This is a genomic window from Chitinimonas naiadis, assembly GCF_054780835.1.
In genome coordinates this window covers 397,544-509,868 of the sequence record NZ_BAAGVO010000002.1, presented here as the reverse complement: position 1 = coordinate 509,868, position 112,325 = coordinate 397,544, and the positions used below count along the sequence as shown (strand labels likewise).

111 protein-coding genes and 2 tRNA genes (2 of these 113 running past the window's edge) are annotated in these 112,325 nt (G+C 62.7%); 55 read left to right on the top strand and 58 right to left on the bottom strand.

Annotated features, from left to right (window positions below):
* Positions 1-201 carry the 3' portion of a hypothetical protein gene (locus ACYVHK_RS04715; protein WP_460528120.1) on the top strand. Its footprint begins 132 nt before the window's first position, so the window shows 201 of its 333 coding nt (coding positions 133-333); the start codon falls outside the window, past its left edge; the stop codon is at positions 199-201.
* 95 nt (positions 202-296) lie between these two features.
* Here the strand turns inward: ACYVHK_RS04715 and ACYVHK_RS04710 are convergent, their stop codons facing one another.
* From ACYVHK_RS04710 to ACYVHK_RS04660, 11 genes are all read right to left on the bottom strand, one after another.
* On the bottom strand, positions 297-1,277 hold the full coding sequence (locus ACYVHK_RS04710; protein WP_460528117.1) for an aldo/keto reductase: 981 nt from the start codon (positions 1,275-1,277) through the stop codon (positions 297-299).
* A gap of 50 nt (positions 1,278-1,327) precedes the next feature.
* Positions 1,328-1,954 (bottom strand): beta/alpha barrel domain-containing protein, encoded by a 627-nt coding sequence (locus ACYVHK_RS04705; protein WP_460528115.1) that lies wholly within the window; start codon positions 1,952-1,954, stop codon positions 1,328-1,330.
* Positions 1,951-2,913, bottom strand: coding sequence for a 2-dehydro-3-deoxygalactonokinase (locus tag ACYVHK_RS04700; protein ID WP_460528113.1), 963 nt, complete (start codon positions 2,911-2,913; stop codon positions 1,951-1,953). The genes ACYVHK_RS04705 and ACYVHK_RS04700 overlap by 4 nt, the downstream gene beginning before the upstream one ends.
* Entirely contained in the window at positions 2,910-3,965 is a 1,056-nt protein-coding gene (yjfF, locus tag ACYVHK_RS04695) for a sugar ABC transporter permease (RefSeq protein ID WP_460528111.1), read from the bottom strand. The genes ACYVHK_RS04700 and yjfF overlap by 4 nt, the downstream gene beginning before the upstream one ends.
* Positions 3,962-5,017 carry an ABC transporter permease gene (locus tag ACYVHK_RS04690; protein ID WP_460528109.1) on the bottom strand — a complete coding sequence of 352 codons (1,056 nt, stop codon included), beginning with the start codon at positions 5,015-5,017 and terminating at the stop codon, positions 3,962-3,964. The genes yjfF and ACYVHK_RS04690 overlap by 4 nt, the downstream gene beginning before the upstream one ends.
* Complete coding sequence (locus ACYVHK_RS04685) at positions 5,014-6,534, bottom strand: sugar ABC transporter ATP-binding protein (RefSeq protein ID WP_460528107.1); 1,521 nt, start codon at positions 6,532-6,534, stop codon at positions 5,014-5,016. The genes ACYVHK_RS04690 and ACYVHK_RS04685 overlap by 4 nt, the downstream gene beginning before the upstream one ends.
* 2 nt (positions 6,535-6,536) lie before the next feature.
* Positions 6,537-7,535, bottom strand: coding sequence for an L-arabinose ABC transporter permease AraH (gene araH / locus ACYVHK_RS04680; RefSeq protein WP_460528105.1), 999 nt, complete (start codon positions 7,533-7,535; stop codon positions 6,537-6,539).
* A gap of 66 nt (positions 7,536-7,601) precedes the next feature.
* The gene (gene araG / locus ACYVHK_RS04675) at positions 7,602-9,116 is read right to left on the bottom strand and encodes an L-arabinose ABC transporter ATP-binding protein AraG (protein WP_460528103.1); all 1,515 of its coding nucleotides are present in this window, start codon (positions 9,114-9,116) and stop codon (positions 7,602-7,604) included.
* 81 nt (positions 9,117-9,197) lie between these two features.
* On the bottom strand, positions 9,198-10,181 hold the full coding sequence (locus tag ACYVHK_RS04670; protein ID WP_460528101.1) for an arabinose ABC transporter substrate-binding protein: 984 nt from the start codon (positions 10,179-10,181) through the stop codon (positions 9,198-9,200).
* A 135-nt stretch (positions 10,182-10,316) separates the two neighbouring features.
* Complete coding sequence (locus tag ACYVHK_RS04665) at positions 10,317-11,273, bottom strand: ABC transporter substrate-binding protein (RefSeq protein WP_460528099.1); 957 nt, start codon at positions 11,271-11,273, stop codon at positions 10,317-10,319.
* A gap of 339 nt (positions 11,274-11,612) precedes the next feature.
* Entirely contained in the window at positions 11,613-13,337 is a 1,725-nt protein-coding gene (locus ACYVHK_RS04660; protein WP_460528097.1) for an IlvD/Edd family dehydratase, read from the bottom strand.
* 142 nt (positions 13,338-13,479) lie between these two features.
* Here ACYVHK_RS04660 and ACYVHK_RS04655 point away from each other — a divergent pair, with 142 nt between their 5' ends.
* Entirely contained in the window at positions 13,480-14,265 is a 786-nt protein-coding gene (locus ACYVHK_RS04655) for an SDR family NAD(P)-dependent oxidoreductase (protein WP_460528095.1), read from the top strand.
* On the opposite strand, the gene ACYVHK_RS04650 is transcribed toward ACYVHK_RS04655, so the two are convergent.
* Positions 14,262-14,480, bottom strand: coding sequence for a cysteine-rich CWC family protein (locus ACYVHK_RS04650; protein WP_460528093.1), 219 nt, complete (start codon positions 14,478-14,480; stop codon positions 14,262-14,264). The genes ACYVHK_RS04655 and ACYVHK_RS04650 overlap by 4 nt on opposite strands.
* A 3-nt stretch (positions 14,481-14,483) precedes the next feature.
* Positions 14,484-15,443, bottom strand: coding sequence for a LysR family transcriptional regulator (locus tag ACYVHK_RS04645; protein ID WP_460528091.1), 960 nt, complete (start codon positions 15,441-15,443; stop codon positions 14,484-14,486).
* Positions 15,444-15,611: 168 nt separating this feature from the next.
* Between ACYVHK_RS04645 and araD1 the strand changes: the two genes are divergently transcribed.
* The 3 genes from araD1 to ACYVHK_RS04630 all read left to right on the top strand — a co-directional run bounded on the left by araD1 (position 15,612) and on the right by ACYVHK_RS04630 (position 19,074).
* Positions 15,612-16,622 carry an AraD1 family protein gene (gene araD1 / locus ACYVHK_RS04640; RefSeq protein ID WP_460528089.1) on the top strand — a complete coding sequence of 337 codons (1,011 nt, stop codon included), beginning with the start codon at positions 15,612-15,614 and terminating at the stop codon, positions 16,620-16,622.
* A 114-nt stretch (positions 16,623-16,736) separates the two neighbouring features.
* The gene (locus tag ACYVHK_RS04635; protein ID WP_460528087.1) at positions 16,737-18,173 is read left to right on the top strand and encodes an aldehyde dehydrogenase family protein; all 1,437 of its coding nucleotides are present in this window, start codon (positions 16,737-16,739) and stop codon (positions 18,171-18,173) included.
* 25 nt (positions 18,174-18,198) lie between these two features.
* On the top strand, positions 18,199-19,074 hold the full coding sequence (locus tag ACYVHK_RS04630) for an SMP-30/gluconolactonase/LRE family protein (protein WP_460528085.1): 876 nt from the start codon (positions 18,199-18,201) through the stop codon (positions 19,072-19,074).
* Positions 19,075-19,084: 10 nt separating this feature from the next.
* Here the strand turns inward: ACYVHK_RS04630 and ACYVHK_RS04625 are convergent, their stop codons facing one another.
* Positions 19,085-19,609, bottom strand: coding sequence for a class IV adenylate cyclase (locus tag ACYVHK_RS04625; protein ID WP_460528083.1), 525 nt, complete (start codon positions 19,607-19,609; stop codon positions 19,085-19,087).
* Positions 19,610-19,935: 326 nt separating this feature from the next.
* Between ACYVHK_RS04625 and gndA the strand changes: the two genes are divergently transcribed.
* Positions 19,936-21,342, top strand: a complete 1,407-nt coding sequence (gene gndA, locus ACYVHK_RS04620; RefSeq protein WP_460528081.1) for an NADP(+)-dependent, decarboxylating phosphogluconate dehydrogenase — start codon at positions 19,936-19,938, stop codon at positions 21,340-21,342.
* A gap of 756 nt (positions 21,343-22,098) precedes the next feature.
* The gene (locus ACYVHK_RS04615) at positions 22,099-23,409 is read left to right on the top strand and encodes a tryptophan--tRNA ligase (protein WP_460528079.1); all 1,311 of its coding nucleotides are present in this window, start codon (positions 22,099-22,101) and stop codon (positions 23,407-23,409) included.
* 61 nt (positions 23,410-23,470) lie between these two features.
* Here the strand turns inward: ACYVHK_RS04615 and ACYVHK_RS04610 are convergent, their stop codons facing one another.
* From ACYVHK_RS04610 to ACYVHK_RS04590, 5 genes are all read right to left on the bottom strand, one after another.
* Positions 23,471-24,118: a site-2 protease family protein gene (locus tag ACYVHK_RS04610; protein ID WP_460528077.1), complete on the bottom strand. Its 648-nt coding sequence runs from the start codon at positions 24,116-24,118 to the stop codon at positions 23,471-23,473.
* 62 nt (positions 24,119-24,180) lie between these two features.
* Positions 24,181-24,648, bottom strand: coding sequence for a CPBP family intramembrane glutamic endopeptidase (locus ACYVHK_RS04605; protein WP_460528075.1), 468 nt, complete (start codon positions 24,646-24,648; stop codon positions 24,181-24,183).
* Between the two features lie 83 nt (positions 24,649-24,731).
* Positions 24,732-25,355, bottom strand: coding sequence for an L-threonylcarbamoyladenylate synthase (locus ACYVHK_RS04600; protein ID WP_460528073.1), 624 nt, complete (start codon positions 25,353-25,355; stop codon positions 24,732-24,734).
* Between the two features lie 68 nt (positions 25,356-25,423).
* Positions 25,424-26,296: a 3',5'-nucleoside bisphosphate phosphatase gene (locus tag ACYVHK_RS04595; RefSeq protein ID WP_460528071.1), complete on the bottom strand. Its 873-nt coding sequence runs from the start codon at positions 26,294-26,296 to the stop codon at positions 25,424-25,426.
* 31 nt (positions 26,297-26,327) lie between these two features.
* Positions 26,328-26,495: a hypothetical protein gene (locus ACYVHK_RS04590; RefSeq protein WP_460528069.1), complete on the bottom strand. Its 168-nt coding sequence runs from the start codon at positions 26,493-26,495 to the stop codon at positions 26,328-26,330.
* 46 nt (positions 26,496-26,541) lie between these two features.
* Between ACYVHK_RS04590 and ACYVHK_RS04585 the strand changes: the two genes are divergently transcribed.
* Complete coding sequence (locus ACYVHK_RS04585) at positions 26,542-28,671, top strand: M3 family metallopeptidase (RefSeq protein WP_460528067.1); 2,130 nt, start codon at positions 26,542-26,544, stop codon at positions 28,669-28,671.
* An 81-nt stretch (positions 28,672-28,752) separates the two neighbouring features.
* Here ACYVHK_RS04585 and greB read toward each other — a convergent pair whose 3' ends face one another.
* The 3 genes from greB to ACYVHK_RS04570 form a co-directional block, all read right to left on the bottom strand.
* The gene (greB, locus tag ACYVHK_RS04580) at positions 28,753-29,310 is read right to left on the bottom strand and encodes a transcription elongation factor GreB (protein ID WP_460528065.1); all 558 of its coding nucleotides are present in this window, start codon (positions 29,308-29,310) and stop codon (positions 28,753-28,755) included.
* A gap of 55 nt (positions 29,311-29,365) precedes the next feature.
* Positions 29,366-31,087 (bottom strand): pseudouridine synthase, encoded by a 1,722-nt coding sequence (locus tag ACYVHK_RS04575; protein WP_460528063.1) that lies wholly within the window; start codon positions 31,085-31,087, stop codon positions 29,366-29,368.
* Between the two features lie 72 nt (positions 31,088-31,159).
* Entirely contained in the window at positions 31,160-32,590 is a 1,431-nt protein-coding gene (locus tag ACYVHK_RS04570) for an aminotransferase-like domain-containing protein (protein WP_460528061.1), read from the bottom strand.
* A gap of 229 nt (positions 32,591-32,819) precedes the next feature.
* Between ACYVHK_RS04570 and ACYVHK_RS04565 the strand changes: the two genes are divergently transcribed.
* The 8 genes from ACYVHK_RS04565 to ACYVHK_RS04530 all read left to right on the top strand — a co-directional run bounded on the left by ACYVHK_RS04565 (position 32,820) and on the right by ACYVHK_RS04530 (position 40,801).
* The gene (locus ACYVHK_RS04565) at positions 32,820-33,350 is read left to right on the top strand and encodes a M15 family metallopeptidase (protein WP_460528059.1); all 531 of its coding nucleotides are present in this window, start codon (positions 32,820-32,822) and stop codon (positions 33,348-33,350) included.
* An 8-nt stretch (positions 33,351-33,358) separates the two neighbouring features.
* A complete protein-coding gene (locus ACYVHK_RS04560) occupies positions 33,359-34,003 on the top strand; it encodes a histidine phosphatase family protein (protein WP_460528057.1) in 645 nt (214 codons plus the stop codon).
* Positions 34,004-34,017: 14 nt separating this feature from the next.
* On the top strand, positions 34,018-35,385 hold the full coding sequence (radA, locus tag ACYVHK_RS04555) for a DNA repair protein RadA (protein ID WP_460528055.1): 1,368 nt from the start codon (positions 34,018-34,020) through the stop codon (positions 35,383-35,385).
* 103 nt (positions 35,386-35,488) lie between these two features.
* Complete coding sequence (locus ACYVHK_RS04550; RefSeq protein ID WP_460528053.1) at positions 35,489-36,331, top strand: phosphate/phosphite/phosphonate ABC transporter substrate-binding protein; 843 nt, start codon at positions 35,489-35,491, stop codon at positions 36,329-36,331.
* Between the two features lie 185 nt (positions 36,332-36,516).
* Positions 36,517-36,849, top strand: coding sequence for a thioredoxin family protein (gene trxA, locus ACYVHK_RS04545; RefSeq protein ID WP_460528051.1), 333 nt, complete (start codon positions 36,517-36,519; stop codon positions 36,847-36,849).
* A 214-nt stretch (positions 36,850-37,063) separates the two neighbouring features.
* On the top strand, positions 37,064-38,314 hold the full coding sequence (gene rho / locus ACYVHK_RS04540) for a transcription termination factor Rho (protein ID WP_460528049.1): 1,251 nt from the start codon (positions 37,064-37,066) through the stop codon (positions 38,312-38,314).
* Between the two features lie 441 nt (positions 38,315-38,755).
* Complete coding sequence (locus tag ACYVHK_RS04535) at positions 38,756-39,016, top strand: 50S ribosomal protein L31 (protein WP_460528047.1); 261 nt, start codon at positions 38,756-38,758, stop codon at positions 39,014-39,016.
* 123 nt (positions 39,017-39,139) lie between these two features.
* Positions 39,140-40,801, top strand: coding sequence for an ArnT family glycosyltransferase (locus tag ACYVHK_RS04530; protein ID WP_460528045.1), 1,662 nt, complete (start codon positions 39,140-39,142; stop codon positions 40,799-40,801).
* 84 nt (positions 40,802-40,885) lie between these two features.
* On the opposite strand, the gene ACYVHK_RS04525 is transcribed toward ACYVHK_RS04530, so the two are convergent.
* Entirely contained in the window at positions 40,886-42,301 is a 1,416-nt protein-coding gene (locus tag ACYVHK_RS04525; protein ID WP_460528043.1) for a TAXI family TRAP transporter solute-binding subunit, read from the bottom strand.
* Between the two features lie 291 nt (positions 42,302-42,592).
* Between ACYVHK_RS04525 and ACYVHK_RS04520 the strand changes: the two genes are divergently transcribed.
* On the top strand, positions 42,593-43,000 hold the full coding sequence (locus ACYVHK_RS04520) for a hypothetical protein (RefSeq protein ID WP_460528041.1): 408 nt from the start codon (positions 42,593-42,595) through the stop codon (positions 42,998-43,000).
* 65 nt (positions 43,001-43,065) lie between these two features.
* Here ACYVHK_RS04520 and ACYVHK_RS04515 read toward each other — a convergent pair whose 3' ends face one another.
* The 19 genes from ACYVHK_RS04515 to ACYVHK_RS04425 form a co-directional block, all read right to left on the bottom strand.
* Complete coding sequence (locus tag ACYVHK_RS04515; RefSeq protein WP_460528039.1) at positions 43,066-43,932, bottom strand: isochorismatase family protein; 867 nt, start codon at positions 43,930-43,932, stop codon at positions 43,066-43,068.
* A 128-nt stretch (positions 43,933-44,060) separates the two neighbouring features.
* Positions 44,061-44,255, bottom strand: a complete 195-nt coding sequence (gene iscX / locus ACYVHK_RS04510) for a Fe-S cluster assembly protein IscX (RefSeq protein WP_460528037.1) — start codon at positions 44,253-44,255, stop codon at positions 44,061-44,063.
* Positions 44,252-44,743: a YbaK/EbsC family protein gene (locus ACYVHK_RS04505; protein ID WP_460528035.1), complete on the bottom strand. Its 492-nt coding sequence runs from the start codon at positions 44,741-44,743 to the stop codon at positions 44,252-44,254. The genes iscX and ACYVHK_RS04505 overlap by 4 nt, the downstream gene beginning before the upstream one ends.
* An 88-nt stretch (positions 44,744-44,831) precedes the next feature.
* A complete protein-coding gene (gene fdx, locus ACYVHK_RS04500; protein WP_460528033.1) occupies positions 44,832-45,188 on the bottom strand; it encodes a 2Fe-2S iron-sulfur cluster-binding family protein in 357 nt (118 codons plus the stop codon).
* 78 nt (positions 45,189-45,266) lie between these two features.
* Positions 45,267-47,129, bottom strand: a complete 1,863-nt coding sequence (gene hscA, locus ACYVHK_RS04495) for a molecular chaperone HscA (protein WP_460528031.1) — start codon at positions 47,127-47,129, stop codon at positions 45,267-45,269.
* A 109-nt stretch (positions 47,130-47,238) separates the two neighbouring features.
* Positions 47,239-47,772: a Fe-S protein assembly co-chaperone HscB gene (hscB, locus tag ACYVHK_RS04490; protein WP_460528029.1), complete on the bottom strand. Its 534-nt coding sequence runs from the start codon at positions 47,770-47,772 to the stop codon at positions 47,239-47,241.
* Positions 47,773-47,864: 92 nt separating this feature from the next.
* A complete protein-coding gene (iscA, locus tag ACYVHK_RS04485; protein WP_460528027.1) occupies positions 47,865-48,188 on the bottom strand; it encodes an iron-sulfur cluster assembly accessory protein in 324 nt (107 codons plus the stop codon).
* A 2-nt stretch (positions 48,189-48,190) separates the two neighbouring features.
* Complete coding sequence (iscU, locus tag ACYVHK_RS04480; protein WP_460528025.1) at positions 48,191-48,574, bottom strand: iron-sulfur cluster assembly scaffold protein; 384 nt, start codon at positions 48,572-48,574, stop codon at positions 48,191-48,193.
* Between the two features lie 86 nt (positions 48,575-48,660).
* Positions 48,661-49,869, bottom strand: coding sequence for an IscS subfamily cysteine desulfurase (locus ACYVHK_RS04475; RefSeq protein ID WP_460528023.1), 1,209 nt, complete (start codon positions 49,867-49,869; stop codon positions 48,661-48,663).
* Between the two features lie 103 nt (positions 49,870-49,972).
* On the bottom strand, positions 49,973-50,470 hold the full coding sequence (gene iscR, locus ACYVHK_RS04470; RefSeq protein ID WP_460528021.1) for a Fe-S cluster assembly transcription factor: 498 nt from the start codon (positions 50,468-50,470) through the stop codon (positions 49,973-49,975).
* 74 nt (positions 50,471-50,544) lie between these two features.
* Complete coding sequence (gene cysE / locus ACYVHK_RS04465; protein WP_460528019.1) at positions 50,545-51,297, bottom strand: serine O-acetyltransferase; 753 nt, start codon at positions 51,295-51,297, stop codon at positions 50,545-50,547.
* Between the two features lie 139 nt (positions 51,298-51,436).
* Positions 51,437-51,943, bottom strand: coding sequence for a FixH family protein (locus ACYVHK_RS04460; RefSeq protein WP_460528017.1), 507 nt, complete (start codon positions 51,941-51,943; stop codon positions 51,437-51,439).
* A 94-nt stretch (positions 51,944-52,037) separates the two neighbouring features.
* Complete coding sequence (gene ccoG, locus ACYVHK_RS04455) at positions 52,038-53,489, bottom strand: CcoG/RdxA/FixG family protein (protein WP_460528015.1); 1,452 nt, start codon at positions 53,487-53,489, stop codon at positions 52,038-52,040.
* 166 nt (positions 53,490-53,655) lie between these two features.
* Positions 53,656-54,579: a cytochrome c family protein gene (gene ccoP / locus ACYVHK_RS04450; protein WP_460528012.1), complete on the bottom strand. Its 924-nt coding sequence runs from the start codon at positions 54,577-54,579 to the stop codon at positions 53,656-53,658.
* On the bottom strand, positions 54,576-54,746 hold the full coding sequence (locus tag ACYVHK_RS04445; RefSeq protein WP_460528010.1) for a cbb3-type cytochrome oxidase subunit 3: 171 nt from the start codon (positions 54,744-54,746) through the stop codon (positions 54,576-54,578). Before ACYVHK_RS04445 ends, ccoP begins: the two co-directional genes overlap by 4 nt.
* 69 nt (positions 54,747-54,815) lie before the next feature.
* A complete protein-coding gene (ccoO, locus tag ACYVHK_RS04440) occupies positions 54,816-55,430 on the bottom strand; it encodes a cbb3-type cytochrome c oxidase subunit II (protein WP_460528008.1) in 615 nt (204 codons plus the stop codon).
* A gap of 18 nt (positions 55,431-55,448) precedes the next feature.
* Positions 55,449-56,900 (bottom strand): cbb3-type cytochrome c oxidase subunit I, encoded by a 1,452-nt coding sequence (gene ccoN / locus ACYVHK_RS04435; protein ID WP_460528006.1) that lies wholly within the window; start codon positions 56,898-56,900, stop codon positions 55,449-55,451.
* 517 nt (positions 56,901-57,417) lie between these two features.
* Positions 57,418-57,903 carry an FKBP-type peptidyl-prolyl cis-trans isomerase gene (locus tag ACYVHK_RS04430; protein WP_460528004.1) on the bottom strand — a complete coding sequence of 162 codons (486 nt, stop codon included), beginning with the start codon at positions 57,901-57,903 and terminating at the stop codon, positions 57,418-57,420.
* A 23-nt stretch (positions 57,904-57,926) separates the two neighbouring features.
* The gene (locus tag ACYVHK_RS04425) at positions 57,927-58,397 is read right to left on the bottom strand and encodes a peroxiredoxin (protein WP_460528002.1); all 471 of its coding nucleotides are present in this window, start codon (positions 58,395-58,397) and stop codon (positions 57,927-57,929) included.
* Between the two features lie 90 nt (positions 58,398-58,487).
* On the opposite strand from ACYVHK_RS04425, the gene ACYVHK_RS04420 reads away from it, so the two are divergent.
* The 3 genes from ACYVHK_RS04420 to ACYVHK_RS04410 are packed head-to-tail and all read left to right on the top strand — an operon-like array spanning position 58,488 to position 60,529.
* A complete protein-coding gene (locus ACYVHK_RS04420) occupies positions 58,488-59,609 on the top strand; it encodes a JmjC domain-containing protein (protein ID WP_460528000.1) in 1,122 nt (373 codons plus the stop codon).
* A gap of 57 nt (positions 59,610-59,666) precedes the next feature.
* Positions 59,667-60,068 carry a YchJ family protein gene (locus ACYVHK_RS04415; protein ID WP_460527998.1) on the top strand — a complete coding sequence of 134 codons (402 nt, stop codon included), beginning with the start codon at positions 59,667-59,669 and terminating at the stop codon, positions 60,066-60,068.
* Positions 60,065-60,529 carry a GNAT family N-acetyltransferase gene (locus ACYVHK_RS04410; RefSeq protein WP_460527996.1) on the top strand — a complete coding sequence of 155 codons (465 nt, stop codon included), beginning with the start codon at positions 60,065-60,067 and terminating at the stop codon, positions 60,527-60,529. The genes ACYVHK_RS04415 and ACYVHK_RS04410 overlap by 4 nt, the downstream gene beginning before the upstream one ends.
* Positions 60,530-60,541: 12 nt before the next feature.
* Here the strand turns inward: ACYVHK_RS04410 and ggt are convergent, their stop codons facing one another.
* Positions 60,542-62,296 carry a gamma-glutamyltransferase family protein gene (ggt, locus tag ACYVHK_RS04405; RefSeq protein ID WP_460527994.1) on the bottom strand — a complete coding sequence of 585 codons (1,755 nt, stop codon included), beginning with the start codon at positions 62,294-62,296 and terminating at the stop codon, positions 60,542-60,544.
* 304 nt (positions 62,297-62,600) lie between these two features.
* Between ggt and ACYVHK_RS04400 the strand changes: the two genes are divergently transcribed.
* The 4 genes from ACYVHK_RS04400 to ACYVHK_RS04385 all read left to right on the top strand — a co-directional run bounded on the left by ACYVHK_RS04400 (position 62,601) and on the right by ACYVHK_RS04385 (position 65,778).
* Positions 62,601-63,284: a hypothetical protein gene (locus ACYVHK_RS04400; protein WP_460527992.1), complete on the top strand. Its 684-nt coding sequence runs from the start codon at positions 62,601-62,603 to the stop codon at positions 63,282-63,284.
* A 148-nt stretch (positions 63,285-63,432) separates the two neighbouring features.
* Positions 63,433-64,581 carry a M14 family metallopeptidase gene (locus ACYVHK_RS04395; RefSeq protein ID WP_460527990.1) on the top strand — a complete coding sequence of 383 codons (1,149 nt, stop codon included), beginning with the start codon at positions 63,433-63,435 and terminating at the stop codon, positions 64,579-64,581.
* Positions 64,582-64,702: 121 nt separating this feature from the next.
* A complete protein-coding gene (locus ACYVHK_RS04390) occupies positions 64,703-64,975 on the top strand; it encodes a DUF1653 domain-containing protein (protein WP_460527988.1) in 273 nt (90 codons plus the stop codon).
* The gene (locus ACYVHK_RS04385; protein WP_460527986.1) at positions 64,975-65,778 is read left to right on the top strand and encodes a ferritin-like domain-containing protein; all 804 of its coding nucleotides are present in this window, start codon (positions 64,975-64,977) and stop codon (positions 65,776-65,778) included. The genes ACYVHK_RS04390 and ACYVHK_RS04385 overlap by 1 nt, the downstream gene beginning before the upstream one ends.
* A gap of 45 nt (positions 65,779-65,823) precedes the next feature.
* Here ACYVHK_RS04385 and ACYVHK_RS04380 read toward each other — a convergent pair whose 3' ends face one another.
* Positions 65,824-67,392 carry an alpha-amylase gene (locus tag ACYVHK_RS04380; protein WP_460527984.1) on the bottom strand — a complete coding sequence of 523 codons (1,569 nt, stop codon included), beginning with the start codon at positions 67,390-67,392 and terminating at the stop codon, positions 65,824-65,826.
* A 171-nt stretch (positions 67,393-67,563) separates the two neighbouring features.
* Here ACYVHK_RS04380 and ACYVHK_RS04375 point away from each other — a divergent pair, with 171 nt between their 5' ends.
* Entirely contained in the window at positions 67,564-69,084 is a 1,521-nt protein-coding gene (locus ACYVHK_RS04375) for a fumarate hydratase (protein WP_460527982.1), read from the top strand.
* A gap of 78 nt (positions 69,085-69,162) precedes the next feature.
* On the opposite strand, the gene ACYVHK_RS04370 is transcribed toward ACYVHK_RS04375, so the two are convergent.
* Entirely contained in the window at positions 69,163-70,788 is a 1,626-nt protein-coding gene (locus ACYVHK_RS04370; protein ID WP_460527980.1) for a methyl-accepting chemotaxis protein, read from the bottom strand.
* Positions 70,789-71,078: 290 nt separating this feature from the next.
* On the opposite strand from ACYVHK_RS04370, the gene ACYVHK_RS04365 reads away from it, so the two are divergent.
* A complete protein-coding gene (locus tag ACYVHK_RS04365; RefSeq protein ID WP_460527978.1) occupies positions 71,079-71,978 on the top strand; it encodes a LysR family transcriptional regulator in 900 nt (299 codons plus the stop codon).
* Positions 71,979-72,106: 128 nt separating this feature from the next.
* Here the strand turns inward: ACYVHK_RS04365 and ACYVHK_RS04360 are convergent, their stop codons facing one another.
* The 4 genes from ACYVHK_RS04360 to ACYVHK_RS04345 all read right to left on the bottom strand — a co-directional run bounded on the left by ACYVHK_RS04360 (position 72,107) and on the right by ACYVHK_RS04345 (position 75,935).
* The gene (locus ACYVHK_RS04360) at positions 72,107-73,570 is read right to left on the bottom strand and encodes a serine/threonine-protein kinase (RefSeq protein WP_460527976.1); all 1,464 of its coding nucleotides are present in this window, start codon (positions 73,568-73,570) and stop codon (positions 72,107-72,109) included.
* A gap of 125 nt (positions 73,571-73,695) precedes the next feature.
* Positions 73,696-74,934: a hypothetical protein gene (locus ACYVHK_RS04355; protein ID WP_460527975.1), complete on the bottom strand. Its 1,239-nt coding sequence runs from the start codon at positions 74,932-74,934 to the stop codon at positions 73,696-73,698.
* A gap of 74 nt (positions 74,935-75,008) precedes the next feature.
* A complete protein-coding gene (locus ACYVHK_RS04350; protein WP_460527974.1) occupies positions 75,009-75,416 on the bottom strand; it encodes a DUF2721 domain-containing protein in 408 nt (135 codons plus the stop codon).
* Positions 75,417-75,419: 3 nt separating this feature from the next.
* The gene (locus tag ACYVHK_RS04345) at positions 75,420-75,935 is read right to left on the bottom strand and encodes a peroxiredoxin (RefSeq protein WP_460527972.1); all 516 of its coding nucleotides are present in this window, start codon (positions 75,933-75,935) and stop codon (positions 75,420-75,422) included.
* Between the two features lie 64 nt (positions 75,936-75,999).
* On the opposite strand from ACYVHK_RS04345, the gene ACYVHK_RS04340 reads away from it, so the two are divergent.
* Positions 76,000-76,074: transfer RNA gene (locus tag ACYVHK_RS04340), tRNA-Arg, on the top strand.
* 17 nt (positions 76,075-76,091) lie between these two features.
* Here ACYVHK_RS04340 and mltF read toward each other — a convergent pair.
* Positions 76,092-77,528 (bottom strand): membrane-bound lytic murein transglycosylase MltF, encoded by a 1,437-nt coding sequence (gene mltF, locus ACYVHK_RS04335; protein WP_460527970.1) that lies wholly within the window; start codon positions 77,526-77,528, stop codon positions 76,092-76,094.
* A 107-nt stretch (positions 77,529-77,635) separates the two neighbouring features.
* Here mltF and ACYVHK_RS04330 point away from each other — a divergent pair.
* The 14 genes from ACYVHK_RS04330 (at position 77,636) to ACYVHK_RS04265 (ending at position 86,760) form a co-directional block, all read left to right on the top strand.
* Positions 77,636-77,725, top strand: a tRNA-Ser gene (locus tag ACYVHK_RS04330).
* Between the two features lie 585 nt (positions 77,726-78,310).
* A complete protein-coding gene (locus tag ACYVHK_RS04325; RefSeq protein ID WP_460527968.1) occupies positions 78,311-78,973 on the top strand; it encodes a MarR family winged helix-turn-helix transcriptional regulator in 663 nt (220 codons plus the stop codon).
* 18 nt (positions 78,974-78,991) lie between these two features.
* Positions 78,992-79,717: a hypothetical protein gene (locus ACYVHK_RS04320; RefSeq protein WP_460527966.1), complete on the top strand. Its 726-nt coding sequence runs from the start codon at positions 78,992-78,994 to the stop codon at positions 79,715-79,717.
* Between the two features lie 85 nt (positions 79,718-79,802).
* Positions 79,803-80,042, top strand: coding sequence for a hypothetical protein (locus ACYVHK_RS04315; protein WP_460527964.1), 240 nt, complete (start codon positions 79,803-79,805; stop codon positions 80,040-80,042).
* An 85-nt stretch (positions 80,043-80,127) separates the two neighbouring features.
* Positions 80,128-80,391, top strand: a complete 264-nt coding sequence (locus ACYVHK_RS04310; protein ID WP_460527962.1) for a hexameric tyrosine-coordinated heme protein — start codon at positions 80,128-80,130, stop codon at positions 80,389-80,391.
* Between the two features lie 9 nt (positions 80,392-80,400).
* Positions 80,401-80,628, top strand: a complete 228-nt coding sequence (locus tag ACYVHK_RS04305; RefSeq protein ID WP_460527960.1) for a hypothetical protein — start codon at positions 80,401-80,403, stop codon at positions 80,626-80,628.
* Positions 80,629-80,637: 9 nt separating this feature from the next.
* Complete coding sequence (locus tag ACYVHK_RS04300) at positions 80,638-81,102, top strand: thioredoxin domain-containing protein (RefSeq protein WP_460527958.1); 465 nt, start codon at positions 80,638-80,640, stop codon at positions 81,100-81,102.
* Positions 81,099-81,797, top strand: coding sequence for a type 1 glutamine amidotransferase family protein (locus ACYVHK_RS04295; protein WP_460527956.1), 699 nt, complete (start codon positions 81,099-81,101; stop codon positions 81,795-81,797). The genes ACYVHK_RS04300 and ACYVHK_RS04295 overlap by 4 nt, the downstream gene beginning before the upstream one ends.
* A gap of 114 nt (positions 81,798-81,911) precedes the next feature.
* Positions 81,912-83,537, top strand: coding sequence for a heme-copper oxidase family protein (locus ACYVHK_RS04290; protein WP_460527954.1), 1,626 nt, complete (start codon positions 81,912-81,914; stop codon positions 83,535-83,537).
* Between the two features lie 15 nt (positions 83,538-83,552).
* Complete coding sequence (locus ACYVHK_RS04285) at positions 83,553-84,188, top strand: cbb3-type cytochrome c oxidase subunit II (RefSeq protein ID WP_460527951.1); 636 nt, start codon at positions 83,553-83,555, stop codon at positions 84,186-84,188.
* On the top strand, positions 84,185-84,775 hold the full coding sequence (locus tag ACYVHK_RS04280) for a c-type cytochrome (protein ID WP_460527949.1): 591 nt from the start codon (positions 84,185-84,187) through the stop codon (positions 84,773-84,775). Before ACYVHK_RS04285 ends, ACYVHK_RS04280 begins: the two co-directional genes overlap by 4 nt.
* A 31-nt stretch (positions 84,776-84,806) precedes the next feature.
* A complete protein-coding gene (locus ACYVHK_RS04275) occupies positions 84,807-85,430 on the top strand; it encodes an SCO family protein (protein WP_460527947.1) in 624 nt (207 codons plus the stop codon).
* Positions 85,427-86,035: a hypothetical protein gene (locus ACYVHK_RS04270; RefSeq protein WP_460527945.1), complete on the top strand. Its 609-nt coding sequence runs from the start codon at positions 85,427-85,429 to the stop codon at positions 86,033-86,035. The genes ACYVHK_RS04275 and ACYVHK_RS04270 overlap by 4 nt, the downstream gene beginning before the upstream one ends.
* Positions 86,032-86,760, top strand: coding sequence for an MOSC domain-containing protein (locus tag ACYVHK_RS04265; RefSeq protein WP_460527943.1), 729 nt, complete (start codon positions 86,032-86,034; stop codon positions 86,758-86,760). Before ACYVHK_RS04270 ends, ACYVHK_RS04265 begins: the two co-directional genes overlap by 4 nt.
* 13 nt (positions 86,761-86,773) lie before the next feature.
* Here ACYVHK_RS04265 and ACYVHK_RS04260 read toward each other — a convergent pair whose 3' ends face one another.
* From ACYVHK_RS04260 to ACYVHK_RS04240, 5 genes are all read right to left on the bottom strand, one after another.
* Positions 86,774-87,433, bottom strand: coding sequence for a transcriptional regulator (locus tag ACYVHK_RS04260; RefSeq protein WP_460527941.1), 660 nt, complete (start codon positions 87,431-87,433; stop codon positions 86,774-86,776).
* A gap of 206 nt (positions 87,434-87,639) precedes the next feature.
* Positions 87,640-88,152 carry a DUF3224 domain-containing protein gene (locus ACYVHK_RS04255; protein WP_460527939.1) on the bottom strand — a complete coding sequence of 171 codons (513 nt, stop codon included), beginning with the start codon at positions 88,150-88,152 and terminating at the stop codon, positions 87,640-87,642.
* A 35-nt stretch (positions 88,153-88,187) separates the two neighbouring features.
* Positions 88,188-88,988 carry a substrate-binding periplasmic protein gene (locus ACYVHK_RS04250; protein ID WP_460528353.1) on the bottom strand — a complete coding sequence of 267 codons (801 nt, stop codon included), beginning with the start codon at positions 88,986-88,988 and terminating at the stop codon, positions 88,188-88,190.
* Positions 88,989-89,122: 134 nt separating this feature from the next.
* Positions 89,123-90,112 carry a Gfo/Idh/MocA family oxidoreductase gene (gene iolG / locus ACYVHK_RS04245; protein ID WP_460527937.1) on the bottom strand — a complete coding sequence of 330 codons (990 nt, stop codon included), beginning with the start codon at positions 90,110-90,112 and terminating at the stop codon, positions 89,123-89,125.
* On the bottom strand, positions 90,102-90,968 hold the full coding sequence (locus ACYVHK_RS04240) for a MurR/RpiR family transcriptional regulator (RefSeq protein ID WP_460527935.1): 867 nt from the start codon (positions 90,966-90,968) through the stop codon (positions 90,102-90,104). Before ACYVHK_RS04240 ends, iolG begins: the two co-directional genes overlap by 11 nt.
* A gap of 240 nt (positions 90,969-91,208) precedes the next feature.
* Between ACYVHK_RS04240 and ACYVHK_RS04235 the strand changes: the two genes are divergently transcribed.
* From ACYVHK_RS04235 to tpiA, 9 genes are all read left to right on the top strand, one after another.
* Positions 91,209-92,240, top strand: coding sequence for a sugar ABC transporter substrate-binding protein (locus ACYVHK_RS04235; protein WP_460527933.1), 1,032 nt, complete (start codon positions 91,209-91,211; stop codon positions 92,238-92,240).
* A gap of 80 nt (positions 92,241-92,320) precedes the next feature.
* Complete coding sequence (locus ACYVHK_RS04230; protein WP_460527931.1) at positions 92,321-93,484, top strand: ABC transporter permease; 1,164 nt, start codon at positions 92,321-92,323, stop codon at positions 93,482-93,484.
* Positions 93,485-93,489: 5 nt separating this feature from the next.
* Positions 93,490-94,281, top strand: a complete 792-nt coding sequence (locus ACYVHK_RS04225; protein WP_460527929.1) for a sugar ABC transporter ATP-binding protein — start codon at positions 93,490-93,492, stop codon at positions 94,279-94,281.
* An 11-nt stretch (positions 94,282-94,292) separates the two neighbouring features.
* Positions 94,293-96,251 (top strand): 5-dehydro-2-deoxygluconokinase, encoded by a 1,959-nt coding sequence (locus ACYVHK_RS04220; RefSeq protein ID WP_460527927.1) that lies wholly within the window; start codon positions 94,293-94,295, stop codon positions 96,249-96,251.
* Positions 96,248-98,101: a 3D-(3,5/4)-trihydroxycyclohexane-1,2-dione acylhydrolase (decyclizing) gene (gene iolD / locus ACYVHK_RS04215; RefSeq protein WP_460527925.1), complete on the top strand. Its 1,854-nt coding sequence runs from the start codon at positions 96,248-96,250 to the stop codon at positions 98,099-98,101. The genes ACYVHK_RS04220 and iolD overlap by 4 nt, the downstream gene beginning before the upstream one ends.
* 1 nt (position 98,102) lies before the next feature.
* Positions 98,103-99,017 (top strand): IolE/MocC family protein, encoded by a 915-nt coding sequence (iolE, locus tag ACYVHK_RS04210; RefSeq protein WP_460527923.1) that lies wholly within the window; start codon positions 98,103-98,105, stop codon positions 99,015-99,017.
* Positions 99,014-99,817, top strand: a complete 804-nt coding sequence (gene iolB, locus ACYVHK_RS04205; RefSeq protein WP_460527921.1) for a 5-deoxy-glucuronate isomerase — start codon at positions 99,014-99,016, stop codon at positions 99,815-99,817. The genes iolE and iolB overlap by 4 nt, the downstream gene beginning before the upstream one ends.
* Before the next feature lie 106 nt (positions 99,818-99,923).
* A complete protein-coding gene (locus ACYVHK_RS04200; RefSeq protein ID WP_460527919.1) occupies positions 99,924-101,417 on the top strand; it encodes a CoA-acylating methylmalonate-semialdehyde dehydrogenase in 1,494 nt (497 codons plus the stop codon).
* Positions 101,418-101,509: 92 nt separating this feature from the next.
* Positions 101,510-102,265 (top strand): triose-phosphate isomerase family protein, encoded by a 756-nt coding sequence (gene tpiA, locus ACYVHK_RS04195; protein WP_460527917.1) that lies wholly within the window; start codon positions 101,510-101,512, stop codon positions 102,263-102,265.
* Between the two features lie 71 nt (positions 102,266-102,336).
* Here the strand turns inward: tpiA and ACYVHK_RS04190 are convergent, their stop codons facing one another.
* Positions 102,337-103,947 (bottom strand): methyl-accepting chemotaxis protein, encoded by a 1,611-nt coding sequence (locus ACYVHK_RS04190; RefSeq protein ID WP_460527915.1) that lies wholly within the window; start codon positions 103,945-103,947, stop codon positions 102,337-102,339.
* A gap of 869 nt (positions 103,948-104,816) precedes the next feature.
* On the opposite strand from ACYVHK_RS04190, the gene ACYVHK_RS04185 reads away from it, so the two are divergent.
* From ACYVHK_RS04185 to ACYVHK_RS04170, 4 genes are all read left to right on the top strand, one after another.
* A complete protein-coding gene (locus ACYVHK_RS04185; protein WP_460527913.1) occupies positions 104,817-104,954 on the top strand; it encodes a hypothetical protein in 138 nt (45 codons plus the stop codon).
* 105 nt (positions 104,955-105,059) lie between these two features.
* Positions 105,060-107,087 (top strand): elongation factor G, encoded by a 2,028-nt coding sequence (gene fusA, locus ACYVHK_RS04180; protein WP_460527911.1) that lies wholly within the window; start codon positions 105,060-105,062, stop codon positions 107,085-107,087.
* Positions 107,088-107,264: 177 nt separating this feature from the next.
* Complete coding sequence (locus tag ACYVHK_RS04175; RefSeq protein ID WP_460527909.1) at positions 107,265-107,963, top strand: c-type cytochrome; 699 nt, start codon at positions 107,265-107,267, stop codon at positions 107,961-107,963.
* Positions 107,960-109,255, top strand: coding sequence for a cytochrome c (locus ACYVHK_RS04170; protein ID WP_460527907.1), 1,296 nt, complete (start codon positions 107,960-107,962; stop codon positions 109,253-109,255). Before ACYVHK_RS04175 ends, ACYVHK_RS04170 begins: the two co-directional genes overlap by 4 nt.
* Before the next feature lie 15 nt (positions 109,256-109,270).
* Here ACYVHK_RS04170 and ccoG (ACYVHK_RS04165) read toward each other — a convergent pair whose 3' ends face one another.
* Positions 109,271-110,713 carry a CcoG/RdxA/FixG family protein gene (gene ccoG, locus ACYVHK_RS04165; protein WP_460527905.1) on the bottom strand — a complete coding sequence of 481 codons (1,443 nt, stop codon included), beginning with the start codon at positions 110,711-110,713 and terminating at the stop codon, positions 109,271-109,273.
* A gap of 120 nt (positions 110,714-110,833) precedes the next feature.
* On the opposite strand from ccoG (ACYVHK_RS04165), the gene ACYVHK_RS04160 reads away from it, so the two are divergent.
* On the top strand, positions 110,834-112,249 hold the full coding sequence (locus tag ACYVHK_RS04160; RefSeq protein WP_460527903.1) for an aminotransferase-like domain-containing protein: 1,416 nt from the start codon (positions 110,834-110,836) through the stop codon (positions 112,247-112,249).
* Here ACYVHK_RS04160 and ACYVHK_RS04155 read toward each other — a convergent pair.
* A protein-coding gene (locus tag ACYVHK_RS04155) for a transcriptional regulator (RefSeq protein ID WP_460527901.1) crosses the window boundary here: on the bottom strand, positions 112,246-112,325 show its 3' portion. Its footprint extends 571 nt past the window's final position; the window shows 80 of its 651 coding nt (coding positions 572-651); its start codon lies off the right edge, out of view — the gene reads right to left on this strand; its stop codon occupies positions 112,246-112,248. The genes ACYVHK_RS04160 and ACYVHK_RS04155 overlap by 4 nt on opposite strands.

Here is a 112,325-nt window from a genome sequence, read left to right as displayed (position 1 = left end):
CCGGGCTCGAACCAGCAGCCCGATGCTGGCCGCAAGAATACCGAAGGGGGATTTGAAGACCGCCAGAGTGCCAATCACAACAAGATCGGCGGTAATACCACCGCCAGCAACAAGCCTAGCGGCGACCGGGAAAGCCGTGGTGAAGGTAGCCGCGTGGACAGCAATCCGTCCAACCAACCCAACCGCCCCAAGCAGGGCTAAGGGATGACGCCAGCGGCGTCCTGCCTGGCGGGGAAGGGATAGGCATACCTATCCCTTCCCCGCTGGCCATTTATCCGGGCCTTGGTAGGCCGCGCTCACCAGCGCTGGTGGACGTGGGGCTTGATCCAGTACTCGTAGATCCGCTTTGCTTCTTCCATCTGGTCCGCCGAAAGCGCAGGTAGCCTGCCCGCCGCCGCATTACCGGCAGCCTGCTGGGCGTTCCTGGCGCCGGGAATCGCCACGGTAACCGCCTCGAACATCAATATCCAGCGCAATGCAAACTGGGCCAGCGGTACATCCCCGGTCACCCGCCGCAATGCCTCGACCGCCTCCAGGCCCACCTCGAACGGCACCCCCGAGAATGTCTCACCGACGTCGAATGCCTCACCATGGCGATTGAACTGCCGGTGGTCATCGGCGGCAAAGGTGCTGCTGGTCGTCAGCTTGCCCGTCAGCAGGCCGCTGGCCAGTGGTACGCGAGCGATGATGGCGACGTCCTGTTGCCGGGCCCTGGCGAAGAAGTGCTCGACAGGCCGCTGCCGGAACAAATTGAAGATGATCTGTACGCTGCTGATCGGGTATTCCAGTGCTTTGAGCGCTTCTTCGACCTTCTCGACCGAGACACCATATGCCTTGAGCTTACCCTTCTGGACCAATGCATCCAGTGCGCCGAACAGCTCGGGGCGGTAGTAGACCTCGGTGGGCGGGCAATGCAGCTGCAACAGGTCGAGTGTGTCGACCGCCAGGTTACGCAGGGAATCGTCGACATAGCGCTCGATCGCTGCCGGCGTATAGCCTGCCGAGATATGCGGGCTGATCTTGCGCCCCGCCTTGGTGGCCACCATTATGCCCTCGTCGCCGCGCGCCTTGAGCACGCGCCCGATCAGGCGCTCGGATCGTCCGTCACCATAGACGTCTGCGGTATCGATGAAGGTCATGCCTTCGTCCAGCGCCGCGTGCAAGGCGGCCTCGGCATCGGTCTCCGATACCTCACCCCAGCTGCCACCGATCGCCCAGGCGCCAAAGCCGATGGCCGATACGGAACGGCCGGTATGGCCAAATCGTCGTGCTTGCATGTCTTGTCCCATCTTGCTCGTATCCTGTCGTGCAGTGATTTGCGGAAGGCCTAACGGAGCAGGTTCCGCCAGGCCTCTACAAAGACCCTCGCCCGCTCGGCCAGTTCATCCAGTGCCATATCCGGCTGGAACAGGGCACCGCCCAGGCCAAAACCATCGGCCCCGGCCAGGCGGTAGGCCTTGAGCCGGTCCGGGGTGATGCCGCCGACCGGCAGGATGGGCAGGTCGATCGGCAGTACGGTCCGCCAGGCCTTGATGCTCTCCGGCGGGATCGCCTCGGCAGGGAAGGCCTTGATGGCATGGGCACCGGCTCGCCGGGCGGTGAAGGCCTCGGTCGGCGTCGCCGCGCCGGGGATGGAAAACAGGCCCAGCGCCCGGCTTTTTGCGATGACCGTCGGGTTGCAGTCCGGCGAGATGATCAGCTTGCCGCCTGCCTGGGCGACGGCCACCACCTGATCTTCCTCGAGCACCGTGCCCGCACCGATCAAGGCATCACCGGGAAGATGGCGGACCAGTTCCGCCATCGCGGCAAGGGCGCCGGGGCGGTTGAGCGGTACTTCCAGCAGGCGAAAACCGGCGAGGTACAGAGCCTGCCCGACCGTCAGTGCCCGCTCGGGGGTCAGCCCACGCAGGATGGCTACCAGGGGGGTGGCAGGTAGGATGAATTCACTGCTCATGCGTGCTCCGTGAGTTGCAACAGCTTGCGTGCGGCAGCGATATAGGCCGCGTCCGGGTCCAGGCAGTTCAGCGGCAGCTGCCAGTACGCCGCTGCGCGGCGATACAAGGCGGCCAGCGCGGGATCGCCAATCAGACGCAAGGGCTGGTCGACGGTCATTGTCTGGACCAGCGGGTCGGCCCATTCCATGCCGATCAGCAAGCCGGAAAGATAGGACAGCGCTTCATCCGCGTCGTAGCGCTGCCTCAGGACGGCCGCCCGTATGCCGAACAACAGACGGCTGGCAGCCCCTTGCAGGGCAGCATCGGCAAGCCCGGCATCGAAGGCCGGCCAGATGTCCGCACGTTGCCCGAGAATGGCGGCCAGCGTGCCATGCTGCCGCAGGCTGGCGAAGAGCTCGCCGGTCATGAAGGTATGCAGCCGGTGTACCTGCCCAGCTTGCACCAGCACCCACTTGCTATGCGTACCGGGCAGCAGGTAGAGGCCATCGGCAGCCTCCGCCAGCCAGGCACCGAGCAGCTGGGTCTCCTCCCCGCGCATGACGTCCGGCCCTGCGTCGTCGCACACGCCCGGCACGATCTGCACCCTGGCGCGCGCGCAGGGCACCGGGAGCAACAGGCTGCTCAGGCGATGCATGTCCACCGGAGTCGGCAAGTAGGGTGCCTCCACCCAGCCAGCCCGGCTGCCTATCATGCCCGACAGCAGTACCTGGCACTGTGGTCCGGCACCCAGGAGGTCCAATAGCTGCACCAGCGACTGCTCAAAATCCGTCCGGACCGCCAGGACGCCCTGCGCGTCGGCGTGCCGGCAGAGCAACTGGCCTGCCGGGTCAAACGCATAGGCGCGTCGATGGGTACTCCCCCAATCGATCGCAATGGCGGCGGGTCGCTGCGTGCTGCCACCAGGTGCAAACTGGCTGTCGGACGCCGGCATGACCTGGCCGGATGCCACGCCATTCATCCGTCCACTCCCACGTATTTGCCGTTGGCCGGCGCCACCGGCGGCTTGATCTTCTTCTTGCGCCGGAGGCCTCGCCAGCGCGACGCCCCCTGGCCGGCACGCGGCTCCAGCAGCCGCTGCAGCAGGCAGAAGCCACACAGCAGGAGGCCAATCGCGATCTTGGTCCACCAGGAACTGAGGGTGCCGTCGAACATGATCAGGGTCTGGATGATGCCCAGGATCAGCACACCGAATACCGTACCGAACACATAGCCCACGCCCCCGGTCAGCAAGGTTCCGCCGATCACGACCGCGGCGATGGCATCGAGCTCCATGCCCTGCGCATGCAGGCCATAACCGGACAGCATGTAGAAGCTGAACACGATGCCGGACAAGGCGGAGCAAAAACCACTCAGGGTGTAGACCAGTATCTTGGTCCGGGCGACCGGTAGGCCCATCAGCACAGCCGAGCGCTCGTTGCCGCCGATGGCATAGACATGGCGGCCGAAGGCGCTGTAGTGCGCGAGATAGATGGCGGCAGCCACCACCGCGAGCGCGATCACGACATTCCAGGAGATGAAGTTTTCGCCCCAGACCAGCAGGTGATGCTGCGAGATGGCCGCGTAGCCCGGCTCGGTGATGGTGATGGCGTCGATGCTGATGAGATAGCAAAGACCGCGGGCGAGGAACATGCCGCCCAGCGTGACGATGAAGGGTTGCAGGCGGAATACCTGGATCATGACTCCCATCAGGAGACCGAATGCCGACCCCATGAGCAGCACCAGCGGCACCACCGCCCAGATGCTCCATTGATGATGTTCGATCAGGGCGGCCGATACCATGGTCGTCAAGGCGATGACCGCGCCGACCGAGAGGTCGATCCCGCCAGAGAGGATGACGAAGGTCATGCCTACGCCGACGACGATCAGGAAGGCATTGTCGATGAACAGGTTGAGCAGGACCTGCAGGGCGAAGAAGCCCTCGTACTGCCAGGAACCGGCGGCAAACATCAGGATGAACAGCACGATCGTGACCAGCAGGGGCACGGTACGGGCATTGAGCTTGCGCGTCATGCTTGCTCCCCCTTCAAGCGCGGTTGAAATACCCAGCTACGCAAGGTTTCCGATTGCAGCAGGCAGACCGCAAATACCACGGCTGCCTTGATGACCAGGTTCACTTCCGGGGGTACTCCGGTGGAATAGATCGCATAGGTGAGGGTCTGGATGATCAGGGCGCCGATCAGGCTGCCGACCAGGCTGAACCGCCCGCCGGCCAGCGAGGTCCCGCCCAGCGTGACGGCCAGGATGGCATCCAGCTCCAGCAAGAGCCCGGCGTTGTTGCCATCGGCACTCTTGACGTTAGAACAGACGATCAAGCCGGCCACCCCGGCGACCAGGCCGCAGAAACCATAGACGCAGACCAGAATGCCCTTGGCGTTCAGGCCGGCGAAACGGGCGGCGACGGGATTGAGGCCCACGGCCTGGATGAACAGCCCCAGGGCGGTCCTGCGGGTCAGCCACATCAGCAGGGCAAATACGGCGGCAACGATGTAGAGCGAGAACGGCAAGCCGAACAGGTAGCCATTACCGACAAAGAAGAACGGCGGGTAGTAGATGGTGATGATCTGGCCATTGCTCAGCAGTTGCGCCACGCCGCGCCCTGCCACCATGAGAATCAAGGTGGCGATGATGGGCTGCATGCCTACGCCAGCGACCAGCAGGCCGTTCCACAGGCCGCACAGCAGGCCCGCACCGACGGCGGCCAGCAGCGCCAGCAGCATGGGTACCTTGGTCACGTAGACCGGCTGGCCATCCTGTATCACCAGCGTGCCGCCGATCAGCATGGCGGCGACCGCACCGGAGATGGCCACGGTGGCTCCCACCGAGATATCGATCCCGCGTGTCGCGATCACCAGCGTCATGCCCAGGGCCACCAGCATCAACGGCGCGGCACGATTGAGTATGTCGACCAGGCTGCCGTAAAGACGCCCGTTCCTGGTTTCCAGGTGCAGGAACTGGGCATTGAACAGCCAGTTCAGCAGCAACAGGGCAAACAGGGTGACCAACGGCCAGCACAGCGGATGCCGCCCCAGCCCGGCCAGCTTGTCTCGCCATTCGATACTCATGCTTCACCTCCCACGATGATGCGCAGGACCGACTGCTCGCTGATATCGTCACCGGTGAGCTCACCTGCCTTGGCGCGGTCGCGCAGCACGGCGACACGATGACTGACCCGGACGACCTCTTCGGTCTCGGACGAGATGAACAGGATCGCCAAGCCCTTGTCGCAGAGCTGCATGACCTGCTGCATGATTTCCTGCTTGGCGGCCACATCGATGCCACGCGTCGGTTCATCGAGTATCAGCATGCCGGGGTCCGTCGCCAGCCAGCGGGCGAGCAATGCCTTCTGCTGGTTACCGCCCGACAGTTGTCCGATCGGTTTTTCGGTATCCGGCGTCCTGATCCCCAGCTGCTCGATATAGCGTTGCGCCAGCACTGTCTGCTTGCGCGGTGGAATGAAGCGGAACAGGCCACGCTTGGCCTGTAGCGCCAGTACCATGTTTTCGCGTATCGACAATTCCGCCACGATGCCTTCAGTCTTTCTGTCCTCGGGACAAAAGCCGATGCCGCTGCGTACGGCATCGCGCGGTGAGCGAAAGCGCGCTGCGCCCTTGCCCAGGGACAGCTCGCCACAGTCGGGGCTATCTACCCCGAACAGCAGCCGCGCTGTCTCGGTCCGACCCGAACCGAGCAGACCGGACAAGCCCAGTACTTCGCCGGCATGCAGGTCGAGGTCCAGCGGACGGACCGAACCATGCCGACCCAGGCCACGGGCACTCAGATAGGCTTCCCCCCGTGGCTTGCCAGCGAGGGCTTCCCGTGCCGATGCCATGCTCTGCTCGGCGATCTCCCGCCCGACCATCTTGCTGACCAGCTCTCGCCGCCCCAGCGCAGCCACCGGGTATTCGCCGACCCGTTCCCCGTTGCGCAGCACCGTGATCCGGTCCGCCACGGCGTAGACCTGATCCAGGAAATGGGTCACGAACAGGATAGCGACACCACGTGCCTTCAGGCATTGCATGGCATCGAACAACTGCTGGACCTCGCTGGCATCGAGGCTGGAGGTAGGCTCATCCAGAATCAGGATATGGGCATCGCGGGCCATGGCGCGGGCGATGGCCACCATCTGCTGCACCGCCACCGGATAGTCGGCCAGCGGCTTACTGACATCGATATGCAGATTGAGGTCGGCCAGTTCCTTTTCCGCCCGGCGATGCACTGTGTCCCAGTCGACCCGGCCCCAACGGCGCGGCAAGCGGCCGATGAAGATATTCTCGGCCACCGACAGGTTGGGGCAGAGGTTGACCTCCTGGTAGACGGTACTGATACCCAGCGCCTGGGCGTCCTTCGGCGTACGCGGACTGATGACGGTATCGTTGAGCCGTACCTCGCCACTGTCCGGCGTATACACCCCCGTCAGTACCTTGATCAGGGTCGATTTGCCAGCACCGTTCTGCCCCATCACCACGTGGATCTCGCCGGCGAACAGCCGGAAGTCGACCTGATGCAAGGCCCGTACGCCAGGAAAGGATTTGCTGATGCCGCAGGTTTCCAGCAAAGGCCGGCTCAGGGTATCGGTCATGGTCAGTGCCGGCTCTGCTGCTTGTAGCGGTCGAAGATCACCGCCACCAGGAGGATGAGGCCTCGCACCACATACTGGGCGAACGGCGAGATATTGAGCAGGTTCATGGCATTCTCGACCGTCCCCAGGATCAGTACGCCGGCGATCACGTAAGAGATGCGCCCTACCCCTCCCTTGAGCGATACGCCACCCAGCACGCAGGACGAGATGACGGTCAGCTCGAAGCCGATGGAGGTCATCGGCTGGCCCGAGGTCATGCGCGAGGCCAGCACCACGCCCGCCAGCGCCGCGATCAGCCCGGTCAGGGTGAAGATGATGATCTTGGTCCGGACCACATTGACGCCAGCCAGACGAGCGGCCTCCTCGTTGCCGCCGATGGCCAGCGTATTGCGGCCGAATACCGTCTTGCTCATCAGGAAACCGAAAACGACAAAGCTGGCGATGGTGATCCAGACTGGCGTGGGGATACCGAGCCAATCGGAGTTGCCGATGCTGAAGAAGCTTTCCTCGGAGATGCCCACCGCCTTGCCGTCGGCGATGATGTAGGCAAGCCCCCGGGCGATCTGCATGCTGGCCAGCGTGGTGATCAGGGCATTGATCTTGAGCCTGGCCACCACGAAGCCGTTGAGCAGACCAAACACCGCGCCGATGCCCAGGCCCGCCAGCACCCCGAGGCCGACGCTCTCGGACAGGTTGATCACCGTCGCGCAGGCCACGCCGGAGCAGGCCACGATGGAGGCGACCGACAGGTCAAAATCGCCCGAGGCCAGGCAGAACAGCATGCCGCAGCCCACCATGCCCGCCAGCGAGACGGCCAGGGCCAGGCCCCGCATATTGATGGCGGTCAGAAAGTTGGGAACGAACACGCTGCAGGCAATGAACAGCGCCAGGAACACCACCAGCATGCCCCAGCGATCCCAGGTCTTGGCCATGAAGCTCTCTTTGCCGGCGCGTTCTGGCGGCGGAACCGCCTGGCTCGCGGCGAGGGGTAGGTCTTGCATCTTGCTTGTCTCCATCTCGGGTTCTTCTGGCCCGACTTATGTTGTCAGGTAGGTATCGTTTGGCAGCTAGGCCGCAATCCGTGATTCGGCCTGCAGCATGGCCAGGGCCAGCGCCTTTTCTTCGCTGGCTTCACCGTGGCCCAGTTCTCCGGCGATCGCGCCCTCCCGCATCACGACGATGCGATCGGCGAGACCCAGCGCCTCGGGCAGGTCGCTGGAAGCAAACAGCACGGCGACGCCGCTCTTGGCGAGCTCGAAAATGATCTTGTAGATTTCATGCTTGGCACCGACATCGATGCCGCGGGTCGGCTCATCCAGCAGCATGACCCGCATGTCTTCCGACAGCCATCGGCCCAGGATGGCCTTCTGCTGGTTGCCACCGGACAAATGGACGATGGCCTGGTGCGGGCTTGGGGTCTTCACGCCCAGCCGACGTATCATCTCGCCGGCATTGCTGGCTTCCCGACGGCGGTCGATCAGCAACCCCGCCTTGAGCCAGCGCCGGCGGGCGCTGATGTTGATGTTGTCCTGCACCGACTGGATGCCGATGATGCCCTCGCCCTTGCGGTCCTCCGGGCAGAGCGTCACCCCTTGCGTGATCGCGTCGGCCGGCCGGCGTATGCGGGCCTTGCTGCCATCGATCCAGATTTCACCCTGGCTGGCGCGCGTACCGCCAAAGATGCCCTTCATCAATTCGCTGCGACCGGCGCCGATCAGGCCGAACAGGCCAACCACCTCGCCACGCCGCACGCTCAGGTTCACCGGCTGGCGCAGGCCGGGGGCAAGGAAATTGCGCACGCTCAGGCGCTCCTCGCCCAGGGTCCGCGGGGCGTAACCGTAGATGTCACCCAGATTGCGCCCCACCATGGCCTGTACCAGCTGCTCGTTGCTGACCTCGGCAATTTCGGGGAAATGCCGCACCAGGCGACCATCCTTGAACACCGTGATCTCGTCGCACAGGCGGTAGATCTCTTCCATGCGGTGCGAGACATAGATCACGACCTTGCCCTGCTCGCGCAGCTCCCGGATCACCCGGAACAACTGTTCGATCTCGCGCTGGGACAGGCTGCTGGTTGGCTCGTCGAACGCGATCACTTGGGCATTGCGGGTCAGTGCCTTGGCAATCTCCACCATCTGCCGCTGGCCGATGGACAGGTGCTTGAGCGGGGTGGCCGGATGGATGGCCACGCCGAGCTTGGCCAACTGCGTCGCGGCGGCAGCCTGCAAGCGGGCGCGGTTCACGATGCCGGCCTTGCCGGGTAATTGGCCGAGATAGATGTTCTCTGCCACCGACAGTTCGGCGACGAGATGCAGCTCCTGATAGATCACCGCCACGCCATGCTTCAGGGCATCGGTCGCGGAATGGAATTCGACTTTTTCTCCACCGAGTTCCAGGTGGCCGGAGCTCGGCTGATAGGCGCCGCTGAGTATCTTCAGCAGCGTGGACTTACCTGCGCCGTTCTCGCCCATCAAGGCATGTACCGTGCCCTCGCGGCAGGCCAGATCAATATGCTGCAGTGCCTGCACGCCAGGGAAGGACTTGCCGATGTCACAGAAACGCAGATAGGGGGGATTGCTCATTGCGTACCAGCCTTGACGGACCCTTGCGGTCCCTTGCCGGGGCGGGGGAATTCCCCCGCCCGTCGTTGAACAGCCGGACGCTTAGCCGCCCAGCCCCTTCTTCTTCAGTTCAGCCTTGAAGTTGTCGCGGGTGATCAATACCGCGTCCGTCACTTCGACAAACCTGGTCGGTTCCTTACCCTTGGTAACCCAGTCGTGCAGCATGGTGATGCTGGTGCGGCCATGGACATCGGGGCTGGGCAGCAGCGAGCCATAGAAGCCGGTTGCCTTGCTCTTGGAGAGTTCGGTCACCGCATCCACGCCATTGATGCCGATGCCGATCACGTTCTCCGGCTTGAAGCCGTTGCCTTCGGTTGCACGTACGCCACCCAGCACGGTGTTGTCGTTCATGCCGATCACCAGCCAGTTCTTGACGTTCGGGTGCTGCACCAGCAGCGAGTTGCCGGCATCCAGCGCGCCGGGGATATCGTTGCTCTTGGTCGGTACGGTGAAGATCTGCTTGGCCGGGAAGCCTGCAGCCTTCAGTGCCGACATCGAACCGTCGGTACGCCGGCGGGCGGTGTCGAGTTCATTGGCAGTGATTGCCATCACGCCTGTCTCCTCGACCTTCCAGCCGCGCTTCTTCATCTCGTTCCACAGTTCCTTGCCCTGCCGCTCGCCGACCTTGCTGGCCGCCATCATCACCAGCGGCACTTCGGTCATCGGCGCATTCTTGGCGTTGACGAACTGGTCATCCACCGCCACCACCTTCAGGCCCAGCGACTTGGCCTTGGCCATGATGGCCGGTCCGAGCTTGGGGTCCGGTGTACAGATCACGAAGCCCTTGGCACCGTTGGCGGCCAGGCTATCGATTGCGGCCAGGGTCTTCTCGCCATCGGGCGTGGCAATCTTGATCACGTCAAAGCCCAGTTCCTTGCCGGTCTTCTCGGCAAACGCCCACTCGGTCTGGAACCAGGGTTCCTCCGGTTGTTTGACGAGGTAGCCAAGCTTGAGATCGGCGGCGAGCGCCTGGCCGGCCAAACCGGCGACCAGGGCGGCGGCCAGCACTTTTTTCAGCAGTTTCACGGGTGTCTCTCCTTCAGGGATACGCTGGCGAACCCAGCCGGGTCTGGCGGTTCCGGACCAGCGTCATGGTCGGTACCAGGCGGCAAGCGCACGGTGCAGACTGCACCCCGTACTTGCCGTATTGCCTGGTTCGAATCAGTACTTGCGGGTCGGGAAAACCTTGGCCGCGGTTTCCATCGGGAAAATGCCCTCGATGGTCTCGATGCGCTTGGGCAAGGACTGGCCTGCCACCACCTTCTTGGCAGCATCCATCAGTTGCGGGCCCAGTTGCGGGTTGCACTCGATCGTGACGTTGAGCTTGCCGGCGATCATGGCCTCGAAGGCCCCCTTGACCGCGTCGATCGAGATGATGGTGATGTCCTTGGCAGGCTTGAGGCCGGCGTCCTCGATCGCCTGGATCGCGCCGATGGCCATATCGTCATTGTGCGCATACAGCACATTGATCTTCTTGCCCTCGGCCTTGAGGAAGGCCTCCATCACTTCCTTGCCCTTGGCGCGGGTGAAGTCGCCGGTCTGGGAGCGGATGATCTTGAAGCGCGGATCGGCCTTGATCACTTCCTCAAAGCCTTTTTTGCGGTCGATGGCCGGCGCCGAGCCAACAGTGCCCTGCAGCTCGACGATGTTCACATCACCCTTGCCCTTGTAGTTCTCCAGCAGCCACTTGCCTGCCTTGCGGCCTTCCTCGACAAAATCCGAACCGATGAAGGTGGCGTAGAGGGAGTCATCCTTCACGTCGACGGCGCGGTCAGTCAGGATCACCGGGATCTTGGCGGCCTTGGCCTCGCGCAGCACTGTTTCCCAGCCCGATTCGACGACCGGAGAGAAGGCGATGACGTCCACCTTCTGGGCGATATAGGAGCGGATCGCCTTGATCTGGTTTTCCTGCTTTTGCTGGGCATCGCTGAACTTCAGCGTGATGCCGGCGGCGGGCGCGGCTTCCTTGATCGACTGGGTATTGGCGCTACGCCATTCGCTCTCGGCGCCCACCTGGGCAAAACCGAGCACGATAGGTTTGGCCAAGGCGGTACCGCCCAGCATCAAGAGTCCGGCAGAGAGTAGAGCCGTGATCAGGCTCCTGCGTTTGAGGTTCATCGTGTTGTCTCCAGTTCTGGTTTTATGTAACGACGACTACGGCCGAACGACCGGCCTGCTGCTTGGATCAAATCTTCCCTTCGTACCTGTCCCTCCCTGGGTCCAGACAGCTCGGCGGGGCCTGATGAGGCACCGCAAACGTCCGAGACGTGAAACTTCAATTCATCGCCCGGCAAAGCCGGGCGCTACCTGGCCGCAAGCTATCCACGACCTATTGCGGATTGATCCCTACCCCAAATCCTCGCCGCCGCTGCGTGGTTGTCGCCCTGCAGGGGGCGTACAACCACTGGGTCCTCCTTGCGGGAGTGGCGCCTCACGTGGATGAGTCCAGGCGGCTTCCTAGTGGGATTCGCGCGGAACCGCCGCGCCGCTATTGCCGACCAGGAAATCCAGGTCGGCGCCGAGATGCGCCTGCTGGACATGATCGACATAGAGCTTGTACCAGCCGCGCTTGGGGGTTTCCGGCGCCTGCCAGTCCTCCCGGCGGCGGGCCAGTTCGGCATCGGGCACGTCCAGGTGCAGGCGTCGACCGGCGACGTCGAGCTCGATCATGTCGCCGTTGCGAACCAGGGCCAGCGGCCCACCGGCTGCGGCCTCCGGTGAGACATGCAGTACCACCGTGCCGTAGGCCGTACCGCTCATGCGCGCATCGGATACCCGCACCATGTCGGTAATCCCCTTCTGCAGGACCTTGAGCGGCAGCGGCATGTTGCCGACCTCGGCCATGCCGGGATAACCCTTGGGACCGCAGTTCTTGAGCACCATGACGCAGGTCTCGTCGATATCGAGTTCCGGGTCGTTGATGAGGGCGTGGAATTCCTCGATGCTCTCGAACACCACGGCGCGGCCGCGGTGCTGCATCAAATGGGGAGACGCGGCGGAAGGCTTGATGATGGCGCCATTGGGCGAGAGGTTGCCCTTGAGCACTGCGATGCCGGCATCGGGCTTGAAGGGTTCATTGCGCGGCGTAATGACCTCGCGGTTGTAGCAAGGGGCATTGCGGCTGTTATCCACCAGGGTATGGCCGTTGACGGTCAGGGCCTCGGGCCGCAGCAGGGGTTCGATCTCCCTGATCACCGCCGGCAGGCCGCCGGCGTAGTAGAAGTCTTCCATCAGGTATTTGCCCGATGGCTGCAGATTGACGAGACAAGGTATCTCGGCCCCCAGCCGGTCGAAGTCTGCCAGGTCGAGCGGTATGCCCATGCGGCCCGCGATGGCCAGCAGATGCACGACCGCGTTGGTCGATCCACCGATCGCCGCGTTGATGCGGATGGCGTTCTCGAACGCCTCGCGGGTCAGGATCTTCGACATGGTCAGGTCTTCCTTCACCATCTCGACGATGCGCCTGCCCGTCAGCTGCGCCAGCTTGTACCGGCGCGAATCCACCGCCGGGATCGCCGCGTTCTCGGGCAGGGACATACCCAGCCCTTCCACCATGCTGGCCATGGTGGACGCCGTCCCCATGGTCATACAGTTGCCCTTGGAGCGATGCATGCAGCTCTCGGAGGCGACAAACTCGTCCATGGTCATCTGGCCGGCCCGGACCATCTCGGACATCATCCAGACACCGGTCCCAGAACCGACGTCGTGTCCACGGAACTTGCCGTTGAGCATGGGGCCGCCGGACAGGCCGATGGTTGGGAGATTGCAGCTGGCGGCGCCCATCAGCAGCGAGGGCGTGGTCTTGTCGCACCCCATCAGCAAGACGACACCGTCGATGGGGTTGCCGCGGATGGACTCCTCTACATCCATGCTGGCCAGGTTGCGGAATAGCATGGCGGTGGGACGCAGCTGGGTCTCCCCCAGCGACATGACGGGAAATTCGAGCGGGAAGCCGCCGGCTTCATAGACACCGCGTTTGACGAATTCGGCCAGCTCGCGGAAGTGCCCATTGCACGGGGTCAGTTCCGACCAGGTATTACAGATACCGATAACCGGTCGACCATCGAACATGTCGTCCGGATAACCCTGATTCTTGATCCAGCTACGATGCATGAAACCATCGCGGTCCTGCTTGCCAAACCAGGCCTGACTGCGCAGGCCTTTCTTCTTGTCTTCACTCATCTGTCGTCCTCGGTGGACACCGATACGCGCCGGTGCCGTTGCATTTACCGAAGGATGCTAGCGGGGTAAGCTATAACGGTCTAATGCTAAATTCTGATAGAACGATATCAGATTGAATATCACAAGAATGGAGACATGCAGCATGACCCAAGCAGCACAGCAAGGCCGCCTTGCCCACTACCCCAGCCTGGCGGGGCGCGTGATTTTCATTACCGGTGGCGGCACGGGCATCGGAGCCGCCCTGGTCAGCGCCTTTGCCGAACAAGGCGCCAAGGTTGCATTCGTCGATATCCAGACCGAAGCCAGCCAGGCGCTATGCGATACGCTGGCCGGACGCGGCCTGGACCGGCCGCTGTTCCGGCATTGCGACCTGCGCGATATCGCGTCCCTGCAAGGCGTGATCGAGGAGGTCACGACACAGTTGGGCGATATATCGGTACTGGTCAACAATGCCGCCAACGATGCACGCCACCGCATTGAGGATGTCACGCCCGAATCCTGGGACAACGGCATCGCCATCAACCAGCGGCCTGCCTTTTTCGCCGCCCAGGCGGTCATCGCCGGCATGCGGCGGCTTGGTGGCGGCGCCATCATCAATTTCGGTTCGGTCGGCTGGAAACTAGCCACTGGCGGCTATCCGGTCTACGCCACGGCCAAGGCCTCGACCCATGGCCTGACCCGTGCCCTGGCCCGCGACCTCGGGCCGGACCAAATCCGCGTCAATACCGTGGTGCCCGGCTGGGTGATGACCGAGAAGCAGTTGAGCCTGTGGGTGGACGATGCGGCCCGCGCCGAGATTGCCAAGAGCCAGTGCCTGAAGGGCCAGTTGCTACCGCAGCACCTGGCCAGCATGGCACTGTTCCTGGCATCGGACGACGCCGCCATGTGCAGCGCCCAGGAGTTCACCGTCGACGGTGGCTGGGTCTAGTCGCCAGCGGCGGCTGGCAAGCCGGCCGCCGCGCAGCGTGGGCAAATGCAGGCTTCACCGCGCTGGGCGGCAGGGATGCGGGCAAGGATGGCAGGATCGATATGCGCAGTGCGACACCAGCAAGGCGTATCGAAACTGCCGCACTGGGCCGGCGCGCATTGATTGGCGCCGCCGCAGAGCGGGCAGACGGTATTGGGCTTGGGCTGTATATCCATGATTCAGGCCACGGCGAGCTCGCCATACATCTCGGCCGAGACCTCGCGCAGTATGCGCAGCATGGCGGTCGCACAGGGCGACAGCAACTGGTCGCGGCGGGTAATGATGCCGAAGGCGTCCATCTTGCAATCGAGCGTCACCGGCAGGGTCGCCAGCATGCCGTGCTCGGCATAATGACGGACCACATCGACCGGCAGCGCAGTCACCATATCGGTCTCTTCCAGCAAGGCGGTCGTCAACGACAGGGCGGTCGTCTCGATCACATTGCGCGGTGGTTCGAGGTTCTGCTGACGAAAGAGTAGATCAAAGCGGTGCCGCAGCACGCTGCCGCTGGGCGGCAATACCCAGGCGGCCGACATCAGGTCCCGCAGGGTCAGGCCGGCACCCTGCGCCAGCGGGTGGCCGCGTCGTGCGGCAAGGCATACCGGTTCCTCAGCCAGCAGCTCGTAGTTCAGGCCGCTCTTGTCGTGCTCTTCAAACAGTCTCGCGACCAGGATGTCGAAACGACCTTGCTGCAACAAAGGCTGCAAGGCATTGCTGGTATCGAGCTGGACATTGATCTGTACATAGGGGAATTGCTGCTTCATGCGGGCGATCGCACGTGGCAACAGGGCGGTGCTGACGCCCACGATCGCGCCCAGATTCACCTGACCGGTAAGGCCTGACTTCAAGGCCGTAATTTCGTCGTGCGCCTGGCTGAGGTTGGACAGCACCATGCGCGCATGACGGATCATGATCTCACCGTACCAGGTCGGTTTCATGCCGCGCGGCAGTCGCTCGAACAACTGCACGCCCAGCATGTCCTCCAGGTCCTTCAGGAGCTTGGACGCTGCCGGCTGGGTCATCCCCAGCACTTCCGATGTGCGGTGGATATTGCGCTCTTCATCCAGCCCCACCAGCAGCAGGAGCTGCCGGGTTTTCAGACGGGCCTTGATAAACCAGTTCGAGTAGTTGGCTGCCATGCTTGATCTCCAGTCAGGTAGTAAACATATCAAAACACGTATCGTATTGCTCAATTAATTCATTAGAAATGCATACCTCGTTCTTCTAGTATGGCCATCACACCCACCCGGTAGCACCCTCACGCGATGACGGCACAGGGGCTGCGGGCCATAAGAGCAGGAGACACGATGCACAGTTTGCGATTGATCCAGTACACCCAGCACGACACCGGCCGGGTCGCCGTCATTTCCGGCGACGGCCTGCAGGCCAGCCCGGTGAGAGGGGTCCATTCCACCTACGCACTGGCCCTGGCGGCCATTGCTGCCCAGCGCACGCTGGCACATCAGATCGAAGAGCTGGGTCTGGATGCGGCCATCGACTATCCCGCCCTGCTGGCCGAGGGCCGGGTGCTATCACCGTTGACCCACCCTGACCCGGCCCACTGCTATGTCACTGGCACCGGGCTGACCCACCTTGGCAGCGCGGCAACGCGCGACAAGATGCACCAGAAGCTGGGTGGGGACGACGAGCAACAGTTGACCGACTCGATGCGCATGTTCAAGTGGGGCCTGGGGGGCGGCAAAAGCGAGCCTGGCTTGCCGGGCGTTCAACCGGAATGGTTCTACAAGGGCGATGGCAGCATCGTGGTGGCACCGGGCAGCCCCCTGCCCTCGCCGGACTTCGCCCTCGATGGTGGCGAGGAGCCGGAACTGGTCGGGCTGTATGTGATCGGCAACGACGGCCGGCCCTGGCGGCTGGGCTATGCGCTCGGCAACGAGTTCTCGGACCATGTCACCGAACGGCAGAATTATCTCTACCTGGCGCATTCCAAGCTGCGCCCCTGCGCCGTCGGTCCCGAACTGCGCATCGGCCGGTTGCCCGAGCATCTGGAGGGCAGCAGCCGGATACGCCGGGGCGATGAAATCCGCTGGGAAAAACCCTTCCTGACCGGCGAGGCCAATATGTGCCACGACTTTGCCAACCTCGAATATCACCATTTCAAGTACCAGCAGTTCCTGCGGCCGGGTGATGTACACCTGCATTTCTTTGGCACCGCTACCTTGAGTTTTGCCGATGGTATTTCGGTGGCCGAGGGGGATGTGTTTGAAGTCAGCCTGCCGGAATTCGGCGCGCCCCTTCGCAACCCGCTGGGCAAGGCTGCCACGCCGTATGCGGCGGGCGGCATGGGCGTGTTGTAGGACCAGGCTTGAACCAGGTGTATGGACTGATTAGATGGCATCTCGCCGTCTTGGCAACCGCCCAAGCTGCTTGAGACTGCCCAAGGCAACCCTAGCTGTCGTGAAGGAAACAGGATGAGCAATGTGTTCAAGAACTACATCGCCGGCCACTGGCAAACCGGCAGCACCGTCGCCTTGTCGGAAAATCCGTCGGACGACAAGGACCCGGTAGGCGAATACGCCCGGGCTGATATCGCCGATACCGACGCCGCGATCCAGGCTGCGTCCGACGCCCTGCCCGCCTGGGCACTCGGGCCGGTACAGCGCCGGGCCGACATACTCGACCAGGTGGGTAGCGAGATCCTGGCGCGCAAGGACGAGCTGGGCCGGCTGCTGGCCCGCGAGGAAGGCAAGACCCTGCCGGAAGCGATCGGCGAAGCCGCCAGGGCCGGGCAGATCTTCAAGTTCTTCGCCGCCGAGGCCTTGCGTATCCCCGGCGAAAAACTGGCGTCGGTACGGCCGGGCATCGAGGTGGAAATCAGTCGTGAGCCGGTCGGCGTGGTCGGCCTGATCGCGCCCTGGAACTTTCCGCTCGCCATCCCGGCCTGGAAGATCGCCCCTGCCTTGGCCTATGGCAACACCGTGGTATTCAAGCCGGCAGAGCTGGTGCCAGGCTGCGGCTGGCAACTGGCCGACATGTTGCATCGTGCCGGCGTACCTGCCGGCGTATTCAATCTCTTGATGGGTAGCGGCCGGCAGGTGGGCAACCGGCTGGTGGAGCACCCGCTCGTCGATGCGATCAGCTTTACCGGCTCGGTCCCGGTGGGTGAGCAGATACTGAAGACGGCTACCAGCCGTCGCGCGCGGGTACAGCTGGAGATGGGCGGCAAGAACCCGCTGGTGGTGCTGAATGACGCGGACCTTGATCTGGCGGTGAACGCTGCCGTGAATGGTGCCTACTTTTCGACCGGCCAGCGCTGCACCGCCTCGAGCCGCCTGATCGTCGAGGCCGGCATCCATGACCGCTTTGTGGCCGCCGTGCAGAAGAAGCTCGCTGCGCTCAAGGTGGGCCATGCCCTGGAGCACGGGATAGAGATCGGTCCGGTCGTGGACGCCAGGCAGTTGAAGCAGAATCTCGACTATGTCCGCATCGGCCGCGAGGAAGGGGCCGAGCTGCTGTTCGGCGGACAAGCGTTGGAGCGACCCACGCACGGCCACTTCCAGGCACCTGCACTGTTCCTGGGCAAGCCGGAAATGCGTATCGCCCGGGAGGAGATCTTCGGCCCGGTTGCGGTGGTCCTGAAGGCCGACAACTACGAGCACGCGCTCGGCATCGCCAATGACACTCCGTTCGGGCTTTGTGCCGGTATCTGCACCAGCTCGCTCAAGCAGGCCAGCCACTTCCGCCGCCATGCCCAGGTCGGCATGGTCATGGTGAACCTGCCGACTGCCGGCGTGGACTACCATGTCCCATTCGGTGGCCGCAAAGGATCGAGCTACGGCCCGCGCGAGCAGGGTCGTCATGCCGTGGAGTTCTATACCCAGGTCAAAACCGCTTACATTCAGCCCTGAAAAATAAGAACGGAGCGAGACCAAGATGAACGCACGCTGCCTGTGGCCACTGGCGACCGATCTGGGCGAGGGGCCGCTATGGCATGAGCGCGAAGGCCGACTGTACTTCACCGACCTTAAGCAAGCCACCTTGCATGCCTACACGCCAGCCAGCGGACTGACGCAAAGCTGGTCCCTGCCAGAATGGCTGTGCTGGCTGCTACCTCATGCCGATGGCGATGGATTCGTGGCCGGACTGCGCGACGGCATTGCCCGGCTTTGGCTGGAGCCCACCTTGCGCATCGAATACCGGCTTCGCCCCTATGCCGGGCAGGCCGGCATCCGCCTCAATGATGCCAAGGCCGATGCCGATGGCGCGATCTGGTTTGGCTCCATGCACAACGACGATTACAGCCGCAACGCGGGCAAGCTGGCGCGGCTGGACCCGGACGGGCGCTGGCAGGTACTCGACGAGGGCTACCATATCTGCAACGGGCCGGCCGTGAGCCGGGATGGGCGCCGGCTCTACCATACCGACACCTACCTCGCCCGGACCTACGTCTATGCGATCCAGCCCGATGGGACACTTGGCGCCCGCGCGCTCTGGCGCCAGTTCGACAGTGAACAGGAAGGCTCGCCGGACGGCATGACGGTGGACGCCGAAGACTGCGTCTGGATCGCCCAATGGGGTGGTAGTCGGGTGTGTCGCTATAGTCCGTCGGGAGAATTGCTGACGACCATCCCGCTTGCCGCCTCCCAGCCCGCTTCGCTGGCTTTCGGTGGCGAGGGGTATCGCACCCTGTTCATCACGACCGCGCGTGAAGCGATGGATGCCGCCGCCCTGGCTGCGGAACCGCTGGCAGGCGGCCTGTTTGCCGTCGAACCTGGCGTGGCCGGCCTGCCGCCGTATACCTGCCGTTGAGCCTCGCCGATCAGCCGGGCAAGGCCCGCTCGCGCAGCAAATCCACATAGGCGGTTTCGATCAGATCCTCCGGCAGGATGCCCAAGGCGGCGATCAGGTCCTGCGCCTCGCGGGCGCCGGGTTCGGGTGCCTCGCCCTCCGCCAGCACGACCTCGAGCTCCATAAAGCTGCCCAGCCCCTCTACCTCGTCCAGATGCACGCGGGTACGACCCAGCTGATACAGCCGTCGCTGCTTGCGTACCCTGCCCACCTGGCCGTAAGCCAGCGTCAAGGTCTCCCGCAGGGTGTCCGGCGCCTGGGTGGTGGACAGGATATAGAACGACGACTTGGGTCCTGCCCGATCGGGGCGCTGATAGAAGATCAGCTCGCCCGCATCGGCCGAGAAGGCCCGCAGCTTCAGGCGTCCGTTCGGGCAGGCGAAGAAGGTGTCGTCCTGGGCGATGTCAGTGCAAGGCTGCATGGCCAATGCCTTGACCCGGTCCTCCAGAACCGCCAGATCGGCGACGTTGGCCTTGATCTCGATATTGTTTGCCATGGTCTGGCGGCTACCTGCCACCGGGGTCGGAAAATGGGGGGCGCAGCATAGCATCGCCCCTTTCCTGGCTGACAAGCACGAATTCCACCAACTATACCTAAGCTGCTGAATTCGCTGGATACCAGCCCCAGAAACAATCGCGGCGATTTGGTAGTCGGACCGACTGCAACTACCTGAGCACGATTGCCCTTTATCTGTTAAAAAGCGCCCCAATATTTCAAGCAGCCCACCCAACGCTGCATCAGCAAACCCGGCCCAAGAGGCCGTATCAATCTTCGGAACAGGCTTGGCGTATGCACGGCCAGGTCAAGACAGGAGCAGAAGTAATGTCCAAGCAAAAAATCGGCGTAATCGGTATGGCGGTCATGGGCCGCAACCTGGCGTTGAATATCGAGAGCCGTGGTCATACGGTATCGATCTACAACCGCTCGCCAGAAAAAACCGATGAAGTCATCGCCGAGAATCCGGGCAAGAAACTGGTCCCCTTCCATACCCTGGCCGACTTTGTCGCCTCGCTGGAAACCCCTCGCCGCATCCTGCTGATGGTCAAGGCCGGTGCACCGACCGATGGCACCATCGACCAGCTCAAGCCGCTGCTCGACAAGGGCGACATCATCATCGACGGCGGCAATACGCTGTACACCGATACCATCCGCCGCAACAAGGAACTGTCCAGCCTGGGCTTCAACTTCATCGGCACCGGCGTGTCCGGCGGTGAGGAAGGCGCGCTGAAGGGCCCGTCCATCATGCCCGGCGGGCAGAAGGAAGCCTACGAACTGGTCGCCCCCATCCTCAAGGAGATCGCGGCCACCGCCAACGGCGAGCCGTGCGTCACCTATATCGGCCCGGACGGCGCCGGTCACTATGTGAAGATGGTGCACAACGGCATCGAGTACGGCGACATGCAGCTGATCGCCGAGGCCTACGACATCCTCAAGAACCTGCTGGGTCTCTCCAATGCCGACCTGGCGGATGTGTTCGGCGACTGGAACAAGGGCGAGCTCGACAGCTTCCTGATCGATATCACCGCCAATATCTTCAAGAAGAAGGACGACGAGACCGGGCACGATCTGGTGGACGTGATCCTCGATCAGGCTGGCCAGAAGGGCACCGGCAAGTGGACCAGCAAGAGCGCGCTCGACCTGGGCGTGCCGCTGCCCCTGATCACCGAATCGGTCTTCGCCCGCTTTATCTCGGCACTCAAGGAAGAGCGCGTTGCCGCCAGCGAGGTACTGCATGGCCCAGCCAGCAAGCCGCTGATTGCCGACCAGGCCAGGTTCATCGAATCTGTCCGCCGCGCCCTCTACCTGTCCAAGATCGCCTCCTACGCCCAGGGCTTTGCCCAGATGCGTGCGCAATCGACGGAAAGCGGCTGGGACCTGCAGTACGGCGAGATCGCCAAGATCTTCCGCGCCGGTTGCATCATCCGCTCGCGCTTCCTGCAGAACATCACCGATGCCTACGCCAAGGACCCGGAGCTGAAGAACCTGCTGCTGGACCCCTATTTCGCTGGCATCGCCAACGAATACCAGGCCGCCCTGCGCGAAGTAGTTGCCGCCGCCGTACTGGCCGGCATCCCGGTTCCGACTTTCGGTTCCGCCGTCGCCTACTTCGACAGCTATCGCGCCAAGCGCCTGCCGGCCAACCTGATCCAGGCGCAGCGCGACTACTTTGGCGCGCATACCTTCGAGCGTACTGACAAGCCGGGGATTTTCCACGCGCAGTGGTTTTAGGGAAAAGTAGAGACGTTTCCTAGACGTCACGTTCAACGAAGCGCCCGGCAGCCCCCGCAAGGGGGAGGCCGAAGTAGTAAGCCACCAGAAGGTGGCAACGACTTCGCTCAGCCGGGCGTTTTGCTTCAGTCGATGCCCAAACGGGCCTTTGCTTTTATATCACCCACTCCCCCCGCCCTCGCCGCTGCGAGGGAGCCTCGCTGACGCTCGTTAGTGGTTTCGGAAACGTTTGCTGAGCTTCTGTGGTGAAAGGCGCTGCGCTTTTCCACCCTACGTATAAAACGGCGAATCCCTTAGCAGGCACCGGTACTTGTAGGGTGGAAAAGCGCAGCGCCATCCACCGTGCACGTGATGAGCGCGGCGTGCTGCTTGCTCCATCGGGTCAGCCTGAGCGAAACCGGCGATGGCTTGACCGTCCCGTAGTTGAAGAAAGAAAACTGCCCAATGGGCTGGATTTATGATTTTTCATCCGGCCTCGGGAACTTCTACCCACAAGTGCTGTGGGTAAGTCCGTGGATAGCTGTGTATGGCGATGCTTAGTGCCGGATTTGCAAGGAAACTTGCTGGTTTGCTCAAAAATCAGGCGTTCTTGCGGCGATATCACAGGCGCCGATTTCGTCAAGCCCCGATATACTTGCCGGCCAGGTTTTCTGGTCGTGATGGCGGGCGCTGACAGCATGCCGTCGCAACCGTATCCCATGTTCCAGCAAGCCGCTAAACTTGACGGCTGTTTTGCAGTTTTAGGATCCTCGTTCCATGACACGCCCCAGCCATCGCGTACTGACCGGCATTACTACGACCGGTACTCCCCATCTCGGCAACTATGTCGGCGCCATTCGCCCTGCGATCAACGCCAGCCGCTTGCCGGGTAACGAAAGCTTTTTCTTCCTGGCCGACTACCACGCCCTGATCAAGTGCGATGACCCGGCCCGGATCGAGCGTTCGCGACTGGAGATTGCCGCCACCTGGCTGGCCGCGGGACTCGATACCACGCGCGTGACCTTCTACCGCCAAAGCGATATCCCCGAGATTCCCGAGCTGACCTGGCTGCTGACCTGCGTGACCGCCAAGGGGCTGATGAACCGCGCCCATGCCTACAAGGCATCGGCCGACGCCAACGAGGCCGCCGGCGAGGAGACCGATGCCGGGATCACCATGGGGTTGTTCAGCTACCCCATCCTGATGGCCGCCGACATCCTCATGTTCAATGCCCATCAGGTACCGGTCGGGCGCGACCAGATCCAGCATATCGAGATGGCCCGCGATGTCGCCCAGCGCTTCAACCACCTGTTCGGCAAGGGCAAGGAGTTGTTCGTCCTGCCAGAGGCGCTGGTCGAAGAGCATGTCGCCACCCTGCCGGGCCTCGATGGCCGCAAGATGTCCAAGAGCTACGACAACACCATTCCGCTGTTCGAGGGCGGTGCCAAGGGCCTCAAGGACGCGATCGCCCGAATCGTGACCGACTCCCGCCTGCCCGGTGAAGCCAAGGACCCGGACAGCAGCCATCTGTACACGCTCTACCAGGCCTTTGCTTCTGCAGAAGAGACCGCCACCTTCCGCGCCGACCTGATGGCCGGCCTGGGCTGGGGCGATGCCAAGCAGCGCCTGTTCGACCTGATCAACCGGGAAATCGGCCCCATGCGCGATCGCTATGTGGAGCTGATGGCCAAGCCCGAGCTGATCGAAGCCGCCCTGCAGGAAGGGGCCCGCAAGGCACGCGCCGTCGCGACGCCGTTCCTGACCGCCTTGCGTGAATCGGTCGGCCTGCGCACCTTCCTGGCGGTACCGCAGGTGCAGGTCGCGGCCGAGACCACCAAGCCACAACTGCCCGTGTTCAAGCAGTACCGTGAGCAGGACGGCCGCTTCTACTTCAAGCTCAGTGCCCATGATGGCCGTGTGCTGCTGCAAAGCCAGGGCTTCGAGCAGGGCAAGGAGGCCGGCATCTGGGTGGGCAAGCTCAAGCAAGCGGGAGCAGCCGCCCTGTCGGATGCGCCTGTGAGCCTCGGCGAAGGCGTCAGCCAGGACGACGTGACCCAGGCGCTTGCCGCCCTGCTGGCTGCAGATTGAGCCGGCGATAGCCCAACAAAAAGCCCCGACGTTGAGCGGGGCTTTTTGTTGGTGCAACTTGCTAGATCAGGAAATCCAGCAGCTGATAGGTAAGGTTGATGAAGGGCAGCATGATTGCCGACAAGATGCCGGTGAAGATCAAGGCAATCAGGATAAACATGCCGTAAGGTTCGATACGCGATACCGCATAGGCGGCCCGGTTCGGCAGTAGTGAAATCAGGACACGGCCGCCATCCAGCGGCGGTAAAGGCAGCAGGTTCAGCACCATCAGCACCACATTGATCTGTATGCCGGCCTGCGCCATATACGCCAAGGGCAATTGGAAGCTGCTGCCATCCAGGGTACTGGCAAGCTTCAGCAGCAGCCCCCAGGCCACGGCCATCAACAGGTTCGACCCAGGTCCCGCCAGGGCAACCCACAGCATGTCCGCCTTGGGATTACGCAGGTTACGGAAATCCACGGGGACCGGCTTGGCCCAGCCAAACAGGAAGCCGCCCAGCAGCAACGCCAAGGCCGGTACGAGAATGGTGCCGAACAGATCGATATGCCGCAGCGGGTTAAGCGAGAGCCGGCCCTCCATCTCTGCAGTACGATCACCAAAATGCTTGGCCGCATAGCCATGCGATGCTTCATGCACCGTAATGGCGAACAGCACGGGCAAGGCATAGATGGCAATCTTCTGGACCAGGTTCCAGTTCTCCAAAATCAACTTCCCTCTTTAGATCGCGGCAATACCGCAGGATACGAGACGACGATGCGACGGTTGGCCAACTAGCTGACAGGCGCCAAGCCGGAACGTTGCAACCAGTGCGCGCTCCAGGCCAGCAGATTGTGCAGGGTGTGTATGCCGGCAACGGCCAGGAAGGCATGCCCATGGGCGACGCGCGCACGATACCAGTAAGCGGTGGCGAACAGCACACCCAGCAAGGTGCCGAGGATAACGCCCTCCAGCAGGCGCTGATAGTGCAGCAGGCCAAACACCAGGGCACTGAACAGCACCGGCCACAGTGGGCGTCGGGTGACGCGGCCCACCAGCCAGAGCGGCAGTTGCTGGTTGAGCAGGGTTTCGATCCAGGGCGCGAGCAATACGGCACCGACAAAGAGATGCGACAGGCTGCGCAGCGCATCCCCCTGGTACTGCGGAAAAGGCTGACCTACGGCGGCGGCCGTCTCGCCGATCAGCAGCATCACCACGATCTTGGTGCACAGGGAAACACTGTAGACGCTCAGTACGAACAACCAGAACGGTTGCTGCGCCCACCGCTGGCAACCATGATCACAGCGGGCTGCCAGCGCCGGCCAAGCCCCAGCCAGACCCGACCTCACAGGCCAAATACCGCCACGTCGCCAGCGCCCTGCCTGACAAGCACGGGGTCGGAAGCGGTCAGATCGATCACGGTGGTGACACAGGTGCCGCACGCCCCGCCATCGAGCACGGCATCCAGCTGGTGCTCGAGCTGCTGGCTGATCTCCCAGCCATCGGTTGGCGAGAAGTCCTCCCCCGGCAACAGCAGCGTAGAGGACAGCAGCGGTTCGCCCAGTTCGTCCAGCAGCGCCCGCACCACCTTGTGCTGCGGGACCCGCAAGCCGATGGTCGAACGCTTGGCCTGCATGACGCGGCGCGGTACCTCGCGCGTTGCCTGCAGGATCACGGTGTAGGGTCCCGGCATGGCGCTCTTCAGGTAGCGGTACTGCCGGTTGTCCACCTTGGCATAGGTGGCCAGTTCGGACAGGTCACGGCAGACCAGCGTGAAATGGTGCTTGTCATCGACTTGGCGGATGCGACGGATACGCTCCAGCGCATCCTTGTCGCCCAGGTGGCAGCCTAAGGCATAGCAGGATTCGGTCGGATAGGCGATCACACCACCATTGCGGATGATCTCGACGGCCTGTTTGATCAGTCGGGGTTGTGGATTGTCTGGATGAAGTGCGAGGTAAAGCGCCATAACGAGATTTTCTTGTTGTCAGCCCGGGTTGCCCCCTCGGGGCTCCCTAAATATAGGCTGCCTATCGACTAGGTGGGGGCACACCCATCAGCTGGCAAGGTGGTCTCATCGAACCAGCGGCGCCATACCGGCTCCGGTCCCGGTGGCATATCGGGCAGCATGCCCGGCTCGCGCGCACCTTCGCCGGTCGCATGGTAGTCCGTACCGACGGACGCCAACAGGCCCGTCGTCTCGGCAACCCGGGCAAATCGCTCGAAATCGCTGGGATGATGGCTGCCGGACACGACCTCGATGCCCTCGCCGCCGACCGACTTGAATTCCTCGATCAGTTCGCCCAGCGTCTGCTTGCCAAAATCGTAGCGCCCCGGATGGGCGATGACCGCGACGCCGCCGGCGGCGCGTATCCAGCCTACCGCATCGGCCAGTGTCGCCCACTGGTGGCTGACATAGCCCGGCTTGCCCCGCGCCAGGTACTTCTTGAAGACGCCCTTCATGTCCTTGGCCAGGCCCCGTTCGATCAAATGCCGGGCAAAGTGGGCGCGGCCGATCATCTCCGGGTTGTCTGCAAACTTGCGGGCGCCCGCGAGCACACCGCTGACGCCATAGGCTGCCAGTGCTTCATCCATGCGTACGGCCCGCTCATCGCGGCCGTGCCTTACGCTGGCAAGGCCCGCCAGCAAGCCGGCATGTTCGGGATCGAAACCCAGGCCGATGATGTGCAGCGTGTGCTTGCGCCAACTGACCGATATCTCGACCCCGGTCACAAACTGCATGCCCAGCTGCGCCGCTTCGTCGGCCGCGTCCTTCAAACCCCGGACATCGTCGTGGTCGGTCAGCGCGAACAGCTTGCAGCCCCGGCTGTGCGCGCGCGCAACGACCTCGCGCGGCGGCAGCATGCCGTCGGAAATATTGGAATGGGCGTGCAGATCGATGGGCAACATTAGCAATGATTCTCCTGGCGACATCTTATCGCTAATCGAACCGGTCAACCGGTTTCGTGATAACCGAGCAGACATGGCTGATCGCACCACGCGGAGGGGATACCTCTTCGACCGGCAAGCCGGGCATGAATTCCGGGTAGAAATAGTTCGGTACCGAGCGCATCAAGCCCAGCCACACCCATGGTGGGTCGATTATCATGCTGCGCTTTCAAGCCATCCGCTTATCCATCCCGTCGGAGCCTTTGATGTCACGCAAGCTTCCCGTTCTGCTCGCCAGCCTCACCTTGCTGGCCGGCGTGCCATCGATGGCCGCCATCAGCGGCCAGGCCAGCAATCCGCTGCTGCTACCGAGCACCCTGCCCTACCAGTTGCCACCGTTCGACAAGATCCGTAACGCCCATTTCGCCCCGGCCTACGCCGAGGGCATGCGCCAGCAGCAGGCGGATATCCGACGGATCACCGATAACACCGAGGCGCCGAGCTTCGACAACACCATCCTGGCGCTGGAAAAATCGGGCAGCCTGCTCAAGCGTGTCGCCATGCTGTTCGACAATCTGGGCGCCACCTGGGGTAATGACAGCATGGATGCGCTGCGCAAGCGCCTCGCCCCCCAGCTCGCAGCCAACACCGATGCGATCATGCTCAACGACAAGCTGTTCCAGCGCGTCGATGCCCTGTACCAGGGCCGCGACAAGCTGGGGCTGGATGCCGAGTCCCTGCGGCTGCTGGAGCGCTACCACAACGACTTCGAGCTGGCCGGCGCCCGTCTCTCCGCGGGCGACAAGGCCCAGCTCAAGCGCCTTAACAGCGAGCTGGCCGTCCTGCAGGAGACCTTCGGCCTGAATGTGCAGAAGGACAGTAATGCCGGCGCCGTGCTGGTCGAGAACCGTGCCGAGCTGGCAGGCCTGTCCGAGCAGGACATCGCCACCGCCGCCGCGGCCGCCAAGGCGCGTGGCCAGGACGGCAAGTACCTGCTGTCGTTGACCAACACCACGGGGCAGCCACAGGAAGACGAACTCGACAACCGGATCGTACGGCAGCGTATCTACGAGGCGTCGATCCAGCGCGGCAGCCGTGGTGGCGAGTTCGACAATCGCAAGGTCGTGCTGTGCATCGTCAAGCTTCGTGCCGAGCGGGCACGCCTGCTGGGTTACCCCAACTTCGCCGCCTATGCACTGACCAACCAGATGGCGAGCACGCCGACGGCAGCCAACAAGCTGCTGGGCGATGTCGCCGCGGCCGCCGTCCGTAATGCCCAACAGGACGCCAAGGGCCTGCAAGCCATGATCGATGCCGACAAGGGCGGCTTCCAGCTCGCGCCCTGGGACTGGGGCTACTACACCGAGAAAGTACGCAAGGCCAGCTTCGACTACAGCGAATCGGACCTGCGTCCCTACTTCGAACTGGACCGCGTGCTGCAGGATGGCCTGTTCTACGCCGCCAACCGGCTCTACGGCATTACCTTCAAGGAGCGCAAGGATCTGCCGGTGTATCAGCCGGATGTGCGGGTGTTCGAGGTGTTCGAGGAGAGCGGCCAGCCACTCGCGCTGATCCTGTTCGACTTCTATGCGAGCGAGCACAAGCGGGGCGGCGCCTGGATGAACAACTACGTGGACCAGTCCACCCTGTTCGGCAATCGCCCTGTCGTCGGCAACCACCTGAACATCCCGAAGCCGGCCAAGGGCCAGCCTACGTTGCTGACGACCGACGAAGTGGAAACGCTGTTCCATGAGTTCGGCCATGGCCTGCACGGCATGTTCTCGAACGTGCGCTACCCCTACTTCTCCGGCGCCCATGTGCCGCGCGATTTTGTCGAGTACCCGTCGCAGTTCAACGAGATGTGGGCTTTCTGGCCCGAGGTGCTGACCCACTACGCCAAGCACTACCAGACCGGCACGCCCATGCCGCCGGCACTGCTGGACAAGGCGCTGGCCGTGCGCAAGTTCAACAAGGGCTTCGCCACCACCGAGTATGTGGCCGCAGCATTGCTGGACCAGCGCTGGCATGAACTGACGCCGGAGACCATCCCGACCGACGTACTGGCTTTCGAGGCCCAGGCGCTGAAACAGGCTGGCGTCGATTTTGCCCCCATCCCGCCGCGCTATCGCAGCACCTACTTCCAGCACACCTTTGCGGGTGGCTATGCGGCCGGTTATTACGCCTATCTCTGGAGCGACGTCCTGGCCTCGGACAGCAGCGTCTGGTTCAGGGAAAACGGTGGCCTTACCCGCCAGAATGGCGACTGGTTCCGCCAGCACATCCTCTCCCGTGGCGGCAGTGTCGACGCCATGACGCTATACCGTGCCTTCCGCGGCAAGGAGCCCGGTATCCAGCCCCTACTGGAGAAGCGCGGCCTGAGCGCCACGGCGCCCTGACCGCCCAGCAATCAGCAACATCGGCAACAAAAAAGCGGAACCATGGGGTTCCGCTTTTTTTGCTTGAAGCGCCGGTCAGGCTTAGCCCAGATCCCGGTAGACGACCTCGAGTATCTCGATTTCCTCTGCGCCGGCGGGCCCGCGCAGCAGCACGGTGTCGCCTTCCTTGGCCTTCAGCAGGCAGCGCGCCAAGGGGGATATCCAGCTGATATGGCCCTTTTCGAGGTCAAGCTCGTCAACCCCGACGATGCTGACCGTCTGCTCATCGCCATTGCCGCGCAGTACCGTCACCGTCGCCGAGAAAAACACCTGGTCGGTGGCCTCGCGGGTAGCGGGGTCGACCACCTCGGCGTTTTCCATGCGCTTGGTCAGGAAGCGGATACGACGATCTATCTCGCGCAGCCGCTTTTTGCCATAGATATAGTCACCGTTCTCGGAACGGTCACCATTGCCAGCCGCCCAGTTGATCATCTGGGTCAGGGCTGGCCGCTCCTTGGTCACCAGGTCATGCAATTCCACCCGCATGCGATTCCAGCCGCCAGGTGTCATGTAGTTCTTGGTGGAGGCAGGGAGCTTCAGTTCCTCCGGCAGGGCGTCATCGTCGTCCCCTTCGGATTCCCGGGTAAATGCCTTGTTCATACGCTTGCCTGTTTCACGACGAAAACACCCCGGGGCACGCCCGGGGTGTCCAGCCTCAACGTGTTGCCACCCGACCGGTCAGGCTCAGGCCGGCCCATTTGAGCACCGCCAGCACTTCCGGCTCGTCCAGTTCATAGTACTGGCCCCGCTTGAGGCGGGATGGCAGGGTCAGCATGCCGAAGCGCACCCGCATCAGGCGGGAAACCGTCAGTTCGAAATGCTCGAACATGCGGCGCACTTCGCGGTTGCGACCTTCCTTGAGGATGACGCGATACCAGTGGTTCATGCCCTCGCCGCCCTGGTCTTCCAGGACCTCGAAGCGGGCGGTACCGTCTTCCAGCTCGATGCCGGTCACCAGCTCCTTCTTCTGCTCGTCGGTCAGCTGGCCCAGCACGCGGACCGCATACTCGCGCTGTACTTCGAAGCGCGGGTGCATCAGCCGGTTGGCCAGATCCCCGGAGGTCGTAAAGATCAACAGACCCGAGGTATTGAAGTCGAGACGACCCACTGCCACCCAGGCCGAGCTCTGCACCTTGGGCAGGCGCTCGAATACCGTGGTACGGCCTTCCGGATCGTCGCGGCTGACCAGTTCGCCCTCCTGCTTGTGGTAGAGCACGATACGCGGCAGGCGGTCGGGCCACTTGATCAGGATGGGCTTGCCGTCGAACATGACCTTGTCGCCCATAGAGACGCGTGCGCCCGGTTGGCAGATCTGGCCATTGATGCTGACGCGGCCCTCGGCCACCCACTCGTCGCAGTCACGGCGCGAACCGATGCCGGACAGGGCCAGCGCCTTCTGGATCCGCAGGTCACCGATGTATTTCGCCTCGACCCGCTTTTCACGCAATTCCAGCGCCTGACGTTCGTGCTTCTCGCTGCCATGGCGCTGGCGCAGCTTCTTGGCGGGCTCGACTGGCAGGTCGGCCACATTGACCGGAGCCTGTCGAGACGCCGCACGCCGTGCTTCACGGCGGCCATCCTCATCCAGCGACTTGTATTCCGCGCCGCGTACGGGACGTGGCGCACTCTCAGGCGCGTGGCGCTGGTTATCTATGCTGCCAAACGCCTTGCTGTTGAGGCCTTCACCGCGGGCACGACGGCCCTGGCCAGTATCGCCAGCCGGATTGACACCGCGTGGTGCGCGCCCTGCCGGCGCAGCCTCGCCACGTGCAGCACCGGCACCGGTGCGAGGCCCGCGCGGGCTGTAGCCCTCAGGCGAACGGCCACGGCCTTGCTCATCGGCGGGCCCCCGACGACCTTGCTCGGCCGACTGGCGCCCACCCTGGCGTGGATTGTCGCCATAGCGCGTGTCTTCACTACGGCCGGCTGGGGCCGAACGCGGGCCGCGCGGCTGATAACCTTCTTCACTGCGGCCGGTGCCACCGGTGCGCGGTGCACGCGGGTTGTAGCCCTCGGGCGAGCGGCCGCGACCCTGGTCGTCCTGACCACGGCGGCCCTGCTCTGCAGTCCGCCGACCCCCCTGGCGGGGATCTTCTCCCCGACCAGCCGGGGCAGAACGTGGGCCGCGCGGCTTGTAGCCTTCTTCGCCACGGCCTTGCCCATCAGGACGGGGGCCGCGCGGCGCACTGTTGCCACGCGTGTCATCGGCGTAGCGGCCACGGCCTTCGCCGCGACCGGATTCTGCAGGCGGAGACCGGCGGGCATCGGAACCGCGTCCCTGGCCAGCCTCACCTTGTGGAGGCCGCGCACGGCCGCCGCCACGGGGAGCGGAGGACGGTGCAGCGAATTTGGGGGCGGGTTTGCGGGGCGGTGCCATGTTTCGGTACTCCAAAGGCGAACGGCGGTGTAACCACACCGCCGCCCTGTTCAATATGTTGTTAAGGATAGATTATAGCGCACGAGCGGGCTCCCCTGCCGCGACATGTTCCAACCAGCGCCAAACCCGATCGTCCTGCATGTGCGCGACATTGAATCGCAACCAGGGCGTAGGCCCGCCCTGCGGGCTGAACAGCACCCCCGGCGCCTGCATCAAACCCTGCAGCAGCGCGGCTTGCGCGAGGGGCGCGGTATCGGCCACGCCTGGCAAACGTGCGAAGCTGAACATGCCGCCGCCGGGTTGCGCCCATAATTCGAACCCCAATGCTTCCAGCCTGGGCAGGGTCGTATCGGCTACCTGCTTGAGCCGGCCCTTCACCCTGTCCATGTGTTTCCGGTAGGCCCCCTCGGTCAGCATGGCGTGGATGACGCGCTCGGCAGCCTCCGAGGTGGAGAGCCCCGTCAGCAGCTTGAGATCGCACAGGTCCTGCGCCCTGGCGGGCGATGCAGCGATGAATCCCACCCGCAGGTTGGCCGACAGTGTCTTGGAGAAACTGCCGATATAGATCACCCGGTTCAGCTGGTCCAGTGCTGCCAGCCGCTCGCCGGGACCGGTCTGGAAATCGCTGTAGATATCATCCTCGACGATGGTCAGGTCGTATTTCTCCGCCAGTTGCAGGCAACGATGGGCGGTGGCGCGGTTCAGGCTGGTACCGGTCGGGTTGTGCAGCACGCTATTGGTGATGAACAGCTTGGGCTTGTGTTCGGCCAGCAGGCGCTCCAGTACCACCACATCCGGCCCGTTGGGTGTGCGCGGTACGCCATACAAGCGGGCGCCATTGAGCTTCTGGTTGGCAAAGACGTTGAAGAAGCCGGGGTCATCGACCAATACGGCATCGCCTTCATCCACGAAATACCGGGCGATCAGGTCCAGCGCCTGCATGGCACCGTGAGTCAGGACGATCTGCTCGGGCTCGGCTTCAATCTCCAGTTCCGCCAGCCTGACCGTCAGTTGCTGCCGCAAGGGACGGTAGCCAAAGGGCTCGCCATAGGCCGTCAGCCGGGCATTGGGACGCCGGGTCAGGTCACGCAAGGCTTTCTCCAGCTCGGCTTGCGGCATCCAGCTCGCCGGCAGCCAGCCGCAGCCCGGCTTGAGGATATCGTTGTCCGAGGTCAGCGCGTCGTGCCGCAACAGCCAAAGACTGTCCACACAACGGCTCAGTGGCGGCTCACGCCGTACCGGCGCATTGGCATGGGCCTCGACCCGTGGCGCCACGTAGAAGCCTGCACCTCGCCGCGACTGCACATAGCCCAGCGCCACCAGACGGTCGTAGGCCTCGACCACCGTGAACTTGGAGACCCGGTACTCCGCCGCGAAGCTGCGGATCGACGGCAGACGGCTCCCGGCCCGCAGACTCTTGTCGCCGATACGGACGATGAACTGCTCGACGATCTGCTCCACCAGCGGCTGCGCCTGGGCGTGGTCAACAATAAAGGGTTGCATGGCATCTCCGCGGTCGAAGCTGTGGCGCCGCCGGACCGGCATGCCGGAGGTGGCAAGCGCGGCGGGCAACAACTGTCCAGCAATTGTCCTGTCATTGTCCAGCAAACCGTACCGCACAGCTAGCCCGGCTTCGCAGCGCTGGCGCCGCGGCGCATCCCGGCTTCGACATACCGGCCATGTCACGACCCGAACTGTCACAAGCCCGACCTGCGCGTTACACTCCTGCCGCATGAACGACGCAGCCCAACTGACCGACCTGCACGCCGAACTCGGCATACCGCCCGACTATGCCCTGGCGCGCAGCCTGCCGTTTTGCCCGGAAGCCACGCTGCTGGTGCCACTGGGGCTCGATTGCCTCGGACGCGACCAGTTTGCCGACATCGCTGCGGCGGCCGCCTGGCGGGCGATGCGGACCGCTGCGGCAATCGACGGCATCGAGTTGCAGCTGGTATCGGCATTTCGCAGCATCGCCTATCAGGCCAACCTGATCCGCAAGAAGCTGGGTAACGGCCAGTTGATCGCCGACATCCTTACCGTCAGTGCAGCGCCGGGGTATAGCGAGCACCACACCGGGCGGGCACTAGACCTGAGCACGCCCGGCTTTGCCGTACTGGAAGAAGACTTCGAGACCAGCCCGGCCTTCGCCTGGCTGCAAGGACATGCATCGCAATACGGCTTCATCCTGAGCTATCCGCGCGGCAATCCCCACGGGATTGCCTTTGAACCCTGGCACTGGTGCCATCAACCTTCCGCGACCTGATCCTGTCCATGCCCAACACCACTCTCTGGCTGATCCGCCATGGCGAAACCAGCTGGAACGCCGAACGCCGCTTTCAAGGTCATACCGATGTACCGTTGAATGCCACCGGCCTCAGCCAGGCCAAGCGGCTCGCGGAGCGACTGAAGGAAGACCATCGCGACGACGCCTTTGCCATCATCTATAGCAGCGACCTGGGCCGGGCCCGGCAAACCGCGCAGGCCACCGCCCAGGCGACCGGCCTCGACCTGCTGATCCATACCGGCCTCAGGGAGCGGCATTACGGCGTGCTGTCGGCGCTGACGCCGGAAGAGATGGCGGTCCGCCACCCCGAGGCCTACGCCCAGTGGCAGGCACGCGATCCCGACTACGTCCTGCCTGAAGGCGAGAGCCTGAGCGCCTTCAACCAGCGCGTCATGCAGACACTGGAAGAAATCGCCGAGGCCCACCCCGGGCAGCAGGTACTGGTCGTCGCCCACGGTGGCGTGCTCGATTGCGCCTACCGTGCCGCCACTGCACAGCCCTTGAGCGCGCGGCGCCAGCACAGCCTGCACAATGCCAGCATCAATCGCGTCCGCTATCAGGGCGGCCGTTACCAGGTCGAGCAATGGGGCGATATCGCCCATCTGGAGGCGGAAGCCTTCGACGAAATCTGAAGCCGCAGCAAACCATGGCCAAACCCAAGACTGTCTATTCCTGCTCCGATTGTGGTGGTGTCAACCCGAAGTGGCAGGGCCAATGCCCGCACTGCGGCGCCTGGAACACGCTGTCGGAGACCATCGTCGCCGATGCCAAGCCGGCCGGCAGCCGTTTTCGCGCGCTGGCCGCCGGTGGTGGCGTGCAGTCGCTTGCCGAGGTCGAGACCGCCGAAGCCCCCCGTATTCCGACCGGTAGCGAAGAACTGGACCGGGTACTTGGCGGCGGCCTGGTCAACGGCGCTGTGGTGCTGATCGGTGGCGACCCCGGCATCGGCAAGTCCACGCTGCTGTTGCAGGCCCTGGCCCATCTGAGCCAGCAACGCCGCGTGCTTTATGTATCCGGTGAAGAATCCGCCCAGCAGATTGCCTTGCGGGCACGCCGGCTGGCGGTCGAAGCCGGTCCGGTCAGACTGCTGGCCGAGATCAATATGGAAACCATCCTTGCCACGCTCGCGGCCGAAAAGCCGGAGATCGTGGTGATCGACTCCATCCAGACCGTCTATAGCGAGCAGTTGCAATCGGCGCCCGGCTCGGTCGCGCAGGTGCGCGAGTGCTCCGCGCAACTGACCCGCTACGCCAAGACCAGTGGCACCACCATCCTGCTGGTCGGCCACGTGACGAAGGACGGCGCCCTGGCGGGGCCGCGCGTACTGGAACATATCGTGGACGCGGTGCTGTACTTCGAAGGCGATACCCATTCGAGCTTCCGCCTGATCCGCGCCCAGAAGAACCGCTTTGGCGCGGTCAACGAACTGGGCGTCTTCGCCATGACCGACAAGGGTCTGCGGGGCGTGACCAATCCTTCGGCACTGTTCCTGTCCCAGCATGCCGAGCCGGTACCCGGCGCCTGCGTACTGGTGACCCAGGAAGGTACCCGTCCGCTGCTGGTCGAGATACAAGCCCTGGTCGACGAAGCGCACGCTCCCAACACCAAGCGGCTGGCCGTCGGCCTGGAACAGAACCGGCTGGGCCTCTTGCTGGCCGTGCTGCATCGCCATGCCGGGGTGGCCTGCTTTGATCAGGATGTCTTCGTCAACGCGGTGGGCGGTGTCCGCATCGCCGAACCGGCAGCCGACCTGGCGGTACTGCTCGCCATCGTGTCCTCGTTGCGCAACCGGCCGCTGCCGGAAAAGCTGGTGGTATTCGGCGAGGTCGGCCTGGCGGGTGAAGTCCGCCCGGTGCAACGCGGCCAGGAGCGCCTGAAGGAAGCGGCCAAGCTGGGCTTTACCCGCGCCATCATCCCCAAGGCCAATGCACCCAAGACACCCATACCTGGCATGACCATCCGTGCAGTCGAGCGGCTGGACCAGGCAGTAGAGGCCATACGCGAGTACGAATAAGCCTGCGTTACCGGCCCGCCTGTGGGAATCCCTTACAGGGATAGCCCCAGCAGCCAGGATTTATGACAAATGAGATCATCGAGGTTTTAGGATGATCCGTTACATGAAGTCAGGAAAATGGTTGGGCCTCGCGGCCTGGGGTGCCGGTCTGCTGGCCTTGGGTATGACAACATCGGTACAGGCGGCCGACAAGACGCCGCTTTGCCTCGCCGTGGCGGAAGGCAGCTCCGGCCAGGCCGATGTGACGGCTGTTCGCGACAAATACCGTGGCCTGGCAGATGAACTGGCGCAGGCCGTGGGACGTCCGGTCAAGGTTCGCGTGCTCAACTTCAATGTGCTGCTGCAGACCATCAAGCAGGGTGAATGCGAGATCGTCTACACCCGTACCAGCTATATCGCCGGCTGGGCGATCCGTGACCAGCAATACAGCCTGCTGGCCGCCAACGAGGGCAGCAAGGAAGTCGTCTTCATTTCCCGCGGTGGCGATCGCTACGCCTCGGTCAAGGACCTGCGCGGCAAGCGCGTGGCCATGCCGGAACCGCAGAGCGACCTGACCATGGTCGCCAATGCCATGCTGCGCGATGCCGGCATGAAGCCAGCCGACCTGCAGGTCCAGAGCACCAACCTGCAGGAAGCCATCATCTTCGGCGTGGACAACCAGCTCAGCGATGTGGGCGTACTGACGTCCAACTCCAAAGCAGCCAAGGATTGGGCCAAGAAGGGCGGCGCCGTCGGCGTCAAGAGCCGTACCCTGCCGAACTGGGCCTTCCTCGGTGCCCCGAGCCTGCGTGGCGAGGAAGCTGAACGTGTACGCGGCGCCCTGCTCGGTCTGGCCAAGTCCGACAGCGGCAAGAAGGCCTTGCAGGACGCCAATCTCTCGCCACTGATCCCCGCGCGGCCAGCCGACTACCTGGCCGTCGTGACCTGGGTCGGCCCACCGGTCTGATCCCTCGCCACACCAGCACTTTGAACGCACGCGGACCAGCCCGGGAGCCACTCCCGGGCTGGTCCGCTATCGACTTCATCTAAATATTCAATCGCCGTTTGCTTTTCGTTTGGCTACCCAATGGGTTAGCATTCGATCACATTCTGCCGGCCAGGCCGGCGCGAACCAATCACTGGAGATATTCCATGAGCAGCGAGCTGATTCACCATGTGTCCGACGCCAGTTTCGAAGGCGACGTGCTTCAAGCCGCCGGCCCTGTGCTGGTGGATTACTGGGCCGAATGGTGCGGCCCTTGCAAGATGATCGCCCCCATCCTTGATGAAGTGGCAAACGAATACAACGGCCGTCTGAAGGTCAGCAAGCTGAACATCGACGAAAACCAGGCCACCCCGCCGAAGTACGGCATCCGCGGTATTCCGACCCTGATGATCTTCAAGGACGGCGCCGTAGTCGCCACCAAGGTGGGCGCCTTGTCCAAGTCGCAACTGACCGCTTTCATCGACAGCAACCTGTCCTGAAGCGTTTGAGTCGCGCCAGCGCCGGCTGCTTGTTTAACCACAAGCCGCCGGCGTTTTATTTTGTCCGTTGACAGCAGCGAAAGTGCCAACTAAGCTGCTCGCAAAACCTGTTCCAATCGCCGATGAATCCATTCCGGCGGTTCCGGCACTCAGCCGATTCTCACTTCCTCCGTAAAACACCTCCCTCCATCAAGACTGGAAAGTCTACCCGCACATGCATTTGTCCGATCTCAAGCACAAGCACGTATCCGAGCTGGTCGATATGGCCACCGATATTGACGGTGCAAACCGGATGCGCAAGCAGGACCTGATCTTTGCGCTATTGAAGAGTCAGGCAAAGAAGGGCGAAAGCATCTTTGGCGACGGCACGTTGGAAGTGCTGCCCGATGGCTTTGGCTTCCTGCGTAGCCCCGATACCAGCTATCTGGCCGGCCCTGACGATATCTACGTCAGCCCCAGCCAGATACGCCGCTTCAACCTGCATACCGGCGACACCATCGAGGGCGAGATTCGTACCCCCAAGGATGGCGAGCGCTACTTTGCGCTGGTGAAGGTGGATCGCGTCAACAACGACACGCCCGAAGCCACCAAGAACAAGATCCTGTTCGAAAACCTGACGCCGCTGTTCCCGACCGAACGCATGACGCTGGAACGCGACATCAAGGCCGACGAGAACATCACCGGCCGGGTCATCGACCTGATCGCACCGATCGGCAAGGGCCAACGCGGCCTGCTGGTCGCGCCGCCCAAGTCCGGCAAGACCGTGATGCTGACGCACATCGCCCACGCGATTACCGCCAACCATCCCGATGTGATCATGATCGTGCTGCTGATCGATGAGCGCCCGGAAGAAGTGACCGAAATGACGCGTACCGTACGCGGCGAAGTGGTCGCCTCCACCTTCGACGAACCGCCGACCCGCCATGTGCAGGTTGCGGAAATGGTGATCGAGAAGGCCAAGCGCCTGGTCGAACACAAGAAGGATGTGGTCATCCTGCTTGATTCGATCACACGCCTCGCTCGCGCCTACAACACGGTGATCCCGGCCTCCGGCAAAGTACTGACCGGTGGCGTGGACGCCAACGCGCTGCAAAAGCCCAAGCGTTTCTTTGGTGCCGCCCGCAATATCGAAGAAGGTGGCTCGCTGACCATCATCGCCACCGCGCTGACCGATACCGGCAGCCGCATGGACGATGTGATCTACGAAGAATTCAAGGGCACCGGCAATATGGAACTGCATCTCGACCGCCGCATGGCCGAGAAGCGGATCTACCCGGCGATCAACGTCAACCGTTCCGGCACCCGCCGCGAAGAGCTGCTGATCCCCCAGGAACAGCTGCAGAAGATCTGGGTACTGCGCAAGCTGCTGTACCCGATGGACGAACTGGAAGCGATGGATTTCCTGTTGGGCAAGGTCAAGCAGACCAAGAACAACAATGATTTCTTCGACTCCATGCGCCGGTGATAGGGCCCGAAGAGATTCGCAGTTAGTCAGTCAGCTCACCGCCCGGCAAAGCCGGGCGCTAATCGGCAGTGGCATATCGACGGCACTTTCGCTTTCATATCACCCACTCCCCCCGCCAGCTCTGCACGCACAGGTTCTAGGCGCGAAAGCGCCAAGAACTCTGGCAGCCGCCGCAAGCGAGGGAGCCTCGCTGACGCTCATCAGTGGATTTTTTCAAGCATCAATGCGGCTCATACCAAGTAAAGCCTGGCTGCCTCGATACGGGCGCCAGGCTTTTTCGCTTTTCGCAACTGCCGCTTAAGGCCGCAGGTATGACGTCGCCCTTGGCCCCTCGATTTTTCTTGCCCGATCAAGGGCATATCGCGCATAATCGCGAACTTTTCTACGTAAGACCGGGCTCTGCACAACCCAGACCCACCTTTAGCTAAAGGGACCCCCGAAATGAAAGCTGGCATTCACCCCGAGTACAACGAAGTCATCTTCTTTGATGCAAGCGTTGACTTCAAATTCCTGACCCGTACCACCATGAAGGCTCGCGGCGCCGAGACCATGAAGTGGACCGACGGCAATGAATACCCGGTCGTGCGTCTGGACGTGTCGTCCGAATCGCACCCCTTCTACACCGGCAAGCAAAAGATCGTCGATACCGCCGGCCGTATCGAGAAGTTCAACAGCAAGTTCTCCATGTACGCCAAGAAGTAATCTGGCCCATGCAGGAAAAAAGGCAGCCACGGCTGCCTTTTTTTATTTACTGCGCCACCGTGGCCGTCTACGCCCTGCACCGCCCCTGTTAGACTGCGCGCATTCATTTCGTATCGCTCCACCATGCTGACCTATACCCCGCCACACGAACAGGATCTCCCCCAGGCGACTGAAAAACCCTGGGCCTTGCTCTTGCTGTGCCTGGCCTGGCTATTGCCCGGCCTGCTGTGGCGGGAACCCCTCAAGCCCGACGAAACCCTGGTGGCCGATATCGTCCGCCATCTGCTGGAGGGTGGCGGCTTCGTCGTACCCACCGTCGCAGGCGAACCCTGGCTGGAGCGCGCTCCGCTGTTCTATTGGGTAGCAGCCGGCTTTGCCTGGATAGGCCAGTTGTTCGGCCTCGCCATCCATGATGGCGCACGGCTCGCTACCGGCGCCTTCATGGCCCTGGCCTTATGGGGCACCGGTCTTTCCGCACGCGAACTGATCGGCCGCCGACATGGCCGTAGCGCGGTCCTGATCCTGATCGGCTGCGCCGGATTGCTGCTCACCGGTCACTTCCTCAATGGCGACCTGGCCGTGCTGGCCGGCTGGTGTTGGGGTATCTACGCGCTGGCCCTGGCACCCAGGCTGCAATTGCGGGCTGCACCCTTGCTTGGCGCCGCCATTGCCCTTTGCGGCCTGGCAGGCAGCCTGGCCGAGCCTGCCCTGCTGATCGTTCTGGCCCTGCTGCTGACACCGTTCCAGGCCTGGCGCTTTCCGCGCTACGGCCTGGTCCTGCTGATCGCACTGGCGATCTCCCTGCCGCTGGTGGCCGCCTGGCCACTGGCCTTGCGGCAGGTATCCCCAGGCGGATTCCAGCAGTGGTACGACGCCTACTCGCTGGGCTTCTTCGGTGGTTTTGCCCAACTACAGGCCTGGCATCCTTTCGGCTTCTACCTGCAACTGCTGCCCTGGTTTGCCTGGCCCGCCTGGTTCCTGGCTGGCGCGACGCTCTGGATGCAGCGCGACCGCCTGATGCAGCCGCGCTTCCAGCTGCCGGTGCTGGCCGGAGTGCTGGCCTTGCTGTGCATGGTCCTGTCCAATAGCGGCCGTTCCGGCTATGCCCTGCTCCTGCTGCCACCGTTGGCACTGGTCGGCGCGGTCGGCCTGGATGTGTTGCGGCGCGGCGCCTCGGCCTTCGTCAACTGGTTCGGCGTGATGACCTTCGGTTTGCTGGCCCTGGCGCTTTGGGTCTGCTGGTTTGCCATGCAGTTCGGCATTCCCGCCCGCCTCAATGGCCGCATCCATGACCTGGCGCCGAGCTTCACCCACCATTTCAGCATCGGCGCCCTGCTGATTGCCATCGGCTTTACCGCGGCCTGGCTATGGGCCGTTTCGCGTCGCCGACCCATGGGTCGCCAGGCGGTAACCAATTGGGCGGCCGGCATCACGCTATGCTGGGGCTTGGCCGTCGTTGTCGCAGCGGGCTGGGTGGATGCCCGCACCAGCTACCGCGACTTCGCCGCCGAGATCGCCCCTGCCCTGCCCAAGACGGGCTGCATCGCCAGCGAGAACCTGCAGCCAAGCCAGCGGGCGGTATTGCACTACTACCTGGGTGTAAAGACGCTGCGTCGCGAGCTGCATCCGGAAAACCAGTGCAACTGGCTGCTACGACAGGGCAATGTCGAAGACCTGACCGCACCGGATGGCTGGACGGAAACCTGGCAAGGCGCCCGCCCCGGGGACCGTAACGAGCGCTACTACCTGTACCGTCGGGATGATGCGCTGGCAAAGCCCGAGTAAGTGGCTGCCAGACCCAGCAAAAAGGCGCGGATTTCCGCGCCTTTTTGCTGGGTTCATGTCTGATCGGCCTCCCGACGCTAGACGCTAGCCGCCGGCGGTTGATGCCCCTTCGCCTTGCTCAGCCAGCCGCGCCCGGACAAAGGCGATGTGCTCACGCAGCACATAGATCTGGTCGATGAAGGCCAGTGGCACGCTCAGTTTGTTCACTGCCTGCTCGATCTCGTCCAGCCTTGCCAGCAGGGCTGCGGAATCCTTGCCGCGCGGGTTGTTCAGCAAACCGCGCTCAAGCGCCATCAAGGCGCCATACCAGGGATAGATACGCGAGTGGATACGCCAGCGATACAGCCAGGGCAGGATGCGTAGACCGGGGATCAGCAATACCACGATGGGTAACAGTACGATGACGATGCGGTCCAGCAGGCTTGCCATCCAGAACGGCAGGTTACGGTAGAAGAAGCCCTTGCCGTATTTGTAGTAACGGTCGGCATCCTCGCTGAGCTTGAAATCGGTTGCCTGGGCCTTGGGGAACTCATCCGCCTCCTGCAGCAGGCCTCGGCGGCCGTGCACCTCGCGGGCAGCGTCGATCAGCAGGTCCGACAAGGCGGGGTGCAGGTTCTCCCGCGCCACCAGTTCGACATTGGCCGCCAGAAGGTCGGTGTCGGCCGCAGGAATGTTTTGCGCCAGATCGACTGCCCCCATGGGCAGCCGGATCTTGTTCAGATAGGGAAAGCGCCGGACATAGGCGTCGACCTGAGCCAGGTTCAAAAGATGCACGTCCGGCACGAACATCAGTTTGCGTATGGTATCGAGCTTGGCCGAATCCCCCGTCAGGAATACGGCATCGATCTCCCCGGCCAACAGGTCGTCCACCGCGTCGTCCGCTTCCAGGCCGCGCAACTGGGCGTTCCTGCCATGCTCGATGCCGTTGGCCTGGAACAGGGAGGTTGCCAGCACCCGGGCACCGCTGCCGATGCGACCGATGGCCACGCGCTTGCTCTCGAGCTCCGCGAGACTGCTGATTGTCTTCTCCCCGCGGTAGAACATGAAGACCGGCTGACGCGAGACGCTGCCCAGCGACACCAGCCCCTCGCGCTCCCCTTCGGGCGAGACGCCATCCACGACGAATGCCACATCGACCTTGCTATGGGGATCGTTGAGGCGGTTGAGGTTTTCCAGCGACCCTTCCGAAGGCTGGATGATCAGCTTGATGCCGTTACGCGCGAGTATCTGCCGGTAGCGCTCGGCATTACGATCGAACACGCTGCCCTCCGGACCGCTCGATAGCGTGATGACGCGTGGCGGGGCCGGGTTCAGGTACCAGACCGCCGATCCGACCAGCAGGATGCAGAGCAGCGCAAAAGGACCGATCGTCACGGCCATGTCCCGCCAGGAGATCGCCCCGATGCGCGCCCGGAATTGCTCAGGCAACACCTTGCCGACCACCTTGTGACGGAGTTTCTGGCGGCGTGGATCCCGCGGCTGAGGGGGTACTTTCGACATGTCCTCTCCTGTTTATGGCCGCAGTGTGCCATGACACCCGGCCAAGCTGCCACGTAGCCGCGCGTAAACACGGCCGACCACAGGCCAGACTGAGGGGCAGGAGACCGGGATGAATATATTCGGCCTGCCATTTGTCGGAGAAATACCACGCCCGCCGACCATGCCGGCCGCGCGCAACATGCGCCAGCCCTTGCATTGACGGGCGCGAACCCGCCCGGGCCGGATCAGGTGTCCGGTCGCCCGCCACCCGGACTGGCGAGGGCCGGGGATAGTCGGATAAACTTCTCCACTATGTTTCGTCCTCAACGCGCGCTCTCGCTGGTCGTAGTAGGCAGCCTGCTCTGGCTGGGCTTCGCCGCGCCCGCCATGGCCGAGTCGCGACGGGCACCGCAAGCCAAGATGGATGCGATTACCCAGTCCGGCACCGGTAGCCAGGGCTTGGACAGCAGCGGCAAGCCTGTCGCCCCGGCAGCCAAACCGGATAGCAAGAACGCCCAGCGTGCGAGTGATTGCTGTGCCGGCAACAAGCGCTGCGACGGCAAGTGCCAGGCTCCCTGCATCGGCCAGCCTGCACGCACGGGTTACTTCGGCCCGCTGTTTGATCTGTTCGAAGGCAGACCAGGCTGCCCACGGCGCGACATGGCCGATATGGACGATGTCGAGTCCACAACGGCAGACCGCCCTCCCCGCCTGATCTGATCTCGCCCCCATTCCATGCAAAAAGGCCGGCTATGCCGGCCTTTTTGCTGAGCGAACCCTACCGTTCAGGTATTGGGCAACAGGCGTATGCCGTAGCCACCACCCATGACCTCCAGACCAAACAGCCTGTCGATATTGGGATGCTTGCCCGGATGCTTGCGGGCATCCTCGGCATGCTCGGCGTACAGCCATTGGCCCAGACGCGCAGCCTTGGGCGTGATCGCGCCAAAGTCGCGATACAGCACGTTGTAGACCGCCAGGGAGCCGGTCTGGCCGGGCCGGTTCTCGATGATGGCTTCGAGCTTGCCCTCGCGCCACAGCTGCATGCTGCCCAGGTGATCCACCCTCGGCAGGGTGCTGAGCACTTCCTGGAAGGTCAGGCTGGGCAATACCTGCAACAGTTGCTTGCTGGCCTCGCGAAATTGCGGGACACGGCTGTCCCGCATCCATTCGAACAGGGCCATCTCGCGTGTCACGATGGTGATGCCGGCTGCCGCGATGCGGTTCAGTGCAGCGGCCTTATCGATCTCGCTGCGCGAGCCGATGGCGTCTGCCACCACGAACACCTGCTTACCCTGCGATTGCAACTCCAGGGCTGTCTGCAGCACACAGACATGCGCCTCGATGCCACACACCACTACCTGCGGACGCGACGCGGCCGCCGTCCCTTCCAGGCACTCCGCCGCCACGCAGGAGAAGCTGGTCTTGTCCACCACTGGCGCATCACCATAGGCTGCGGTGAGGAAGGGCAAGGTCTTGCCCAGGCCTTGCGGATATTGTTCAGAGAAAACAGCAGGAACGCCGTTGAGGCGCGCTGCATCCAGCAGCCACTTGATCGCTGCCACGGTACGGGGCGCATCATGGATGGCCGAGACCAGCTTTTCCTGCACGTCGACTACCAACAGCGTGCATTGATCGGTCTGCATCAGCATGGGCGGGCTCCTTATCGTTATGGGGATGACGCTATGCTACCGTGCCAAGGCCCTGCGCCAAAAGCAAAAGGGCGTATTGCGACGCCCCTTCTCCCTGCTCTGTCGGCTTTTTGGCGCAAGCCCGCGCGCTATTCCGCTTCGTCCATCCAGCACAGCTGGATGGCTTCGAGTATTTTCTCGCCGCAATGCTTGGGATCGTCGTCGAAACCGTCCAATGCGAGCACCCACTCCATCAGATCGGTAAAACGCAGCGCCTTGGGGTCGAGGTCGGGAAACTTGTCGGCCAGTGCGATGGCAATCTCGCGCGAATCGGTCCATTTCATGGGGCTTGCTCCTGTTTGATATCGGCTAGCGGCGCCTGCGTCAGCCCGTGCAGATCATTGGGGGTAATTCGGAAAACACTGTCGCCGGTACCACCGGCGGCCCATACATGCGGGTATTGCTGCAGATCCTGATCCATCAGTACCAGCGGTGGCTCCAGATGGCCGACCGGCGCTACGCCGCCAATGCTGAAGCCGGTCTTGCGCTTGACGAAATCGGCATCGGCACGCGCCACGTGCTGCCCGAGGACTGCAGCGACCTTGCGTTCATCCACCCGGTTGCTGCCGCTGGTGATGACGACCACGACGCGGTCGGATTCCACGGCACGCAGGACGATGGACTTGGCGATCTCCGCGACGCTGCAGCCTATGGCAGCCGCGGCATCCGCCGCGGTGCGTGTTCCCGCAGGAAAGGTCTTGATCTCGATCGCGACGCCCGCCGCCACCAGTGCGGCCTCGACTCTTCGCTGGCTATCAGGTGCAGTGCTCATCGCCTATTCCGTGCAGGGCATATAGAGAGGCCATTGTGCCGACTCCCGTCCAGGAATCAAGCCATGCCGGTCACCGCGGGGCGAACGATCAGACGTCCCAGTCCTTGTCGTAATGCTCGCGGGCATGATTGATCGTGTACTTGGGGATTTCCACGGTCAGATCAGTCTGCGCCACCAGCGCCTGGCAAGACAGGCGCGACAGGCTGGTCAGGCCCCAGGCCTTGTCCAGCAGGTCGTCTTCCTCTTCCTCGCTCGGCGCGAGGCTATTGAAGCCCTGCTTCACGATCACATGGCAGGTGGTGCAGGCACAGGACTTCTCGCAAGCGTGCTCGATATCGATGTGCTGACCCAGCAGCGCGTCACAGACGCTGACACCGGATTCGACGTCGAAGCTCGCGCCCTTGGGGCAAAGCTGGGGATGGGGCAGTACGGTGATCTTGGGCATGGTTGCCTCTCGCTTATGGTGTCGGACGTCCCTTGGAACGCCAGTGCGGCGCGAGCCAGGCTCGCACCGCGGTAATGGTCAGCTCAATTCGCTCAGGGTATGACCGGTCAAACCCCGTTTGACTGCCGCATCCATGCGGCGGGCCGCGAATTCGGCGGTTTCGTGATTGAGGCTGTCGGTCAGCTCGCGTATCGCGGCGGCATCCGAACCCGCGATCGCGGTACGCAGGCGCAGCACCGCGTCGCGCACTGCCAGGGTCTCTGTCTCGCTCAGCAGTTGACCATCGCTGGCCAGGGCGATTTCGGTGGCGTTGACGAGACCCTCAGCCTCCACCTGCGCCTCTGCCAGGCTGCGTGCCTGCATATCGGCACCGGCATTCGCCATGGAATCCTGCAGCATGCGGGCGATCTCGTCGTCCGCCAGGCCGTAGGATGGCTTGACCGCAATATGGGCTTCCACCCCGGTCGACTGTTCCCGGGCGCTCACCGCCAGCAAGCCGTCTGCATCGACCTGGAAGGTCACGCGGATACGTGCCGCGCCGGCGACCATCGGCGGAATGCCGCGCAATTCGAAGCGGGCAAGGCTGCGGCAATCCACCACCAGCTCACGCTCGCCTTGCACCACATGGATCGCCATGGCCGTCTGGCCATCCTTGTAGGTGGTGAACTCCTGGGCGCGGGCGGTGGGAATGGTGCTGTTGCGCGGGATGACCTTCTCGGCCAGGCCGCCCATGGTCTCGAGGCCCAGCGAGAGCGGAATCACATCCAGCAGCAGCCACTCGTCATCGCTCTTGTTCCCGGCCAGCGCATTGGCCTGCATGGCGGCGCCCAGCGCCACCACCTTGTCCGGGTCCAGATTGGTCAGCGGCTCGCGACCAAAGTACTCCGCGACGGCCCGGCGCACATGCGGCATGCGCGTGGCGCCACCAACCATCACCACACCCTTGACCTCGTCGAGACCAAGCTTGGCATCGCGCATGGCCTTGCGCACCGGCGTCATGGTCTTTTGCACCAGCGTGCCGGTGATCTGCTGGAAGGTTTCGGCCGTCAGCTCGACATCGACCACCTCACCGTCGGAGAGCTTGACGGTCACGCGCGTGCTGGCATGTTCGGTCAGTGCTTCCTTGGCCTCGCGCGCGCGCGTCAGCAGCAGGCGGGTGTCATGATCGCCCAGCAGGCTCAGGCCGGCCTGCTCGGCCAGCCAGCAGAACACGCGCTGGTCGAAATCGTCGCCACCAAGGGCGGAATCGCCCGAGGTGGACAACACCTCGAACACGCCGCGCGTGAGCTTCAGGATGGAAACGTCAAAGGTGCCGCCGCCCAAGTCATAGACGACATAGACACCCTCGGCGCTATTGTCGAGGCCGTAGGCGACTGCGGCGGCAGTCGGTTCGTTGAGCAGGCGCAGCACATTGAGGCCGGCCAGCGTGGCGGCATCCTTGGTCGCCTGGCGCTGCGCGTCATCGAAATAAGCCGGCACGGTGATCACCGCACCGACCAGTTCGCCGCCCAGGCTGGCTTCGGCCCGCTGCTTCAAGGCCCGCAGGATGTCGGCCGACACTTCCACCGGGCTCTTCTCACCGGCGATGGTCTTGATCTTGAGCATGCCCGGTGCATCGACAAACCGGTAGGGCGTCGCAGCGGAATCCGGTAGGTCCTTGACGCCACGCCCCATGAAGCGCTTGACCGACACGATGGTATTGCGCGGATCCTCGCTCTGGCGCGCCTGTGCGGCATGCCCGACGATGACCTTGCCTTCGCTGCCGTAGCCGACGACCGATGGCAGCAGGCTGCGGCCGGCTTCATCCACCAGCACGGTGGCAGAGCCGCTCTTGACCGTGGCGACCAGCGAGTTGGTGGTGCCGAGATCGATACCGACAGCCAGGCGGTGCTGGTGGGGTTCTGCGGCTTCGCCGGGTTCGGCAATTTGAAATAGGGCCATGATCTTGCTTATCCAGGTCGACGGTTATGGTCCGTCAATCAGTGTGATGCATCTCGTCCTGCAAGCCCGAAGGCTCACACCTAGCACCCGGCCCAAGCCGGGTACGCCATCAATCCAGTAGTCGCTCGATCGCATCGCCGATTTCCTGGTCCAGCTTCTCCAGGAAACGCAGCTTGCGCACGGTCTGGGCCACCAGCGCATGATCGACGTGCACATCGAGACCATGGGCCAGGTCGGCCTCCAGGCGTCGGGTCTCCGTGCGCAGTTCGCCCGCGAGCGCTTCCAGCGCTTCGATCTGTCCAGCCTGGCGGGCATCCACCACCGCCTCGCGCCACTCCATCTGCTGCATCAGGAAGGCTGCGGGCATGCTGGTATTGGTTTCTTCCTGCGTATCCACACCGGCGAGCTGCAGCATGTAGCGCGCTCGAGCCAGCGGGGATTTGAGGATCTGGAACGCCTCGTTCACACGTGTCGCCACCTGCAGGGCCAGCCGCTTGTCCGTGTCCGGCAGGCTGGCTGCCCGATCGGGGTGGTACTGGCTCTGCAATGCACGGTAGGCCGTTTCCAGCACGTTCATGTCAAGCAGGAAAGCGCGTGGCAAGCCGAACAGTGCGAAGTGGTCCTGCGAGAAATCAAATGCCATGTTCACCCAGCCCGAAGGCGGTCCTTACAAAAAGCAGCGCCGCTTCATGGGCGGCGCATGCTTTGGCTGACAGTCGCCCTGACCTTGCGGACTCAGGTATTGAAGCTCTCGCCGCAACCACATTCGTCCTTGACGTTGGGGTTGTTGAACTTGAAGCCTTCGTTCAACCCTTCCTTCACAAAGTCGAGCTGCGTGCCATCCAGATACGGCAGGCTCTTGGCATCGGTGAATATCTTCACACCGAAGCTTTCGAATGCCAGGTCGTCGGCCGACTCCTGGTCGACGAACTCCAGCTTGTACGCCATGCCGGAGCAACCGGAGGTACGCACGGCCAGCCGCACACCCACACCCTTGCCACGCTTGGCAATGTAGTTGGCGACGTGCTTTGCCGCTTTTTCTGACAGAGAGAGTGCCATGATCAGCCCTCGTGCTTGGCCTTGTAGTCGGCCACCGCTGCCTTGATGGCGTCTTCCGCCAGGATGGAGCAGTGGATCTTCACCGGCGGCAAAGCCAGCTCTTCGGCGATCTGGGTGTTCTTGATCGTCATGGCTTCGTCCAGTGTCTTGCCCTTCACCCACTCGGTAATGAGCGAGCTCGACGCAATGGCCGAACCGCAACCATAGGTCTTGAACTTGGCGTCTTCGATCACGCCACCGGCGCCGACCTTGATCTGCAGCTTCATCACGTCGCCGCAGGCCGGTGCACCCACCATGCCGGTACCTACCGAATCGTCGCCCTTTTCAAAGGAACCCACGTTACGCGGGTTTTCGTAGTGGTCGATGACCTTGTCGCTGTATGCCATTTTTTAACTCCTTAGCGGAACCCCAGATGTTCCGTCTTTTGAATTCAGGGTGCCCGGTCTGGGCACAGGTACGGCATCTCGCCGGCTTAGTGTTCAGCCCACTGCACGGTGTTGAGGTCGATGCCTTCTTTGAACATGTCCCACAGCGGGCTCAGTTCACGCAGCTTGCCGATCTTTTCGTGGATCAGCTTGATCGCATAGTCGATATCCTCGACCGTGGTGAAGCGGCCGATGGTGAAGCGGATGGACGAATGGGCCAGCTCGTCGTTGCGGCCCAGGGCGCGCAGCACGTAGGAGGGCTCAAGCGACGCAGAGGTACAGGCAGAACCCGACGATACGGCCAGGTCCTTCAAGGCCATAATCAGCGATTCGCCTTCCACATAGTTGAAGCTGACGTTCAGGTTGTGCGGCACGCGCGCATCCATATCGCCGTTGAGGTAGACCTCTTCCATGTCGGACACGCCGTTCCAGAGCCGGTCGCGCAGCATGCGGATGCGCTCCAGCTCGGTAGTCATCTCTTCGCGGGCAATCTTGAACGCAGCGCCCATGCCGACGATCTGATGGGTGGCCAGCGTACCGGAACGCATGCCGCGCTCATGGCCGCCACCATGCATCTGGGCTTCGATCCGCACGCGCGGCTTGCGGCGGACATACAGTGCACCGATACCCTTGGGTCCGTAGGTCTTGTGGGCCGAGAAGCTCATCAGGTCAACCTTGAGGGTGGACAGGTCGATACCGATCTTGCCGGTCGCCTGGGCCGCGTCCACATGGAACAGGATGCCGCGCTCGCGCAGCATCTCGCCGATTTCGGCGATCGGCTGTACCACGCCAATTTCGTTGTTCACCGCCATGATGGAGACGAGGATGGTGTCGTCGCGCAGGGCGGCCTTCAGCACATCCATGTCCACCAGGCCGTTTTCCAGCGGGCTCAGGTAGGTGACTTCATAACCTTCGCGCTCCAGCTCACGCATGGTGTCGAGCACGGCCTTGTGCTCAGTCTTCATGGTGATCAGGTGCTTGCCCTTGTCCTTGTAGAAATGCGCCACACCCTTGAGGGCGAGGTTGTTCGATTCCGTCGCACCGGAGGTCCAGACGATTTCCTTGGCATCGCAGTTCACCAGCTTGGCGACTTCCTCGCGCGCCTCTTCCACCGCTTCTTCGGCTGCCCAGCCAAAAGGATGGGAACGGCTGGCCGGGTTGCCGAACTGTTCGGTCAACCAGGGGATCATCTGTTCGGCAACACGCGGGTCCACCGGGGTGGTAGCGGAATAGTCGAGGTAAATCGGCAGTTTCATTTACTACGCTCCATGCGATGCATCTACGCCCAGTACGAGATAGGCGGGCCTTTTGGCCTCTGGATAACTAACGGCTAGCTAAGTCTGTTCCTGCTTCCGTGGCTCAGGCGGGAACCTGCTGCACCGGATTGCTGTTCTTGCGCTTGTCGTGCAGCACGCTGCACTCCTGGCTGGCCTGCGTGCTCGGGCACTTGGCCCGCTGCTTCTCGATCAGTTCGGCCAGCGTGACCGACGCCAGGTATTCATAGATGGTGCGATTGAGGTCGGACCACAAGTCGTGCGTCATGCAACGCTTGTTGTCTTCGAGGCAGTTTTCCTTGCCGCCGCACTGCGTGGCATCCAGTGGTTCATCGACCGCCGTGATGATGTCGGCCACCGAGATATCGGCCACTGCGCGTGCGAGGCAATAGCCCCCACCTGGGCCGCGCACACTGTCCACCAAGCTGTTACGGCGCAATTTGCCAAACAGCTGCTCAAGGTAGGACAGCGAAATATTCTGGCGCTCCGAGATACCGGACAGCGTCACCGGGCCCTTCTGCTCGCGCAGCGCCAGGTCAAGCATCGCAGTAACCGCAAAGCGGCCCTTGGTAGTCAGACGCATAAGCCCACCTACTTGGAAAGTAGCCGAAGGATAAAATACCCGACCATTTTGGTCAACATTTATATCCTAGTGTTTTAGTCAACAATTCGGTTCAAATAGTTCGCATCGAACTTATCGGCGGTCGCCCGCTCTTCCGCGCAATCCACGCCAAGCTTCTCCAACCGGCGCAGGATCAGTTCGATGCGCTCGTCGATATTGGCGCTATGGTCCACCAGGCCATGGATGGCCTGCACCACCGGATCGTCCATCTTGGACGAGATGGCATAGGCGGAGAAACCCATCTTCTCGGCGTTGGCTTCGCGTACCTGGGCCACGTCGTCCGCCACGATGCGGGCCGGGATACCCACCGCTGTCGCATTGCTCGGCACGTCCTTGACCACCACAGCATTGGAGCCGACCTTGGCGCCGGCATGCAGCGTGATCGGACCCAGCACCTTGGCGCCGGCACCGATGATCACACCGCGTTCCAGCGTGGGATGGCGCTTGCCCTTGTTCCAGCTGGTACCGCCGAGGGTCACGCCGTGGTACAGCGTGCAGTCGTCACCGATGACCGCCGTCTCGCCCACCACGATGCCCATGCCGTGATCGATGAACACCCGGCGGCCGATGGTCGCGCCAGGATGGATCTCTATACCGGTGAGGAAACGGCTGATATGCGAGGTAAACCGCCCCAACCACTTGAATCCACCGCGCCAGAATGCGTTCGCTACCTGGTGAAAGGTCAGCGCATGCAGGCCGGGGTAACAGGTGAGCACTTCCCAGGTGGAGCGGGCTGCAGGGTCGCGATCAAACACGACGGCAATGTTTTCACGTAGGCGCGCAAACATTCAGGGGCTCTTGGGAAACGTGGGGAAAGGCTGAGCATTTTACTCGACTATTCCGCACGACGGAACCCATCCGGAGCAAAAGCCGGGCCGGATACCGGCGATACCTTGCGTATCGCCCTGCCCCACCCGGTGGTCGGGACTACTGCCCCGCCGGCTTCAGATCAACCGCGCTGCCCGGTCCGATCGTGGCTTCGCCGCGCAGGCGCCAGCCACCATGCGGGTCGTCCAGCTGGACCAGCCAGCGCTGAGGGGCCAGGACACCATCCAGCTTGGCCTTGTACATGCCATCTTCGGTCGGTCGCAACGACAGCGTCAGGTCCTGGCCGGCCTGCGTGGGATGCGACAGCGTGATGGTCAGCGGGTTCGGCTGGGCCGGCATCGGGATGAGCAGCACACGGGCCTGCAGGCCGTCGTCGGACACCATGAGCTTGGCCGACAGACCCAGCTTGGCCGCCTGGCGATCACGTACGATGTCCTTGCCGATCTCATTGCCGCGCTTGTAGTAGTCGTCGGTCACGAGGCCATCGTCGCTCTTGATCGCGATGATCATGAGCCCGATGCAGGCGACGACCGTGACGCCGAGCAGGATCAGGAAAAGCCAGACAACGGGCTGCTGGTACCAGCGATTGTTAACAGGTTGATTCATGGTCTTTCTTGCACTTGCCACGACAGCGCCGCAAGCGACGCTGCCGGATTGGGAGAGGCGACGGCGCTGCCGCACCGTCGGCCTGCGACAGCCATTACTGGCCGATAAAGCTCGACTTCTCCCTAACCTTGAGGGTCAGGTCATCGGCGGCCTGGACTTCAAAATAGATCTTCTTCGAGCCACGGGTGGCGTACTGCGGCTCGACCTGCACCCGAACCCCGACCGTCGTCGCACCGTTGCCCGGCACCTCCACGATGTCGCCCTGGTCGGACAGCACCTTCATTTCCGGCAGGCCGTCGGCGCGGATCACGAAACGATGCGACGCTTCGTCGGTGTTCTGCAGCTGCAGCTGATAGCTGTTTTCCAGCATGCCGTCATCGGTCTCCCGCACCAGCGTATTGCGGTCACGCGAGACGTTAACCTTGATCGGCGACTTGAAGGCCAGCGACAGCACTACCGCTACCGCCACGATCATCAGCACCGCGCTGTACATGACCACGCGCGGTCGCAGGATATGGTTGGCGATCTGGCTTTCGGGATACTTGTGGGCCAGCGCGTTCTCGGTGGTGTAACGCACCAGGCCGCGCGGGTACTCCATCTTGTCCATGATGCTGTCGCAGGCGTCGATGCAGGCGCCGCAGGCAATGCACTCGTATTGCAGGCCATCGCGGATATCGATCCCGACCGGGCAGACCTGGACACAGAGCTTACAGTCGATGCAGTCACCCTTGCCCTCGGCCTTGTAGTCCTCACCCTTGCGGCGGCTGCCACGCGGATCGCCCCGCTCGGCGTCGTAGCTGATCAGCAGCGTGTCCTGGTCGAACATGGCGCTCTGGAAGCGCGCATAGGGACACATGTACTTGCAGACCTGTTCACGCATCCAGCCTGCGTTGCCATAGGTGGCAAAACCGTAGAACAGGATCCAGAAGGTTTCCCACGGCCCGGTATTCCAGTTCAGTACCGCGCTGCTCAGCTCGCGGATAGGGGTGAAATAGCCTACGAAGGTGAAGCCGGTCCATAGCGAAATCGCTATCCAGATCGCGTGCTTGGTGTACTTGATCCTGAGGCGGCGCAGGTTCATTGGGCCGTTGTCGAGCTTGATGCGCGCCATCCGGTCCCCTTCCACCCACTTCTCCACCCACAGGAAGATCTCCGTATAGACCGTCTGCGGGCAGGAATAGCCACACCACAAGCGACCGCCAATGGATGTCCAGACGAACAGGCCGAAGGCGCACATCAGCAGCAAGGCGGTCAGGTAGATGAAATCCTGCGGCAGGAAGATAAAGCCGAAGATATAGAACTTACGGTGCACCAGATCGAACAGCATCATCTGGCGATCGTGCATGTTCAGCCAGGGCATGCCATAGAAGAACACCTGGGTCGCCACCAGCCAGAACCAGCGCCATTGGGTAAAGCGACCGGTAATCCAGCGCGGGTAGACCTTCTTGTGCTTTTCGTAGAGGACAACCTCTTCGAGCTCCACCGGCACTTCTGCCGGCGTGGCGGGCACAACCTTGATCGGGATGTTCTTGAACGATTGCGGCATGGCGGGAAGCCTGGGGAAACGGTTTTCGACAACGTCCAGCGCTGTCGGAAGCGGTCTCTGTCTATCCGGCGATTATCGCCGGAGGGCCAGCCCGACCACCGCGACGTATCGTCGCAGCGGCGGACCAGCAGGCGGAGGCGTACACCCTCCGCACGGTACTTGCAACTTATTGCGCAGCCGCCGCGCCTTCCTTGTGCGACAGACCGTAGACGTAAGCGGCTAGCAGGTGCACCTTGCCCTCGCCGAGCGCTTCCTTCCAGGCCGGCATGCGGTTCTTGCGGCCGTTGGTGATGGTCTCGATGATGGTGTGCTCGCTACCGCCGTACAGCCAAACCTTGTCGGTCAGGTTAGGTGCGCCAATGGTCTGGCTGCCCTTGCCATCCGCCTGGTGACAAGCCACGCAGACCTGCTTGAAGGTCTCTTCGCCACGACCGGCACGGACGGCGTCATAGTTCTTGCTGGCGATCTTAAGGACATAGTTGGCTACATCCTTGACCTTCTCTTCACCGAACGCCGCACCAAAGGCCGGCATCTGGCCTGCGCGGCCACCGTTCAGCGTCTCCTCGATCTTATCGGGCGTACCGCCGTAGAGCCAGTCGTTATCGGTCAGGTTGGGAAAGCCCTTGGCACCGCGCGCATCCGAACCGTGACACTGCATACAGTAGGTCAGGAACAGGCTCTGGCCGGATTGACGTGCCTCATCGCTCTTGGCAAGCGTTGGCACATCGACCGACAGGTACTTGTCGTAAAGCGGCTTGATGGCGGCTTCCTTGGCGGCGGACTCGGCCTGGTACTGGCCGGCAGCCGTCCAGCCCTTGGTGCCGGCGAACGCACCCAGGCCCGGATACAGGATCAGGTAGCCGACAGCGAAGGCGATGGTGATGTAGAACAGGCCCATCCACCAGCGCGGCAAGGGATTGTTGTACTCCTCCAGATCGCCATCCCACTTGTGGCCGGTTACCTGGGCCTTTTCGCCCTTGGGTAGCTTGACCTTACTCTGGGACCACAGCACGTAGCCCAGCCAGAACAGCGATAGCACCACCAGGGCGGTGATGTAGTAACCCCAGAACTCGCTGAAAAAGTCGCTCATTTTTCACTCCGTGCCTGCTCGTGCGGCAGGTCGTCGTCATTGATCGGCTGCATGGCGGCCTCCTCAAAGCCTTGCTTGGCAGGCTTGCCCCAGGCCCATACAGCAATCGCAACAAAACAGGCCAGGCCTGCCAGCGTCACGACGATGCGAATCAAATTGATGTCCATAACGTAAATCCTTGCTCAACCAACCGGCCGGCCATCCCGCGTTTTCCACGCAAGCTGGCCGGCGAGGGATCAGCGGATACCCTTGAGGGCCAGACCCAGGCCCTGCAGGTAGGCGATGACCGCTTCCATCTCGGTCTTGCCTTCCACCAGCTTCGGCGCATCGGCAATCTCGGCATCGGTGTACGGCACGCCAACCTTGCGCAGCGCACGCATGTGCGACTGGGTGGTGGCCGGATCGATCTTGGCGCCTGCCAGCCATGGGAATGCCGGCATGATGGATTCCGGCACCACGTCGCGCGGGTTCATCAGGTGAACGAAGTGCCATTCATCCGAGTAACGACCGCCAACACGTGCCAGATCAGGACCGGTACGCTTGGAGCCCCACTGGAACGGGTGGTCGTAGACCGACTCGCCAGCGACCGAGTAGTGACCGTAACGTTCGGTCTCTGCCCGGAAAGGACGGATCATCTGCGAGTGGCAGTTGTAGCAACCCTCACGCACATAGATATCCTGGCCAGCCAGTTGCAGTGCGTTGTAGGGCTTCACCCCCGGAATGGGCTGGGTGGTGGACTTGGAGAACATCAGCGGCAAAATCTCCACCATCATGGCCACGCTAATGGTCAGGATGGTGAACACGATCAGCGCGCCAACATGTTCTTCAATCAGTTTCTGGACCTTTTCCATGACGATTCCTGGATCTGATTAAGCGTGGGCAGCTTGCAGGGCGGGGATGGGCGCATCCACGGCCTTGCCTTGCATGATGGTACGGGCGACGTTGTAGGCCATCAGGAACATGCCGGAGAGATACAGGCCGCCACCGATCAGACGAACAACATAGTAGGGATGGCTGGCCTTGACCGAGTCAATGAAGGCATAGGTCAGGGTGCCGTCGGCATTGGTCGCACGCCACATCAAGCCTTGCGTCACGCCTGATACCCACATGGCGGCGATGTACAGCACCACGCCCAGGGTGGCGATCCAGAAATGTGCCTCGATCAACGGGATCGAGTACATCTTCTCGCGGCCGAACAGGCGCGGGATCAGGTAGTAGATCGAGCCGATGGTGATCATGGCAACCCAGCCGAGGGCACCGGAGTGCACGTGGCCAATAGTCCAGTCGGTGTAGTGGCTCAGCGCGTTCACGGTCTTGATGGCCATCATCGGGCCTTCGAACGTGGACATGCCGTAGAACGACAGTGCGGTGATCAGGAACTTCAGGATCGGGTCGGTACGCAGTTTATGCCAGGCGCCCGACAGGGTCATGATGCCGTTGATCATGCCGCCCCAGCTTGGCGCCAGCAGGATCAGGGAGAACACCATGCCGAGCGACTGGGTCCAGTCCGGCAAGGCGGTGTAGTGCAGATGGTGAGGACCGGCCCACATATAGGTGAACACCAGCGCCCAGAAGTGCACGACGGACAAACGATAGGAGTAGACCGGGCGACCAGCCTGCTTGGGCACGAAGTAGTACATCATGCCCAGGAAGGCGGCAGTCAGGAAGAAGCCAACCGCATTATGGCCGTACCACCATTGCACCATGGCATCCACGGCGCCCGAATAGATCGGGTAGGACTTCCACATCGAAGCCGGTACAGACAGGTGATTGACGATGTGCAGCAGGGCCACGGCCAGAATGAAGGCACCGTAGAACCAGTTGGCGACGTAGATATGCTTGATCTTGCGCTTGGCCAGCGTGCCAAAGAACACGACGGCATAGGCAATCCAGATCACGGCGATCGCCAGGGCGATCGGCCATTCCATCTCGGCGTATTCCTTGCCGGCGGTGATGCCCAGCGGATAGGTAATGGCTACCGAGACGATGACGGCCTGCCAACCCCAGAAGGTAAAGGCAGCGAGCGCATCAGAGAACAGGCGCACACCGGAGGTACGCTGAACCACGTAGTAGGAGGTAGCGAACAAGGCGCTACCACCAAAAGCGAAGATCACGGCACTGGTGTGCAGTGGGCGCAGGCGGCCGAAATGAAAATACGGTCCGAAATTCAGTTCTGGCCAAGCCAGCTGGGCGGCAATCACCACCCCCATAAACATACCGACGATGCCCCACACTACGGTCATGACGCTGAACTGCCGCACGACTTGATAGTTGAAGGTCTCCGCCCCAACCTGGGGTTCAAGCGCAGAATTGGCTTGCATGGAAGTCTCCGAAAAACTCAAAAAATCCGGTACGACCGGAAACGAGGTTCACACGGCGAAACGTGTCACCGTGATTTTTCTCTCCGCGCCGGTCTTGGCTTAGTGAGGGATAGGTCGGTGGACCGACTCAGCCGCGGAGTGTGCTACCCCCGCAAACAACCCTCTTTGATATGCGTCAAACAAACAACTGCCCCTGACGGGTGCCTGGTCTGTTGGCGATAAAGTCAGTCGAAAAGCTGCTGCAACGCAGCAATTTTACCGCCTACAAGGCAGTATGAGCAATTGAGCATTTACTCCAAGGGCCGCCTGGAGGCTGGCTCCGGGGCTCATGAAAAGATATAAACGGAGAATGCTTCTCAGTTACATCACAAGGTCACCGATCCGGACCTCGCGCAGGAGGCCATTCAACCGACCGGCATGCCTCGGCATCATTGCAACCATCTTAGACAATTGTTGCCCGCAACCAAGAATGCAGAACGGCGAGCCGTAGCCCGCCGTTCCAGCACAACAATATTGCTTAGTGGTGGTGGCCGTGTTCGCCGTGAACATGGCCGTGGGCCAGTTCTTCAGCACTGGCAGCACGCACTTCTGCAACCGTAGCCACAAAGCGCAGGCGCTTGCCAGCCAGGGGATGGTTACCATCGACCACGACCTTGCCGTCGGCGATTTCAGTCACCGTAAACAGCATGACATCGCCGCTTTCCGGATCATCCGCCTCGAACATCATGCCGACTTCGATTTCCTCGGGGAACACGTCCTGGGCTTCGATACGCACCAAATCGGCATCGTATTCGCCAAAAGCGTCGTCCGGCTCCATGGTGACGTCGATCTTGTCGCCAACCTTCTTGCCGTGCAGGGCCTCTTCCACTGCCGGGAAGATACCGTCATAGCCACCATGCAGATAGACCATGGGCTCATCGGCCTGGGTCTGGTCGAGCAGCTCCCCGGCTGCATCGAACATTTCATACTGCAGCGCGACAACGGAGTTCTTGGTGATTTCCATGAGGTAGTTCCTTGGGGTGACGCCTACGCGTCAAGTTGCTGGATAAGTTGAAGCACTTGCGCCGCATGGCCGCGTGGCGCGACGTTGTACATGGCATGGCGCAGGGTGCCGGTGCGATCAACGATGAACGTTGAGCGGATGGTGCCGAATTTTACCACGCCATTGCGCTCCGATTCCCGCAGAGTATGGTAACTGCGTGAAACTTCGGTTTCACTGTCCGACAGCAGCCTTACCAGCAGCCCGTGCTTGTCGCGAAATGCCTCGTGACAGAAGGGATCGTCCAGGCTGACGCCCAGTACGACCGCGTTGAGACGGGCGAACCGATCGGCCAGATCGGAGAATTCGATCGCCTCTATGGTGCAACCAGGGTCGTCGTCACGATGATAGAAGTACAGCACGACCTGCTTGTTGCCACGAAAATCCGACAGCTTCACCATGTCCATGGCGGCGTCGGGCAACTCAAAATCGGGTGCGGGCACGCCGGTATCCAGCATAAAACACCTCCTGCGAAACACCTCCTGCTGCGTGGTTGCGCGCCGGATGAGATAATCCGGGTCAACTCACTTTTTCCCTATATAGCTCACATGTCCAATCCGCCACTCGGGAATCTGACGGCTGAGCAGTTTCTGGCCGAATATTGGCAGAAAAAACCACTGCTGATCCGCCAGGCCGTCACCCAGTTCGACTGGCTGCCAGAACTGGCCGACCTGCAAGCCCTTGCCAGCCAGGAAGACGTCGAATCACGCCTGATCGAGCAGCGCGACGGCCGCTGGTCCTGCGAATCCGGCCCCTTCCGGCCCAGCCGTTTCAAGCGGCTACCAGAGGGAGACTGGACCGTACTGGTACAGAACGTCAACCATCATGTGCCATTCGCGGCGCAACTGCTGTATCGCTTCGACTTCATTCCCCATGTGCGGCTGGACGACCTGATGATCAGCTACGCACCGGCCGGCGGTGGCGTGGGTCCGCACTTCGACAGCTATGACGTGTTTCTGTTGCAGGTTGGCGGAAAAAAACGCTGGCGCATCTCGGCCCAGACCGATCTTGCGCTGGTGGAAGACTCGCCGCTCAAGGTACTGGAACGCTTTACGCCCGAGCAGGAATGGGTATTGGAGCATGGCGACATGCTCTACCTGCCGCCCAAGTATGCCCACGAAGGCGTGGCGCTGGAGCCGGGCCAGACCTGGTCGATCGGCTTCCGAGCGCCATCGGCCCAGGAGCTGGGGGGGGCCTTTCTGGATTTCCTGCGTGACCGGATCGAGCTTGACGGCCTGTATTCCGACCCCAACCTGACGTTGCCGCAGGACCCGGCCCGCGTGCCGGACGATTTCGTCGCACGCATTTCGGCCCTGCTGCAAGGCATCAGCTGGGATGAGGCCACCGTCAGAGACTTTATCGGCCGCTATTTCAGCGAGCCCAAGGCCCATGTCTTCTATGACAGCCCGGAAGACGAGCTCACTGAAAAGGCCTTTGCCCGCGAAGTCGCCAGGCGGGGCGTGATGCTGGATCTCAAATCCGTCATGCTGTTCGATGCAGGCCAGATCTATATCAACGGCGATACGCTCGATGCCGATCCGGCCAGCTATCCCGTCCTGCACCAGTTGGCCAACCAGCGGCAACTGCCGCCTGGCCAGTACAGTGCCGAAGTGATCACGGCCCTGCATATCTGCTACGAATATGGTTACCTGCAGCCAGGCAACCTTTGAAACCACGCGGGTAGCGGCGTTAGCTGCCCTCCCCGCCAGACCGCTTAACGAGACACCATGGCCAAGCACGATTTCCCTACCAACTGTCCCTGCGACAGTGGCAAGCCCTACAAAGAGTGCTGCTTCATGCTGCATATGGAAAAACAGAACCCGGCAACGCCGGAGGCGCTGATGCGCTCGCGCTATGCCGCCTATGTCATGAAGAAGGCCGACTACCTGCTCTATAGCTGGCACCCTGACACGCGCCCGACCGAGCTGGACCTGAAGGACGATTCGGCCAAGTGGGTGGGCCTGACGATCCTGGGGCATGAAGGCGGTGGGTCGGATGATGATGAAGGCACGGTGGAGTTTGTCGCCAAGTACAAGATCGGTGGCAAGGCCGCAAAGCTGACCGAAAAAAGCCGCTTTGTCCGCCTGAAAGGCCGCTGGGTCTATCTGGACGGTGCCGTCGAGGAGTGAGTGTCAACGCAAGCATCACCATCCGCATCGCCCATGCCGGCGATGCGGCGGCCCTGACCGGCCTGTACCGGGAACTGGTCAACGACCCCTGCATCGCGGTGCTGCCTGAACGCCTGGAGACCCTGGCCCAGCACGCTGACCACGCGCTCCTGGTTGCCGAACAGGGCGGCCGGTTGCTCGCAACGGCTCACCTGCTGTTCTGCCTGGATGCCATGTACGCCCATCAGCCCTACGCGCTGCTTGAGAACGTCGTGGTGGCGGCAGCCGCACGTGGCCAGGGCCTGGGAGCCCGTCTGTTCAGCGACATAGACCGGCGCTGCCTGGCGCGCGATTGCTCCAAGATCATGCTGCTGAGCAACGCCAGCCGCACCGATGCCCACCGCTTCTTTGCCCGTCAGGGTTACGAGGGCGACCGCAAGCGCGGCTTCGTCAAATACCGCCGCGACATGCAACCAGCCTGAAGCGCACCGCTATCAGTAGCCCACGGCCGCACCGTCGGGGTTGCGCGGATCGGCGTAGCCATACAGCCCCTCGGGCCGCAGTTGTATGGTCTGGGTACGGCCGAACGCCCGCTTGACCACCACATTCTGACCTTTTTGCTGCAACAGACGGATCGTATCCGGGCTGATGCCCCGCTCCACCGACAACTCGTCTGGCAGCCATTGATGATGGATACGCGGCGCCGCAGCGGCCCCGGCAGGCCCCATATCGAAATCCACCGCGTTGATGATGGTTTGCAGCACCGTCGTGATGATGCGACTGCCGCCCGGGCTGCCCGTCACCAGCCATGGCTTGCCATCCTTGAGTACCAAGGTGGGCGACATGGACGACAGAGGACGCTTGAACGGCGCGATGGCATTGGCTTCGCCACCCACCAGGCCAAAAGCGTTCGGCACGCCCGGCTTGGATGAAAAATCGTCCATCTCATTATTGAGCAGCATGCCGGTGCCGGGCACCACGATGCCGCTACCGAATGGCAGATTGAGGGTGTAGGTCGTGCTGACGACGTTGCCCAAGCTATCGACCACCGAATAGTGCGTGGTCTGGTCGCTCTCATACGGCTGTGGCTTGCCGGGCTTGATCCGGGCCGACGGCATGGCGCGCTCCGGATCGATCTTCCTGGCCAGTTCATCGGCGTAATCACGCGACGTCAGTCCTTTGATCGGCACCTTGGCAAAGTCCGGGTCGCCCAGGTATTCCGCCCTGTCGGCGTAGGCCAGCTTCATGGCCTCGGCTTCCAGATGCAGCGTCTGCGCGCTGCCAGCACCGTAACTACGCAAGGGATAGCGCTCCAGCAGGTTCAGCATCTGGATGATATGGATGCCCCCTGAACTCGGCGGCGGCATGGACAAGACCTGGTAGCCCCGGTAGTTGCCACGCACCGGTTCGCGCTCCACCACCTTATAGGCCGTCAGATCCGCCAGGGTGATCAAGCCGCCCTGCCTATCCATCTCCGCCACGATCTGCCTGGCGATACCGCCACGGTAGAAGGCCTGCTCGCCACGTCGTGATATCTCGGCCAGGGTGTTGGCCAGCTCATTCTGGACCAGCCTGTCACCGGCTTGCAGGGGTTGGTCATCGCGAAAGAACAGCTTGCGGCTGGCTGGCCAGCGGCCAAGTCGCTCCGAAGCTGCAGACAGATGGTCCGCGAGCTCAGGGCTGACAATAAAACCCTGCCGCGCCAGGCGTATGGCGGGAGCGATCACCTCGGGCAGCTTGAGCGTGCCGTACTTTTCCAGCGTCTGGGTCAGGCCGGCTACCGTGCCGGGCACGCCTACTGCCAGATGGGTGAAGAGCGAGCGCCCCTGTACCACCTTGCCCTGGGTATCGAGATACATATCGCGGCTGGCCGCCGCCGGTGCCATTTCCCGAAAATCCACCGCGATATCGCGTCCGGTCTTCGCATCGTGCACCAGCATGAATCCGCCGCCCGCGAGATTGCCCGCCTGCGGCAAGACGACCGCCAGCGCAAACCCGACGGCGACGGCCGCATCCACCGCATTGCCGCCGCGCTTGAGGATATCCACGCCGACCTGGCTGGCCAGCCCTTGCTCGGAGACCACCATGCCGTGCTTGGCCTCGACCGAGTGGAAGATATCGTAGGAAAGGTCGTACTTGATCGGCGCCGGGGCGGTATCGGCCCAGGCAAGCGTGGGGCCAAAACAGAGCGAAAGGCTGAGACAGCCGATCAGCATGCCACGGAGCGGTGCCAGCAGTGTCGCTGCCATATTGTGTTCTCCTCCTGCTCGCCCGCGTCGACCAGAAGGTGCGCGGGCAAGCTCGATTTATAACCGTTTTATTGCCCACCAGGGGATTCTCGGCCCACCCGCGGCGGCTTTACGACAATGACGTGGCAAGCACGCCCGGGTTCCCTATTCCGAGCAATATCCAATCTGGCAAACCGAGGCCGCGCTTGCTAGCGTGACTACAACGGTCAGCAGCAAGCAGCGCTCCCGACCGCCATAACAGCGGCCAGCGGGCTGCATGCTCGCAGGCCTGGGGATATCAGGACCATACGACGGGGTATAGATCATGGAATTTGCCACTGCGAACCAACAACCCAAACAGAACCTGAGCAGTATCGCCCTGGTTGTATTGCTGCACGCCGGCCTGGTCTACGGCCTGCTGCATGGATTGAAGACAGGGCAGGTCAAGCTGCCCGATACCAGCCTGACCCAGGTGAGTCCCTTGCCCGAGCCCAGCAAGCCCGAGGAAGCCGTTGCCCGGATCGAAACCGCGGCCCAGCGCGAGCTGACGATCCGGATACCGGTGATCCCGGACCCGATGGTCGTTGAACCACACGCCACCATCACGACAGCCGACATCGGGCAATCCAATCCCGACACGGTGCCCCGGGATGCCGTCGGGCAACAAGAGACACCCGTCGTGCCGCTTGCGCATGCCGGCCCGGTCAGTGCCAGCGTTGCCTGCAGCAACTATCTGGAGATACGCGATGTACTGGCCGACAAGCTGCCACTGGTGGCCGAACGGATGGATTTCTCCAGCCGCGGCATCAACCAGTTCGACATGGTCGCGCAGTTGACCGTCGGCCCCGCCGGTGAGATCAGCAATCCGCTGATCAAGCAGAGCAGCAACGCCTACGCCAGTCGCGCCATGGAAAGCAGCGTGCTGTCGAGCCTGCGCAAGCTCAAATGCGCCGGCCAGGGACAGGCACGGACGGTGCAGGTACCGCTCAACTTCTCCCTGGTGGACTAAGCCACAGGGGTGGCCCGCATCGGGCTACCCTTGTCGCCGCACCAGCCTGCGCTGCGGATTCCCCGGCAGGCTGTCGCGTGCTTGGTTAAAATCGTTGGGTCTACAGCCCCAAGCTGGCCCGTTGGCCTGCATGCCCAGAGTGCCCACCATGACCCAATTGCATATTTCCACCTCGTTTGACGCCGGCTCCATCGAAGTCGTCAGCCTCAGCGACCATCGCGACATCCAGCTCAAGATCAAGCCGGACAACGCCAGCGAGTTCGCCCAGTGGTTCCACTTCCGCCTGCAGGGCGCCGCCGGCCTGCCCGTTTCGCTGCGCTTCCTGAACGCAGGCAGCAGCGCCTATCCGGACTGGAACGGCTACCGGGTGGTGGCAAGCTACGACCGTCAGCACTGGTTCCGTATCCCGACCGAATTCGATGGCCAGGTCATGACCGCCAGTGTCACGCCCTACACCAACAGCCTGTATTTCGCCTACTTCGAGCCCTACTCCTACGAGCGCCACCTGGACCTGATCGGTTTCGCCAGCGAATCGGACAAGGTCGAAGTCGAGCATCTGGGCAGCACGCTGGATGGCCGCGACATGACCCTGCTGCGCATCACCAACCAGGAAAGCAGCACGCCGGAAACGCACAAGAAGAAGGTCTGGGTCATCGGCCGCCAGCATCCTGGCGAGACCATGGCCGAATGGTTTGCCGAGGGCTTTCTCGAGCGTCTGCTGGATAGCGACGATCCGGTCAGCCGCCTGCTGCTCGACAAGTGCGTCTTCCATGTCGTGCCCAATATGAACCCGGACGGCGCCGCCCGCGGCAACCTGCGCACCAATGCCGCCGGCGCCAACCTGAACCGCGAATGGCAGACGCCCACGCTGGAACGCTCGCCCGAGGTCTTCCTGGTCCGCCAGAAGATGCTGGAGACCGGCGTGGACCTGTTCCTCGATGCGCATGGCGACGAAGCCCGTCCGTACAACTTCGTGGCCGGTTGCGAGGGCAACCCCAACTACAGTGATCGCCTGCACAAGCTGGAGGAAGCCTTCAAGGCTGCCTGGATTGCCAGCTCGCCGGATTTCCAGGACGTGCATGGTTACGAGAAGGACGAGCCGGGCCAGGCGAACCTGACGTTGGCCACCAACTGGGTGGGTCAGCAGTTCAGCTGCCTGTCCTACACCATCGAGATGCCGTTCAAGGACAACGCCAATCTGCCGGACGAAGAGTACGGCTGGAGCGGCGAGCGCTCCAAGAAGCTGGGCGCCGGGGTCTTGCTGCCCATCTTGCAGGTCATCGACCAGACACGTTAATCCAGACACCGTACGATCAGAACAGGCGGCCGACGGGCCGCCTTTCTGTTGGTGCCGGGCACCTGTCCGGCCAGGGGTAAAATCCCTTCCCTCGAAACAAGCAGAAGCAGGAACCGATCTCATGTCACAAGCCCACTATCGCCATATGGATGGCGGCCTCTATCGCTTTGTCGCCCACGCCATGTCGGCCGACACCGATGCCGAAGTCGTGATCTACGAGCACCTCTGGCCGTTCGAGCCCGGCCTGTGGGTGCGGGATCGCAAGGAATTCGAGGCGCGCTTCAGCCCGGTGGCGGTCGAGGTGGTCGAAGCCGCCCAACGCGGTGACCGTGAAGCAGCCCAGGCGCTCGTCAATGCCACCAAGGCACAGCGGCGGGCAGCCAAGGCCGGCTGATGCCAGCGCCGCTCTACCCGGCCGCTCAGGCCGTGCTCGCACTGGCCGATCCCGACGCCAAGGTCGCCGCCAGCGGTGGACTCTGGCAATCCTGGCAGGCCGGGGAGCTGGACCATGCCGGCGGGCAGATCGGCCCTGCCTTGCAGGCCGGGCGCCCGCTTCGGCCGGAACTGATCTCTCCACAGGCAGTGCCGCGCCGCCGGCTGGGTACGACGGAGGGGCGCGCCGCCCTGGTCCATGCCATCGCCCACATTGAATTCAATGCGATCAACCTGGCACTGGACGCCGCCGCCCGCTTTCAGGGCATGCCGCGCGACTATTACGCCGACTGGTTGCGGGTAGCGGCGGAAGAAGCCGGGCATTACCGCCTATTGGCGGATCACCTGCAGACCCTGGGCTACCGGTATGGCGATTTCCCGGCCCACAACGGCCTCTGGGCCATGGCGGAGAAAACCGCGGGCGACGTGCTGGTACGCATGGCGCTCGTCCCCAGGCTGCTGGAAGCGCGCGGGCTGGACGTGACGCCCGGCATGCAGGCCAGGCTGCTGGCGGCCGGGGACAAGCAGGCAGCCGCCCTGCTCGACATCATTTTCCGTGACGAAGTCGGCCATGTGGCCGTCGGCAACCGCTGGTTCCGCTGGCTATGCCAGCAAAGAGGATTGGACCCGGTGCAGACATTTCGTGACTATCTGGTCGCGTTCGACGCACCGCGCAATATCGGCGAGCTGAATGTCGAAGCCCGCCTACGGGCGGGCTTTGAGCTGGCGGAGCTGGACGCTCTGCGACAATACGCTGCAGGCTGAGGCCGGCGCGCTATCCGCGCGCCAGCCTCAGGAAATACGCAGCGATCAGCGCAGCTTGATCGAGGCCTGCAGCACCAGCGCGCTGTTGCCGGTCAGGCCAAAAGTCGCCTTGCCATCGCCACCGACCGTCACCACCTTGCCGGCACAGACGTTCGCGCTGGTGACGCCGCCCGTCAGGAGATCGCAATAGTTGCCCGCCGCGAGGCCGGTATCAAAGCTGCGCGTCACATCGACCGACTCACGGTTGATCGCCACGAAGCCCAGGCTGCCGCGTGAGAAAGCGATCGCATTGCCACCGTTATCCCACCAGTTGTTAACCTGGGTGCCAGCGACGGCCCGGCGGAAGGCCACCATATTGGCGACCATTGGGTCGCGATGCTCGCAGACCCATTGGCCGATGTTGGCAGTCTCGAAGCTGACGGCACAGCCGGTGGTCGTCAACGGCGGGCCCATATCGCGACCAGCCTGGGTGCTTCGATCAAAGGCATAGCTCGACATGATCGAAGGGTAGCCATAGGGCGTCGCCAGCATCCAGACGTTGGCCAGCCGATAGATCACGCCATCCCGGTAGGAGATGCCACTCTGGCGCTGGGTATCATGGTTTTCCAGGAACGCCACGGCTTTGTCGCTGGGCATGATGCTCCAGGCGCTCTCGGAGAACTGGCTGCCGCTGGCGCCGTTGGGATTGAGCTGCGCCAGCTTCTGCCCACCGGTGCCGAGGAACTTGTCCCCCACGCCACGGAATTTGAACTCGGTGATATCCGTGGCACCGCCGCTGGCATAGCCCAGCCCGAAGTAGTCACGCGCCTTGACGGCCTCGGTACCCGGGTCGATCACCTCGGCAAAATAGTAAGGCAGGGCACGGCCCTCGCCGGTGAGCGTCTGGTTGACCTTGGCCAGGATAGCGTTGAGTTCGACCGGCTGGATATGCTTGGCGGCATCCAGGCGGAAGCCTGCCACACCGAGGCGCGCCAAGCTCAGCAGGTAGTCCGCCAGCTTTTGTTGCACGGTAGTCGAGGCGGTATTGAGGTCGGCCAGCCCGGACAGCTCGCAATCCTGCACATTGGCCGCATCCTGGTAATTGCTGACGCTGCAGGTGGCATGGAAGTCCGACTGGCTGTAGAGGCCCGGATAGCTGTACTTGGTATAAGCCGTCCCGTTGCGACCGATGCCGCTACCGGCGGTCATGTGGTTGATGACCACGTCGGCATAGATACCTACACCCGCCGCCTTGCAACGATTGACCATGTCGATGAACTCGGCACGCGTGCCGGAACGGCTCTGGTCGATGCTGTAGCTGACAGGCTGATAGCGCGTCCACCACTGGTTGCCGGTGATGTCTTCTTGCGGCGGGGATATCTGCACCGCCTTGTAGCCCTTGGGGCCGAGCTGGGTTTCGCATTCGCTGGCCACCGCAGTCCATTTCCACTCGAACAGGTGTACGAACACGTCCCCGGCTGCCGCGTGGCCGCTGGCGCGGTAGCTGGCATCCAGGACCGGGCGGGCCGGCGTGGTCGGTGGGGTGGTGGTGCCACCGCCCCCTCCTCCGCCGCCACAGGCGGCAAGGCAAAGGGCGAGCAGGCTGGCCACGGGGGCAAGGCGATCTGTATTCAAGGGTCACTCCATCTCTTTATATGGGGCGGCGTCACTAGCGGGCACGCTCACAGGGGCAGGCAGATGATGCGGACCCGGCCCGAGGTAGTCAAACCCGCCACGCTACGGCGGTGCCCAGCCCGTATCTGTTAGAATTGCCCTCCCCCGATCGCACCTCCTCTGGAGCCCGCCATGACCGTGATACGTCAGCAGGACTTCATCGACAGCATTGCCGATGCCCTGCAATACATTTCCTATTACCATCCCAAGGACTACATCCAGAGCCTGGGACGCGCCTACGAGCTCGAAGAAAGCCCGGCCGCCAAGGATGCCATTGCCCAGATCCTGACCAATAGCCGCATGTGTGCCGAAGGCCATCGTCCTATCTGCCAGGACACCGGCATTGTCTGCGCCTTCGTCAAGATCGGCATGGACGTGAAATGGGCCGACGCCACCATGGGTGTGGAAGACATGGTCAACGAAGGCACCCGTCAGGCCTACCTGCACCCGGACAACAAGCTGCGCGCCTCGGTGCTGGCAGACCCGGCCGGCCTGCGCCGCAACACCAAGGACAACACGCCTGCGATCACGCACTTCGAGATCGTTCCGGGCAATACCGTGGAGGTGCATATCGCGGCCAAGGGTGGCGGTTCCGAGAACAAGTCCAAGTTCGTCATGCTCAACCCGTCCGACAGTATCGTGGAATGGGTACTGAAGACCGTGCCGCTGATGGGCGCCGGCTGGTGCCCGCCCGGTATGCTGGGTATCGGCATCGGCGGCACCGCCGAGAAGGCCATGCTGCTGGCCAAGAAGTCACTGATGGACCCGATCGACATCCAGGAACTGATCGCCCGTGGCCCTGGCAACCGCGTGGAAGAACTGCGGCTCGAACTGTTCGAGAAGGTCAATGCGCTGGGCATCGGCGCCCAGGGCCTGGGTGGCCTGGCAACCGTGCTGGACGTCAAGATCCTCGACTACCCGACCCACGCCGCCTCGCTGCCGGTCGCGATGATCCCCAACTGTGCCGCTACCCGCCATGTGCACTTCGAGCTCGATGGCTCCGGCCCTGCCCAGCTGGAAGCGCCCAAGCTGGAAGACTGGCCCGCCGTGACCTGGACGCCGTCCGCCGACGCCACCCGTGTCGATCTCAACAACGTGACCCGTGAGCAGGTTGCCAGCTGGAAGCCCGGCCAGACCCTGCTGCTGAACGGCAAGCTGCTGACCGGTCGCGACGCCGCCCACAAGCGCATGGTCGACATGCTCAACAAGGGCGAGGCCTTGCCGGTCGATTTCCAGAACCGCTTCATCTATTACGTCGGCCCGGTCGATCCGGTACGCGATGAAGTCGTCGGCCCCGCCGGCCCGACCACGGCGACCCGCATGGACAAGTTCACCGAACAGGTCCTGGCGCAGACCGGCCTGCTGGGCATGGTCGGCAAGGCCGAGCGCGGCCCGGCGGGCCTGGATGCCATCAAGAAGCACCAGTCGGTCTACCTGATGGCCGTGGGTGGCGCCGCCTATCTGGTGTCCAAGGCCATCAAGGGCGCCAAGGTCGTCGGCTTTGCAGACCTGGGCATGGAGGCCATCTACGAGTTCGACGTCGTCGACATGCCGGTCACGGTAGCAGTGGATTCGCAGGGCAGCTCGGTCCACAAGACCGGCCCGGCCGAATGGCAAGCCCGCATCGGCAAGATACCGGTCGCCGCCCAGTAAAGCTGGCCAGCAACGGTAGATGACAAAAGGCCACGGCATGCACCGTGGCCTTTTGCTATGCCGGCTACCGCACTAGGCTCAGGACTGGAATCGATCGATTGCGGCAGAAAGCTCCTGCGCCACCTGTTCCAGGGCGTGGGTATGCTCGGCCAGGGCGGCAACGGTCTGCAGGCTATCGCTCGCCATCGTCGCAATTCGTTCGGTATTGCCGGCAATGGCCTGGGTAACCTGCTTTTGCTCATCCATGGCCGAGGCGATCTCGTTGACGCTGACGCTGACATCCTCGGCCGCCTCGATCGACTTGCTGAGTACCGCCACCACCGATTGCGTGGCCGTCGCATTGCTGGCCAGCACTTCCTGGCCACGTAGCAGCGATTGCTCGACCTCTCCCGACTGCAGCGTCAGTTCGCCGGCGATCTTCTCGATATTGTTCGCCGACTGACTCGACATCTCGGCCAGCTTGCGCACTTCATCCGCCACGACGGCAAAGCCGCGCCCGGCCTCACCAGCCCGTGCCGCCTCGATCGCCGCGTTCAGCGCCAGCAGGTTGGTCTGGTCGGCAATGGCCTTGACCTGGTCGGTCATGCTGGTGATTGACTGGGCATGCTGGACGAAGGCGTGGACCGACTGGGTCAGGGTGGCGATCGTATCCTGCATGGTCTGCATATTGCCGATCAGACTTTCCGACTGCTGCATGCCGGCCCGGGTCTGATCCAGCCCACGCTTGGAGCGTGCCTGCATCTCCTGCGCCGAATTGGCCACTACCGAGGTACTGACGCTCATCTGCTCGATGGCGGCAGCCATGCTGGCCGTGGAGTCCGACTGGGTCTGGAAGCGGTCGTTCAGCAGGTCGGCCGAGGTACTGACAGACGACGAGGTCTGGCGGACCTGTGCCGCCCCATCCCGCACCTTGCTGACCGCCGTCGCCAATGACTGGCTCATGGCCTGCAGGGCCTGCAGCAATTGGGCGGTCTCATCGGTGCCATCGGTACGCAGGCGCACGGCGAGATTGCCCTGTGCCACCTGGTTGGCTGCCACCACCGCCTGGTTGAGCGGCTGGGTTACGCTACGCGTGACCGTCAGGCTCAGGGCGATCGTGGTCAAGGCCACGATACCGGCCACCACCAGCAACAAGGTCACCGCACGGGTGTAGGCGGCCGCAGCGCTATCGGCGCTGGCACGGATCTGCCGGTCCTGGCCTGCCACGAAACTCGCCAGTGCTTCATTGGCCCCCTGTATCTGCGGGTTGAGCTGCTCATTCAGTATCTTCACCGCCTCGCTCTGGAAGAACTGCTTGACCTGGTCGGTGAAGCGGTCGACCGAGGGTGGAATCAGCCTGACCTTGACCACCGCCGCCTTCAGGGCCGCCTGTTCGTCCGGGGAGGCCGCATCGGCCACCTTTTCCAGCTCTGCGACCGTCTTGTCCAGTTGCAGCTTGGCTGCATCGATCTGCTTCTGTCCTGCAGCGATCGCGTCCGGCAGGACCACGGTGGCATGGCCACGGGTCACGGCGCTGAGGTTGAGCAGGGAAGCCTGCACCGATGTGGCCAGTCGCGCCACTTCGCTATGGGAACTGGCACCGGTAAGCGCGTTGCGCAAACTGCCGAGGTTGTACCAGCCGACCGCCACCACCACGCCAAAACCCAGCAGGACGAATGCGAAAGACGCGGCTAGCCGCGAGCCTATGGATACCCGATTGAGCATGCTGTCTCCGTTTGATTGTTATTTGCACCCGGCTTACTGCCACCACGCCCTGTGCTGCCCCTACTATAAGCCGATCCTTCTCTTGCATGAAGCTTACAAACGCAGAAAGCTGGGCACAGGGGGTGGCGAGCCGCGCCATTGCTCAATCCTTGCCCCGCAGCAGTGGATAAATATCCACCAATCCCCGGGTACGAGCGCGCCTTATTGCCCATTCTTCAGTACCAGGTCGGCGCTTTGTCCCGGATTTTGTACAATCCACGGCACCCAACCCTGCATGACGCGGAGATCCCATGGATCAATTTCAGGCCATACGCGTCTTTGCGCGCGTCGTAGAAACCGGCTCCTTCACCAAGGCAGCCGATACCTTGAACATGCCGAAGGCGACCGTCTCCAAGGTCGTGCAGATGCTGGAGGCGCATCTCCAGGTTCCCTTGCTCTTGCGCACTACGCGCAAGGTGACGGTGACACCGGACGGTGCTTCCTACTACACCCGTACGGCGCCTCTGGTTCGGGAGCTGGACGATATCAACAACAGCCTGAGCCACTCCCAAGCCAGCCCCAAGGGCAAGGTCAAGGTTGATACCGGCGCCTCGATCGCCAGCATGGTCATCATCCCCGCCCTGCCGGAGTTTCTGCACCGCTACCCGGATATCCAGCTGGAGCTGGGGGTCAGCGACCGCCCGGTCGACCTGATCAGCGAGAACGTGGACTGCGTGATCCGCGGCGGCCCCCTGACCGACCTGTCATTGATTGCCCGTCCCTTGGGCATGGCCTCGTGGACCACCTGCGCCTCGCCGGCATACCTGCGCCGGCATGGCATACCCGCCCACCCGTCCGAGCTGCGTGACCGGCACAAGCTGGTGGCCTATCTATCGGCCCGTACCGGGCGGGAACTACCTGCTCGCTTCCAGCGCGGCAAGGAAGTACTGGAGATCGAAGGCAATGCCGTCGTCAGCATCAATGAGAGCAACGCCCACCTGGCGGCAGGGTTGGCCGGGCTCGGCGTCATCCATAGTTTCAGCTACACGGTGCAGCCGCATATCGCGCGTGGCGAGCTGGTACCCATCCTGCAGGATTGGCAACCCGCGCCCTACCCATTTCATGTCGTCTACCCACCCAACCGCAACCTCAGCAACCGGGTCCGGGTATTCATAGACTGGTTGACCGAGGTATTCGCCAGGATCAACTAGCCGCATCCGCTGGCCTGCGTGCCGCCGTTGCAAGCAGCCAGGTGCCAAGCGTCACCATGAAAAACGGGATACCTGTGAGGTATCCCGTTCTCTTCATGCAAGGCGACAAGGTCAGCCAACGTGCCCGCTCAGCGATCCCGCTTCGGTGGCAGCTTGGACTTGGGGCACTGCCCATCGGGCGTACAACCGGCCAGCCGATCCAGGAAACTGCGATCGTCGTTCTTGTCCTGCGCAGAATCGGCCTTCTTCTCCGGCTTTTTCTCCGGCTTGGGCTCATGGTGCTCCACGATGACCGGCTTGGGCGCCTCAGGCGCCGGCGCGGGTTCCGTGCCGGCCGGCTTGCCCTTGAGCTTGGCGGCCTTCTTGGCAGCTGCCTTGCCCGCTTCGGAGTTCGGGTCCGGCTTCGCTTCGGTCTCGAACAGGTCCAGCGGCATCTTGGATGGGGGAGCGGGTGCATCGGCAGCCACGCTCTGCTGCATGGGCATGGCGGCCGTCGCCGGCAGGGAGCCGCTGGCGCCAGGGGGTTGCAGTACCTCGGGCTCAGCCGCCACAGCTGCAGGCGCCGGCGCTACCGTCTCCACGACGGGCGCAGCAGGCTTGCGGCCCAGCAAACTCATGCCCAGCACGGCAACGACCACCACACCGCCGGCAGCGGCAAACCAGGGTTTGAGGTTGCGCTTCTCGGTGCTGGTCTCCGCCACTGCAGCCTGCTTGGGCGCGGGTTCAGTACCGTTCGCTTCGGCCTTGCCGTTACCGTTACCGTTGCCACCGACGACTGCCGCCGTCGATGCCTGCTCACGCAAGGCGCTACGCGCTTCACGCGCGGTCTGGAATCGGTTGGCCGGATCCTTCTCCAGGCAGCGCATGACCAGATCGGCCAACCATTCCGGCACATCCGGGTTCAGGGTGCGGATGTCCTCAGGGGCCTCATGCAGGATGCGGTAGGCGATGGTCGCAACATGTTCGCCGTCGAACGGACGCTTGCCGGTCAATACCTCGTACAGCACGATGCCAGCGGCAAAGATGTCGGCCCGACCATCGAGCTTCTTGCCCTCGATCTGTTCGGGCGCCATGTAGCGGGGCGAGCCGACGACAGTACCAACCCGTGTCAGGTCGCTGGTCGGCAGCTGAGCAATGCCGAAATCGGTGATCTTGAGCCTGCCATCCGGCGTGAGCATGAGGTTGGCCGGCTTGATGTCCCGGTGCACGACATCATGCTCATGGGCGTACGCCAGCGCGCCGAACAATTGTCCGGCGAGCTTCACCACCTTGCTGGGCGATATCTTGATACCGCCCGCCAGCAATGACTGCAGCGTCTTGCCATCGACGAACTCGATCGCCAGGAAGGCGTGGTTATCGATGTCGCCGCAGTCGTAGACGGTGATGATGTTGGGGTGATTGAGACGCGCGGCAGACTTGGCTTCCTGCTGCAAACGGGCGGCATATTCGGCACGCTCTTCGCTGCTGAGGCTCAGGCTCAGCACCTTGAGAGCAATAGTCCGCTCCAACCGTTCATCTACAGCGCGGTACACCACACCCATCGCGCCCTGACCCAGCGTCGCTTCAATACGGTAATGACCGAGTTTGTCCATTTGCTTATTTTAGCTCGGCAGCGGTGACTGCCATGTTGCGAAGTCCGGCATTTTTTTTACTGGCGGGAAAACGAAAGGGGCTGTATGGCCCCTTCCGAATACGCTTCTTTATTTATCGACGCAGCTTACTTGCCAAAGATACCCTTGAGCAAGTCGATTGCACCAGGCGCCTTCGCCTTCTCTTCCACTTGCTGCTTGGCAGCCTCTTCCATGGCCTTGTTCATGTCCATGCCACCGGCCGGCATCCCCAGTATATGGGTAGCGACCGATTTCAACCGCAATTTGGCCGCCCACACCGGCTCCCAGGTGGTCTTCGGGTCCTTGGGACGCGGCGGATAGGCCAGATTCAGCTCTTCACCATAGGCAATCATGCGCACCATGCCAGCCTGGCCGACAGCCTCCTTCGGTGCTGCACACTCGGTGGTCCTGGGTGACAGCAGGACTTTTTCCTTGAGCCAGCGATCTACCGAGGCATTGGGCTGGTAGTCGAGCAGGCCAAAACCGATGTCCGGCAACTCACTGGACGTCCAGATCACCATCTCGTCCTGTCCGCGCATGCCCATGCTGGCGATAAAGAAAGCCTTGGCCTGCGACATGGCCTGCCAGTTGAACCGGCTGGCCGTCCCGTCATCGGTCTGCTTGAGATCGATCGTCGGCATCAGGTCATGGTCGGCATCAATGCTGAACTTGAAACCATCCGGCACGCCATCGCCACTGAAGGCATGCTCCCCAACCAGGGAAGCACCTTCGGGTATCAAGCGGCTATCGGGCTTGTTCGGCCAGACCGGCCGACCTGGCGTACTGTGGGCGCCGCGGGTGGTCGCGCGCCGGCTCTGAAAGAATTTCGCGAAATCCGTGACATCGGCCTTGGCCATGTCCAGCACCTTGGGCTGTCCCTTGCGTACCTCGCTGCCGCAACCCCAATACAGATACATCTTGCCCTTGGGCTTCTGGAATTCCGGCTGCTCGGCCACCTCGTCCGTCGTCTCGACCGGCACCGGCTTCCCTTCCACCGGGCTGATCAGCTTGAGCGAGGGAGCCAGCTTGCTGCCCTCCGGCACCTTCTGGCTGGCCTCACGCAGGCTGGTATTGTTGCGGGTGTAGAGCGTCACATCCAGCCAGCGCCCCGCCTGACCGGTCTGGGTATTGCCAAACACATTGCCGCCCTTGCTACCGCCAAACAGGCCACCCAGCAAGCCGCCGGCGCCGCCTGGCAGGCCAGGCATACCCCCGGCGTAGGTCGCCAGGTCGAGCCAGGCCTGTGCGGTTGGCGGGCTACTCTTCTGCGCAGCGGGCTGCGCGGCCAGCGCCGCAGCCGGCAGAAGGCAGATGCCGGCCATGGCAAACGACTTGCGAGCGTTCATGAGTCACTCCAGTCACGGGCGAATGCTTGATCATAGAACGCACTTTCCGCCGCTTCCAGAAACCCGCCGGTGGTTCAATCGCCGCTGTGATGCGCCAGGTCTTCTTCCATGTCCGCCAACAGGATATTGAGTGCGTCACTGGACATGCGAATCTCGGTGATGGACAGCGCCAGCGAAACCAGCAGGCATAGCAGGCTGATCCCGAAGACCGCATGGGCCTCGGTATGGCGACCGAAATAGATCAGGAACATGCATAGCACGCACAGGAACAGGCTGCCGACCCCCACGCCCTGCATGCTGCGTATCAGTGCCACCCGGCGCCGCAGATTGGCGATCTGCCGCAATATCTTCGGATCCGGTGCCAGCTTGTAATCCTCGTACAGCTTGCGGATCACGCTGGATAAGCCCAGGAAGCGATTGGTATACGCCAGCAGCAACAGCGAAATAGCCGGGAACAGCAAGGCAGGGACGCTGATCTCCATCGTTCAACTCTTCCCGCTCAGCGCGCGCAGGTCCGCCAGCACCGTCTTGGCGTAGGTCTTGGTATCGACATCGGTATAGCGCTTCACGATCTTGCCGTTAGGGTCGATCAGGAAGCTGTGCCGCTTGGCAAATTTCATCAGGCCCAGGTTGACCAGAGTGCCGTACTTTTCCGCCGTCTTGCCGTCCGGGTCCGCCAGCAGGGTAAACGGCAGCTCATGCTTGCGACCGAATTCGCGTATCGCGGCCACCTCGTCCGTGCTGATCCCCACCACCTCTGCACCCAGCGCGCGCAGCAGCAATATGTCGTCGCGGAAGCTGCAAGCCTCCTCGGTGCAACCCGGCGTTTCCGCCTTGGGGTAGAAGTACAGGACCAGCCACTTGCCACGGAACTCATCGCTATTGCGCGCCTTGCCGTTCTGGTCGCTCAGCGCAAAACCGGGCGCGCCCTGGCCGATCACGACATCAGCCTGCACAAACAGCCCAAGGGCAAGGATAAAACCAAGGAATGCGGATTTCATGATCTACGGTACCTGTGAAACAGGAGGCTGAGCGCAACTTTTCCGGTAGAATGCCGGCCGGCTCGCCTCTGTAGTTAAATGGATATAACGGCCCCCTCCTAAGGGGCAATTCTGGGTTCGATTCCCGGCGGGGGCGCCAGCCACTTCCACCACGTCTCAGTTTACCGTCTTGCTGCCCGCATCAATACGCAGCCGCACACCTTCCGGATTTTCGACCGATACCTGCTCATCGAATGGCGGGAACATCGGCCGCTCCGGCTGCTCGAAGCGCACCAGGATGTCGTAGTAGCTACGCACATTCTCCACGAAGATCACCGTCTCCCCGCCTCGGGCAAAGCCGAACTTCAGGGTACTGAAGTGCTCGTAGTTGCGCAGCAGCGGTATCACCCCCTTCAGGTCGCTCCAGCTATCCGGGTTCTTGCCCAGGCGCTGCGCCAGCACGCGTGCGTCTTCGAGATGGGCAGTGCCGATGTTGTAGGCCGCCATCGCGATCCAGGTGCGATCCGGCTCGGGAATACGCGAAGGAATGATGTCCTTGAGCATCTGCAGGTATTTTGCCCCACCCATGATGCTCTGCCTCGGGTCCAGCCTGTCGGTGACGCCCAGGCGGTCGGCCGTGTCGGTGGTCAGCATCATCATGCCACGCACGCCATAGGCGCTGGTCGCGTAGGCATCCCAGTGCGATTCCTGGTAGCTCAGCGCCGCCAGCATGCGCCAGTCTATGCCGTAGCGGCCCTCCGCCTCGATAAAGAGCGACCGATACTTGGGCAGGACCGACAGGCGACGGCTCAGGAAGGTGGTGGCATCGATAGGTTGCAGCCGGTTGGCATGACCGTAGTAACGATCCACCAGCCGTGCCAGCGTGCCATCTTTCTGAATACGGGCGAAGAAGGCCTGCAACTGCGTACCGAAATCCTTGGGTGCATTGTCCGGCCAGGCCCAGACCACCGGTAGCGGCGGCGCCAGCGAGAAGGCGACAGACACACCCGGATAGAAATTCAGTGCGACGTCCGCGCTTTGCGCATCGACCACCGCATAGTCAATCAGGCCGCTCTCCACCTTGTCGATCAACTCCTCCGTGTCCTGGTGCTGCGCCTCGCTGAAACTGAACTTGGGCTGCTGCTTGGCCATCTCGCGCAGCGTGGGCGCAAAGACACTGGCCGCCACCACGACAGCCTCACCCAGGTCGGCAAGATCCTTGGGCTTTCGGTCGGCGTTGCGGTATACCAGTACCGGCTGGTAGCCGAGGTAGCTGGGGCTGAAATCGAGGCCCGGGGTAGGCTGCTTCAACAAGCCTACGCCCAGGTGTGCTTCATGCTGCGCAACGCGTGCCGGCATTTCCGATACCCGCGGCGCCACCACGAACTTGACCTTCACCCCCAGGCTATCGGCAAAGCGGGTGACCAGGTCATAGTCGAGCCCCGCATATTTACCTTCGGCATCCACATAGAAACTGCTCGCGCCATTGCGTATCAGCACGACCAATTCACCCGTTTCGCTCAGCGGCGCGACGGGTTTGAATGGTGGTTCCACCGGTGCCTCGGTGCAGGCAACCAGTAGACCTATAGCCAGATAGCAGATTCTTCGCAGCATGCGTATGTCATTTCCTCATAACCGGCGCGATTGTGCCACGCTTGGGCTATTTTCATAGGTGGTTGACAAGGTTCTTTGTAATCGCCACAATGCGCGCCTTCGAAGTCGGAGAGGTGGCAGAGTGGTCGAATGTACCTGACTCGAAATCAGGCGATGCGGCAACGTATCCGTGGGTTCGAATCCCACCCTCTCCGCCAAGTACAGCAAGGCCCGGCATGTTCATCATGTCGGGCCTTTTGCTTTGTGCGCCCAGCCATCACGTCGTAACCTGCACGGCGCCCGCCCCACCGCCAGCCTTCCCGGCGGCTACCTTACGCGATCTCTCCCATCAATTGCGAAGTGCCGTCAGAGCGAGCAAGCGCTCGTCGCCATTAACCAACAGTCCGCATCCCGACCATCGCCGCCAGCGCAGCAGCCCGCCCCCGGGCAGACCTCGTTGCGCTGGATAGCAAGCCGATATGCAGCCGCTCTCCTGCCCTGCCGCGATCGAGCATCCCCTCCAGCACCGTCCTATCGGCATGATTCCGCCACCGCCCACCCGAAATACCCGGACGAGGTAAGCAAACTACCTCGTTGTGGTTATGCGTCCGGCCTACAGCCCTGTGTATAACTGACCGACGCAACCAGCAGGCAGATTGCAGGTTACAGCGGCATTCCTGCACCATCGAACATGGCATGGCAATCAGCTTTCGACGCCAGTCGGCCGTGCAACTAATTAGGACTGCTTGACATTAAATGTTAGGAGTCCTACTATTATTTGCATCCGAAAACCAAGATGAGCCATGACCAATTTCGACGACATCACCGAGCCGATCGAGCAACGCCTGACCGCCGGTCTGCTGCGCATCGGCACCGCGTTGCGGGCTCAATCCTGGGCCACCGCGACCAGCCTTGGGCTGACGCCCACGCAGATGGAGATCCTGGTACTGGCGCTGGGACGCAGCCAGCCCTTGAAACTGAAGGACCTGGCAGAACAGACCGCATTGACTTCGGCAACGGTCAGCGACGCCGTCAAGGCTCTGGATGCCAAGGGGCTGCTGGTCAAGGGCAAGGTCGAAGGCGATGGTCGGGCAATCGCCATCAGCCTGACTCCGGCAGGCAAAGAGATGGCACAGCGTGCCGGCGACTGGAGCCACTTCCTGATCGATGCTGCGCAAACCCTGGGAGCGGGCGAACAGATTGCGCTGCACCGGGTGCTGATCCAGCTGATACGTACCCTGCAGGAGCGGGAACAGATACCCACGGCACGGATGTGCGTGAGTTGCGAATACTTCCGGGCAAACCAGCATGCCGACCCGCACAAGCCCCATCACTGCGAGCTGGTCGGTGCACCGTTTGGCGACGGTCAGCTGCGCCTGGACTGTCCCGAGCACCTGGCAGCAGAACCCGTACTGGCGCGTAAGAACTGGGCCTCTTTCGTGCACATCATCGAACCTGCCCGCTAAATCCATGAAAGGACCGCAATGAAAACCGCTCGTATCGCCGTCATGGCAGCCGCCATCGGCCTTGCCCTGGGGGCCCAGGCGCATGAAGTGAAAGCCAAGGCCGGCAATATCAAGAATGCCGCCTTTGACATTGTCCATACGGACATCAAGGCCGAGAAAGGCATCGTGACCTTCACGATGCAGGCCAAGGGCAACGTGGGTAGCAGCAAGCCCAAGGCAACCGGCAAATTCGCAGGCAGCGATGTGTTTGCCTATGTCTGGCCGACCAAGCTGGACCCGAGCGAAGTCGGCTTTGATCGTGGTGCCGGCATCCTGGCGCTGGCGGTAACCGCCCATCCGGATTTCGACGACACCCCGGTATTCGACGAAAACCGCGACCAGAACTACGAGAACGATGGCGCGCTCTGGCACAGCCATTGGGTGGTCCTGGGACCGGACGACGCCTGTGGCAAGGGCGCCCTCAAGGTACTGGACATTCCCGAGGGCACGAAGCCCAAGCTGCCCGCCACCTGGCCCGGCGCACCCATCCTGATCGACAGCCCTGGCTACACCCCGATCCTGAAAGGCAAGACGGTCACCGTACGTGTGCCGCAAGCTGCCATTTCATCGGTTACCGGCACCAGCTTCGATGGGGTTACCGCCGGGCTCAAGATCAACGCCAACCTGCACAATCCCTTGCTGTGCGTGGCGAATGTATTTGATGTCGCTTCGGGCGATTTGAGTTTGCCCGGACGCGTCGAATGAAAACGGAATGCTTTGGTAGTTTGGCGACCGCCCAAAGCACCCCGACCCCCAACAGATCAACTGTGAAACCAGGAGTAACGCAATTATGACCACCAAGGCCGTTTTCTACCATGCTGGCTGTCCTGTCTGTGTCGAGGCAGAGCAACAATTCATCACCGCGCTGGACCCCAAGCAGTATGAGGTCGAGGTCGTTCACCTGGGCCAGCAACCCGATCGCATTGCCGACGCCGAAAAAGCCGGCGTGAAGTCCGTTCCCGCGCTGGAGACGGAAGGGCTCGTGTTCCACATCAACTTCGGCGCGTCCATGGCCGAGGTCAAGGGCTGATAAAACCGACAGGATCGGCGTCGGTCACGAACCATGCTCCCGATGGTTCTGCCAGGCGCCGCCCCTGCCCGCTCAGGAGCAGACGATGAGTACGACACTGGTACCCGGCAACACCCTGATCACTGCAACACCGGAAGACGGGCGTGCGCTCGCCATCAAGATGGCGCGGTTGATCATCAAGACGACGCAACCCGACGAGCTGGTGCGTAACCGGCTACGCGACGTCTATGCCAACGACGCCGCCATGCTGCTGCAGGTCGGGCAGATCGTGGCCACCGAATTCGCGGTGATCGCGGCCGCCAACGACTATTGGCGCGCCGGTTGCGCCGATGGCATCTGCAAGCTCTAGGCCGCCGGCATGAAGACACGCGCCCTGCTCTATCACGATGGTTGTCGCAACTGCCTGCGCCTTGCGGACTGGTTCATCGACAAGCTGGATCCGCACCGCTTTGATGCCCGGGCGGTGAACCTCGGCATCGCCCCCTTCCGCCTGCCAGATGCGGATCGCGCCGGCGTGACACAGCTACCCGCCTGGGTCATCGATGGCCAGGTATTCGCCATCAACCCGCATTCCGAACACCATTAGGTAACCACCATGCGCCCCGCACCTGAACTCATTACCGACGAGTGGTTCAACAGCGAACCGCTCACGCTCGAACAACTCCGTGGCAAGGTGGTTGTCCTGCATGCCTTCCAGATGCTGTGCCCTGGCTGCGTGCAGACCGGCATACCGCAAGCGGCCCAGGTGCATCAGCTCTACGACCGCAACGAAGTGGCCGTCATCGGCCTGCACAGTGTCTTTGAACATCACCACGTCATGACACCGGAGGCGCTGAAGGTATTCATGCATGAGTACCGCATCCGTTTTCCGGTCGCGGTGGACCGGCCCGGTGTCCGGGGCAACATCCCCCAGACGATGTCGGCCTACGAATTCCAGGGCACGCCGTCACTGGCCCTGATCGACAAACGCGGCCAACTTCGCTGGACCAAGTTCGGCCATGCACCCGACCTGGCGCTCGGTTCCGCCATTGGTCAACTACTGAGCGAGACGACGACATGACCAAGACCCTGATCGCCATTCGACATATCGATTTTGAAGACCTGGGCAGCTTTGCCGAGCCCTTGGTCAAGGCCGGTTACGCCATCCGCTACCAGCGCCCGGATGACGACCTGCACGCCGCGGAACACGCCGACCTGCTGGTCGTCCTGGGGGGGCCCATGGGCGTCTATGAGCAGGATCGCCATCCGTGGATACAGCGGGAGCTGGTATTGATCAGGCAACGACTGGATGCCGGCAAGCCTACGCTCGGCATCTGCTTTGGTGCGCAGCTGATGGCTGCCGCACTCGGCGCCAAGGTCTACGCTGGCTCGGCAGGAAAGGAAATTGGCTTCTATCCTTTAACACTATCGGCAGATGGGCTGGCTAGCCCGCTACGACACCTGGCCGGCGGCGATAAGCAGATGTTCCATTGGCATGGCGACACCTTCGACCTGCCGCAAGGCGCCCGCCTGCTGGCCTCCAGTGAACGCTATCCGAACCAGGTCTTCGCCATCGGACAACACGGCCTGGGCTTGCAATGCCACCCGGAGCTGCAGTCCGGCAGGATAGGTGAATGGTTGACGGGCCATGCGGCAGAACTGCATGCCGCGGGTATTGATCCGGCAACCCTGCAAGCCGGCGCCGAACGGCATGGCCCGGAGATGTCCCGGCGCGGGCAGCAGGCATTGGCAGCCTGGCTGGACGAACTGGTCTGACGCAATAGCTTGACCCGGCGATGCCCCGTTTGCCGGCACGGTAGACCCCTCCGGCGCGAGGCAGTATTGCGCCACCCTTGAGTTGTCGACGCATACACAGAAGGTCAGACTGTCATGAATGTCTTAGCCATCCTGTTGTCCGCTTTCGTCGTAGCCATCATCGGTTTGATGTTCTTTATCTGGTCCCAGCGGCGCAGCCTGCTGGATGGTGGGCATACCGCCGCCAGGGTGATTTTCGAGCATGGGGGCGTCGGCACCATCGAGGATCCTTCGGCCACGCCGGCAGCCCGGGCCGCACTGCAGGCAAGGATGGATAGCGACGGACTGGCGCATGGTGAACCGGACCAGGCGGAACTCGCATCACGGGTCATGGCGGACCGCTCCAGCGCCAGGGTCACCCTGATCTTCTTCAGCATTGCCCTGTTATGGCTGTTGGCCGCCTCGGTGTTCGGCCTGATCAGCTCGATCAAGCTTCATGCACCGGACTGGCTTACCGGTTCGCTCTGGTTGAGCTTCGGCGTAACCCGCACCCTGCATCTCAACATCGTGGCCTATGGCTGGGCTCCCATGGCCGCACTGGGCGTCTGCAACTGGCTACTACCGCGTTTGCTGAAGACCCCCCTGGTCGGCGCACGCTATGCGATCCTCGGTGCCGCCATCTGGAACGTTGCGCTGCTGGCCGGTCTCGTGGGCATCGGCCATGGCTACAACACCGGGTTCGAGTGGCTGGAGATTCCTCTTCCGATTGCCGGCTGGCTGGCCGTCGGTGGTGCGCTGATCGGGCTGCCCTTGGTGGTAACGCTGCAGCAACGCAAGGTTGACCATCTGTACGTCTCCGTCTGGTACATGGGCGCGGCGCTGTTCTGGTTCCCTACCTTGCTGATTCTCGCCAAGCTGCCCATCCACCAGGGCATCGAGCAGGCCACGACCAACTGGTGGTTCGGCCACAATGTGCTGGGCCTGTTCTACACCCCCTTGTCGCTGGCGACCATCTATTACCTGTTGCCCAAGATCATCGGCCGGCCGGTCGAGTCCTATAACCTGTCGCTGGTGGGCTTCTGGACACTGGCCTTCTTCTATGGCCAGGTCGGTGGGCATCATCTGATCGGCGGCCCCGTACCCAGCTGGCTGATCGCCCTCTCCATCGTACAGAGCATGATGATGATCATTCCGGTCACCGCATTCTCGATCAACCAGCACCTGACCATGCGGGGTCATTTCCATGCCCTCAAGCACTCCCCTACCCTGCGCTTCATCGTACTGGGCGGCATGATGTACACCCTGAGCTCGATACAGGGCTCGCTGGAAGCCTTGCGCTCCATCAATACCGTTACCCACTTCACCCACTTCACCGTGGCGCACGCCCATCTCGGGCTGTATGGCTTCGTCACCCTGGTCATGTTCGGCGCCATCTACTTCATTACGCCCCGCATCACCGGCTGGGAATGGCCCTATCCCGGCCTGATCGCCCTGCACTTCTGGCTGGTCGTGATCGGCTTTGCGATCTATTTCCTGTTCCTGACCGTCGCCGGCTGGATGCAGGGGCTGTATATGCTCGATGCCGGCAAGACCTTCATGGACTCCGTCAACGTGACACGTACCGGCCTGATCGGCCGTTCGGTGGGCGGCGCGATCATGAGCCTGGGGCACCTGATACTGGCAGGGCATTTTGTGCTGATGATCCGGCGCTCAGGCCCCAAGCGGGAATCCGCAGCGATATTGAACCAGGCTTCGGCCTGATCCCGGAGGATACTCATGCGCAGCGAAACCACCCTGCTAGTCGGTAGCTCCGTCATCCTCAGCCTCGCGATCACGGCCCTCGTCGTACTGCCCTACCTGCAGGAGGAAAGACGCCGGCCACCCAGCGCGCTCCGCCCCTATTCAGCACAGCAGCTACAGGGGCGGCAGGTCTATATCGAGAACGGCTGCATCGCCTGCCACTCCCAACAGCCCAGGACGCGCGCCCAGGCACCGGACTTCGAGCGTGGCTGGGGCAGAGCATCGGTGGCAGCCGACTACTACTATGACAAGCCCACCCTGCTCGGCACCATGCGTACCGGCCCGGACCTGTTCAATATCGGTGCCCGCCAGCCAAGCGTGGATTGGCATCTGGGCCACCTGTACCAGCCTCGTGCCTATACCAGGGACAGCATCATGCCGGCCTACCCCTACCTGTTCGAGATCAAGGCCCAGGCCGCGCCGGGTGACACCATCGTCAACCTGCCGCCTGCGTTCTCGGTCCAGGGACAGGTCGTCGTCGCCAGGCCCGCCGCCATCGCGCTCGTCAGCTACCTGCTTGCCCTGGACCACACCTACCCGGTGGACGATCTCCCCGCCTTGCCACCGGCGGTTCCCCAGGCAGGTGGTCCGAATGCAGGAGCGCAGCCATGAAGAAGCCAACCATTCCCCGCGCCCAGGCTCGCGAGAATCCCGACCCGGATGAGCAGGTCAAACCCGTACCGCTGGTATTGCTGCTGGCCATTGCCGGTCTGTTCACCTGGGCCGTGGTGTACATCGCCACCACCGACCTATCCGCCAAGTCGAGCTGGGGGGACCAGCGCACGCTGGCTGACCTGGGGAAACCGGCCGGCGGAAAAGCCGATGGTGCGGCGCTGTTCACCGCCAATTGCGTTGCCTGCCATCAGGCCGGTGGCACAGGTGTACCCGGTGTGTTTCCACCCCTCGCCGGTTCCGAATGGGTGAACGGCGACCCCGGTGTGGTGACCCAGATCCTGCTGCATGGCATCAGCGGCAAACTGACGGTAAAAGGTCAGCCCTTCCAGGGCCAGATGCCGAATTTCAGCGGCAAGTTCAACGACGAGGAGATGGCTGCAGTCCTGACCCATATCCGCAAGGCGTGGGGGAATACCGGCACGCCGATCGATGCGGCGGCGGTCAAGGTGCAACGAGACAAGTCCAAGGACCGCACCGCGCCCTGGAACGGCGATCAGGAACTCGCCACGCTCAAGCCCGCTTGATCCGGCCCAGCTCAACGAAGGAACGGAAAGCATGGCCCGCACCTTGTTCGCCACCCTGCTCATCCTGCTGGGGTGCCTGGCGGCCGCCTACCAGTTGACGTCCGGGTTCAGTACCTGGACGTCGGAGGCGGCACGACGTGCCGCCATCGCCCGCACACCGCGCCAACTCCCGGCCACCACCCTGCATCTGGCGGATGGCAGTGAAGTGGCCCTGGATCGCTGGCTCGCAAGCGGCACGCCGCTCACCATCGCCGGTTTTATCTACACCCGTTGCAACAGCCTTTGCTCCATCCTGCGGGATGAATTCCAGCGATTGCAGGCAGAAATCCAGGCCCGTCAACTGCAGGGCAAGGTACGCCTGCTGAGCATCAGCTTCGATCCACGGAACGATACGCCGGCCGAGCTCGTGAGCTACGCCGCCCGCATGCGCGCCGACCCGGCCGTCTGGCAGTTCGCAAGCGTGGCGGACCCGGCGCAATTGCAAGGCTTGCTCGATCAATTTGGCATCGTGGTGGTTCCCGACGGTCTGGGTGGCTATGTGCACAACGCCGCGCTGCATATCGTGGACAAGCAGGCCCGGCTGGCCGATATCGAGGACCTCGGCGCCGGACGACAGGCCCTCGCCGCTGCCATCGCCCTGGGTGAACGGCGATGAATACCCGACAGCACGTCCATGCTCACATCAGGCTGGCTTCCTGCCTGCTCGCGGTCGGTATCGTTGCCCTCATGCTGCTGTTCCGGCAAGCGCTGGAAGCGCGCATGGCGTGGCACATGCTGTGCCAGTTCCCCATGCTCATCCTGGCCGGCTGGCTGCTGGCACCAGCGCTACCGGCCGGGTTACGCCGGTTGATCGCCAGCTACAACCAGATCGGCCTCGCAGGCTTCACCCTGGCCGCGACCGTGGTCAGCTTGTGGATGATTCCACTCGCACTGGACCTTGCTGTCAGCGACCGGTCGACAGACCTGTACAAGTTCGCCAGCCTGCTGGCCGCCGGCCTGGCCCTGCGGCTTTCCTGGGCGCTGGCCGCCAAGCCCCTGCAGGCATTCTTCCTGATTGGCTGGGGCATGATGACCGCCACGGCAGGCCTGCTCTACCAGGAGGCACCTGTCCGTCTCTGCAACAGCTATCTCGCCGACGAGCAAGTGATCACCGGTACCGGCCTGATCATCGTCGCGACCGCTATCGTGATCATCTGGTTCGCCTTCGCGCTGAACGACAAGACAGCACCACGGAGCCATGCCATGCGGCCTATCCCATGATGGCCCCCGGAAAGGAACACCTGCACGCCACCAGCTACCCCCTGCTCTCCCTAAGGGTAGGCCGCAGCCGCCCTTTCGGTCCGCAGGGCCAGGCCAGTGCCATTCTCAAGCAGGCGGTGAGCTGTCCCATCATGCTGGGTAGCGAGGGCTTTCTGACGGACGAGCAAGGTGATCGACTACACCATGGCGGACCTGAAAAGGCGGTCCACCATTACCCCTTCGATCACTATCCGGACTGGGCTGCAAGATTGGCTGGTGCCAGCAAGGATCTGGCACCCGGCGCGTTTGGGGAAAACCTGTCTACCCGGGGCATGACCGAAGCGGACGTCTGCATCGGTGATCAGTTCGCGCTCGGGCAGGCCGTGGTGGAACTGAGTCAGCCACGCCAGCCTTGCTGGAAACTGAATGTGCGCTTCGCAACGCCGGATATGGCCCGGCTGGTGCAAGCAAGCCGGCAGACCGGCTGGTACTACCGGGTGCTGGTGACCGGGCTCGTCAGCCCCACCGATACCCTGCGACTGCTGCACAGACCCTGCCCGGATTGGCCGTTGAGCCGGGTACTGCATACCTTGTTCGAGGATACGCTGAACCCTGCCGAACTTGAGCGCCTGATCGCACTGCAACCCCTGGCACCCAGGTTGCGCACGCTGTTTGAACGCCGGCTCGCATCCCGGCAGGTCGAAGACTGGTCCGCCCGGCTAACGGGGAGTCTCCCTTCGCGCTAGCGGTGGCGAACCGTCAGGCGGGCTGGATGTGCCGATCCACATTGAGGATGCCGCGCTTGAAGGCGATCGTTACCGCATGGGTGCGATCATTCGCCATCATCTTGGAGAGGATGTTCTTCACATGCACCTTGACCGTCTCCTCCGAAATGAAGAGGACGGCGGCGATACCCTTGTTCGACAAACCGCTGGCGATCAGTTGCAGTACTTCGGTTTCACGGCAGCTCAACTCATCATCACTGAGATGCTCGGCCAACTCCATCGCGATCTCGCGCGGTACGATCCGCCGCCCACAATGGATCAGGCGGATGGTATCGAGCAGCTCGCTGCGCAGGGCGTTTTTCAACATATAGCCCGCAGCCCCCGCCCGGATAGCACGTAGTGCGTGGGCATCGCCCTGGTAGGTGGTCAGGACCACGATACGGGCATCGGGAAATTCGCGCCGTATGGCCATCGTTGCATCGACGCCATTCATGACCGGCATCTGGATATCCATCAGGGTGACGTCGGGCCTGAACTCGCGAAAGCGCGCAACGGCCTCTTGCCCATTGCAGGCCTCGGTGACCAGCTTCATGCCCGGCTCACAGGCAATGACGCTGGCAATGCCCTCGAGCAGCAGGGGATGATCATCTACCGTCATGACGGTGATGGGCGCTACAGGGCTTGCCAGGTTCACGATCCACTCCTCGCGCTATGGACGACGCATCACGGGAGATGCGTCTGGCCAGGCGGCTGCGCACCTTCTCTCGCTTACAAGGTAACCGTTGGCCGCCTTGCCCCCAAGTCCATTTAGGAGGTTTTTCAGCTACCTCGAAAGAGGTATCGGAACCGGGCACCCACGCGGCGGGCTGGCATCAAGGCCGCACGTCGATCCCGTACAGGTCACGGCAGGGCCGGCAAGCTGTACTCGAAATCATAGAAATGCTGGCCGCCTTCGATACGGATACCCAACTTGCCTGTCAGTCCGAGCAGTTGATCCGTACCGGAATCAGGTACCACGGTGATGCTCAGCTGCGGCTCGCCACGGGTCATGGTGCCGGTGTGCTGCAGCAGGAAGGTTCCCTTGCGCCCCAGCAGGCTGCCGCTGACCTGCTCCATGGCCACATAGCCGGCCGAGCCCTTGGTCGCCGTCCCACCCGTCAGCATCTGTCCCTGGCCTACGGCCTCCAGGTCACCATGGAACTGCTTGTCGAGCGACAGGCGCCCCAGGACTGCCGCCAGCGCCGCATCCTGCGGTGGCTGTGGCGCCATCTTCACCTCGAACGTTCCCTTGGCATGCAGCATCACCTGCTTCTCCTCTCTGGGTAAATCAGATTGCACCGGTGTTGCCGCAATGACCGGCAGGCATTGGCAGCAGATGGCCAGCGCCATCGCGGAGCAAGATTTCGTCAGCATCGGATAATTGTCCCTTGGTCATCAGCGAGATTCGCTCAGCGCTTGCGCCGATCAGGCAGCAAGGCGGCCGATCCCTGCATGATGGTATCGACAGTGGCTGCACTGAGGTAGCGCATGTAGATCGCCCGCACGGTCCCATCATCCCGCATGGCCTTCACCGCGTCGGCGAGCCGTTCGCGATCCGCCCGGTTGATGCTGCTGTGATTGAAATAGATGCCTGTCGGCAGAAAGACCGATTCCGGCAGGCGCACGATCCTGACCTTGTTGCCTTGCGCCCACTCCTTGAGCTTGCGCTCATAGAAGATCGCCGGAGCCAGTACGGCATCGAGCCGCCCTGCCTGGAACTTGACGAACAACTGGTCATAATCTGGCGAATACTCCAGCCGGCCGGCCTGCTCCAGAGCCGGGAAAGCATCACCGACACGGCCCCCTGGCGTCACGCCGCGGACCACACCCAGATTGAACCTCGGCAGGGCCTGCAGATCTCCCATGCTGCGGATCGTTGACGGCGTGTCCCTGGGCATCAGCAGCAGGTCGGTACGGGACGCCGCATACTGGACGAATACGCCGGACTGATCACGCTCCGGCGTCTTGAGGGCGGCAGGTACGACATCGATCTCGCCTTGTGCGTACATGGCCCATACGCGTTGCCGGGGCAGCATCTCTGCCCGAAAGACACAGCCGGTGCGTCGACTGAGCTCATCGAGCAGATCGACCACCACACCATGCGGACCATTGGCATCGACATAATAGGCGGAGCCCAAAGCGCCCACGCCAGCGCTGAACGGACGGCTGCATGCCGCCTCCGCCACCAGCCCGGACAGGGCCAGCAACACTGCCAACAACCCTCGTCGAGCGCCTCGCACAACCCGTCCTCCACACCTGGTCCGAGATAGCCAGTCTAGCTGCTAATCGGCCAAGCGCCAGCCCGGCACAGGCACAAGATGCCGCCTTGCCGGGCCGGGGCGGTTCAAAGGCTGATGACCCGCCCTTCCTTCCAGGAACGGGTTGCTGCATCCGCCAGCACCAAGGCCGCCACCCCACCTTCCACCGTAGTGCGGAGCGGCGTACCGGACTGGATTGCGCTGAAGAAATGCGCCATTTCCACCGCATAGGCGGCGCGGTAGCGTTCGAGGAAAAAGGCCTCGGGCAAATCTTGCGAGACGGCCTGCCGGCCCGAGAATACGACCTCGGTCGGCTTGTGGTTGCCGGCCTGCAGCATGCCCAGGCTACCCATCACCTCGAAACGCTGGTCATAGCCATAAGCGGCGCGACGGCTGGTGTTGATCTGGCACAGCCGTCCCTTGGCGGTCCGTATCGTCACCGCGGTGGTGTCGGCATCACCCGTCTCGGTGATGGATGGATCGGTCAGCACGCTGGCGCTGGCGTGGACGCTCACGGCCTCGTCATCGAGTATCCAGCGGCAGATGTCGAAATCATGGATCAGCATGTCCTTGAAGATACCGCCGGACTTGCGGATGTAGTCCACCGGTGGTGCGCCTGGATCGCGACTGGTGACGATCAGCACTTCGGGCGTACCGATCTCCCCGGCGTCGATCCGCGCCTTGACGGCGGCAAAGGTCGGGTCATAGCGACGCTGGAAACCGATCAGGCAGGCCACACCGGCCTCCTTGACCGCCGCAGCACAGCGGCGCGCGCGCTCCAGATCAAGATCGACCGGTTTTTCGCAGAAGATGGCCTTGCGGGCGCTGGCGGCGCGCAGGATCAGGTCGGCATGCGTATCGGTACTCGCGGCGATCAACACCGCGGCGATGGCCGGGTCCGCCAATGCGGCTTCCGGCGTCGCGACCGTTGCTCCATGGCGTGCGGCCAGCTCACGCGCGGAGGGTTCGTGGACATCGATCACATACTTGAGCCTGACCCCTGCCTGCGCAGCAAGGTTGCCCGCGTGGATCTTGCCGATGCGCCCGGCCCCAAACAATGCAACATCAATCATCATAGCCTCCCGTGTCCTTGGTCTCTTCGATGGTGAGTTCCAGCCGGTACGCGAGCGCGATGAACAGCGCCTGGCACAGGCAGATCGTGCTGGTCATGGAGCGGAAGGCGAACGCCGTCCCCTCCTTGACCGTCAGGTAGGCATCGGCGCTGCGTGCCAGCGGGCTGAGCTGGCTGTCGGTGATCACCAGCAGGCCGGCCTTGTGCTGGTTCGCCACGCGTGCGCAATAGCGCGTCTCCTTGCCATAGGGCTGGAAACTGATCGCAATCAGCACATCTCCTTCGCCGATCGAGCGCACCTGCTCGCGGAACATGCCGCCCAGGCCGCTCAGGAGATGTACACGCTTCTGGGTATGCTGCAGGGCGTAGGCGATATAGCTGGCGATGGGAAACATGCGCCGTACCCCGGCTACATAGATGTTCTCTGCCTTGAGCAGCAGTTCGACGGCCGCATCGAGCTGGACCGGGTCCAGGTTCTGGCTCAGGTCATCCAGACCTTGCTGGCAGGCCGCCACGAAGCTGCGAGTCAGCTCCGCGTTGCCGAGGCTGCCCTGGCCAGTGTCGATCAGACTGCGTATGCGCTGCTGATAGCTGGGCACCGGTACACCGGCGCCAGCATAGGCATCGCGAAACAGCGCCTGCATTTCACTGAAACCGGCAAAACCAAAGCGCTGGGCAAAGCGCACGATGGCCGAAGGCTGTACCTCGCAAGCCGTGGCAATGTCGGCAATGCGCTCCAGCACCAGCGTGCTGCGATGCGCTTCTATGTATTTGGCGATGACCTTGAGCTGCTTGCTCAGGCTGTCGTATTCGTCGGCGATACGTGCCATCAATTCGTCGGCGTTCTGGGTATCCGACATGTTGTCTGCTCCGTGCTGGTCTTGCGGCATTCTAGCGTCGACATCACAAAACAGAAACAATTTTCTAAACTAAAAATATTTGCGAATAAAAGTTGCAATAGAAAAATAGCGGGCGTAAGGTTCACGTCATGATCACCCGCACTCCAGGCGGGTAGGTCTCCGGGCGATGCGGTCAATCGCCGCACCGCCTTCGGCGGGTGTGTACCCGGTCAAACTCAACCCTGGAGAGGAGACATACCGATGCAATCCCCCCGCAAGACACGCCTTGGGCGTGCCCTGGTGGCTACGCTCGTAGCCCTCACCTGTGCCAGTGCCGTCGCCGCCGACAAATACGTACTGATCAGCCACGCGCCTGATTCCGATTCCTGGTGGAACACCATCAAGAACGCCATCAAGCAGGCCGGTGAAGACTTTGGCGTAGAGGTGGATTACCGCAACCCACCGAATGGTGACCTGGCCGACATGGCACGCCTGATCGAACAGGGCGCCGCCCGCAACTACAACGGCGTGATCACCAGCATTGCCGACTACGATGTCCTCAAGTCCGCCATGGGCAAGGTCACCGCCAAGAAGATCCCGCTGATCACGATCAACTCCGGTACCACCAAGCAGAGCGAATCGCTCGGTGCCATCATGCATGTGGGCCAGCCCGAGTATGAAGCCGGCAAGGGCGCAGGCCTGAAGGCCAAGGCCGCCGGCATCAAGAGCTTTGTCTGCGTGGACCACCAGGCCACCAACGAAGGTCTGATGCAGCGCTGCAAGGGCTTTGCCGATGCGATCGGCGCCGACATCAGCAAGTCCCTGCTCGATACCGGCGAAGACCCGGTGACGGTCGAGAGCAAGGTCAGCGCCTATCTGCGTAACAACCCCGGCACCCAGGCCATCCTGACCGTCGGCCCATCCGGTGCCGTCCCCACGCTCAAATCGCTGGAAAAGTCCGGCAAGCTCGGCAAGATCTGGCTCGCGACCTTTGATCTCACGCCTGAGATCAGCGCTGCGATCAAGAGCGGCGGCATGCAGTTCGCCATCGACCAGCAGCCCTACCTGCAGGGTTATATCCCGGTCGCGGTGATGGCCATCATGAAGCGCGACAAGACCACCGACCTCGCCAAGGTGCAGGCTGCGCTCAAGGCCGACAAGAAGTTCGCCGCACGCCTGGCCGAGTATGGGCTGGCACCTGACTATGGTCCTCGTCACATCGGCTCGGGCCCAGGCTTTGTGACCAAGGACAACATCGGCAAGGTCGAGCAGTACGCAGGTCAGTACCGTTGATCGACGGCTAGCCACGCCGGTGGCCAGCGTCTGAAACACATGGGGCGGCGTGCCGTCGCTCCATGCCGAGGAGCATCCCCATGACTACCGCCCATGCAGGCCTGAAAGAGGTCCCCGCCATGTCTGCGCCAGAGCAGTCCAGCCCGGCCGTCGCCAAGACCGACGAGCGGGTCAAGCAGTTAACGATTTTCGATCGCCTGATGGGTCGACCGGAGTTCGCCTCCATCTCGGGTACCGTGCTGATCTTTGCGCTGTTCGGCCTGTTTGCCGGCAGCTCGGGCATGTTCGCCGCCGACGGCATCATCAACTGGTCCCAGGTCGCCGCCTACCTCGGCATCCTGGCCATCGGTGCCTGCCTCCTGATGATCGCCGGCGAGTTCGACCTGTCCATCGGTTCCATGATCGGCTTTGCCGGCATGATGGTCGCCATCCCCCCTATCTACTTTGGCTGGCCCGTCTGGCTATCCATCATCGCCGCCTTCGTGGGCTCCATGGCGCTGGGCTGGCTCAACGGCTACCTGGTGATCAAGACGCGGCTGCCCTCCTTTATCGTCACGCTGGCCTTCCTGTTCATCCTGCGCGGCCTGACCCTGGCCTTTTCGGTCATGTTTGCCAACCGCACCATCGTCTCCGGGATCGGCGACATGGCCGCCCAGGACTGGCTGGCCAGCAGCCTGTTTGTCGGTCACATCGGTGACGGTGTCTTCCAGTGGCTGGCCAACATCGGTTGGATCAGCAAGCTCGACGACGGCCGCCCGCTCGTTGCCGGCCTGCCCAAGGTCATCGTCTGGTGGGGTGCGCTGGCCCTGGTCGCCGCCTTCGTCCTGGCTCGTACCCGCATCGGCAACTGGATCTTCGCCGTCGGTGGCGACGCCAACGCCGCCAAGAATGTCGGTGTGCCGGTACGGCAGGTCAAGATCGGCCTGTTCGTCTTTACCGCCTTCTGTGCCTGCCTGTTCGCCACCCTGCAGGTCTGCGACATCGGCTCGGCCGCCGCCGACCGCGGCCTGCAGAAGGAATTCGAGGCCATCATCGCCGCCGTCATCGGCGGGGCGCTGCTGACCGGTGGCTACGGCTCGGTAGTCGGTGCCTGCTTCGGCGCGCTGATCTTCGGCGTCGTACAGATCGGCATCAGCTACACCAATATCAATTCGGACTGGTTCCGGGTCTTCCTGGGCCTGATGTTGCTGATCGCCGTGGTATTCAACAACTTCATCCGCCGCCGCGTGACGGAATCGAGGTAAGCGCCATGTCCCAATCCGACTACATACTCGAGCTGGACCATGTCAGCAAAATCTTCGGTTCGGTGATCGCCCTGCAGGATGTCACCCTGCAACTGAAGCCGGGTGAGGTGCATTGCCTGCTTGGCGACAACGGCGCCGGCAAGTCCACGCTGATCAAGACCCTGGCCGGCGTCCACAAGCCCACCCGCGGCGAGTACCGCATCGACGGCCAGCCGGTCCGCTTCGATTCGCCCAAGGAGGCGCTCGACATCGGCATCGCCACCGTCTACCAGGATCTCGCCCTGGTGCCGCTGATGAGCGTGGCGCGTAACTTCTTCATGGGGCGCGAGCCGGTCAAGAAGTGGCTGGGACTCCTCCCGGTCATGGATATCGAGCTCGCCGCCGAGGTGGCCAAGCAGAAACTCTCGGAGATGGGCATCAACGTCCGCGATCCGCACCAGGCCATCGGCACCATGTCCGGTGGTGAGAAACAGTGCCTGGCCATTGCCCGCGCCATCCATTTCGGAGCCCGGGTACTGATCCTCGACGAACCCACCGCCGCACTCGGCGTTAAACAGAGCTTCAATGTGCTGCGCCTGATCGACCGGGCGCGGGCCAAAGGTATCTCGGTGATCTTCATCACCCATAACGTCAACCACGCCTATCCGATCGGTGACAGTTTCACCCTGCTCAACCGGGGTAAATCGCTGGGCACCTATGCCAAGTCGGCGATCAGCAAGGACGAGGTACTGGACATGATGGCAGGCGGCGCAGAAATGCAGACCCTGATGGCCGAGCTTGACGGCGTAACGATCTGAACGGGGCCACGATGGAAAACCCTACGCAATTTGCACCTGATCGCCGGCTGGATCTGATCTGCCTGGGCCGGCTGGCAGTGGACCTGTACGCCAAAGACCTGGGCGCCCGCCTGGAAGACGCGGGCAGCTTCGCCAAATACCTCGGTGGCTCATCGGCCAATGTCGCCTTTGGCACCGCCCGCCTGGGGTTGAAGTCGGCCATGCTATCGCGGGTGGGTGACGAGCATATGGGCCGATTCCTGACCGAGACCCTGGCGCGCGAAGGCTGCGACGTAAGCCAGGTGAAAATCGACAAGGAACGGCTGACGGCCCTGGTTCTGCTCGGCATCAAGGACCGCGACACCTTTCCGCTGATCTTCTATCGCGAGAACTGCGCCGACATGGCGCTGGAGGCTGCCGATGTGGACGAGGCCTTCATCGCCTCCAGCCGCGCGCTGGCCATCACCGGCACCCATCTCTCGACCGAGAAGACGCTCGGTGCCGCCAAGGCGGCGCTGGCCTACGCCCGCGAGCACGATGTCCGCACCGTGCTCGATATCGACTATCGTCCCGTGCTCTGGGGGCTCACCGGCCGGGGTGACGGCGAGCAACGCTTTGTGGCCGATGCCGAGGTCAGCCACCATCTACAGGCCGTCCTGCCCTTGTTCGACCTTATCGTCGGTACCGAGGAAGAATTCCAGATCGCCGGTGGCAGCCAGGATATTCTCGCCGCCCTGCAACGCGTGCGCGCAATCAGCCCGGATGCCACGCTGGTACTGAAGCGTGGCCCGCTGGGGTGCGCGGTGATCGACGGTGCCGTACCCGCTACGCTCGATGCTGCCTATACCATCCAGGGCGTACAGGTCGAAGTCATGAACGTACTGGGTGCCGGCGACGCCTTCCTGTCTGGCTTCCTGCGCGGCTGGCTGCGTGGAGAGGACTATGGCCTGTGCTGTCGTCGTGCCAATGCCTGCGGTGCGCTGGTGGTGTCGCGCCATGGTTGTGCGCCGGCCATGCCGACCCAGGTGGAACTGGCCTACTTCCTGAGTCATGCCGTTCAACTGCAGCGCCCCGGCGACGATGCCGCACTGACCCGCCTGCATCGGGTGTCCGCACCACGCCAGCACTGGGACGATCTCTGCGTGCTGGCCTTTGACCACCGCGCCCAGTTCTATGAACTGAGCCGCGATGCCGGGGTCCCGGAAGCACGTGTCAGCGAGCTCAAGCGTCTGCTGGTGCAAGCGGTGGCGCAGACGGAATCTGCCCTCAGCCTGCAAGGCCATATCGGCGTGCTGTGTGACGACCGCTATGGCGAGGACGCCCTGCACGCCGCCACAGGTCGCCAGTGGTGGGTAGGTCGGCCCATGGAGCTGCCGCTCTCCAACCCGCTCGAGTTCGACCGGGGCCGTTCCATCGGTACCACCCTGGCAAGCTGGCCGCGGGAGCAGGTGATCAAGTGCCTTGCCTACTACCATCCGGACGATACGGTGGAGAACCGGCTGGAGCAGGAAGCCCAGCTGCGGGCGCTGTATGACGCTGCCCAGGTCAGCGGCCATGAGCTGCTGCTGGAGATCATTCCGCCACGCCATCTGCCCCGTCACGACGACACGGTGCTGCGAGCCATCAAGCGGCTCTACAACATCGGCATCCAACCTGAGTGGTGGAAGCTCGAGAGCATGCCGGCACCCGCCTGGAAAGCCATCGATGCCCTGATCGCCGAACGTGACCCCTACTGCCGTGGCGTGGTCCTGCTGGGTCTGCAGGCACCGGTCGCCGAGCTGGCAGCGGGTTTTGTCGCTGCCGCGGAAAGCCGGAGCTGCCGGGGTTTCATGGTGGGTCGGACCATCTGGCACGAACCGGGGCTCGCCTGGCTCAAGGGCGAGATCGACGATGCCGGTTTGATCCAGCGCGTCCGCACGACCTTCGAGCAATTGATTCTTGCCTGGCAACAGGCACATGCCCCGGCACAGCGCCGCAAGGAGGCTGCATGAGTACCATCAGGCTGACCGTAGCCCAGGCCCTGGTGCGCTACCTGGCGGGATTGCGGGTGGAAAGCGGAGGCCAGCCGGTGCCGCTGTTTGGTGGCGTCTGGGCCATCTTTGGCCATGGCAATGTCGCCGGCCTGGGAGAGGCGCTGTATGCCGCGCGGGACGAGCTACCCACGTTCCGCGCCCACAATGAGCAGGGTATGGCGCACGCGGCGATCGCCTATGCCAAGGCCCACTTCCGGCGCCGCATGATGGCGGTGACGACCAGCATCGGCCCCGGCGCCACCAACCTGGTAACGGCGGCGGCGTTGGCCCATGTCAATCGCTTACCGGTCCTGCTCCTGCCAGGGGATGTGTTCGTGTCCCGCGCACCGGACCCGGTGCTGCAGCAATTGGAGGACTTCGCCGACGGCAGCGTCTCGGTCAACGACTGCTTCAAGCCGGTATCTCGCTACTTCGATCGCATCGTCCATCCTGCCCAGTTGCTGACCGCCCTGCCCCGCGCCATCGCCACCTTGACCGATCCCGCCAACTGCGGCCCGGTCACCCTGGCATTGCCGCAAGACGTGCAGACCATGGCCTATGACTACCCGCTGAGTTTCTTCGAGACCCCAACCCTGCGTCTGCGCGCGCCGATCCCGGATGAGGAGGCCGTGGCGGCCGCGATTGCCCTGTTGCGCGAAGCCAGGCGCCCGCTGCTGGTCGCCGGAGGTGGGACGCTCTATAGCGAAGGGGCTTGCGACGCATTGCGACAATTTGCCGAGCAGCATGGCATCCCGGTCGCGGAGACCCAGGCCGGCAAGAGTGCCCTGCCCTGGAACCACCCGTTGCAGGCCGGCCCGATCGGCGTGACCGGCGCTACCGCCGCCAATGCCCTGGCGCGGGACTGCGATGTCGTCATCGCCGTCGGCAGCCGGCTGCAGGACTTCACCACCGGCTCCAACAGCCTGTTTCCCCAGGCCAGGTTGATCAGCCTCAATGTCAGCCCCTTCGATGCGCTCAAGGCCCGCGCGTTGCCCGTACAGGGGGATGCTGCCCGCAGCCTGGGCGCCCTGCACGCGGGACTGGTCGGCTGGCAAGCCGATGCGGGCTGGACTGCCCGGGCACAGGCCGAGGCCGAGGATTGGCGGGGCATAGTCAGCCGCATCACCGGTCAGCGCGAAGTCGACGGCCTGCCCTATGACGGCGAAATCATCGGTGCCGTCCAGCGCGGCGCTGGCTCCGACCGCGACGATATCGCCGTCTGCGCCGCCGGTACCTTGCCGGCAGAGCTGCACAAGCTCTGGCGTACCCGTACACCCGGCGGCTACCACATGGAATATGGCTATTCCTGCATGGGTTACGAAATCGCCGGTGGCCTGGGCGTGAAGATGGCCTGGCCGGGGCGCGAGGTCATCGTGCTGGTCGGCGATGGTAGCTACCTGATGATGAATTCGGAGTTGGCGACCTCGGTCATGCTCGGCCTCAAACTCATCGTGGTCCTGCTCGACAACCGCGGCTACGGCTGCATCAATCGTCTGCAGCAGGCCTGCGGCGGCGAGCCTTTCAACAACCTGCTGGCCGATTGCCTGCAGGGACCGGATGGCCATACCGAGATCGACTTTGCCATGCACGCCCGTGCACTCGGCGCCCATGGCGAGCATGTCCACAGCATTGCGGAGCTCGAGGCAGCGCTGGACCGCGCACGCGCCGCCAGCAAGTCGAGCCTGATCTGCATCGATACCGACCCGGCCCGGACGACCGAGCAAGGCGGTTGCTGGTGGGAGGTCGCCGTCCCGGAGGTCTCGGACAGCGCCAGGGTCGTTGCCGCCCGGCAAGCCTATGAAGCCAGTACGGCCAAGCGAGGATACTGACATGCAATTCGACGTGAAGATCGGCATCAACCCGATATCCTGGAGCAACGACGACCTCCCTTCCCTGGGGGGCGAGATCCCGCTCGACACGGCCCTGCGCGAGGGCAGGCAGATCGGCTACCAGGGTTTCGAGCTCGGCAACAAGTTTCCCAAGGCACCCGCTGCGCTCAAGGCCAAGCTGGCCGAGTACGACATGGCCTGCGTTTCGGGCTGGTACTCGGGCCGCCTGGCCAGTGGCACGGTAGCCGACGAGATCGAGCAGGTCCGCGAGCACATGGAAAAGCTGGTCTACAACGGCGCAACCGTCATGGTCTACGGCGAAGTGGCCGACGCTATCCAGGGCTTGCCTCAACCCTTGTTCAAGCGACCACAGTTCCGTAGCGAAGCCGACTGGCTAGCCTACGGCGAGCGCTTGAACGCCTTTGGCCGCCACTTGCAGTCGAACGGCATCACGCTCGCCTATCACCATCATATGGGTGCCTATGTAGAGTCCCCCGCCGACATTGATCGGCTGATGGCCGTCACCGGGCCGGAAGTGGGCCTGCTGTTCGACACCGGCCATGCCACGTTTGGTGGCGGTGATGCGCTGGCCCTGCTGCAAAAGCACCTGTCGCGGGTCGTGCATGTGCACTGCAAGGATGTCCGGCCCCATGTGGTCAAGCTGGCACGCAACCGGCAATGGACCTTCCTGCAATCGGTGATCAACGGCGCCTTCACCGTCCCCGGCGATGGCAGCATCGACTTCCCGGCGCTATTGCAGTTGCTGGCAAGGCACGGTTATCGCGGCTGGCTGGTCGTGGAGGCCGAGCAGGACCCTGCGGTTGCCCCCAGCTATGAATATGCCGACAAGGGCTACCGTCATCTCGCCCAGATTGTTGAATCCATCCGCCGCGATGCCTATCGGGAGGCTGCATGAGCCCGCTCCTGAACAAGGCCAGGCCACGCGGCCGGGAGATCGTGAAGGTCACCCCGGCCTCGGCCGGCTGGCAGCATGTCGGCTTCGAAGCCTACCGGCTCAAGGCCGGGGAATCGCTGAGCTGGGAAGATGATGGCCGCGAATGTTGCGCCGTGGTACTGAGCGGCCGGATCGATGCCGAGATTCCCGGCCAGCGCTGGGCCGATATAGGCAAGCGCGAGAGCGTCTTTGAAGATATCGGCCCTTACGCCATCTATGTACCCAACGGCATCACCCTCAGTATCACCGCGCTGAGCGATGTGGAAGTCGCACTGTGTTCCGCTCCCGGCCTGGCCCACTACCCGCCCCGCCTGATCGAACCCAACAAGCAGCGCCGCAGCGTCCGTGGCGTGGGCAGCAATACCCGCTATGTCTACGACATCCTGCCGCAGACCGACCCGGCGGATTCCCTGCTGGTGGTGGAGGTACGTACCCCTGCCAGCCACTCCTCCAGCTACCCGCCACACAAGCACGATCAGGACGCCCTTCCCGAAGAGAGCAATCTCGAGGAGACCTACTACCACCGCATCAAACCATCGCAAGGCTTTGCCTACCAGCGCGTCTATACCGACGATCGCAGCCTGGACGAAGCCATGGCGGTCGAGGATCACGATGTGGTGCAGGTCCCGCGTGGCTACCACCCTGTCACCATGCCGCATGGCTACGAGGGCTACTACCTGAACGTGATGGCCGGCCCCAAGCGGGCCTGGCATTTCAAGAACGATCCGGCCCACGACTGGCTGATGGGCAAGCCGGCCTGAGCCAGGCAGACACCTCCCCGCGCAGCGCTTTTTCCAGCCCCGGATGGAGGCTGCAGGGCGGCTTGCGCCCAAATCACGATGATCCAGCCAGACGAGGACAAGCACCATGCAACGGATTCCCCACTATATCGCCGGCCAACTTGCTGCCGGCAGCAGTACCCGCAGCAGCCCGGTCTACAACCCCGCTCTCGGTGAACAGATTGCAGAGGTGGCCCTGGCCGATCCTGCGGACATCCAGGCCGCCGTTGCGGCAGCCAAAGCGGCTTTCCCGGCCTGGGCCGATACCCCGCCCCTGCGCCGGGCCAGGGTGCTGTTCAAATTCAAGGAACTGCTGGAAGCGCGCCGTAGCGAGCTGGCAGCCATCATTAGCCGTGAACATGGCAAGGTACTGTCCGACGCGGACGGTGAGATCACCCGCGGCCTGGAGGTCGTGGAGTTCGCCTGCGGCATTCCCCATCTGCTCAAGGGCGAATACACCGACCAGGTGGGGCGTGGCGTGGACGCCTATTCGCTACGCCAGCCACTCGGTGTGGTAGCAGGTATCACGCCGTTCAACTTCCCCACCATGGTGCCGATGTGGATGTTCCCGGTCGCCATCGCCTGCGGCAACACCTTCGTGCTCAAGCCCAGCGAACGCGATCCATCGGCTGCGCTGTTCCTCGCCCGGCTACTCACTGAGGCCGGCTTGCCGGATGGTGTATTCAACGTACTGCAGGGCGACAAGCTGGCGGTCGATGGCCTGCTGAGCCACCCGGACATACAGGCGATCAGCTTTGTCGGATCCACCCCCATCGCCAGCTATATCTACGAGACCGGCGCTCGCCACGGCAAGCGCGTACAGGCACTGGGTGGTGCCAAGAACCACATGGTGGTCATGCCGGATGCCGATCTGGAGCAAGCCGTCGATGCCTTGATGGGAGCCGCTTACGGTTCGGCAGGCGAGCGTTGCATGGCGATCTCGGTTGCCGTCGCAGTAGGCAATGTCGCTGATGTGCTGGTCGAGAAACTGCAAGCGCGCATCGCCACACTGAAGGTGGGCCGGGGGACCGACCCGAGCGCAGAGATGGGGCCACTGGTGACCCGTCAGCACCTCGACAAGGTAACGGGATATATCGATACCGGCGTCAGCGAGGGTGCCCGCCTGGTGGTCGATGGCCGGGGCAGGAAACCGGTCGGCTGCGAAACCGGTTTCTTCCTCGGCGCCAGCCTGTTCGATCACGTCACCCCGGAGATGACGATCTACCGGGAGGAAATCTTCGGCCCGGTACTAAGTGTGGTCAGGGTGGCTGACTTTGAGACGGCAGTCGGCCTGATCAACGCCCATGAGTTCGGCAATGGCGTCGCCATCTTCACCCGCGATGGCGATGCCGCCCGAGAGTTCAGCCATCGTATCCAGGTCGGCATGGTGGGGATCAACGTGCCGATTCCGGTTCCCATGGCCTTCCATAGTTTTGGCGGCTGGAAACAATCCCTGTTCGGCGATCACCATATGCATGGCCCTGAAGGCGTACGTTTCTATACTCGTATGAAGGCGATCACCAGCCGCTGGCCGACCGGCATACGCTCAGGCGCCGAGTTCACCATGCCAACGCTGGGTTAAACGGGTTTGGGGGTCAGTCACCGTTCCGTGACGACTGCACTGGGGGCGCTACGGCGCCCCGTTTTTTCCGATAACAATAATGAGGAGCAACAATGGGCCGCAAACTATTGGTAGGTAACTGGAAAATGAATGGCTCCCTGGCGCTGGCGGAGCAGATGGCCGCCAGGCTCATCCCGCTAAGCAGTGCCAAGGTGGGGCTGTGGCTATGTCCCAGCGCCTTGCATGGTGCACAGCTGGCCAGGCTACTGGCCGACAGCCCGCTCGGCTGGGGAGTGCAGGATGTATCGGCACATACCGCCGGCGCTCATACCGGCGATATCTCTGCCGTCATGGCGCAAGAACTGGGTGCGATCTGCGCAATCATCGGCCATTCGGAACGTCGGACCGGCCATGCGGAGCGCGACGAGCTGGTTGCTGCCAAAGCGCTAGCCTGCCTGCAGGCCGGGCTTACACCGGTGATCTGCGTGGGCGAGAGCGCGGCCGAGCGCGCCGCCGGCAAGACCGATGCCGTACTGGCACAACAATTGGCGCCCATCCTGGCGCAGATTGCCAGCGATCAGTTGCCCCGCCTGATCGTGGCTTACGAGCCGATATGGGCCATCGGCAGCGGCAAGGCTGCAGGCGCGGCCGAGATCATTGCCGCCCATGCGAGCATACGTCGCCTGTTTGAGGAACAAGCTGCAGGATTGGGCGCAGAAATCAGCGTGCTGTATGGCGGTAGCCTATGCGCCAGCAATGCCATCGATCTGTTCAGCCTGGAAGGCGTTGATGGCGGGCTGGCCGGTGGCGCCTCGCTCAAGCCCGACGAATTTGCCGAGATTTACCAACTGGCGCTGCAACACCTCTGACCCATCAAAAAACCCCGCACCTGGCGGGGTTTTTTGATGGTGTACGGCGCGACTCGCCGATGGTGAAGCGCTTACAAGCGGAAGCGGCTGACCGAAGCACGCAGTTCCTGCGCCAATCGTTCCAGTGCCAGCACATTCTTGTTGGCCTCTTGCACCGAGGTCGCGGATTCTTCCACCATGTGGGCAATACGCTCCACATTGGCCGCCACGCTGCTGCTGGCCAGGCTCTGCTCGGCGGTTGCATTGGCCACGTCACGTACCTTGTCGAGTGTCGCTGCCGCACCCTGGTTGATCTCGCGCAGCGCCGCTGCCGCCTCACCGGCCAGGCTCACACCACGCGCAACCTTCGGCGTGACTGCCTGCATGCTGTCCACCACCGAGCCGGTATCGTTCTGGATAGCCTGGATCATGGTCGTGATCTGGCCGGTTGCCTGGGTGGTGCGCTCCGCCAGCTTGCGTACTTCATCCGCCACCACCGCAAAACCACGGCCCTGCTCGCCGGCACGCGCTGCTTCAATCGCAGCATTGAGTGCCAGCAGATTGGTCTGGTCGGCAATCTCCTTGATCACGCTGGCAATGCCGTCGATCTCACGCGAGCGCTCGACCAGCCCGCCGATCAAGCCCGATGCCTCGGCGATCTGGCTGGAAACGCGTTCGATTTCCTCCGCCGCCTGGTTGACCAGGCCCTCGCCACGGCTGGCCAGCTCGCTCGAGCGAGCCGAGTTCTGTTCGGTCTCGCGGGCGCTGCCGGAGATATGATCCACGCTGACCGACATTTCCTCGATCGCGGCAGCCGTCGCCGAGGTCGCATCCGCCGATTGGCGCGACGCCTGATTGATGTGCTCCATCTGGCTGGACAAGCCCTTGGCGGCCTGCCCCAGGCTACCGGAACCCGTCTGTATGCCTTCGATCATCTCGCGCAAGCTCTGCTGCATGCTGGCTACCGCCCCAAGCAGGCTGTCACGTTCGACCTTGCCGGTCACCTGGCGGCTCAGATCCCCACCGGCAATCGCCTGGGCGACCTCGGCCGCATAGTCCGGCTCGCCCCCCAGACGACGGTAGATGGTGCGGGACATCGCGAAGGCAAGGCCGATGACCACAGCCAGCACCACGCCACCAATCAACAGGAAGTTCAGGGCGAAACGCCAGTAGGCCTTGTCGATGTCATCCACGAACACGCCAAAGCCTATGATCCAGTCCCATCCCTGGATACGTGCCACGCCGTTGATCTTGGGCACTTCCACGTCGCCCCCCGGGCGCTTGGAGACAATGTCGGTGAAACCGAAGTCCCCCTTGCTCAGCACATCGAGATAAGCCTGCATGGTGGTACGGCCATCGGGCAGCTTGGAGCCCTGGTCGACCTTGCCCTGCTTGCGAGCATCCGGGTGCACCAGCACCAGGGCACCCATGGTGCGGGCAAAGATATAGTCGTCGCCATCATGCAGGCCACGCAAGGCCTCGATGGCTTTGGCCTGTGCCTCGTCCTTGCTCAACTTGCCGGATTGTTCGAGCGACTGGTAATAAGCAACCTGCTTGCTCGCCAGACTTAGAATCGTTTTGATCTGGGTACGCCTATCCTCAAGCATGGTGGAACGCAGGGTACTGAGCGAGAAGCCCGCGATCAGCACAAGGCCGACGATGGCACTGCCAACGATCAGGCCAAGACGGGTGGAGAGTTTCATGTTGTCGTCCTTGGGAGAGTTTTCTTTCCGGGCTCTTTGATTTGAGCAGTGTCCCGGCACTATTTATTATAAACCGCTAATGTACTATGCCCCTGTCCTGTAAAGATTATTTAATCAAACAGGATCAGGTATTGATTACCCAACAAGCTGGCGAAGCACAGAAAAACGCACGGGCAACCCGGCAATCACCCATCCTGGCCTCATAGGGTCTTTTGGACCGGAAACGACCGGGCACGCTAAGCCTGTAAAATCAAACCATTAACTGAACCCGGATTTGCCTGGAGCGGGATGAAACCTGACACTTCTTGATAGGCCATCCGCAAAGGAAGCACCGTATCAATTCAATCGCCGGCTTATCGAACTTTAATCGCCAGGGGTGTGGATAAATCATTCCTCCTGGATCGGCGTATTTGGCGTGACCTGGTTCTTTTTCAAGCAATTGCTTGAATTGACCCGTGCCGCTTCAAATTGCACAGGGCATGTCCCTTACTTGCGCCATTTCCACTTGAAACGCGAATGAGCGTCCGCATTTGAGTAGGAGGACCCGATGGGAGGTACGCAGCAATCCCGCCATCTATCGGCAAAATAGAATTACTATTGCAATAGGCAACACCATAGAGTAGATTGATTCAGATCAAACGGATATTGACCATGACCACACGCCACTGCACCGCTACGCTGTTCCGCACTGCCTTCTCGGCGGCCGGTGCACGCACGCCTTACGGGTGCCGCGTGTTGTTGGCTATCCTGACATAACGCCTTCTTGAGCACGCTCGGGAGGCATAGCAGCCTACCCGGGTCGACAGATACCCGAACCCCGGTAGGCCTAGCCTTCCGGGGTTTTGTTTTTCCACCAGCAGGAGTTTGCAATGCGTACCTACGACAAGCTGATCGACGTAATTCGTGCCGGCCAAGGGATGGAGGGCTTGCGCTCGTCCTTTGGCACGAATCCGGCGGCCGGCGTACGCCTTGCGTCCGTCACCGCCCCGCTGCAAGACACGGACTAGCCTTCCTGCGCCCACACCAGGAAGGCCCTGCAGGCGCCGTACCGGGAAACCATCAGGACCCGGTCGGCGCGACAGCCCTCCGGGCTTCTTATTGGTGAATGAAAAATGGAAAACAGACATGTACGTAATATCGGCATCATTGCTCACGTAGACGCGGGCAAGACCACCACGACCGAACGCATCCTCTTCTATACCGGCGAGAACCATCGCCTGGGCGAGGTGCATGACGGTGCGGCGACAATGGACTTTGATCCCCAGGAACAGGCACGCGGCATCACCATCAACAGCGCAGCCACCACCGTGTTCTGGAAAGGTACGCAGATCAATCTGATCGATACGCCAGGCCACATCGATTTCAATATCGAAGTGAACCGTTCCCTGCGCGTACTCGACGGTGCGGTCGTGGTGTTCGATGGCGTCGCCGGCGTGGAGCCGCAGACCGAGACCAACTGGCGTCTGGCCGACAAATACCGGGTGCCACGGCTGGCCTTCGTCAACAAGCTCGACCGCACCGGCGCGGACTTCTATCGGGTCGTGGACATGATCCAGGATCGGCTCGGGGTTACGCCCCTGGTCCTGCAATTGCCCATCGGCATCGAGAACACCTTCAACGGCATGGTGGACCTGATCGAGATGGTGTCGCTCAACTGGCCTGCCGGCGATGCACCTGCCGCCTATACGCGGGGCGAGATTCCTGCCGACCTGCAGGAAGCTGCCCTGCGCTATCGCAAACGGCTGGTCGAGACGGCCGTGGAACAGGACGATGCCCTGCTGACCGCCTACCTGGATGGTCAGGAGCCATCACCCGAGGCCCTGCGCGCCGTGATCCGCCAAGGCACCATCGCGGGCGCCTTCGTGCCGGTCGTGCTGGGTGCCGCCTTCAAGAACAAGGGGGTGGAACCACTGCTGGATGCAGCCACGGCCTATCTGCCGGCACCCGGTGAAGTGGGTGTGGCCAGCGAGCACGATATCGCCGTGGATCCCCAAGGCCCGCTTGCCGCGCTGGCCTTCAAGGTGATCCATGACGATCACGGCCTGCTGACCTTCCTACGCCTGTACCGCGGCAAGCTGGCCGTGGGCGACGTGGTGCTCAACGCCAACAACGGCAAGCGCGAGCGGATCGCCCGCCTGTATGAGATGCATGCTGACCGCAAGCAGGAAAAAACGCTGGCGATCGCCGGTGACATCGTTGCGGTGGCTGGCCTCAAGTACTCCGTGACAGGCGATACGCTGAGCGATCCGGCGCATGCCCTGGTACTGGAGCGTATCGACGCCCCGGAACCGGTCATCGACGTGGCGGTGGAACCGCGCACCCAGGCCGATCAGCAGAACCTGCTCAAGGGTCTGCAGACGTTGCTGCAGGAGGATCCCAGCCTACACCTGCGACAAGACCACGACTCCGGTCAGACGGTCCTGTCCGGCATGGGCGAGTTGCAGCTTGAGGTGACGCTGGAGAAGCTGCGCAGCCGCTTCAAGGTGGATGTGAACGTCGGACAGCCGCAAGTGGCTTATCGGGAAACGATCAGCCGTGCGGTCGAAGTACGCCATGTGCACAAGAAGCAATCGGGCGGCCCCGGCCAGTTCGCCGAGGTGGTGTTGCGGGTGGAGCCGCTGGAACGTGGTGCAGGCCAGCAGTTCGAGAGCCTGGTGGTAGGTGGTGCGGTGCCGCGAGAGTTCATTCCGGGGGTCGAAGCCGGGGTGCGTAACACCGCAAAGGTCGGCGTGGTTGCAGGCTATCCGGTGGTCGACTTCAAGGTCAGCCTGGTCGATGGCGCCTACCATGAGCGGGACTCGTCACCCCTGGCGTTCGAACTGGCGACCTCGCACGCGCTGCGGCAGGCCTTTGGCCAGGCTGGCCCGGCCTTGCTTGAGCCCGTGATGGCCGTCGAAGTCATCACCCCGATGGACCATCTGGGTGACGTGATCGGCGACATCAACCGCCGCCGCGGTACGGTCCGCAAGCAGGAAATGCGGGGTAATGCTTCGGTCGTGGATGCGCATGTACCGCTGAAGGAAATGTTCGGCTACATCGGACACCTGCGCGCCATGAGCAGCGGACGCGCCAGCTTCACGATGCAGTTCGATCATTACGATGTCGTACCGGCACAGATCGCAGCAGCGATTGCCGGGTAGCAAAGCAGGATGAAAAGGCGGGCAGAACATGCCCGCCTTTTTCTTTTTCGCCATTGCCCAACCCTTAGCGGCTAATCTGATACCGGGAACTCAGCCACAACTGATACTGCTGGGCGATACACCGCCGAGGCACACTGACCGCCATCCCCGGATAGGCATAGGAACTGGAATATGGGCATGAGCCGCAAGATCAGGTATTTGCCACTGCTGGCCAGTCTGGCAGCCCTGCCCCTATGGATTGCGGCGGCACCAGCCCAGGATACCCTGGCCCAGCGCGTCAAGGCCTGCATGGCCTGCCACGGCGACCAAGGCCGCGCGACCAGTGATGGCTACTACCCACGCATCGCTGGCAAACCGGCGGGCTATCTGTACAACCAGTTGCTGCATTTTCGGGATGGCCGTCGCAGCAACCCCACCATGGCCTACATGGTGCGCAACCTGCCCGAGGCCTATCTGCGCGAGATCGCCCAGTACTTCGCCGACCAGCATCCGCCCTACCCCGCCCCACAGACCAATCATCTCGACCAAAGCACCATGAAGCGTGGCGAGCAGTTGGTACGCTCCGGCGACGCCAGCAAGCAGATACCCGCCTGCATAGCCTGCCACGGCACTGCTTTGACGGGGGTGCAGCCCGCCGTACCAGGCTTGCTGGGCCTACCCAGGGATTATCTCTACGCCCAGTTCAATAACTGGAAGAACGGCCAGCGCCACGCGACCTTGCCGGACTGCATGGGACAGATTGCCCAGCGACTGAGCCAGGACGACCTGGTGATGATCTCCACCTGGCTGGCGGCCCAGACCGTCCCCGCCAACACCATGCCAGCAGACAGACCCGCAGGTCCCCTGCCACTGGCCTGCGGGAGCATGCCGCAATGACGCGAACACGACGCCATCTTGCCTGGTCCGGACTGCTGTTGGGGGCCGCCATCCTGACGATGCTTTGGCTCTGGTTACCAGGGTGGCAGGTCGAGCCCTTGGGCCGGCCCCAGCCGCCGGCGGACAGCGCGCAGATCGCCCGCGGCCGTTATCTGGCGACGGCCGGCGACTGCCTGGCTTGCCACACCGCACGGGGTGGCCAACCTTATGCCGGTGGTCGGACCATACAAACCGCCTACGGTAGCTTCGTCACCCCCAATATCACGCCCGCTACCCGGACCGGCATGGGCAACTGGAGCGCCGATGACTTCTGGCACGCCTTGCACTACGGGCGCGGCAAGGCTGGTCGCTTCCTGTACCCGGCCTTTCCCTATCCGAACTACACCAAGGTCACGCGTGAGGATGCGGATGCGCTGTTTGCCTACCTGCGCTCGATCCCTGCGGTAGAGCAAGCCAACCCGGACCACGACCTGCGCTTCCCCTATGACCAGCGCGGCCTGCTGCGCATCTGGCAGGCCCTGTACTTCCGGCCCGGCAGCTATCAACCGGCTCCGGAGCACGATACGCAATGGAACCGTGGCGCCTACCTGGTTCAGGGCCTGGGGCATTGTGGCGCCTGCCATACCAGCCGCAACCGGCTAGGCGGCAGTGATCCACGGCGGGAGCTGGCAGGCGGGCTGATCCCCATCCAGGATTGGTATGCCCCCTCGCTGACGGCACAGAATGAGGCCAATCTGCCGGCCACCGATACCGATGAACTGGTCTCCCTGCTGCATACCGGCGTTTCAAACCGCCATGCGGTATTCGGCCCGATGGCAGAGGTGGTCTACCAGAGCCTGCAGCACCTGGAGGAAACAGACGTCCGGGCCATGGCGATCTACCTGAAGTCGCTGCCGCAAAGCGACGCGCTCGCCGCATCGGACAACACCGCCTTGCCGGATCATGAACGGCTGCCGATGCTGGCACTGGGGCTGCGCCTGTATCGCGACAACTGCCTGAGCTGCCACGGCGCCCGGGGAGAAGGCGCACCACCCGCCTATCCCCCCTTGGCTGGCAATCGTTCGCTGCTGGTCAGCAATGCGGTGAACCCGGTCCGCATTGTGCTCAATGGCGGCTTTCCACCCGGCACCAAGGGCAACCCGCGTCCCTACGGGATGCCGCCCTTCGGCCCCAGCCTGAACGACAAGGAGGTTGCCGCCGTGGTGTCCTATATCCGAATCGCCTGGGGCAACCAGGGTGAGATGGTGTCACCGCTGACCGTGGAGCGATATCGGTCGGTGCCGGTGGATTAGCCCACCGGCCACCGCTCAACGCGGCCAGAGAAAGACCGCCCGCTCCCGGATGCCGAGATCGGGCTGGTCTTGCGCCGCGACCGTCAGCACGAACTTGCTGCTGCCGCCCCGAACATGCCCGACTGGTGCCCGGACCCGCAAGGTCAGCTTGCGGCTTTCCTCAGCAGCCAGCACAACCGGGTTGCCGCCATCCACCTGCACCTGCCCACCTTCCAGCTCGGCCACGTTCAGGACATAGCGATGCGGCAGTCGATCGGCGTTGTCCAGTTGCAGCACGTAGACATTCTCGATCAGGCCATCGTCCGTCTCCCGCGCCATCACGCCACGATCCCGGCTGATGCTGGCAAAGACAGGCTGCCGCACGGCGAATGCCCATCCCACGGCAGACAGTACGGCGACAAACACCAGGCCGTAGAGCACCACCCGAGGCCGCTGCAGGCGTGACCAGAACGCCGTTTCCGGATAGACCTGATCGAGCGCATTCTGGGTGGTGTACCGGATCAAGCCGCGCGGATAATCCATCTTGTCCATGATGTCGTCGCAGGCATCGATACAGGCCGCACAGCCGATGCATTCATACTGCAGGCCATCGCGGATATCGATGCCGACCGGGCAGACCTGAACGCAGACCTGGCAGTCGACACAGTCACCCAGGCCCTTCGCCTGATAATCCTCATGGCGACTACGACGACCACGCGACTCCCCGCGGGCGGCGTCGTAGCTGATGACCAGGGTATCGGCATCGAACATCGCGCTCTGGAAGCGCGCATAGGGGCACATGTATTTGCAGACCTGCTCCCGTAGCCAGCCGGCGTTGCCATAGGTGGCAAAGGCATAGAACACTATCCAGAAGGTAGTCCAACCGCCCACGGTGAGCTGCAGGGTGGAAAGTGCCAGCTCGTGCATGGGGACGAAGTAGCCGACGAAGGTGAAGCCGGTCCAGAGCGACAAGGCTATCCAGAGGCTGTGCTTGAGTGCCTTACGGCCGAACTTGTGTGGCGTGAGGGCCTGCTGGTCCAGTTTGATGCGCTTGGCCCTGTCGCCCTCCACCCAGTGTTCTATCCAGAGAAACATCTGGGTATAGACCGTCTGCGGACAGCTGTAACCACACCATAGCCGCCCACCTATGGTGGTCCACAGGAACAGGCCGAAGGCGGAGATCACCATCAGGGCCATCAGGTAGACCAGATCCTGCGGCAGCAGGATCAGGCCGAAGACATAAAACTTGCGCTGGGCCAGATCGAACAGCAAGGCCTGCCGCCCATCCACCTGCAGCCAGGGCACACCGTAGAAGAACAACTGGGTCGCGAATACGCAGAACACCCGCCAGTTGTTGAAGTAGCCACTGACCCAACGTGGATAGAGCTTCTTTTGTTTCTCATAGAGCGACGCCTGCTCGTACTCGACCGGTTCGGCCGGCAGGATGCGGATGGGGATCGCCTGCAGTTTCTTGCTCATGTGCAGCACCAGTGGGAAGGAAAGAGGATGCCTCGCAGCATGACCTCAACGCTCAATGGGTTACAGAATCAGTAGAATGATGTTTTTAGGTATCAGTTTCTTCAGACAGGGGCTTGCCGCATGAAGCGCTATGAAGCGATCGCCGAACTGATCGCCACCGACATACGTAGCGGCCAACTGGCACCTGGCACCAAGCTGCCCTCGATACGCAAGGTGATGGCGCAGCATCGTGTCAGTCCCGCCACGGCCTTCCAGGCCTACTACCGGCTGGAGGAACGCGGCCTGGTCCGGGCTCGGGAACGATCCGGCTACTATGTCGCTGGCCTCGGGGCCGCCATGCAGCCGGAACCCGACCATCGCCAGCCGCCGCGGGTATCGAGCACCGTAGATATCAGCGAACTGGTGTTCTCGGTGCTGGGTGCCGTACAGAACCGCGACATCCTGCCGCTGGGCTCCGCCTTCCCCGCCCCCACGCTGTTTCCGCTACCTCGCCTGGCCCGTTCGATCGCGTCCACCGCCCGCTTCATCGACCCCTGGGACACGGTCGCCAGCCTGCCGCCCGGCAATCCCGCACTGCGCCAGCAGATCGCCCTGCGTTATCTGGGCCAGGGCATCTCCCTGCCGGCGGAACAGATCGTCATCACCAACGGTGCGCTAGAGGCGCTCAATCTTTGTCTGACCGCGGTAGCCAAGCCTGGCGACCTGATCGCCATCGAATCGCCCGGCTTCTATGCCGCCACGCAGGCCTTGGAACGACTGGGGATGCGGGCGCTGGAAATCCCCGTCCATCCCAAGGATGGCCTGGACCTGGCCGAGCTGGCCACGGCACTGAAGAAGCATCCGGTCAAAGCCTGTTGGTTCATGACCACTTTCCAGAACCCCATGGGCGTGAGCATGGCAGAGGCGCGTAAGCAAGAGCTGGTTGCGCTGTTGGCACGGCATGAGATTCCGCTGATCGAGGATGACGTGTATGGCGAACTCTATTTCGGCCATCACCAGCCGCTGCCGGCCAAGGCTTTCGACAAGCAGGGGCTGGTCATGCATTGCAGCTCGTTTTCCAAGACGCTGGCGCCCGGTTACCGGATCGGCTGGGTGGCGCCCGGTCGGTTCGGGCAGCAGATCGAACGGCTGAAGCTCATGACCACACTCTCTGCCAGCGTGCCGGCCCAGGTGGCGATTGCGGACTATCTGCGGCACGGCGGCTACGACAAACATCTGCGCAAGCTGCGGCATGCACTGGAATCACAACGGGTCCAACTGGGGGATGCGCTGGTACGCCATTTTCCGGAGGGGATACGCGTCTCGCGTCCCGGTGGCGGTTACTTCCTGTGGGTGGAGTTTCCAGTCGGCTTCGATACGCTCAAGCTCCATGCGCTTGCGGCGGAGGCTGGTATCAGTATCGCGCCCGGCCCCATCTTCTCGGCCAGCCGCCAGTACCGGCACTGCCTGCGTCTGAACTACGGCTCACCCTGGAGCCCGGCGTTCGAAGATGGCATGAGCAGATTGGGCGGGCTGGCAAAACAACTAAGTTGCTAGATCCAGCCCTTGTCGATGGCGTACTTCACCAGCCCGGCCGGCGTATCGATATCCAGCTTGCGCCGCAGATTGAGCC

Bases quoted from the DNA above. Each gene is read 5' to 3' on its own strand.
- ACYVHK_RS04560 (WP_460528057.1), top strand. From the start codon at position 33,359: ATGCCCAACACCACTCTCTGGCTGATCCGCCATGGCGAAACCAGCTGG.
- ACYVHK_RS04660 (WP_460528097.1), bottom strand. From the start codon at position 13,337: ATGAGTGAAGACAAGAAGAAAGGCCTGCGCAGTCAGGCCTGGTTTGGC.
- ACYVHK_RS04595 (WP_460528071.1), bottom strand. From the start codon at position 26,296: ATGTTGCCCATCGATCTGCACGCCCATTCCAATATTTCCGACGGCATG.
- ACYVHK_RS04475 (WP_460528023.1), bottom strand. From the start codon at position 49,869: ATGAAACTGCCGATTTACCTCGACTATTCCGCTACCACCCCGGTGGAC.
- ACYVHK_RS04650 (WP_460528093.1), bottom strand. From the start codon at position 14,480: ATGGATATACAGCCCAAGCCCAATACCGTCTGCCCGCTCTGCGGCGGC.
- ACYVHK_RS04415 (WP_460527998.1), top strand. From the start codon at position 59,667: ATGGCCAAGCACGATTTCCCTACCAACTGTCCCTGCGACAGTGGCAAG.
- fdx (WP_460528033.1), bottom strand. From the start codon at position 45,188: ATGCCCAAGATCACCGTACTGCCCCATCCCCAGCTTTGCCCCAAGGGC.
- ACYVHK_RS04310 (WP_460527962.1), top strand. From the start codon at position 80,128: ATGAGTACGACACTGGTACCCGGCAACACCCTGATCACTGCAACACCG.
- mltF (WP_460527970.1), bottom strand. From the start codon at position 77,528: ATGCTGCGAAGAATCTGCTATCTGGCTATAGGTCTACTGGTTGCCTGC.
- ACYVHK_RS04570 (WP_460528061.1), bottom strand. From the start codon at position 32,590: ATGCAACCCTTTATTGTTGACCACGCCCAGGCGCAGCCGCTGGTGGAG.
- ACYVHK_RS04645 (WP_460528091.1), bottom strand. From the start codon at position 15,443: ATGGCAGCCAACTACTCGAACTGGTTTATCAAGGCCCGTCTGAAAACC.
- ACYVHK_RS04665 (WP_460528099.1), bottom strand. From the start codon at position 11,273: ATGAACCTCAAACGCAGGAGCCTGATCACGGCTCTACTCTCTGCCGGA.
- ACYVHK_RS04400 (WP_460527992.1), top strand. From the start codon at position 62,601: ATGGAATTTGCCACTGCGAACCAACAACCCAAACAGAACCTGAGCAGT.
- ACYVHK_RS04270 (WP_460527945.1), top strand. From the start codon at position 85,427: ATGAATACCCGACAGCACGTCCATGCTCACATCAGGCTGGCTTCCTGC.
- hscA (WP_460528031.1), bottom strand. From the start codon at position 47,129: ATGGCCCTATTTCAAATTGCCGAACCCGGCGAAGCCGCAGAACCCCAC.
- ACYVHK_RS04520 (WP_460528041.1), top strand. From the start codon at position 42,593: ATGTTTCGTCCTCAACGCGCGCTCTCGCTGGTCGTAGTAGGCAGCCTG.
- ccoG (WP_460528015.1), bottom strand. From the start codon at position 53,489: ATGCCGCAATCGTTCAAGAACATCCCGATCAAGGTTGTGCCCGCCACG.
- ACYVHK_RS04225 (WP_460527929.1), top strand. From the start codon at position 93,490: ATGTCCCAATCCGACTACATACTCGAGCTGGACCATGTCAGCAAAATC.
- ACYVHK_RS04710 (WP_460528117.1), bottom strand. From the start codon at position 1,277: ATGCAAGCACGACGATTTGGCCATACCGGCCGTTCCGTATCGGCCATC.
- rho (WP_460528049.1), top strand. From the start codon at position 37,064: ATGCATTTGTCCGATCTCAAGCACAAGCACGTATCCGAGCTGGTCGAT.
- ACYVHK_RS04305 (WP_460527960.1), top strand. From the start codon at position 80,401: ATGAAGACACGCGCCCTGCTCTATCACGATGGTTGTCGCAACTGCCTG.
- iscU (WP_460528025.1), bottom strand. From the start codon at position 48,574: ATGGCATACAGCGACAAGGTCATCGACCACTACGAAAACCCGCGTAAC.
- iscX (WP_460528037.1), bottom strand. From the start codon at position 44,255: ATGAAATGGACCGATTCGCGCGAGATTGCCATCGCACTGGCCGACAAG.
- ACYVHK_RS04530 (WP_460528045.1), top strand. From the start codon at position 39,140: ATGCTGACCTATACCCCGCCACACGAACAGGATCTCCCCCAGGCGACT.
- ACYVHK_RS04535 (WP_460528047.1), top strand. From the start codon at position 38,756: ATGAAAGCTGGCATTCACCCCGAGTACAACGAAGTCATCTTCTTTGAT.
- trxA (WP_460528051.1), top strand. From the start codon at position 36,517: ATGAGCAGCGAGCTGATTCACCATGTGTCCGACGCCAGTTTCGAAGGC.
- radA (WP_460528055.1), top strand. From the start codon at position 34,018: ATGGCCAAACCCAAGACTGTCTATTCCTGCTCCGATTGTGGTGGTGTC.
- ACYVHK_RS04385 (WP_460527986.1), top strand. From the start codon at position 64,975: ATGCCAGCGCCGCTCTACCCGGCCGCTCAGGCCGTGCTCGCACTGGCC.
- ccoG (WP_460527905.1), bottom strand. From the start codon at position 110,713: ATGAGCAAGAAACTGCAGGCGATCCCCATCCGCATCCTGCCGGCCGAA.
- ACYVHK_RS04235 (WP_460527933.1), top strand. From the start codon at position 91,209: ATGCAATCCCCCCGCAAGACACGCCTTGGGCGTGCCCTGGTGGCTACG.
- iolB (WP_460527921.1), top strand. From the start codon at position 99,014: ATGAGCCCGCTCCTGAACAAGGCCAGGCCACGCGGCCGGGAGATCGTG.
- ACYVHK_RS04690 (WP_460528109.1), bottom strand. From the start codon at position 5,017: ATGAGTATCGAATGGCGAGACAAGCTGGCCGGGCTGGGGCGGCATCCG.
- araG (WP_460528103.1), bottom strand. From the start codon at position 9,116: ATGAGCAATCCCCCCTATCTGCGTTTCTGTGACATCGGCAAGTCCTTC.
- ACYVHK_RS04370 (WP_460527980.1), bottom strand. From the start codon at position 70,788: ATGCTCAATCGGGTATCCATAGGCTCGCGGCTAGCCGCGTCTTTCGCA.
- tpiA (WP_460527917.1), top strand. From the start codon at position 101,510: ATGGGCCGCAAACTATTGGTAGGTAACTGGAAAATGAATGGCTCCCTG.
- ACYVHK_RS04525 (WP_460528043.1), bottom strand. From the start codon at position 42,301: ATGTCGAAAGTACCCCCTCAGCCGCGGGATCCACGCCGCCAGAAACTC.
- ACYVHK_RS04255 (WP_460527939.1), bottom strand. From the start codon at position 88,152: ATGCTGACGAAATCTTGCTCCGCGATGGCGCTGGCCATCTGCTGCCAA.
- ACYVHK_RS04355 (WP_460527975.1), bottom strand. From the start codon at position 74,934: ATGAACGCTCGCAAGTCGTTTGCCATGGCCGGCATCTGCCTTCTGCCG.
- ACYVHK_RS04425 (WP_460528002.1), bottom strand. From the start codon at position 58,397: ATGCTGGATACCGGCGTGCCCGCACCCGATTTTGAGTTGCCCGACGCC.
- ACYVHK_RS04360 (WP_460527976.1), bottom strand. From the start codon at position 73,570: ATGGACAAACTCGGTCATTACCGTATTGAAGCGACGCTGGGTCAGGGC.
- ACYVHK_RS04700 (WP_460528113.1), bottom strand. From the start codon at position 2,913: ATGAATGGCGTGGCATCCGGCCAGGTCATGCCGGCGTCCGACAGCCAG.
- ACYVHK_RS04430 (WP_460528004.1), bottom strand. From the start codon at position 57,903: ATGGAAATCACCAAGAACTCCGTTGTCGCGCTGCAGTATGAAATGTTC.
- iolE (WP_460527923.1), top strand. From the start codon at position 98,103: ATGCAATTCGACGTGAAGATCGGCATCAACCCGATATCCTGGAGCAAC.
- ccoP (WP_460528012.1), bottom strand. From the start codon at position 54,579: ATGAGCGACTTTTTCAGCGAGTTCTGGGGTTACTACATCACCGCCCTG.
- ACYVHK_RS04280 (WP_460527949.1), top strand. From the start codon at position 84,185: ATGAAGAAGCCAACCATTCCCCGCGCCCAGGCTCGCGAGAATCCCGAC.
- greB (WP_460528065.1), bottom strand. From the start codon at position 29,310: ATGAACAAGGCATTTACCCGGGAATCCGAAGGGGACGACGATGACGCC.
- ACYVHK_RS04590 (WP_460528069.1), bottom strand. From the start codon at position 26,495: ATGATAATCGACCCACCATGGGTGTGGCTGGGCTTGATGCGCTCGGTA.
- ggt (WP_460527994.1), bottom strand. From the start codon at position 62,296: ATGGCAGCGACACTGCTGGCACCGCTCCGTGGCATGCTGATCGGCTGT.
- ACYVHK_RS04295 (WP_460527956.1), top strand. From the start codon at position 81,099: ATGACCAAGACCCTGATCGCCATTCGACATATCGATTTTGAAGACCTG.
- ACYVHK_RS04275 (WP_460527947.1), top strand. From the start codon at position 84,807: ATGGCCCGCACCTTGTTCGCCACCCTGCTCATCCTGCTGGGGTGCCTG.
- ACYVHK_RS04600 (WP_460528073.1), bottom strand. From the start codon at position 25,355: ATGGCGCTTTACCTCGCACTTCATCCAGACAATCCACAACCCCGACTG.
- ACYVHK_RS04240 (WP_460527935.1), bottom strand. From the start codon at position 90,968: ATGTCGGATACCCAGAACGCCGACGAATTGATGGCACGTATCGCCGAC.
- ACYVHK_RS04160 (WP_460527903.1), top strand. From the start codon at position 110,834: ATGAAGCGCTATGAAGCGATCGCCGAACTGATCGCCACCGACATACGT.
- ACYVHK_RS04220 (WP_460527927.1), top strand. From the start codon at position 94,293: ATGGAAAACCCTACGCAATTTGCACCTGATCGCCGGCTGGATCTGATC.
- ACYVHK_RS04630 (WP_460528085.1), top strand. From the start codon at position 18,199: ATGAACGCACGCTGCCTGTGGCCACTGGCGACCGATCTGGGCGAGGGG.
- ACYVHK_RS04345 (WP_460527972.1), bottom strand. From the start codon at position 75,935: ATGAAATCCGCATTCCTTGGTTTTATCCTTGCCCTTGGGCTGTTTGTG.
- ACYVHK_RS04375 (WP_460527982.1), top strand. From the start codon at position 67,564: ATGACCGTGATACGTCAGCAGGACTTCATCGACAGCATTGCCGATGCC.
- ACYVHK_RS04515 (WP_460528039.1), bottom strand. From the start codon at position 43,932: ATGCTGATGCAGACCGATCAATGCACGCTGTTGGTAGTCGACGTGCAG.
- ACYVHK_RS04655 (WP_460528095.1), top strand. From the start codon at position 13,480: ATGACCCAAGCAGCACAGCAAGGCCGCCTTGCCCACTACCCCAGCCTG.
- ACYVHK_RS04365 (WP_460527978.1), top strand. From the start codon at position 71,079: ATGGATCAATTTCAGGCCATACGCGTCTTTGCGCGCGTCGTAGAAACC.
- cysE (WP_460528019.1), bottom strand. From the start codon at position 51,297: ATGTTTGCGCGCCTACGTGAAAACATTGCCGTCGTGTTTGATCGCGAC.
- ACYVHK_RS04320 (WP_460527966.1), top strand. From the start codon at position 78,992: ATGAAAACCGCTCGTATCGCCGTCATGGCAGCCGCCATCGGCCTTGCC.
- ACYVHK_RS04705 (WP_460528115.1), bottom strand. From the start codon at position 1,954: ATGAGCAGTGAATTCATCCTACCTGCCACCCCCCTGGTAGCCATCCTG.
- ACYVHK_RS04615 (WP_460528079.1), top strand. From the start codon at position 22,099: ATGACACGCCCCAGCCATCGCGTACTGACCGGCATTACTACGACCGGT.
- ccoN (WP_460528006.1), bottom strand. From the start codon at position 56,900: ATGCAAGCCAATTCTGCGCTTGAACCCCAGGTTGGGGCGGAGACCTTC.
- hscB (WP_460528029.1), bottom strand. From the start codon at position 47,772: ATGGCATTTGATTTCTCGCAGGACCACTTCGCACTGTTCGGCTTGCCA.
- ACYVHK_RS04625 (WP_460528083.1), bottom strand. From the start codon at position 19,609: ATGGCAAACAATATCGAGATCAAGGCCAACGTCGCCGATCTGGCGGTT.
- ACYVHK_RS04395 (WP_460527990.1), top strand. From the start codon at position 63,433: ATGACCCAATTGCATATTTCCACCTCGTTTGACGCCGGCTCCATCGAA.
- ACYVHK_RS04585 (WP_460528067.1), top strand. From the start codon at position 26,542: ATGTCACGCAAGCTTCCCGTTCTGCTCGCCAGCCTCACCTTGCTGGCC.
- ccoO (WP_460528008.1), bottom strand. From the start codon at position 55,430: ATGGAAAAGGTCCAGAAACTGATTGAAGAACATGTTGGCGCGCTGATC.
- araH (WP_460528105.1), bottom strand. From the start codon at position 7,535: ATGCAAGACCTACCCCTCGCCGCGAGCCAGGCGGTTCCGCCGCCAGAA.
- ACYVHK_RS04350 (WP_460527974.1), bottom strand. From the start codon at position 75,416: ATGGAGATCAGCGTCCCTGCCTTGCTGTTCCCGGCTATTTCGCTGTTG.
- ACYVHK_RS04685 (WP_460528107.1), bottom strand. From the start codon at position 6,534: ATGACCGATACCCTGAGCCGGCCTTTGCTGGAAACCTGCGGCATCAGC.
- iolG (WP_460527937.1), bottom strand. From the start codon at position 90,112: ATGATGATTGATGTTGCATTGTTTGGGGCCGGGCGCATCGGCAAGATC.
- ACYVHK_RS04420 (WP_460528000.1), top strand. From the start codon at position 58,488: ATGTCCAATCCGCCACTCGGGAATCTGACGGCTGAGCAGTTTCTGGCC.
- ACYVHK_RS04285 (WP_460527951.1), top strand. From the start codon at position 83,553: ATGCGCAGCGAAACCACCCTGCTAGTCGGTAGCTCCGTCATCCTCAGC.
- ACYVHK_RS04445 (WP_460528010.1), bottom strand. From the start codon at position 54,746: ATGGACATCAATTTGATTCGCATCGTCGTGACGCTGGCAGGCCTGGCC.
- yjfF (WP_460528111.1), bottom strand. From the start codon at position 3,965: ATGACGCGCAAGCTCAATGCCCGTACCGTGCCCCTGCTGGTCACGATC.
- ACYVHK_RS04390 (WP_460527988.1), top strand. From the start codon at position 64,703: ATGTCACAAGCCCACTATCGCCATATGGATGGCGGCCTCTATCGCTTT.
- ACYVHK_RS04315 (WP_460527964.1), top strand. From the start codon at position 79,803: ATGACCACCAAGGCCGTTTTCTACCATGCTGGCTGTCCTGTCTGTGTC.
- ACYVHK_RS04230 (WP_460527931.1), top strand. From the start codon at position 92,321: ATGACTACCGCCCATGCAGGCCTGAAAGAGGTCCCCGCCATGTCTGCG.
- ACYVHK_RS04575 (WP_460528063.1), bottom strand. From the start codon at position 31,087: ATGGCACCGCCCCGCAAACCCGCCCCCAAATTCGCTGCACCGTCCTCC.
- ACYVHK_RS04185 (WP_460527913.1), top strand. From the start codon at position 104,817: ATGCGTACCTACGACAAGCTGATCGACGTAATTCGTGCCGGCCAAGGG.
- araD1 (WP_460528089.1), top strand. From the start codon at position 15,612: ATGCACAGTTTGCGATTGATCCAGTACACCCAGCACGACACCGGCCGG.
- ACYVHK_RS04565 (WP_460528059.1), top strand. From the start codon at position 32,820: ATGAACGACGCAGCCCAACTGACCGACCTGCACGCCGAACTCGGCATA.
- fusA (WP_460527911.1), top strand. From the start codon at position 105,060: ATGGAAAACAGACATGTACGTAATATCGGCATCATTGCTCACGTAGAC.
- ACYVHK_RS04200 (WP_460527919.1), top strand. From the start codon at position 99,924: ATGCAACGGATTCCCCACTATATCGCCGGCCAACTTGCTGCCGGCAGC.
- ACYVHK_RS04635 (WP_460528087.1), top strand. From the start codon at position 16,737: ATGAGCAATGTGTTCAAGAACTACATCGCCGGCCACTGGCAAACCGGC.
- iscA (WP_460528027.1), bottom strand. From the start codon at position 48,188: ATGGCACTCTCTCTGTCAGAAAAAGCGGCAAAGCACGTCGCCAACTAC.
- iolD (WP_460527925.1), top strand. From the start codon at position 96,248: ATGAGTACCATCAGGCTGACCGTAGCCCAGGCCCTGGTGCGCTACCTG.
- ACYVHK_RS04290 (WP_460527954.1), top strand. From the start codon at position 81,912: ATGAATGTCTTAGCCATCCTGTTGTCCGCTTTCGTCGTAGCCATCATC.
- ACYVHK_RS04505 (WP_460528035.1), bottom strand. From the start codon at position 44,743: ATGAGCACTGCACCTGATAGCCAGCGAAGAGTCGAGGCCGCACTGGTG.
- ACYVHK_RS04550 (WP_460528053.1), top strand. From the start codon at position 35,489: ATGAAGTCAGGAAAATGGTTGGGCCTCGCGGCCTGGGGTGCCGGTCTG.
- ACYVHK_RS04460 (WP_460528017.1), bottom strand. From the start codon at position 51,943: ATGAATCAACCTGTTAACAATCGCTGGTACCAGCAGCCCGTTGTCTGG.
- ACYVHK_RS04175 (WP_460527909.1), top strand. From the start codon at position 107,265: ATGAGCCGCAAGATCAGGTATTTGCCACTGCTGGCCAGTCTGGCAGCC.
- ACYVHK_RS04170 (WP_460527907.1), top strand. From the start codon at position 107,960: ATGACGCGAACACGACGCCATCTTGCCTGGTCCGGACTGCTGTTGGGG.
- ACYVHK_RS04265 (WP_460527943.1), top strand. From the start codon at position 86,032: ATGATGGCCCCCGGAAAGGAACACCTGCACGCCACCAGCTACCCCCTG.
- iscR (WP_460528021.1), bottom strand. From the start codon at position 50,470: ATGCGTCTGACTACCAAGGGCCGCTTTGCGGTTACTGCGATGCTTGAC.
- ACYVHK_RS04325 (WP_460527968.1), top strand. From the start codon at position 78,311: ATGACCAATTTCGACGACATCACCGAGCCGATCGAGCAACGCCTGACC.
- gndA (WP_460528081.1), top strand. From the start codon at position 19,936: ATGTCCAAGCAAAAAATCGGCGTAATCGGTATGGCGGTCATGGGCCGC.
- ACYVHK_RS04300 (WP_460527958.1), top strand. From the start codon at position 80,638: ATGCGCCCCGCACCTGAACTCATTACCGACGAGTGGTTCAACAGCGAA.
- ACYVHK_RS04190 (WP_460527915.1), bottom strand. From the start codon at position 103,947: ATGAAACTCTCCACCCGTCTTGGCCTGATCGTTGGCAGTGCCATCGTC.